A 111,770-nucleotide genomic window follows, 5' to 3' on the forward strand; every position below is an offset into this window, starting at 1 on the left:
CGCTTTGCCCAAGAGGCGCGCCCCAATCAGGCGACGAATGACGGAATGAAAGCCGTCAGCCGCAGCTGAAAGGCACGCCCACTCCAACAGACGGCTCAGTTCATCGACTTTGGCCCGCACATCACCACGTCACGACCGGCATTGATCGCGAAGCGCAAGGCCTCGGAAGGTGTGGGCCAGCCATAGCCACCAGCCAGGCTCTCGTTCCTGAAGGTTTCCTGCCTCGGGATGCTGCCACGCAGGCGCACCACGACGACTGCTGCCACATAGCCAAACGCGCGCGGACGCTCGATCGCGCCGGCATAAATGCGGTAGTCGCCCGCATCAACCTCTTCGAAATGCATGGTTCACTCCCCGCGCGACCCCCTTGCCGCGGCCAGCGCAATATCCACCCTGCGCGCTGCGATGACCATACGACCAAAGAGTGCCCTCGCCTGGGGGATGCACTGCCTGTCCAGCCCCTCTTGCGGCCGGAAAAGACAGGGGCCTGGTTGCTGCCAACCAGGCCCCTGCCTTCAAACCTTCGCAAGCTCAGCAGAACGAGGCGCTCAGCCTGCGGTCGCCGACTCGGCCTTGGGCTTGTTGTCGCGCTGCTTGGCCGGCTGGATGTCCAGCTGGACCTCGCCGGCGGCGTCCACATCGACGCTCAGGCGACCGCCATCAACCAGGCGGCCGAACAGCAGCTCGTCAGCCAGGGCACGGCGGATGGTGTCCTGGATCAGACGCTGCATGGGTCGCGCCCCCATCAAGGGATCGAAGCCCTTCTTGGCAAGGTGCTGACGCAGCCCGTCGGTGAACGTGACCTCGACCTTCTTCTCCTGCAACTGGCTCTCCAGCTGCAGCAGGAACTTGTCGACCACGCGCAGGATGATCTCCTGGTCCAGCGCACGGAAGGACACGATGGCATCCAGGCGGTTGCGGAACTCCGGCGTGAACAGGCGCTTGATGTCGGCCATCTCGTCACCCTGCTCGCGCGCGGTGGTGAAGCCGATGGTCGACTTGTTCATCGTCTCGGCGCCCGCATTGGTCGTCATGATGATGATGATGTTGCGGAAGTCCGCCTTGCGCCCGTTGTTGTCAGTCAGCGAGCCGTGGTCCATCACCTGCAGCAGCACATTGAACACATCGGGATGCGCCTTCTCGATCTCGTCGAGCAGCAGCACTGCATGCGGCTTCTTGGTGACGGCCTCAGTCAACAGACCGCCTTGGTCGAATCCAACGTAACCCGGAGGCGCACCGATCAGGCGGCTGACGGCGTGACGCTCCATGTACTCGGACATGTCGAAGCGGATCAGCTCGATGCCCAGGATGTAGGCCAGCTGCTTTGCCACCTCAGTCTTGCCGACGCCAGTAGGGCCGCTGAACAGGAAGGAGCCGATCGGCTTGTCCGGCTTGCCCAAGCCCGAACGTGCCATCTTGATGGCCGCTGCCAGCGCGTCGATGGCGGGCTCCTGACCGAAGACCACGCTCTTCAGATCGCGGTCCAGGCTCTTGAGCTTGCCGCGGTCATCGCTGGAGACCGAAGCCGGCGGGATGCGCGCGATCTTGGCCACGATGTCCTCGACCTCGGCGCGCGTGATCGTTTTCTTCTGCTTGCTCTTGGGCAGGATGCGCTGCGCTGCACCGGCCTCGTCGATCACGTCGATGGCCTTGTCGGGCAGATGGCGGTCGTTGATGTACTTGGCGGACAACTCGGCTGCGGCCTGCAAGGCCCCCAGCGCGTACTTGACGCTGTGGTGCTCCTCGAAGCGCGACTTCAGCCCTTTCAGGATCTCGACGGTTTGCTCTACAGAAGGCTCGGCCACATCGACCTTCTGGAAGCGCCGTGACAGCGCCGCGTCCTTCTCGAAGATGCCGCGGTACTCGGTGAAGGTGGTGGCGCCGATGCACTTCATTGCGCCTGAGCTCAGGGCTGGCTTGAGCAGGTTGCTGGCATCGAGCGTACCGCCCGATGCCGCGCCGGCACCGATGAGGGTGTGGATCTCGTCGATGAACAGGATCGCGTGCGGCTGGTCCTTGAGCTGCTTGAGCACGGCCTTGAGGCGTTGCTCAAAGTCGCCGCGGTACTTGGTGCCAGCCAACAAGGCGCCCATGTCCAGCGAATAGACCACGCTGTCGGCCAGCACCTCGGGCACGTCCCCCTCGGTGATGCGCCAGGCCAGGCCTTCAGCGATGGCTGTCTTGCCGACTCCGGCCTCACCCACCAACAGCGGGTTGTTCTTGCGGCGGCGGCACAGCACCTGCACCACGCGCTCGACCTCGGGCTCACGCCCGATCAGCGGATCGATCTTGCCGTCCTTGGCCAGCTGGTTGAGGTTCTGCGTGAACTGTTCCAGTGGTGAACCCTTGCCACCACCCTGGCCTTCAGCGTCCTCGCGCTCAGCCTCCTGACCGGGCCCGCCTTCCTGGCCCTTGGGCGGCTCCGGAGGTTCGCTCTTCTTGATGCCGTGGGCGATGTAGTTCACCACGTCCAGACGGGTCACCCCCTGCTGGTGCAGGTAGTAGACGGCGTGGGAATCCTTCTCGCCGAAGATCGCCACCAGCACATTGGCGCCAGTCACTTCCTTCTTGCCACTGCCAGTCGACTGCACGTGCATGATGGCGCGCTGGATCACACGCTGGAAGCCCAGCGTCGGCTGGGTATCCACCTCTTCGGTGCCTCCCACCGTCGGCGTGTTTTCCTTGATGAACTGCGACAGACTCTTACGCAGATCGTCAATGCTGGCCGAACAGGCGCGTAGCACTTCTGCCGCAGAAGGGTTGTCCAGCAAAGCCATCAGCAGATGCTCGACGGTGATGAACTCGTGACGCTGCTGACGCGCTTCGACAAACGCCATGTGCAGGCTGACTTCAAGCTCTTGCGCAATCATGCGGCCTCCATAATGCACTGCAGGGGATGGCCGGCACGCCTTGCGGCGCCCAGCACCAGTTCCACTTTCGTGGCTGCAACATCCTTGGTGAATACACCGCAGACGCCACGGCCATCGTGGTGGATTTTGAGCATGATTTGGGTGGCAGTATCCAAATCAAGGCGAAAAAACTCCTGAAGCACCATCACGACAAATTCCATCGGCGTGAAATCGTCGTTGAGCAACAGGACTTGATACAGACGCGGAGGCTCGGTGCGCTGCGCAATGCGCTCCAACGTGGTCGTGCCGTCCGCATCCTCACGCCCCGGCCCGACACCGGGCGGGCTGACATTGGGAGGCTTGGGGGGCTGGCGGGGAGAATCAGGCATGGTCCGATTCTATAGATTGGGTCTCTGTCGCGTCCTTGCAAGCCCATCATGTGCCGCCGAAGCACCAGGGAATCCCTGGATCTCCGCCAGGGTTCACAGCCAGATCATCCGCCGCATTGTTTCTTCCGTGCGCAAGCTCGGGGACCTACCGAATTGACAGGGGATTGACAGCGCTTTGAGAATCCGCCGCGGTGCACTAGACACCGGGATGGAGAAGCAAATGCAACGAGGAACTGTCAAATGGTTTAACGATGCCAAGGGTTTTGGCTTCATCGAACCAGAGTCCGGCGGGGAGGATGTGTTCGCGCACTTTTCCGCCATCCAGATGGAAGGCTTCAAGACGCTTCAGCAAGGCGGCAAGGTGCTGTTTGAGCTGGTGCAGGGCCCCAAGGGTCAATTGGCCCAGAACATCACGCCTGCCATCGAAGAGGAGCGTCTCTCAAGCTAGCCTGAGTGGCGCCGACCGACCCGGCGAGAGCCCTGCAGCGTCAAGGCCCAAGCAGCAAGAGGGCGGACTGTCGCAAGACAGTCCGCCGCTCGTTGTCGACGATCGGAATTGGGCCTATGAAGGAGAACAGCCCTAGGCGCACGAGCGCCTAGGGCTGAGCGATGCAATGCCGGCCGCGCGTTGGCCGGACAGATTCACATGTTGTCGATCATCACCTGGCCGAAGCCGGAGCACGAAACCTGGGTGGCGCCGTCCATCAGGCGGGCAAAGTCGTAGGTGACTTTCTTGCTGGCAATGGACTTCTCCAGCGAGCTGATGATCAGGTCGGCAGCGTCCGTCCAACCCATGTGGCGCAGCATCATCTCGGCCGACAGGATCTCGGAGCCCGGATTGACGTAGTCCTTGCCGGCGTACTTCGGCGCGGTGCCGTGCGTCGCCTCAAAGCAGGCCACCGAGTCCGACATATTGGCGCCCGGGGCGATGCCGATGCCGCCGACCTGGGCGGCTAGCGCGTCGGAGATGTAGTCGCCGTTCAGGTTCAGCGTGGCCACCACCGAGTACTCAGCCGGGCGCAGCAGGATCTGCTGCAGGAAGGCATCCGCGATCGAATCCTTGATCGTGATGCCCTTGCCGTTCTTCGGGTTGATCAGCTTGCACCACGGACCGCCGTCGATCAGCTGGGCGCCGAACTCCTTTTGCGCCAGCGCATAGGCCCAATCACGGAAGCCACCCTCGGTGTACTTCATGATGTTGCCCTTGTGCACGATGGTGACGCTGGGCTTGTCATTGTCAATCGCGTACTGGATGGCCTTGCGAACCAGACGCTCGGTACCCTCACGCGACACCGGCTTGACGCCGATGCCTGACGTCGCAGGGAAGCGGATCTTGGTGACGCCCATTTCCTCCTGCAGGAACTTGATCAGCTTCTTGGCCTTCTCGCTCTCTGCCTCGTACTCGATGCCAGCGTAGATGTCTTCGGAGTTCTCGCGAAAGATGACCATGTTGGTCTTCTCCGGCTCCTTGAGCGGCGAAGGCACACCCTTGAAGTACTGCACCGGACGCAGGCAGACATAAAGGTCCAGCTCCTGGCGCAGCGCCACGTTCAGCGAGCGGATGCCGCCGCCCACGGGCGTGGTCAGCGGGCCCTTGATCGAGACCACGTACTCGCGCAGCGCATCGAGGGTCTCGGCAGGCAGCCAGACATCGGGGCCATACACCTGCGTGGCCTTCTCGCCGGCATACACCTCCATCCAACGGATCGCGCGCTTGCCGTCATAGGCCTTGGCCACGGCTGCATCCACCACCTTGAGCATCACCGGCGTGATATCCAAGCCGGTGCCATCTCCCTCGATGAAAGGAATGATGGGCTCATCCGGCACATTGAGCGACATGTCCGGATTGACGGTGATCTTGCTGCCCTGCTCAGGAACCTTGATGTGCTGGTACATGGGGGAGTCTTTCGAAGGGGATCAAACAATACTGACGCAGGCCGGCCATGGGAAAGCCGGCCCGCGAGCCAGCTTCATCCCCGCTCGAGGCGATTAGGCAGCGACCGAGGCCAAGGCCGCGTTGAAGGTCGCGCTGGGGCGCATCACTGCTTCCAGCTTGGACATGTCGGGCATGTAATAGCCGCCGATATCCACCGGCTTGCCCTGCACTGCAGCCAGTTCGGCCACGATGCTGGCCTCCTGCTCGCCCAAAGCCTTGGCCAGCGGCGCGAACCGGGCCGCGAGCTCAGCATCGTCAGTCTGGGCGGCCAGGGCCTGAGCCCAATAGAGCGCCAGATAGAACTGACTGCCACGGTTGTCCAACTGGCCGGTCTTGGGGCTGGGATTCTTGTTGTTATCCAGGAGTTGGCCGGTCGCCGCGTCCAGCGTCTTGGCCAGCAGCTTGGCTTTGGGGTTGTTGTTCTTCAAACCCAGATCTTCCAGGCTGACCGCCAGCGCGAGAAACTCGCCCAGGGAGTCCCAACGCAGGTGGTTTTCCTCGACCAGTTGCTGCACGTGCTTGGGCGCAGAGCCGCCAGCGCCCGTCTCGTACATGCCACCGCCAGCCATGAGCGGCACGATGGAGAGCATCTTGGCCGAGGTGCCCAACTCCATGATGGGGAACAGATCGGTCAGATAGTCGCGCAGGATGTTGCCGGTGGCGCTGATGGTGTCCAGGCCCCGGATCACGCGTTCCAGCGTGTAGCGCATCGCACGCACCTGACTCATGATCTGGATATCCAGGCCCGAGGTGTTGTGCTCGTGCAGGTACATCTTGACCTTGGTGATCAGCTGCGCTTCATGCGGACGGTACTGGTCCAGCCAGAACACCACCGGCATGCCGGAGTTGCGCGCACGGTTGACGGCCAGCTTGACCCAGTCGCGGATGGCGGCATCCTTGCACTGGCACATGCGCCAGATGTCGCCCTGCTCCACGTCCTGGCTCATCAGCACCTCGCCAGTGTCCAGGTCGGTGATATTGGCCGTGCCGTCTTCGGAGATTTCGAAGGTCTTGTCGTGCGAGCCGTATTCCTCGGCCTGCTGGGCCATCAGGCCAACGTTCGGCACCGTGCCCATGGTCTTCGGGTCGAAGGCGCCATGCCATTTGCAGAAGTTGATCATCTCCTGGTAGATGCGGGCGAAGGTAGACTCCGGCATCACCGCCTTGACATCCTTCAGGCGACCGTCGGCGCCCCACATCTTGCCGCCGTTGCGGATCATCGCCGGCATCGAAGCGTCGACGATGATGTCATTGGGCGAGTGGAAGTTGGTGATGCCCTTGGCCGAATCGACCATGGCCAGCTCAGGGCGGTGCTCGTGGCAGGCATGCAGGTCGCGCTTGATTTCGTCCTGCTTGCTCTGCGGGAGCGTGGCGATCTTGTTGTAGAGATCGACCATGCCATTGTTGACGTTGATGCCAAGTTCCTGGAACAGAGCGCCGTGCTTTTCGAAGGCCTCACGGTAGAAAATCTTGACGCAGTGGCCGAAGACGATTGGGTGCGAGACCTTCATCATCGTGGCCTTGACGTGCAGCGAGAACATCACGCCGGTCTGGCGCGCGTCCTCGATCTCACGCTCGTAGAAGTCCAGCAGCGCCTTCTTGCTCATGAACATGCTGTCGACCACCTCGCGGTCCAGCAGCGCAACCTTGGGCTTCAGGACAATCGTCTTGCCGCTCTTGGTGATCAACTCCATCTTGACGTTGCGAGCGCGATCCAGCGTCATCGACTTTTCGCCGTGATAGAAGTCGCCGTTGTGCATGTGCGAGACATGTGAACGCGAGGCCTGGCTCCAGTCGGCCATGCTGTGCGGGTTCTTGCGGGCATATTCCTTGACGGCCTTGGGCGCGCGTCGGTCGGAATTGCCCTCGCGCAGCACCGGGTTCACCGCACTACCGACGCACTTGTTGTAGCGCGCGCGGATGTCCTTCTCTTCGTCAGTCTTGGGCGCCTCCGGGTAGTCGGGAATGGCATAGCCCTTGCCCTGCAGCTCCTTGATCGCCGACTTCAGCTGCGCCACGGACGCGCTGATGTTGGGCAGCTTGATGATGTTGGCTTCGGGCTTCAGCGTCAGCTTGCCCAGTTCCGACAGGCGGTCGGGCACGCGCTGGTCTTCGCGCAGGCATTCCGGGAACTGACCCAGCACGCGGCCCGCCACCGAGATGTCGCTGGTCTCCACATGCACGCCCGCCGGCGCCACAAAGGCGCGCACGATGGGCAGGAACGACGCGGTCGCCAACAGCGGCGCTTCGTCGGTCAGGGTGTAGATGATGGTCGGTTGCTGAGTAGTCATGGGGGTATCCAGATCGGCCAAACAAGCAGGCGTAGAGAGGAGGATTAGAGCGGCGATTCTAAGACAGCCGTGCCGCACTGCGGACCCGGTCTTATAGAAGTCTTGGCGTGCGCGGGTTGGTCAGGCCGGCAAGCCGCAGATCGCAGCAATGTGCACCCACACGCCGTGCCCCAGGGCCCAGCCGGAGGCACTCACCAGGGCCAGACCGGCCAGGCGAACCGCCCAGGCCATGCCCCGCGTGCCCACCGCCTTCAGCAGCAGGCTCGGGCCGAGCGCCAGACCGACGCCCGAGGAGATGGCAAAGCTGGCCATCACCAGGGATCCCGCCGCAGCTCCGCTGGCCAGACTGGCCGTCAGCAGGGCCGACTGCAGGAGCCCGCAGGGCCAGGCAACCCAGGCCAATCCGATGAGGCCCGAGCGGGCCGGTGCCGACAGCACGATCCGCCCTGCCCCTGGCACCGCCAACGTGGCCGTACTGACATCCCGCCCGAGCTGGCTCAACCAGGCGGGCTGGCGGGCAAAGACCAGCAGATAGAGCCCAAGCAGCAGCGCTGCACAGTGGACCAGCAGCCAGAGCGGCCTGAGCCAGGCCGCAGCACCGCCGAGCCATGCCAGGGCGCCGACGCTGGCCGCCGCGATGGCTCCACCCAGCGTGTAGCTGAGCAGGCGCCCGAACTGGAAGCCCCCCATCGAGCCTCGACCGTTGCGGCCGCACGCAGTTGCCGCCGGCCCGCACATGGCCAAGCAGTGGGGTGACCCGGCAAGGCCCATTAGCAGGGCGGATCCGGCGAGCGCAAGGTCCATCTGCAGAGTCATCTCTCTCGATCAGCGTCGCCCTAGATGATGCGAGAGAACTTCTCGCGCGTCCTGTCAGCCTGGAGGTATCGATCAAAGACCATCGCCACCGCGCGAACGAAGAACCAGCCCTTGGCCGTCACTTCGATCGAGCTCGGAAGCAATTCAACAAGCCCGGACTCTTCAAGGCTTCGCAACTGCTCGATCTCGGCGCGGAAGTAGTCCTTCACCCTAATCAGATGGGCCAGTTCGATCGATTCGAACTCGACCCGCCCCTGGCACATCAGCGCCATGATCATGGCCCTGCGCACCAGATCATCACGGTTGAGCGCAAGCCCCCGGACGATGGGCAACTGCCGCTGGCGCAATGCGTCGTAGTACTCGGGCAAGGTCTTGGCATTCTGGCTGTAGGTCGCACCGACACGGCCGATCGACGAAACGCCGAGGCCAATCAGGTCGCAGTCCGGTTGCGTGCTGTAGCCCTGGAAGTTGCGATGCAGGCGTCCTTGACGCTTGGCCACGGCCAGCGAGTCGGTGGGCAGGGCAAAGTGGTCCATGCCGATGTAGACATAGCCGTGCCCGAGGAAACCACTGATGGCGCCCGAAAGCATGTGCAGCTTGTCGGCCGCCACCGGCAGGCGTGTCGCATCGATCCGGCGCTGTGGCTTGAAGCGCTGTGGCAGGTGGGCGTAGCCGTAGAGCGCGATCCGATCCGGCTTGAGAGCTGCCACTTGGGCGATGGTGCGGGCAAAAGACTCGGGCGTCTGCTGAGGCAGGCCGTAGATCAGGTCCACATTGGTCGACTCGAAGCCCAAGGTTCGGGCCTCGCTCATCAGAAGGGCAACACTCTCATGGCTTTGCAAGCGATGCACGGCCTTCTGCACGTCGGGATCGAAGTCCTGCACACCGAAGCTCAGGCGATTGAAACCGAGCTGGCGCAGATGCTGGAGGCGCTCGCGGGTGACCGTGCGAGGATCAACCTCGATCGAGACTTCGGCACCCGGAGCCAGCTTGAAGTGCTGCTGGATGTCCTGCATGACACGGGTCAGTTCAGCGTCACTCAAAAAGGTCGGTGAGCCGCCGCCGAAATGCAGCTGGGACACGGACTCCTGCCGACCGAGCCGTTCACGGGTCAGCGCCACCTCGACTGCCAGCGCATCCAGGTACTCGCCAGCCCGCTCATGGTGCTTGGTGATGACCTTGTTGCAGGCACAGTAGTAGCAGACCGACTCGCAGAAGGGCACATGCACATAGAGAGACAAGGGCGCGCCGCCCCCGACCTGAGAGCCTGTGCCACGCTGTACAAGCGCCTGCTCGTACTGCTGAACAGTAAACGCCTCGACGAAGCGGTCTGCCGTCGGGTAGGAGGTGTAGCGAGGCCCTGCGACGTCAAAGCGGCGCAACAGCGCCTCGTCAACGCCAGCGGGCGTCAGGGTATTGCTTGCAGTCATGGCGGTGACTGTGCCAAGCTCCAGCCGGGGCTGGTTGATCTGAGTCAAGCTAGCTCGGGTTTGGGACGGCAACAATGCGCCTGGAATTGAGGAGCATCATGTTCACACCCCAAACAACGTCCACCGCGTCTGATTCAGCATTGAGCAAAAGCAGTTGCAGGGGGCAGACCATAATGCGCGGCATGAGCACCACCGCACCCATCAAGATCGAACCGTTCAAGGTCGCCTGTTCGAGTTGCAATCTGCGCGAACTGTGCCTGCCGGTCGGCCTGTCCAAAAGCAATCTTGACCAGTTGGACAACTTGGTCGCAGCGCGCCGCACCGTCTCGCGTGGCGACACCCTGTTTCGCACCGGCGACAGCTTTCAGTCGCTCTATGCGGTTCGTACCGGCTTCTTCAAGACTTGCGTCTCGTCCGAGGACGGCCGCGACCAGGTCACGGGATTCCAGATGGCAGGTGAGCTGCTGGGCCTCGACGGCATCAGCAACGACCGCCACTCCTGCGACGCCGTGGCGCTGGAGGACTCGCAGGTCTGCGTGATTCCCTATGAACAGTTGGAAGAGCTGTCGCGCGAGTTCACTGACCTGCAGCACCAGTTCCACAAGATCATGAGCCGCGAGATCGTGCGCGACCATGGCGTGATGCTGCTGCTCGGCAGCATGCGCGCGGAAGAGCGACTGGCCGCCTTTCTGCTGAACCTCACCCAGCGCCTGCAGGCCCGCGGCTTCTCCGCCTCTAGCCTGGTGCTGCGCATGACGCGCGAGGAAATCGGCAGCTATCTCGGCCTCAAGCTGGAAACGGTCAGCCGGACCTTCTCTCGCTTTCAGGACGAAGGCCTGCTCGAGGTGAAGCAGCGCCAGATCACCATCGTGGATCAATCCGGTCTGGAGCGGCTGGTCAACAGCAGCAACGGCGCCTGCTGAGGCTGCCGACACGATCCGGCCTTCTCGGCGGCCTGCGGCTCAGTCCCGCAGACTCTCGGCTGGCGGTGTGCTGGCCAGCAATGCCGCGATTCCTGCCGCGATGGAGATGATGCTCCAGAAGAGCAGAAATGCGATGGTGTAGACGGCCGCATTGGGCATGTCCAGATGCATGCCGGCCGCCCAGCGCAAGTCGGCCGGATCAACCAGCGCAAACACCAGCGCTTCCATCACGCCTGCCATCACAAACGCCGGCCACAGCACCACCATCAACAGCCGCGCGCCCCGCGTCGGCGGTGGCTGCAACTCGCTTGCAGTGTCCTGCAGCGCGCTCATTGCCCGCCTGTCGCAGCGTGGTTGCGCGCCTTGCCAGCAGGCTGCATGGCGCGCGAATCGGTGCTCTCGGCTGAGACCTTACGGGCGGATGTATCGAGCACCGGGTCCGGGTACTTCAAGGCGAGCCCCAGCGTGACGAAGCTGGCCACCACCACCGCAAGCGGGCCGCCCACGACCAGCCACATCATGCGTTCAGTCCACCAGCGCTGGGTGCCGGATTCGTTCGGGGTCTGCGTCATTGATGTCTCCTTGATCAGCGGGGAACGACGAAGGTTGACTTCTCTTCGATCGTGTAGTCAGGGCTTGCGCCGGCAGGTCCCCGGCGCTCGATACGGAAGTGGATCTCATGCGCGCCGGTGCCCGCCTTGGCGGCACTCTCGGGCGGCAGCCGCAACGCCACCGACACCCAGCGACCTTCGGCAGGAGCCACGTCGACAGCCATGCTGCGGCTCAGCGTCAGGCCCGGCAAGCCGGAAGCCGTGATGGTGAAGTGGTGACCCACCTCCGTGGCGTTCATGACTTGCAGCCGGTAGACATTCTCGATGTAGCCATCTTCCACCAGCCTCGCCAATGAAGCACGGTCACGGACCACATCCACCTTGAAGGGCGTGCGCATCAGCAAGCTGACCAGCAGGGCAGCACAAATGATGAACAGGATGGCGGTGTAAACCAGCACGCGCGGGCGGAACAAGCGGCGCAACAACTGCGTCTTGCTCAGGTGCTGCTGAAGGCCGTTCTGCGTGTCATAGCGGATCAGGCCGGGCGCATACCCCATCTTGTCCATCACGCCATTGCACACATCGATGCAGGCGGCGCAGCCAATGCACTCGTACTGCAGCCCCTTGCGGATGTCGATGCCCGTCGGGCAGACGTGCACGCACAGATTGCAGTCAATGCACGAACCCAGGCCCAGGGCCTTGGGGTCGGCCTTCTTGCCGCGCGCGCCCCTCGGCTCACCACGCTCGGCGTCGTAGCTGATGATCAGCGTGTCCTTGTCGAACATGGCGCTCTGGAAGCGCGCATAGGGGCACATGTACTTGCAGACCTGCTCACGCATATGGCCGGCAAAGCCATAAGTGGCCAGGCCATAGAACAGCACCCAGAACAGTTCCCAGGGACCCAGGGCCAGGCCGGCGACTTCAAGCGTCAACGTCTTGATCGGCGTGAAGTAGCCGACGAAGGTGAAGCCGGTCCACAGCGCCAGCGCGATCCAGGCCGCCTGCTTACCGCCCTTGCGCCAGAGCTTCTCCAGCGTCCAGGGTCCGGCATCCAGCTTCATGCGGGCCGCGCGGTCGCCTTCGAACTTGCGCTCGATCCACATGAAGATCTCGGTATAGACCGTCTGCGGGCAGGCATAGCCACACCACAGACGCCCTGCCACCGCAGTGAAGAGGAACAGCGCGTAGGCTGAAATCAGCAGCAGCGCTGTCAGGTAGATGAAGTCCTGCGGATAGAGAACCAAACCGAAGATGTAGAAACGGCGGGCACCCAGATCGAACAGGACGATCTGACGGTTGCCCCAGTCGAACCAGGGCAGGCAATAGAACAAGAGCTGAGTGAGCCACACCAGAGCCCAGCGCCAGGTCGCGAACCATCCACTGACCGCGCGCGCGTAGATCTTCTTCTGCGCCTGGTACAGCGACACCACCTGTGCGGAGGCGTCATCCGCCGCCGCGACCTGGGAACCCTGGGGATTGCTACTCATCGATGGCTTCAGTTGGACGCGACAGCCGTTCCGCTGCGCTGCGACAGGCTCCAGACATAGGCCGCCAGCACACGCACCTGCTCAGGGCTCAGGCGCTCGGCATGGGCCGGCATCATGTTGTTCTTGCCACCGTTGATCAGGGCGATGATCGTCTCTTCGCCCCAGCCGTGCAGCCAGACCTTGTCGGTCAGGTTGGGCGCACCCAAGGCTTGGTTGCCCTTGCCGTCGGCGCCGTGGCAGGCGGCACAGGCACCAAACTTGGACTTGCCAAGCTGGGCTGCGATCGAGTTGTGCGGGCTGCCCGAGAGGCTCAGCACATAGTTGGCAACGTTGCGCACATCCTCGGGGCCACCAAGCGCTGCGCCCATGGGCGGCATCACGCCATTGCGTCCCTTGGCGATGGTTTCCATGATGGCCTCATGCGAACCACCCCACAGCCAGTCACCGTCGGTGAGGTTGGGGAAGCCCTTGCTGCCCTTGGCATCCGAACCGTGACAGGTGGCGCAGTTGTTGGCAAACAGCCGCTCGCCGATGCCCATGGCCTGGTCGTTCTTGGCCATCTCGACAGCCGGCATGGCAGCGAAGCGGGCATAGACCTCGGTCAGGGCGGCCTTGGCCTTGGCCTGCTCGGCCTCGTACTGGCCGGCACTGCTCCACTTCAGGCTGCCCTGCATGCTGCCCAGGCCGGGATACATGGCCAGATAGATGCCGGCGAAGACCACCGTCAGCACGAACAAGCCCATCCACCAGCGCGGCAGCGGGTTGTTCATTTCCTTCAGGTCTTCATCCCAGACGTGACCAGTCGTGTTGTCGTTCGCCATCACCTTGCGGCGGCTTGCGATGATCAGCAGGACCAGGCACAGCAACAGACCGAGAACTGTGGCCGCCGCGACAAACAGCGACCAGCCATCAGAGAAAAAGTCACTCATTGCATCCTCCTCGAAGCCTCGGCCGAATCGGCCTCGGAGTCGCCGTGCAGCGGCAGGGCCGCACATTCATCAAAGCTCGCTGCGCGCTTCTTGCTGTAGGTCCAGGCGACGATGGCCAGGAACATCACAAGCAGCAGCACCGTGACCAGGGATCTCAGTTCATTGACGTCCATGAGAGCTCCTTACTTCACTGCGGTGCCGAGCACCTGCAGATACGCAATCACCGCATCCATTTCGGTGCGACCCTTGACCGCCTCGGCCGCACCGGCAACGTCGGCATCGCTGTAGGGCACGCCCACGACACGCAGCGCTTTCAGCTTTGGGGCCATGTCATCCGGATTGAGCTGGGCCGTCGCCAGCCACGGGTAGGCCGGCATGTTGGACTCGGGCACCAGATCACGTGGATTGATCAGGTGGATGCGATGCCATTCATCGCTGTACTTGCCGCCGACGCGGTGCAGGTCCGGACCTGTGCGCTTGGATCCCCACTGGAAGGGGTGGTCGTAAACGAACTCACCCGCTGTCGAATAGTGGCCGTAGCGCAGCGTCTCAGCGCGGAAAGGCCGGATCATCTGCGAGTGGCAGTTGTAGCAGCCCTCGCGGATATAGACGTCCCGACCGGCCAGCTGCAGTGGCGTATAGGGCTTGAGGCCTTCGACCGCCTGCGTGGTCGAGCGCTGGAAGAACAGCGGCACGATCTCCACGATACCGCCGACCAGAACGGTCAGCAGCACCAGCACGATCATCAGGAAGTTGTTGGTCTCGATCTTCTCGTGACCACCCACATGCTTGTTTGCCATGTTATTGCTCCCTCAGTTCAAGCGTGGGCCACGACGGCCGGAATACGCACCGGCACAGCCTTGCCGGCCTGCACGGTCTTGATGACGTTCCAGCCCATGATCAGCATGCCGCCGAGGTACAGCAGACCGCCGGCCAAACGGATCACATAGAACGGGTAGGTCGCCTTCACGCTTTCAACAAAGGTGTAGACCAGCGTGCCGTCCGGATTCACAGCGCGCCACATCAAACCCTGCATCACACCGGCAATCCACATCGCAGCGATGTAGAGCACGATACCCAGCGTCGCCACCCAGAAGTGCAGTTCGATGGCGCGCTTCGAGTACATCTCGGTGCGGCCGAACATGCGCGGGATCAGGTGGTACAGCGCGCCCATCGAGATCAGGCCCACCCAGCCCAGCGCACCCGAGTGCACGTGGCCGACAGTCCAGTCCGTGTAGTGCGACAGCGCGTTCACGGTCTTGATCGACATCATCGGACCCTCGAAGGTCGACATGCCATAGAAGGACAGCGAGACAATCAGGAACTTCAGGATCGGGTCATCGCGCAGCTTGTGCCAGGCACCCGACAGGGTCATGATGCCGTTGATCATGCCGCCCCAGCTCGGCGCCAGCAGCACTAGCGAGAACACCATGCCCACGCTCTGCGCCCAGTCGGGCAGCGCGGTGTAGTGCAGGTGGTGAGGACCCGCCCACATATACGTGAAGATCAGTGCCCAGAAGTGCACGATGGACAGGCGATAGCTGTACACCGGACGGCCCGCCTGCTTGGGGATGTAGTAGTACATCATGCCCAGGAAGCCTGCAGTCAGGAAGAAGCCCACCGCATTGTGGCCGTACCACCATTGCACCATCGCATCCTGCACGCCAGCGTAGGCCGAGTAGCTCTTGAACAAGCTGACCGGAATCGCAGCGCTGTTCACCAGATGCAGCAGGGCCACGGCGATGATGAAGGCGCCGAAGAACCAGTTGGCCACATAGATGTGACGCACCTTGCGGGTGCCCACCGTGCCGAAGAACACGACCGCATAGCTGACCCACACCAGAGTGATCAGGATGTCGATCGGCCACTCCAGCTCGGCGTACTCCTTGCCGCTCGTCATACCCAGCGGCAGCGTGATCGCCGCCAGCAGGATCACCAGTTGCCAGCCCCAGAAGGTGAACCAGGCCAAGCCCGGTGCGAAGAGGCGCGTCTGCCCTGTGCGCTGAACCACGTGGTATGCCGTCGCGAACAGCGTGCAGCCGCCGAACGCAAAGATCACCGCATTGGTGTGCAGCGGACGCAGACGCCCGTAGCTCAACCATGGAATGCCCAGATTGAGCTCAGGCCAAGTCAGCTGAGCCGCGATGATCACGCCGACCAACATGCCCACGATGCCCCAGAGGACCGCGGCCAGAGCAAAGGCCCGTACCACGCCGTCTTCGTACACGGGCCCCGCCGGCCCGCTCGGCATTGCAACACTTGCCATTGAAATGCTCCTTGCTAGATGTTCTGAAACCAGTGAGGGAAATTCTCAGCTGACGTTCGACTGCCGGACTTGATCACCGTCAACCCCAGCGGGCTCCTCTTCGAAAATGCGGTCACCTTCGCGCTCCAGATCGTCGAGCTGGCCACTGTGGATGGCCCAGCCGAAAACGCCGACGATGGCCAGCACCAGAACAACCGAGAGCGGAATCAGCAGATACAGGATGTCCATGGGCGGCAATCAGGGCTGAGCCGGCACCGGCAGACGGGCCAGACTCATGGCGTTGAGGATCACGAACAGCGAGCTGAGCGCCATACCCAGGCCTGCCGCCCAAGGCGGCAGCCAGCCCAGCAGCGCCAGGGGAATGCATGCGGCGTTGTAGGCCGCCGCCCAGCCAAGGTTCTGACGGATCACGCGCCGGGTGCGCAGGGCGTGCTCGCGCAGCAAGGCGATGTCGGTCAGCCGCGAGGACAGCACCACGCCATCCGCCTGAACACGCGCGATCAGGGCCCCCTGCCCCATGGCGAGGCTTGCGTCGGCACGGGCTAGCACGGGCGCGTCATTGATGCCGTCGCCCACCATCAGGACACAACGACCCTGGGCCTGCAGTGCTGCGACCGCCGCCAGCTTGTCCTCCGGGCTTGCGCCGCCACGAGCCTCATCGATGCCGGCCGCTGTAGCGATGGTGCCGGCGCGCTCAGCCGTGTCGCCCGACAGCAGCAAGGTGCGCAGTCCTTGGTGGCGCAACTGCTGCACCGCTTCACGCGCATCCTCGCGCAGGACTTCGCCGAACTGCAGATGCAGCAGTGGCGCGCCTGCACGGCCGAATACCAGCTGCGCTTCGGGGTGCGCCACGGTCGCGCCCTCGCCCGCCACCCAGACGGCCGAGCCCAGGCGCCAGAGCTTGCCATCGGCAGCCACGGCCTCAAGCCCACGCCCAGGCAGCTCGCGCACCTCGCGCCAGGCCTGCACCTCGTCCTCTGGCACGGGGCAATGTGCCGCGAGCGCGCGCGCGAAGACATGGCGCGACTGCGCCGCCAGCGCCGCGGCTTGGCGCAGCAGCGGGTCCTCCGGCGTCAGCGCCGGCCAGCTGTGCAGCAGCCGCATGCGTTCCTCGGTCAAGGTGCCGGTCTTGTCCAGCACCACGGTATCGACGCGGGCCAGCGTCTCCAGCAGATCCAGCCGGGCCAGCAGCACACCGCGACGCGCCAAGGCACCGGCAGCGCTGAGCCAGGCCGAGGGTGCCGCGAGCGACAATGCACATGGGCAGGTCACGATCAGCACCGAGACCGCCACCCAGACCGCACGCGAGGGATCGATCTGGCTCCACACCAGGGCGCCGCCAAGCGCCAGCGCCAGCACCACCCACAAGAACGGGCCGGCCACGCGATCGGCCATGCGCAGGGCTTGCGGGCGTTGCGTCAATGCGCTGCGCATCAGGCGGACGATGGCCTCGAAGCGGGTGTCATCGCCCAGGCGCTGCACCCGCAGCAGCACCGGCGCGACCAGATTGACACTGCCGGCAATTGCCGTATCTCCCAGCTTCTTCAGCACCGGCTGGGACTCACCGCTGAGCAGGGCCTCGTCGGCCGCGGTTTCACCCTGCTCGATCAGTCCGTCAGCCGGAAAGGCCTGGCCCGCCGGCACACGCAAGAGATCGCCAACCCGCAACTGCGTCGGGCTCAAGCGGGTGACCGATCCATCCGCCTCGATGCGCTCCACCGATTCCGGCAAGCCAGCCGTGGCCCGCTCAAGCTCACGCGCCACCCGGTGGCGTGCCCGCAACTCCAGGTAGCGTCCACCCAGCAGGAAGCTGACGAACATCGTCAGCGAATCAAAGTAGACCTCGTGCCCGAACACACCGTCCGGATCGAAGGTGGCACCACTGCTGGCGATGAAGGTCACCAGGATGCCCAGGCTCACCGGCACATCCATGCCCAGCCGACGCTGACGCAGTTGCGCCCAGGCCGCGCTGAAAAAGGGGCCGGCCGAGAAGAACATTACCGGCAGGCTCAGCACCCAGGAGCCCCAGTTCAGCAGATTGCGCAGGTCAGCGCTCATTTCGCCTGGCTCGGCCACATAGATCGGCCAGGCCAGCATCATCACCTGCATCATCAGGAAGCTGGCGACGAACAGGCGCCACATGGCACGCCGATGTTCGCGCTCGCGCAGCAGCCGGGCCGGTGCTGCCAGGTCAGGCACCGCCTGATAGCCGGCGCGCTCCACCGCCGCCAGCAAGCTGCTCAGGCGCGTCTTGCGCGGGTTCCAGCGCAGTTGCAGCCGCTCAGCCGCTGAATTGACCTGGGCGTCCAACACCCCAGGCTGGCCAAGCAAGGCCCGCTCGATAATGCCGGCGCAGGCCGCGCAATGCATGCCTGCCACGCGGAGTTGCGACAGGGACTCAAGCTCGCTGAGCTGCTGGCTGAACCCCGCCTGAGCCTGGCTGTCGTCGATCACTTCCGCGCTACTGCCCTGAGCAGACGGCGCAGTCAAAGGAAGGGCGGAAGCAGTCATGGGCAGGCGAGGCAAGGCAGATTCTTCTGAGCCCATAATCTAGGGCCCCCCCCCTCAGTGCGACATGATCCACATCAAGACTCAACCCATTCAGCTCGCCTTGCTGGCCTTTGTCTTGCTGATGTTGGGCGCCGCCCAGGCCCAGCCTGCGGGCGAGCCGCAGCGGCTGCCAGTGACGCAGTTGCGCGCCGGCATGCATCTGATCCAGGCCGAAGTCGCACAAAACGACCAACAGCGGGCCATCGGCCTGATGCACCGCAGCAGCATGCCCGTCAACAACGGCATGCTCTTCATCTTCGAGGCACCCAACCGTCAGTGCTTCTGGATGCGCAACACCTTGCTGCCCCTGTCAATCGCCTTCATCGCCGATGACGGCAGCATCGTCAACATCGCCGAGATGCAGCCCATGTCGGATGACTCGCATTGCTCGGCCAAGCCGGTGCGCTATGCGCTGGAGATGAACAAGGGCTGGTTTGCCAAACGCGGGCTGAAAGCTGGCGCCAAGCTCAGCGGTGGACCCTGGCCCTGACAAGACCTCAGGCTGGCAGCTGCCACACCAGCCGAAAGCCCGTCAACTCAGGCCGGGTCTGTGCGGTCCAACGCCCACCCAGCCGGGTGATGATCTCGTAGGCGATCGCCAACCCGAGCCCGGTGCCGCCGTCGCTGCGCGTGTCGGCGCGCTCACCGCGCCAGAATGGCTCCGCCAGACGCGACAGATCGGCTGCGGCGACGCCCGGCCCATCGTCCTCAATCTCGATGCGCGCGCCGCCCTGCTCATCACGCAAGCGCAGGCAGATGTGCGGGCCGCCGTAGCGCAAGGCATTGTCCAAGGCATTGCTGAGTGCCTCGCCCAGCCAGACCGAGTGGGCGAAGGCAATCACAGGCTCGTCCGGCATATCAAGCACCAGGCTGCGGCCCTTTCGGGCGGCCTGCAAGGCCAAAGGCTCGGCAGCTTCGCGCAGCAAGGGCCGCAAGTCCTGGTGAAAGGCCTCGGCTTCAAGTGCCACGCTGCCCTGCGAGCGCACCAGGCTCAGCAGCTGCCCGATGAGTCGCGCCATCCGATCACTTGACTTCAGCAAGGCAGACACCAGGGGCAGCAGCTGCGCCTCGCTGTCCCCACCGCGCTGACGGACCTCCAGCATGAGTTCCTGCGCCAGCACACGCAAGCCGGCCGCCGGCGTGCGCAGCTGATGGGCGGCATCCGCCACGAAGCGGCGCTGGCGGTCAATCGAGTCCTTCACCTCGAGCAGCAGGCTGTTGATGCGCTCGATCAGCGGTCGGGCCTCGGCTGGCACGCCGTCAGTAGGCAGCGGCCGCAGATCGCTGGGGGCGCGCCGGGCCACCTCACTGGCCACCTCGCGCAACGGTGCCAGACCGCGCCGCACCCCCCAGGCCAGCAAGGCAAAGGTCAGCAGCCCGAGCGCCAGCGTCGGCAAAGCCATTGCCATCAGCACATCGCGCACCAGGCGATCACGCTTGTTGCGCGTTTCAACCACAACAACCGACACCAGGCGATCCAGCATCGGAGACGTCAGCGAGAACATCGCACCGCGTACTGGCTTGCCGGCCATTTCGCCGTCAAACAGCACCGGGTGGGCAAAGCTGTTGTGTCGCAGATCCGGTCGCGGCAGGCCGGACTCGCCCGCCAGCACACGACCGCGCTCGTCGAGCAGGGCGAAGCTGTTGCGCTCGGTGCTGTCCCAGGTCAGCAACTCCAGGGTCTGTCGACTCATGTCCAGCAAGGGACCACGATCCGTCCAGATGATCTTGGCTGCCAGCGCACCGGCTTCGTCCTGAAGACTGCGGTCAAAGGCCGCGTTGGCGCTGGTGCGTGACAGCTCGTACGCCCCCAACGCTGCGCCTGTCATGCCCAGCAGCCAGATCCACAACAGCGGCGTCAGCAGCTGGCGGCGCAGGCTGCCGACACGCCGCCTAGGTTTCATGAGCGATGCCGTCGGCGGGCATGCCTTCGCAAGCCTCCAGCACATAGCCGAAGCCGCGCACGGTGCGAATCGCCACCCCCAGCGAGCAGAAGCGCTTGCGCAGGCGGTGCACATAGACCTCGACCGAGTTCTCGCTGAAGTCGGCCTCCCAGCTGGACAAGCGGGCGACGATGGCCTCCTTGCCGACGACGCGGCCAACGCGCTGCATCAGCATCTCGGTCAGCGCGAATTCTCGCGGGCTCAGGCGCACCGGCTCACCGCGGTGGCTCAGCTCGCGATGGTCCAGATCCATCAGCAGCTCGCCCACCTGCAAGGTCTCACTGACTCGCCCCTCCGCACGGCGCTTCAGCGCACGCAGACGCGCAATCAACTCGGAGAGGTCAAAGGGCTTGACGAGGTAGTCGTCAGCGCCGGCATTGAGTCCGGCGACGCGATCGCGCAGCTCATCCCGTGCCGTCAACAGCAGCACCGGCAGGCGCGCGCCGTTGCTGCGCCACAGCCGCAGCACGCTCATGCCGTCCATCCCCGGCAGGCCCAGGTCGAGCACGGCCAGATCGAACTGCTCGATCAGCCCTGGCGCGCAGGCTTGGCGCTCGTCGACCAGCAAGTCGACCTGCCAACCCTCGCGCTCCAGCGCACGGGCCACACCCAGGCTCAGGGCCGGATCATCTTCAACCAGCAGGATTCGCATGTGAGGCAATCACTCCGGAGCAGACACGAAAAAGGCCGGTCGAGACCGGCCCCTGATGCGGCAAGGCGCCGCGCTGCTTCAGGCGAAGTTGGCCTGAGCGAACTCCCAGTTCACCAGATGGGTCAGGAAGGCTTCGACGAACTTCGGACGCAGGTTGCGGTAGTCGATGTAGTAGGCGTGCTCCCACACGTCGACCGTCAGCAGCGCCTTGTCGGCGGTGGTCAGCGGCGTGCCGGCAGCACCCGTGTTGACGATGTCGACCGTACCGTCGGCTTTCTTCACCAGCCAGGTCCAGCCGGAACCGAAGTTGCCGACGGCGCTCTTGGTAAAGGCTTCCTTGAAGGCGTCAAAGCTGCCCCACTTAGCATTGATCGCGTCGGCCAGGGCACCGGTGGGCGCGCCGCCGCCGTTGGGCTTCATGCAGTTCCAGAAGAAGGTGTGGTTCCAGATCTGGGCTGCGTTGTTGTAGATGCCGCCGCTGCTCTTCTTGACGATGTCTTCCAGCGACATGGTCTCGAACTCGGTGCCCTTTTGCAGGTTGTTCAGGTTCACCACATAGGCGTTGTGGTGCTTGCCGTGGTGGAACTCCAGCGTCTCGGCGCTGTAGTGCGGTGCCAATGCGTCCTTGGCATAGGGCAGTGCGGGCAGGGTGTGTTCCATGTCAACTCCTCTTCAACGGGTTTTGGGGTAATGCATCACCGGCGGCGATTGTAGGGACCTTCAGGAAGCCCCTGACTGCGTGGCGAGTACCTGCAGCTGCGCGTCGCCATCGACCAGCACGGCATGAACCTGCGCACCCACGTCAAGCTGCGCCACCGAGGTCAGCGCGCGTCCGGATCCATCGTCGAGCCAGGCATAGCCACGCGCCAGCACGCGCCGCGGATCCAGCGCCTGCAGACGAGCCTGCAGCGCATCCAGGCGCCGGCCGTGCAGCTGCAAGCCGACACCCAGGGCGCGCTGACTGCGCTGTGCCAGCTGATCCAGCCGCAGGGGCTGCCGCTCCAGCAGCCGAGGCAAGGCCTGACCCTGGCGCTGCGCCAGCAGTTCCAGCAGCCGGCGCTGGCGGGTCAAGGCATCGCTGGGCCGTGCAAGCCGCAGTGCCGCGCGGTCCAGTCGCTGCGCCAGGTTGTCCAGCCTTTGATCCACGCGACGGCTCAATGCCGCAGCCAGCATGCGCAGTCGCTCGAGTTCGCCTGCCTGCGCTGGCGCCGCGAGCTCAGCTGCAGCCGTGGGCGTCGGGGCCCGCAGATCGGCGGCCAGGTCGCATAGCGTCACATCGGTCTCATGGCCCACGCCGCAGATCACCGGCAAGGCGGATTCAGCCACCGCGCGCACAACCCGCTCATCGTTGAAGGCCCACAAGTCTTCGAGCGAACCACCACCGCGGCACAGCAGCAGGGCATCGACTTCGGCACGGGCATTGGCCACACGCAGCGCCTGCACCAGCGCAGCTGGCGCCTGATCGCCCTGGACGAGGCTGGGGTAGACGATCAGCTGCACCTGTGGCGCGCGGCGCGCCAGCGCGGTGAGCACATCGTGCAAGGCCGCACCCGAGGTCGAGGTGATGACACCCAGGCGCTGCGGAAAAGCCGGTAGCGCCCGCTTGCGCGCGGCATCGAACAGGCCCTCGCCTTCCAGCTTGGCACGCAATCGCAGGAACTGCTCGTACAAGGCACCCGCGCCAGCGCGGCGCATCGACTCGACCACGAACTGCAACTCTCCGCGAGGCTCGTAGACAGCGAGCCGCCCACGCACCTCCACCAGCTGGCCATCGCCTGGCGCAAAGTCCAGCAGGCTCGCGGCCCGCCGGAACATGGCGCAGCGAAGAGTCGCCGCGCCCGTCTCGGCGTCCTTCAAGCTGAAATAGCAGTGCCCGCTGGCGGCTCGCATGAAGCTGCCCAACTCGCCCTGCACCGTGCAGCTGGAGAAGCGCGCCTGAAGGATATCGCCGACCGCCTTAAGCAGCCCCTCGACGCCCCAGACGAGTCGACTCGGCGCGGGTCTAAAGGGCTCAATCACGCGCAAACGCAGGCCTGGCGCGGCCTGAGAACTCCACAGCCGCATGGATACAGGGTTTGCGGCCCACCCAGGCCGTCACCGGACTGTCATGAGCACACAAGCTCTTGTTTTTCAAGTGTTTTTCCATGCTCAAAAATGCAGCAATCTGTCGAAGTGCTTGATTTTCCATGCCTGAGCGGCAAGCCATCGCAGCTTGCCCACAAAGTTATCCACAGCGAAAGTGGATTGTTTCCGATGCGTCTGGGAGCCCCGCCACGACATGCATCTGCGACATCAAAAGCAGCCACCAGTTCAGGCCATAATCGCGCGCAGCCCGCGCCCATCGGCCGGGTCTTGCCGCAGCCATTGGAGGGGAGCCCTTGTTTTCGATCATACAAGCCGCCGGCTGGCCGATCTGGCCGCTTCTGTTGTGCTCCGTCGTGGCCATGGCCCTGGTGTTCGAGCGCCTTGCCAGCCTGCGCGCCGCGAAGATCGCGCCACCCACCTTGCTCGACGAAGTGCTGAGCGTGACCAGTACCAACTTGCCGAGCGCTGACATCGTCAACAAGCTGGCCGACAACTCCGTGCTCGGCCAGCTGCTAGCCAGCGGCCTGCGGGCCGTGATCGCCGAGCCGCGCATCTCCGATGCCCGCCTGCGTCAAGCGTTCGAGATCGCCGGCCGCGCCGCCATCCATCAGCTGGAGCGTTACCTCAATACGCTGGGCACTATCGCCACCGCAGCTCCGCTGCTGGGCCTGCTGGGCACGGTCGTCGGCATGATCGAGATATTCGGCAGCCAGAGCCCCACCGGCAACAACCCCACCCAGCTGGCCCATGGCATATCGATCGCGCTGTACAACACCGCTTTCGGCCTGATCGTGGCGATTCCGTCGCTGATGTGCTATCGCTACTTCCGCGGCCGCGTCGAAGGCTACGTGCTCGAGCTGGAGCAGGCCAGTGAGCGCTTCATGAGCCATCTGAGCCGTTTCACCCAGTCCACGCCCGGCTCGGCGCCCGCTGCGGCTGCTACACCGATCGGCCAGACCTCACGTCGGGGTTGAGACGATGAAGTTCCGTCAGCACAAGGCCGAGGAGCCGGAGATCAATCTGATCGCTTTCATCGACGTGCTTCTGGTGGTGCTGATCTTCCTGATGCTGTCGACGACCTACTCGAGGTTCACCGAGTTGCAGGTCACCCTGCCCGTGGCGGATGCCGAGAACCTGAAGGAGAGGCCGCGGGAGATCGTGGTCGCCGTTTCGGCGGATGGTCGCTACACCATCAATCGCCAGCCGGTGGAGGGCCGCGCACCCGAACTGCTCGCGGCTGCGATGCGGACAGCGACCAACGGCGAAGCCGACACGATGGTGATCATCTCGGCCGACGCGTCGGCTGCGCATCAATCGGTGGTCAATGTGATGGACGCGGCCCGCCGTGCCGGTCTGCCACGCCTGACCTTCGCGGCGCAAAGCAAGACCAATCCCTGAGATGCGCAAGCCTGGCGGCCTGGAGGCTGCGTTGCAGTCGGCATGGCTGCACGGCGGCCTGCTGGCTCAGGCCTTGCGCCCGCTGGGCGCCCTCTTCGGGCTGATCAGCCAGCTGCGCGCCGCGCTGTACCGGCTTGGCTGGTGCAAGACTGCCACACTGCCTGTGCCCGTCATCGTGGTGGGCAATTGGATCGTCGGAGGTGCAGGCAAGACACCGACCACGCTGCACTTGCTGCAGCTGCTCCAAGCACAGGGCTATCGCGTCGGCGTCATCTCGCGCGGCTATGGCGGCAGCGCTGAAGGCTGTAGTCTGGTGAGCCGCGCCAGCACGGCCGCCGAGGTCGGTGACGAGCCGCTGCTGATTCATCTTCGCAGCGGCGCACCGGTCGCCGTCGGGCGCAACCGTGTTGCTGCCGCTGAAGCCCTGCTTAGCGCCTACCCTCAGACGGAACTGCTCATCAGCGACGACGGCCTCCAGCATTGGCGCCTGCCGCGCGCACTTAGCGTGCTGGTGTTCGACGAGCGCGGCATGGGCAATGGGCGCCTGCTGCCGGCCGGGCCTCTGCGTCAGAATCGCCGGCTCAGCGCCGAACCCCAGCTGGTGCTCTACAACGCGCCAGTGGCCAGCACGCCTCTGCCTGGTCACCTCGCAGATCGCCGACTGGCAGGGGCCGTCACGCTGGCAGACTGGTGGGCCGGTCGCCCTGCCCAAGCCGAGGCGTTGGCAGCGCTGCGCGGCAAGCCGGTGCTCGCGGCGGCAGGGCTGGCGCAGCCTGAGCGCTTTTTCTCCATGCTGCGCGAGCAGGGTCTCGCCATACAAACCCTGCCCCTGCCCGACCACCATGACTATGCCGACATGCCCTGGCCGGCCAACACGGCGACCGTGCTGATCACCGAGAAGGATGCGGTCAAGCTGCGCCCTGAGCGCATCGGCCACGTCCTGGTGTGGGTGGTGACGCTAGACTTTCTACCCGAAGAGAGCTTCGGCCTCGCCTTGTTGGCGCAGTTGCCAAGCCGCCCGGCCTGACACCGGCCCAACCCTGACTCAAGAATCATCATGGACAACCGATTGCTGGAAATGCTGGTCTGCCCACTCTGCAAGGGCCCGCTGGAACACCAGCGCAGCGAGCTGCATGGGCGTGAGCTGGTTTGCCATGCCGACAGACTGGCGTTTCCCGTGCGCGACGATATTCCGGTGATGCTGGAGAGCGAAGCCCGCTCTCTGGACACGGCGGTGGCCGAGGCCCAGCCGCTGCCGACATGAGCTACACCGTTCTGATCCCTGCACGGCTGGCCTCGACCCGCCTGCCCAACAAACCTCTGGCTGATCTCGAAGGCCTGCCGATGATCGTGCGCGTGGCGCAACGCGCGGCGCGTTCCGGTGCCAGTCAGGTGGTGGTGGCTAGTGATTCACCCGAGGTGCTGGCCGCCTGCACTGCCCATGGCGTGCAAGCCGTGCTGACCCGCGCCGACCATGTCTCGGGCAGTGATCGCCTCGCCGAAGCCTGCGAACAGCTCGGCCTCGACGGCCAGGACATGGTGGTCAATGTGCAAGGTGACGAGCCCCTGATCGCGCCGGCCATGATCGATGCCTGTGCAGCGCAGCTGAGCGCGCGCCCCGATTGCGTCATGAGTACCGTCGCCCACGCTCTCGCCGATGCGGCCGAGTTCGCCAACCCGAACGTGGTCAAGCTGGTCACCGATGCACGCGGAACGGCGCTCTACTTTTCACGCGCCCCCATCCCGTGGTGGCGCGACGCCGGGAGCGCGACGCCGCAACCGGGCAGCGCATTGCGCCATGTCGGGCTGTACGCCTACCACGCCGGCTTCTTGCGCCGCTTCCCGAGCCTGCAGGCCAGCCCGCTCGAGCAGATCGAGTCGCTGGAGCAGCTGCGTGTGTTGTGGCACGGCGAGCGCATAGCGGTGCACATCAGCGACGAGCGTCCCGGCCCTGGCGTCGACACTCCGGAAGACTTGGAACGCGTGCGGACCCTGCTGCGCAACGGCGCCTGAGGGCTCTGGCGCGGCGCTTTCGGGGCTGCAGCGCAGCCGGTCCGCGTCAGCTGTGCGCCAGCCTTGCCATGCTATCCTCGCCCGCAGTTTGCGAGGGCGACATCATGGACGTCCTGCCCAGCTGTTTAGAACTGAGGAGACCTCGTGCGATTGATTCTTCTGGGCGCCCCTGGCGCCGGCAAAGGCACCCAAGCCGCCTACATCTGCCAGAAATTCGGTATCCCGCAAATCTCGACCGGCGACATGCTGCGCGCAGCGGTCAAGGCCGGCACACCGCTGGGCCTGCAAGCTGACGCCGTGATGAAGTCCGGCGGCCTGGTGAGCGACGACCTGATCATCAGCCTTGTCAAGGAACGCATCGCACAGCCGGACTGCGCCAACGGCTTTCTGTTCGATGGTTTCCCGCGCACCATCCCGCAAGCGGATGCGATGAAGGCCGCCGGCGTCAAGCTGGACTTCGTGCTGGAGATCGACGTGCCTTTCGATGCCATCATCGAACGCATGAGTGGCCGTCGCTCGCACCCCGCATCCGGCCGCACATACCACGTCAAGTTCAACCCGCCCAAGGTCGAAGGCAAGGATGACGCCACCGGCGAAGACCTGATCCAGCGCGACGACGACAAAGAAGAAACCGTCAAGAAGCGCCTGGAGGTCTATTCGGCCCAGACGCGTCCGCTGGTGGACTACTACTCAAGCTGGGCTGCCAGCGGTGACACACAGGCGCCGCAGTACCGTCGCATCGCTGGCATTGGCAGCGTCGATGAAATCACCGCACGCGCCCTCGCCGCCTTGAGCTGAAGCCGCAAGCGCTGAAGAACCGGGCCGCTGTTCAGCGGCCTTCTTTTTGCTCGACAATTTACGTTTACGTCAACGTCACCAACACAGGAGAGACAAGCCATGGACATCGCAGGTAAGGTATTCATCGTCACCGGCGGGGCATCGGGGCTAGGCGAAGGCACGGCACGCATGCTGGCCCGTGAAGGCGCGACTGTCGTCATCGCCGACCTGCAGGCCGAGCGCGGCGAAGCGCTGGCTAATGAACTGGGTGGCGCCTTCGTCAAGGCCGATGTCAGCCAGGAAGCCGATGGCCAGGCGGTCGTCGCGAAGGCCGTCTCGCTGGGTAAGTTGATGGGCCTGGTCAACTGCGCTGGCATTGCCCCTGCGGTCAAGACCGTGGGCAAGGATGGCGCTCATCCTCTGGCCAGCTTCGCCAAGGTCATCAACGTGAATCTGATCGGCAGCTTCAACATGATCCGACTGGCGGCCGAAGCCATGAGCAAGAACGCGCCTGAGTCCACTGGCGAGCGCGGCGTGCTGATCTCGACCGCCTCGGTCGCAGCTTTCGACGGCCAGATCGGCCAGGCTGCCTACGCCGCCTCGAAGGGGGGGGTGGTGGGCATGACCTTGCCGATCGCACGCGACCTGGCCCGCAACGGCATCCGCAACATGACGATCGCCCCCGGCATCTTCGGCACACCGATGCTGTTCGGCATGCCGCAAGAGGTGCAGGACGCCCTGGCTGCTAGCGTGCCCTTCCCTTCCCGCCTGGGCAAGCCTGAAGACTACGCCAAGCTGGTGCACCAGATCGTCACCAACGACATGCTCAACGGTGAAGTGATCCGGCTGGACGGCGCGATCCGCCTGGCGCCGAAGTGATCAAGGTGCCAGCAAGCCCGCCATGAAAAACGGCCTCCCTAGGGAGGCCGAATTCTTGTCTGCGCCGCTGCTGCGGCACATGCTTACTTCTTGACGCTGCGCGAGTGGATGCTCCACAGACGCGCCAGTTCGCCCGAGCCGTCGGCGCCCCTGGCAAGGCGCCAGGTAGCCTGAGCCCTGGCGGTGTCGCCGGTGTTGAACTGAGCCAGCCCGAGGTAGAGCTGCGCATCATCCGCGCGCTTCAGGTTGCCCTTGGCGATGCCGGCCTGGATCAGCTTGACGCCCTCGGCACCTTCGCCGCGGAAGGTCTTGGCCAAGCCCAGCTTGACCAGATCGTCGCCCGCCTTCGAATCATTGGCAGCCTTCAATGCGCCAGGCTCTGCCGCCTTGGCTTCACCGATCTTCTTGACCATCAGGTCAAGCAGGCGCTTGTGGCGCGCGCCCTCGGCACCCTGGCCCAGCACATTGGCAGCCATGCCCTTCTCAACGACCTGCTTGCCCTCTTCGGGAAAACCAGCCTGAGCGGCCAACTGCGCCATCTCCATGTAGTCGTCGGCACCGCGCATATTGCCGGTGACCAGCTTCAGGCGATAGACATCAAGGCCGAAGCGCGGCGCGAAGCCCTTGCGTTGTGGCAAGCCGCCCAGGATCTGCGCCCACAGCTCCTTGCGCGGGTAGTAGTTCAGCAGCTTCTCGGTTGCCAGCGACTCAGCGGCAGCATCACCCTTCTTGCTGGCCGCGTAGAGCAGCAGGTTCAGCTTGTCCTGGCTGGGTGCCTTGCCGGCTTTCTCTTCAGCCTGCACCTCGGCCAGCGTGTCCTTCAGGACTGCACCCATATCACCCGAGCGCAACTGCGCCTGAGTCTGCACGGTCTTCATCGTGGGGCTGTTGCCGCCCGCAGCGAAATACTTGTTGGACCATTCCAGCGCCTTGGCACCGTTGCCTGCGCGAAGATAGGTGCCTGCGATGGCTTCCATGTATTGAAGCTGCTGCGCCCCGGCCAGCCTGCCGGCAGCCTTGAGGGCTTCAAATGCCTTGGCCATCGAGTCCGCATCGCTGACGCCCATCGCCGCCGAGAAGCGTGTGCCTTCAATCGCGTTGTTTTCAGCGGCGGTGCGGTTGGCCACGCCTTCGGCCTCACGGACCTTGGCCAGAGCTTCCCTGTGTTTGCCGGCCTTGATCAAGGCGCCGGCATCCTTCAGGTGCTTGCCGACTTCGGCACGCACGGCATCAGCCTGCGCCTGGGCTTGCACGAAGCCCAGACCGCCCTGGGGCAAAGGGCCAACAAGCAGCGCAGCAGCGCCCAAGGTGGCGGAAGCGAGGATATTGCGTTTCATACGTGTCTCTCCTACGAAAAAAACGCGCCCCCTTGCGGGAAGCGCGTTCGTGCAATCAGTCGTGCATCAATTGATGAACTGCTCGTTGCCTATCATGCCCATCTTCTTGACACCCAGGCGCTGCGCCGCAGCCATCACCGCCGCCACATTGCCGTACTCCACAAGCTTGTTCGGCTTGATATGCACTTCGCTCTGGTCGGGCTCGGCTGCCACTTCAGCCAGCTTGGCTTCCACCGCCTGGTGATTGGCCAGCGGCGTGCCGTCCCAGAACACCGTGCCGTCGAAGTCGATGAAGACTTCGTGCACCACAGGCTCCTTGGTCGGTGGCGGCGGGTTGCCGGCCGGCAGGTCCAGGTTCACCGAGTGAAGCTGGATCGGGATCGTGATGATCAGCATCACCAGCAGCACCAGCATCACGTCGATCAGCGGCGTCGTGTTGACGTCCATCAACACTTCCGGCTCGCCGCTGCCCGAGGAGCTTCCAACGTTCATTCCCATGCTCTTCTCCTTGGGCTTCAGCCGCCGCGTGCCGGCGGCTCGGTGACAAAGCGCACCCGCATCATGCCGGCGCGCTGGCAGGCCACCATCACACGGCCCACTGATTCATAGCGTGCCTTGTCATCGCCGCGGATATGCACCTCAGGCTGCGGTTCCTTGACCGCTTCCTTCTTCAACCGGGCCACCAGCGCTTCGGTATCCGCCAGGGGCAGCGAGCCCCAGTAGACGTCGCCGTCCTTGGTCACCGACAGTTCGATGTTCTCCGGCTTGGTGACGCGCACGACGTTGGTTTCCTTGGGCAAGGACACCGCCACCGACTGCGTCACCACCGGCACGGTGATGAGAAAGATGATCAAGAGCACCAGCATCACGTCCACCAGGGGCGTCGTGTTGATGGTCGAGACCACCTCGTCTTCATCGCCGGATGACGATCCGACGTTCATTCCCATGATCTGACTCCGGGATGGAAGTGATCAGCGCTTGACAGCGCGGTTGCCCATCAGCACGCCGTGCAGATCGGCAGCGAAGGCGCGCACTTGACCCATCACGGCCTTGTTGCGGTTGACCAGCCAGTTGTAGCCCAGCACGGCCGGCACAGCCACAGCCAGACCGATGGCGGTCATGATCAGCGCAGCGCCCACAGGGCCGGCCACCTTGTCGATCGAAGCTTGGCCGGCCACACCGATGGCGGTCAGCGCTTGCAGAATGCCCCACACCGTGCCGAACAGGCCGATGAACGGCGAGGTCGAACCCACGGTAGCCAGGAAGCCCAGGCCCGACTGCAGGCGGCCGTTGACTTCACCGACAGCGCGCTCGACGTTCATCGTGACCCAGGTGTTGTGGTCGATGTTCTCGGTGAGCGCGCCTTCGTGGTGCTCGGAAGCCTCGATCGCGGTCTGGGCGATGTAGCGGAAAGCACCGTTCTCGCTCAGGCTCTTCAAGCCTTCAGCCAGGCTGGCCTTCTTGAAGAAGCTGACGCGGACTTCCTTTGCTTCCTTGCTCAGCTTGTGGGTGTCCCACAGGCGCACGATCAGGATGTACCAGGAACCCATGGACATCAGGACCAGCAGCACCAGAACGCCTTGGTCCACAGCATGGCCGTGGGTCACCAGGGCCTTCAGGCCATAGGGGTTGTCGACAGGCTTGGCAGGCGCCTCGCCAGCGGCTGGAGCCGTCGTGGCAGCAACCGGGGCAGCCGAGGCCGCGTCAGCAGCCTGGGCCGAAGCATTGATCGGGGAGACGGCCAGCGTCGCGGCCATGGCGATAGCGGCGAACAAGCCAGCGATACGAGAGATCATGGAGGTGACTCCTACTAAGAGAAAGAGATCGAGAGGTCGAAACTCAGGTTTGGAAGCTTCGATCGATGGCTCATGGCCCTCGACCGGTGAATGAAAACGTTAGGATGTCTGGGGCGCCTTATTCGATGCGGAAGACGAACTCCTGCTCGAAGACGTGGTCACCCGGGCACTCATAGGTGCTCGCCAAGGTGTCCGAAATTGCGGCGATCAGAGCACGCTGCGCACGGCGGTCGACGCCACCGCGCATCGGCGTGACTTCAACCGAGACAACACGGCCAGCCTTGACCGTGGCCAGGGCCTTGTACATGGCCTCACCACTCCAGTTGACGGCCGGCAGTTCAGGCTTGCCCATCTTCGTGCAGACCATGCCAGCTTTCACCGGACCAGCCGGACGCGGCGCAGGAGCCGGAGCAGGCGGTGCCGCAGGCGGGGTCGGCGCAACTTCACGCACCGGAGGCGGTGTGTTGCTGACAGGTGCCTGGATGGCGTTGGGCGGCGGCGGCGCAGCGACCTGAACTTCAGGCGGCGGCACGAAAGGCGGCGGCGGCGCCTTCATATCAGGCGGCGGCGGCACGACCTTCTCGGGCGGTGGCGGCGGCTTGACCTTCTCTTCGACCACCTTGACGTCGATCGGACCCTTGACGGCCTCGACGACCTTGTGCGCGAGGCCGCTGGCCAGTGCCCAGATGATCAGAATGTGAATCAGCACGACGACCACGAAGCCGGTCACCCGCGATGAGCTTTGGTTCTCCTGCGCAAAGTTCATGCGCGCTCCTTCGTAAGACTGCGAAATACTTTCATCGATAGACGCGGAGAGTCTGGCTCCATGCAGGTCAGGTATCGAACCGAATCAGCAAACACCTAGGATCCGTCCCACCCCACCGCGCACAACGCCGCAATGAGAGGGATGAGGGGCGAAAGCCCCAAGGAACCCGGCACCTGTCCGACTCCGCTCTTGCCTGCAGCCAGCAGGATGAACTTTTCGACTCATGACCCTGGGCACTCTGGTAACCCACACTCAACAAAAATGCCCGCCGGCTTGTGGCCTGCGGGCGATCCTCAGGTAAACACAGCCTGTAATTCCGTTACAGAACACAGGCCCTCCAACGAGCGGCACATCATAAACGATGAAGAAGCTTGACCTTGCATGGTGCTTTCCCCACCCTTACATGGGTGTTCGCAACCGTTTTCAGCCCAGTTACACAGTGGTTTCACCGCAACGCCCACAGGGTTCAAGGCCGACCTGGGAAAAACACCGGGCTGCGGCTGTAACGCAACAGTACCGACCGCCTGACGCCACGGCTCCGCGCCCCAAAAGATGTCTCCCAGGAGGTTCTCAAGGCCTGCTCAACGCTGCAACCTCGGCACGGCCGCGAGCAGCGCGCGGGTGTACTCCTGCTGCGGCGCGCCAAGCACCGTCTGCGCCGGCCCCGCTTCAACAATGCGGCCGGTCTGCATCACTGCGACTTCGTCTGCGATGTACTCGACAACACCGATGTTGTGCGTGATGAAAAGGTACGCCAGCCCCTGCTCGCGCTGAAGCTCGCGCAACAGGTTAAGGATCTGCGCCTGGACGGATACATCGAGGGCAGAGGTCGGCTCATCACAAACAATCAGCCGAGGCTCCACCGCCAGCGCACGGGCAATCGCGATGCGCTGGCGCTGGCCACCCGAGAACTCGTGCGGGAATCGCTCCAGTGCATCGCGCCTCAGCCCGACCTTGTCGACCAGCGCTTCGAGGGTACGACGGCGCGCAGCGGAGTCCAGTTCGGGGCGCAGAGCCAGCACGCCCTCCTCCAGCAGCTCAAAGACCCGCATGCGGGGGTTCAGCGAGGCAAAGGGATCCTGGAAGATGATCTGCACCTGACGGCGCGCATTGCGCAGCGCGTCGCCGTCCAGCTTGAACAGGTCCTGGCCCTCCAGCAAGGCCTGACCCTCGATCGTGGCCTGACGGCGAAGCAACTGCACGATGGCCTTGCCCGAGGTGGTCTTGCCACAACCCGACTCCCCGACAAGGGCCAGCGTGCGTCCAGCGGCAATGCTGTAGGACACCCCGTCCACCGCATTGAAGTAGCGTGTCCCGCCGCCGCCAAACAGCGGCTTCTTCAGCGCGAAGCGCACCCGCAGATCCTTGACCTCCAGCAGCGGCCGCTCGCTTGCAGGCGGTGCCGTCCGTTCAGCAGCCTCAACCGGCAATGCAGGCACAGGCACCGCCAGTGCCTCCTCCGGGTGGGTGTACAGCCGGCAGCGCACCGAATGCGTCGCACCGAGCGCCTGCAGCTCGGGCACATTGCCGTGACAGGCAGGCATCACCCGGTCACAGCGCGGCGCGAAGCGGCAGCCCTCGAACTCCAGCCAGAGCGGCGGCACCGTGCCAGCAATCGCAGCCAGGGCTTGGCCACGCTTGGCCGAGTCCGGCAGCGCCTGCAGCAGCAGACGCGCATAGGGATGCTTGGGAGATGCGAAAAACTCCGCGGCCGGTGCCACCTCGATCACCTGCCCCGCATACATCAGCGCCACCCGGTGCGCCATGCCTGACACCACGGCCAGATCGTGCGTGATCAGCAGCACGCCGAGCTGGCGCTCGCGCTGCAGATCCTTGAGCAGATCGAGGATCTGCGCCTGGATCGTCACGTCCAGCGCTGTGGTGGGCTCGTCGGCGATCAGGTAGTCAGGCTCGGCCGCCAGCGTCATCGCGATCATCACGCGCTGCTTCTGGCCGCCCGAGAGGCGGAACGGGTACTCGTCGATACGCCGCTCAGGCTCCGGAATACCGACACGCCGCAGCCAGTCGATCGCCTTGGCGCGCGCCGCCGCGCCGCGCAAGTCGGTGTGCGTCTCGATCGCCTCGACGATCTGGTCGCCCACCCGCATCACCGGGTTCAAGCTGGTCGAGGGCTCCTGGAAGATCATGCCGATGCGGCCACCGCGCACGCGGCGCATCTGCGCCTCAGGCAGGCCGAACACATCCTCATCGTCCAGATCCAGGCGCCCGGCGGTAATGCGGCCGTTGTCGGGCAACAGGCGCATCAGGGCCAGGGCCGTCATGCTCTTGCCGCAGCCGGATTCACCCACCAACGCAAAAGTCTCGCCGCGCTCGATGCTCAGACGCATTCCATCGATCGCGCGCACCAGGCCCGCATCGGCGTCCAGCGCCACCTTCAGGTCTTCAATCTTCAGCATGGCTCACTCACGCCTTTGTCTTCTTCAGCAGCGACAACACGCGCGGGCGCAGGCTGCGGGCCCGAGGGTCGAAGGCGTCGCGCACGCCATCCGCGAACAGATTGGCCGCCAGCACCAGGGTCACCATGAAACCGAAAGCAGCCGCGAAGCTCCACCACACGACCGGGTCGCGTGACATCTCCGAGCGGGCCAGGTTGATCATGCCGCCGAAGCTGTTCATCGACGGGTCCACACCCACGCCCACATAGGTCAGCACGGCTTCGTACAGGATTAGCTCCGAGAAGCTCAGCACCACGGTGATCAGCACCAGATGCATCACATTGGGCACGATGTGGCGCGCCATGATGCGCGCATCGCTGACGCCGAAGGCGGTGGCCGCCTGCACATAGTCCAGCTCGCGCAGCTTGAGCGTCTCGCCGCGCACCAGCCGGCACAGCCCGGCCCAGCCGGTCAGGCCCAGGATCACGCAGAGCAGGAACATCTTCAGGTCCGAGCGCTCGACGCCGGTCTCGAACAGCTCCGGGTTCTTGTCCAGGAAGACCTGCACCATCAGCACGCAGGCGGCGATCAGCAGCACGTTCGGCACCGAGCTGAGCGTGGTGTAGATGTACTGGATGACTTCATCCACCCAGCCCTTGAAGTAGCCCGCCAGGATTCCCAGCACCAGGGCCAGCGGCAGCGTGGCCAGCGTGGAGATGGCGCCGATCACGAAGGCGGTGCGCACGCTCTTGAGCGCCTGGTACAGCACATCATTGCCGGTGCGGTCGGTGCCGAACACATGGTAGTGGCCCATCAGCGCGATGACCGGCCCACACAGCAACGCGCTGACCCCAATCGTCAGCAGCAGTGCACGCAGCGGATAGTGCGTGCGGTCGGCCAGCAGATCGCGCCAGGCCCGGCCCAGGCCGCCATGGCCCCGTGACAGCCCTGCGGCCATCAGCAGCGCCGCCAGCAGTGTTACCACCACAGCGCCGGCCACACCCACGAAGGCGCGACGAGTGACATCCACCGCCCATTCCTGCTCGGGCTGCTGCAGATGCGCGCCACCATGTTGCAGACGAGGAAAGTCGCGCGTCAGGGCGCCGTCGACCTCGATGCTCTCTTTGTTCAAGCCTAGATAGCTCAGCGGGCGCGAGTAGGTGGTCTCGCGCATCGCCACCTGACGCGCCAGCACCAGGTCCAGCACGGACTCCGTGCGCGTGTCATAGAACTGAGCCCCGGCTGGCATACCCTCGGACGTCGGCAATGCACGGCGGAAGTGCACACTGTCCAGCGCCGTCACCAGCAGGAACAGCATCAGCACGAAGCCGGCTGACAGCGCCGCCGGATCACGCAGGACCTTGACCCAGTTGGCGCGCAGCGTCGGCTGTGCGCGCACCCGCAGCACATAGACCAGCAAGGCCGCGAACAGCGCCCACAGCGCCACGTCGGTCCACAACAGAACGAGCTTGAATCCCATGTCTTGTTCTTCCTATGTCCGGGCTCAAGCCAGCCGCACGCGGGGGTCAACCCAGGTGTAGGCGATGTCGATCAGTGCGTTGGTCGCGATGTACAGCACCGCGCCCAGGAACACCATGGTGCGCACGATGGCAAAGTCCTGCCCGGTGATGGCCTCGATCACGAAGGCGCCCAGGCCCGGGATGCCAAAGAAGCTCTCGAACACCAGGCTGCCCATGAAGACGTAGGGCAGATAGCTGCCGGCGCTGGTGATGATGGGAATCAGCGCATTGCGCAGCACATGGCGGAACAGCACGATCTGCTCGCTGAGGCCCTTGGCGCGTGCGGTGCGGACATAGTCCTTGCCGATCTCTTCCAGGAACATCGCGCGGTACAGCCGCGCCTCGCCGCCCAGACGCGAAAGCAGCGACAGCAGCACCGGCAGGATCAGGAACTTCACCGCATCCAGGCCCGCCGCATAGCCATTGATCGGCACCAGCTTGAGCAGACGCGAGAAAAAGTACTGGCCAACAATGATGTAGAACAGGCTGGAGATCGACAGCATCAGCACGCACAACACGACACCCCAGAAGTCGATGCGCGAGTTGCGGAAGAACACCAGCATCAGCGCGAACGAGGTGCTGACGATGACCTGCAGGATGAAGATGGGCAAGGCCAGTTGCAGGCTCACACCCATGCGGGTCTTCACCTCATGGCCGATGTTGACGGCCTGGCGTGCGTCCGAGCGGCCGAAGTCCAGCATCATCAGCGAGACCGATCGCTCCCAAAGAATGGTCTGTGTCAGCTTGTCGCTGCCTTGCTTGCTCTCGTTCCAGTAAAGCGGCTTGTCATAGCCACGCTCGACCTTCCACTTCTCGATCTGCTCCTGCGTGACGCGTTTGCCGCCGATGTTCAGGCGCGCCATATCGTCCGGCGTGTTGACCGAGAAGAACAGGAAAAAGGTGAAGAGGTTGACCCCGATCAGGATCAGCAGGCCGTAACCGAGACGGCGGATCATGTAGTTCAGCATGGTGATTCTTCCCCGGGGCTCAGCTGAGCTGATGCGGCTTCACATAGCCCTTGGCCGTTGCTTGTTCGCGCGCACGGAAGGATCGGCGCGTGGCCCAGACGATGGCGGCAGCGCCTGCCAGCAAGGCCAGCAGCGGCCACCAGATCGGCTGGTTCCACTCGGCCTGCTTGGCGGCCCGCATCTGCGGATCGACGCGGTAGTAACGCGCCATGTCGCGCACCATGATGCCGGGCTTGCCGTTGTATACCCAGGGCTGGAAGGCCGAGGCCACATAGGGCCAGTAGCCCCAGGCCCAGGGCGAGTCTTCGCGCACGATACGCACCATCTCGTCGATCACGCGCTGCTTCTCCGGGCCGTCGTCCAGGGCCTGCATGCGGCGATAGAGCTTGTCGTACTCGGGATTCTGGTAGTTGGCCGCGTTCTCACCTTCGTGCAGGCTCTTGGCATTCGGGCCGTAGAGCAGGAACAGGAAGTTCTCGGCATCCGGATAGTCGGCCAGCCAGCCCCACCAGAAGATCTGGTGCTTGCCCTTGTGCACCTTGTCCTGGAACTGGTTGTAGTCGGTGGCACGCACTTCCAGCTGCACGCCCAGCTTGGCGAACTGCTTGACCATCCAGTCCAGCTCGGCCTTGATCTCGGGCGTGGCGGTGCGCTGGTAGTCGTAGTTCAGCACCAGGGGCTTGCCGCTCTTGGCGTCGCGCCCATCCGGGTAGCCGGCCTCGGCCAGCAGCCTCTTGGCATCGTCGATCGAGCGGCGCTGCAACTCACCGTTGACTAGTTTGTGGGTCACGGGGTTGAAGCCCTCGGGCGTGCCCTCGCGCGAGCCGAAAACGCCGGGCGGCACCGGCCCGTGGGCAGCAACGCCACCCTTGGTGCGGAAGATGCGGCCATAGCCCTCCTCCCAGTCGATGGCGATCGACAAGGCCTGGCGCAGCTTGCGGTTCTTCAGCTGCTGCTCCGGCGTGTCGCCCTTGCCCACCACCGGGTCCAGCCAGTTGAAGCCCATGTACCAGCTGTTGATGTCGGTGACCTGCGGGAACTTGAAGCCCTTGGCTTCATAGGCAGCGCGCACCTCGTCCGAGTCGTCCATGTCGACGCGGAAATCCACGCCCCATTCCGGCCGCTCGATCTCGGGCACATCCAGATAGCCCTGCTTGAACATCTCCTTGCGCGGCACTTTCTCCTTGATGATGGTCGAGACGATGGTGTCCACGAAGGGCATGGTCTTGCCGCAGTCGTCCAGCAGACCGTCCTTGCGGTCCTGCTCCGAGCCCTCGCAGGGATAGGCTTCGCCGCGGAAGTGCGGGTTGCGCTTCATCACATGGCGGCGGTCCTGCACATACTCGGTCATCATGAAGGGGCCAGTGCCCACCGGCCACTGGTTCAGCGACAGGCTGTTCTCGCTCATGCCTGGCTGGGCATAGAAGGCATCGGCCTCCCAAGGCAGCGGCGACACGAAGGTCATCGCCAGCCAGTACTGCCACTGCGGATACTTGCCGCGGATCTTGATGCGCAGCGTGTGGCTGTCCAGCGCCTGCACGCCTTCCAGCGGCCATTTGCGAAAGTCCAGAAAGGGCTTGTCGCGCGTGGTCTCCGGCAGGCCCTTGAGCAGCTTGGCGTTCTCTTCGCGCACCAGCTTGGCATAGTCCTTCAGCCCGACCACATACTCGGAGAAGATGGCGAAGACCGGTGCCTCGATGCGCGGCGTGGCGTGGCGCTTGAGTGCGTAGACATAGTCTTCCGCCACCATCTCGCGCGTGCCTTGCACCGCAAAGTCCCAGGGTGAGCGCTTGTCTCCCAACTGCTCGCGCGTCAGGCTGTGATAGAGGTAGTTGCCCTTGTCATCGGTGGCCAGCGCCGGATGCGGGGCGTACTTGATGCCCTTCTTGATCGCGATGTCGTAAACGCTGAAACCGATCTGCTCGGCCGGGGCATCGTCCGGCAGCGGCTTGCCGTCCTTGTCCAGGTAATGCGGCTTCACCACCTTCTCGGCCGTCTTGGGCACCAGCTCGTAGGGCCGCTTCAAGTAGTGGTAGGCGTACAGCGGCTCGTAGATCTGGTAGGTGTAGACCGACTCCGGATTGCTGTAGGACGCAATCGGATCCAGATAGCGCGGCGAGCGCTCATCGAAAGAGTTGTACAGCGTGTTCGACGCCGCGGCGCCCTTGGCATACGGGCTGTTGTCGCAGGCCGTCAGGCCCATGGTTGCGGCCAGTACCAGCACAGCACCCAGCACCGAGGCGCAATGCTCGCGCCAACCCTGCCGCCGCGGGCTCAGCGCGGCGCGCGGACCTTGAAGTCCCAGCATGAAAACCCCTCCGGAGCTGGCGCTCGCCAAACACCTGCTGATGGCAGGCCGGCACAACACAAGCACCATTCAAAAACAGCATGCCCCCGGAGCACAGGACTGATGGTCGCGCGCCGGAGGCTTTATGAGCATCATATCGGCTCAATACAGGCTGGAAACTGGAGGATTCCCCCCAGTCAGCGAGCAAAAAACCCCGCGAGCGCGGGGTGAGAAAAGTCACCTTGTGCGGCGCACCTGCGTCGCGGTCATCTCACTCCTGATGCCCCCAGGCGATCAGGAGGTCGCGGCCCTGGACCAGCAGTTCGGACTTGATGCCCACCGGCAGAGTCACCTTGGTCGGCACATGGCCGAAAGGCAGGCCGGTGAGGAAGCGGGTCTGCGGGCAGCGCGCTGCCACGGCAGCGATCGCGTCCTTCAAGCCATAGCCGCGATCCAGCGGCGACTTGTTCCAGTCGCTGAAAGCCCCCAGCAGCACGGCCTTCTGTGCACCCAGCACCCCCGCCTGCTGCAGCTGCAACAGCATGCGCTCGACGCGATAGGGATGCTCGTTGACGTCTTCAAGGAACAGGATGCCGCCTTTCACGCGCGGCATGTGCGGCGTGCCCAGCAGCGACATCAGCATCGTCAGATTGCCACCCCACAAGGTGCCACGCGCTTCAAAGCCGTCATGGCCAGCCTCGGTGCGATAGCCCACCGCCTCCAGAACCCCGCTCATCGCCTCGGTGAAGACTTCCTGCGTGATCTCGTCGACGCCGCCCTCGGCTGCACTGCGGCCGAAGTCATAGGTGGCCATCGGGCCATGCCAGCTGGCCGACTTGGCATGCGCCAGCAGGCCCAGCTGCAGCGCCGTGACATCGCTGTGCCCCACCCAGCGCGTGCCGCGCTCCACGCTCTTGGCCAGCAGCTTCCAGTCGATCTGGTCGAGCAGGCGCGTCAGGCCATAGCCGCCGCGCGTGGCCATCGCCACCGCAGGCGCTGCCTTGGCCACGCGGTGGATGGCCTTAAGGCGCGTGGCGTCATCGCCGCCGAAACGCTGCTCACGCGCCAGCGCATCCGCATCGACTTCGACCTCGAAGCCCAGCGCCTGCAAGCGCTTGGCAGCACGCTTGAGCGGCGCGGATTGAGCCAGGGCGCCGGCCGGCGTGTAAAGGATCAGGGGTTTGCTCATAGTGGTTTCGATTCGTCCAGGTGAATGGCATCGCCGGTGGGGATGCGCTCGTCGTTAGGTGTTACGGCCGCCCGCGCCAGATCGCGGCGGCGCCGGGCCGCCTCGCGGCGCTCGGCAAAGAAGTCGCGCAGCAGCTGGGCCGAGGCCTCGGCCAGCACGCCGCCGTGGATGGTGGTGTGATGGTTCAGCTGCGGCTGGGCAAACAGGTCCAACACCGAGCCGGCCACGCCGGTCTTGGGATCGGGCGCGGCGAACACCACGCGCTTCAGGCGCGCATGCATCATCGCCATGGCGCACATCGCGCAAGGCTCCAGCGTGACGTACAGCTCGCACTCCGGCAGCCGGTAATTGCCCAGCAGCGTGGCCGCATGGCGCAACGCAACGATCTCGGCATGCGCTGTCGGGTCGTGGGTGGTGATCGGGCGGTTGTAGCCGGTGGCGATCACCTGGCCATGGCGCATCAGCACTGCGCCCACCGGCACCTCGCCGACCAGCAGCGCGTTGTGCGCCTGGTCGAGCGCCAGGCGCATCGCGTATTCATCGGCCGGGGTTGAAGCGCTCATCAAGGTACTCATGCAAGGCCGGCAGTGTAAGGCCGCTGCCTGGCTTCACGGCGGTCGACGCCCTGCTGGCACGCTATCCTGACGCCCATGCAGGATGCGCTGTTTCCCGATGAGCCGCCGATGCCGCCACAGGTCGGCGCGCGCGAATCCAGACCCGCCAAGGTGCAGGCCCGCGCGGCGGACGCCGAGCTGCAGGCGCTGGCGCAAGCCCTGCCGACTCAGCTGCATCTGGGCACCTCCACCTGGACCTACCCGGGCTGGGCTGGCTTGGTCTGGGACAAGTCCTACAACGAGAGCCTGCTGTCCAAGCAGGGCCTGGCGGCCTACAGCCAGCACCCCCTGCTGCGCAGCGTCTGCATTGACCGCAGCTTCTACCGGCCGCTGACGGCCAGCCAGTACGAGCACTATGCGGCCCAGGTGCCCGACGAGTTCCGTTTCGTCGTCAAGGCACCGGCGCTGGTGAGTGATGCACTGGTGCGCGACGAGAACGGCCATGGCAGCCGACGCAACGAGGCCTTCCTGAATCCGCAGCTGGCGCTGCAGGAGTTCGTACAGCCGGCGCTCGAAGGGCTGGGCCGCAAGATCGGCGCGCTGGTGTTCCAGCTCAGTCCGCTGCCGCCCGCCCTGCTGGGCGATATGCCACGGCAGATCGAGGCGCTGTACCAGATGCTGGCAGCCCTGCCCGCGCTGTCAGAACGTGCCGCCGATGGCGTGGTGGCGGTGGAGGTGCGCGATGCGGCCTGGCTGAGCGAAGACTTCGTCGCCGTGCTGAAGGAATATGGCGCGACCTATTGCCTGGGTCTGCACCCTAAGCTGCCGCCGCCGCAGGAACAGCTGTGGCTGCTGCGGCGGCTGTGGCCGGGGCCATTTGTGTGCCGCTGGAATCTCAACCGCTGCCACGGCCCCTACGGCTATGAAACCGCCACGCGGCGCTACGGCGCCTACGACCAGATGCTGGACCCCGACCCCGACACGCGAGCCTTGATCGCACAGGTCGCGGGCGCCACCGCACGAGCCGGCCACAAGGCATATGTGACGATCAACAACAAGGCCGAGGGCTGCGCGCCTATGTCGGTCGATGCACTGGCACGCGCCGTACTGGCCACTGGCGATTGAGTGCTGCCGCGTCAATCGGGCATGCCACCAAGTTGGCTCGGCTGCGCACGAAAAACCTACGCTCCTGACAGTCTTTGCCCTGCCGCACTGGACAGCGGCGTTTCATCCGATTACCTTCGCGCCGCTGCGTCCGGCCTGGGCGCGGCCGCGCCGGCCTGTCCAGCCGTCGCGTACCGCTCCAACGCCTGGGCCGCGCCTTCGATCCATGACCGATTCCGCCTCCCCCTACTCGCTCAAGCCCTGGCTGCAGCACTACGGCAGCAGCATTCCTGAAACCTTGACGCCCCCCTCCGCGCCACATCTGGCGGCCATGGCCCGAGAGGCCGCGCGGCGCTACAGCTCGCAGACGGCTTTCACCTGCGTGATGCCCAACGGCATGTATGGCTCGCTGAGCTACGCGCAGGTGGATGAAATGAGCGATGCGCTGGCGCACTATCTGCGCGGCGTGTGCAAGCTGGCGCAGGGCGACCGCGTGGCCGTTCAGATGCCCAATTGCCTGAGCTACCCGGTGGCGCTGCTGGGCATCCTGAAGGCGGGCTGCGTGGCGGTGAACACCAACCCGCTCTACACCTCGCAGGAGATGGCGCACCAGTTCAAGGACAGCGGCGCCAAGGCGATCGTCATCGTCGACATGTTTGCCGACAAGCTGGAACCCATCCTGGCCCAGACCGAGATCCGGCATGTGGTGCTGACACGGGTGCCCGAGTTCTTCCCGCCGGTGGTGCAGCCCATCGTCCACGCGGTCATGAAGTACTGGAACCGCCTGGTGCCGGCGCATGGCATGACGGTGACCCGCCTGCCCGACGCGCTGGCCCAAGGGCGCCAGCATGGCGGTGATGCCGGGAGCTACACGCAGGCCCTGAACCATCAGAGCCTGGCCCTGCTGCAGTACACCGGCGGCACCACGGGCGTGGCCAAGGGCGCAATGCTGACCCACGGCAATCTGCTCTGGAATCTGGAGCAGATGCTGGGCATGACGCGTAGCCACATCGACGAGGGCAAGGAGGTGGTGTTGACCGCGCTGCCCCTGTATCACATCTTCGCCTTCACGGTGAACTTCCTCACCATGTACCGCATGGGTGCCCGCAACATCCTTGTACCCAGCCCGCGGCCGATCCAGAACCTGCAGCGCGCGCTCGAGAACTACAAGATCACCTGGCTGACCGGCGTCAACACGCTCTACAACGCGCTGCTGCGCGAGGAGTGGTTCACCGCCTTTCCGCCCAAGCACATCAAGGCCGCCGGCGGCGGCGGTGCGGCGATGCACCATGCGGTGGTCAAGCATTGGGAAGAAACCACCGGCGCACCCCTGGTCGAGGGTTACGGCCTGACCGAGAGCAGCCCGGTGGCGTGCTTCCAGCCGCTCAGCAGCGGCCGCCGGGTGGACACCATCGGCATCCCTGCGCCAATGACCGACATCCGCCTCGTCGATGACCTGGGCGTGGATGTGCCGCTGGGAGCGCCCGGCGAGCTGATCCTGCGCGGGCCGCAGGTCATGCAGGGCTATTGGCAGCGCCCCGAGGAGACCGCACAGGTCCTGAAGGACGGCTGGCTTTACACCGGTGACGTGGCGGTGATGAGCGCGGACGGCACCTTCAAGATCGTCGATCGCAAGAAGGACATGATCCTGGTCAGCGGCTTCAATGTGTACCCGAACGAGATCGAAGACGTCCTGACCCAGCATGACGGGGTGATGGAGGCTGCGGTGATCGGCGTGCCCGATGCCAAGACCGGCGAGGCGGTGCGTGCCTATATCGTCAAGGGAGATGCAGCGCTGACGGCCGAGGCCTTGCTGGCGCATTGCCGCCAGCACCTGACGGGCTACAAGATGCCGGCGGTGATCGAGTTCCGCGATGAACTGCCCAAGACGCCGGTCGGCAAGATCCTGCGCCGAGACCTGCGCACCGAAGTTCTCGCCTCACTCAAGAAAGGCTGACCCATGCTCTCCGATTTCGAAACGCAGCTGCTGAGCGTCATGATGATGGTCATCATGCTGGGCATGGGCGCCAGCCTGACCTTCAAGGACTTCGCGATTTCCCTGCGCAAGCCAACCGGCATCGCTATTGGCCTCGTGACCACCTATCTGCTGACCCCGATTGTCGGCGTGACCCTCGCCACGGTGCTGCAATTGCCGCCGGCCTACGCCGTCGGACTGATCCTGATGGCCTGCCTGCCGGGCGGCACCACTAGCAACATCTTCAACTACTTCAGCAAGGGCGTGCTGAGCCTGTCGCTGTTGATGACGATCGTCTCGACCCTGTTCGCCGTGGTGCTGGTGCCGCTGACGCTCGGCTTCTTCTCGCAGGGGATCGAAGGCGAGTGGCGCATTCCGCCCGAGAACGTGGCGCGGGTCCTGTTCGTGCTGCTGGTGCCCACGCTGATCGGCATGCTGCTGCGCAAGTGGAATGCCAATGTGGGCGCAGTGATCGAGATGATCGGCGGCCTGCTGGGTGTGGTGGTGATCCTGTTCCTGGTCGTGTCCTGGGTGCCGCGCAACTATGGCCTGCTGCTGAGCACGCCATGGCAAATCTACTTTGCCGCCATCGGCCTCGGCGTGTTCGGTTTCGGCGTCGGCTATGCCTTCGCACGCGTGGTGCGCCAGGACAAGCGCCGCGCGCGCACGATCGCCCTGGAAACCGGCATCCAGAATGGCCCGCTCGGCGTCCTGATCGTGCTGCTGACTTTCAAGGGTGAGCAGCAGCAGGCCGTGCTGCTGATCCCGGTCCTGTACTCGCTGTTCATCGTGCTCACCAGCAGCGCCTTGACGGTGTGGTTCCGCCGCATCACGGCGGGCGAGGAGCAGGCGCGCGAGAACGCCAAGGTCGGCGCCCTGGGCAAGGCCTGATCGCTGTCTGATCGCACACAGGCAGCCTGAGCACCCCCAGCCCCGGACGAGACAGCCCGGGGCTTGAAATCTGCGCGCCGACCGCAAGCTAAGTGGCTCTGACATCCAGTCGCAAGAAAGGTTGCCGTGAGTCCCACGCTGTTATGGGTTGCGAGTGTCGCGCTGATTGTTCTCGGCCTGCTCGGAACCGTGCTGCCGGCCCTGCCCGGCACGGCCCTGGTGCTGGCCGGCATCTTCCTGGGGGCATGGATCGACGATTTCGTCCATGTGGGATGGCCCAGTCTGACGGTGATCACGCTGCTGGCCGTGCTGGCCTGGGCGCTTGAGTACGTGGCCGGGCTGCTGGGGGCGAACCGCGCCGGTGCCAGCCGGCAGGCGCTGATCGGGGCTGCGTTGGGCACGGTGGCCGGCGTCTTCATGGGCTTGGTCGGGATTCTCTTCATGCCGCTGGTCGGTGCCGCAGCCGGTGAATACCTGGCGCGCCGCGATCAGCAGCGTGCCGTCAAGGTCGGACTCTGGACCTGGCTCGGCCTGATGGCCGGGCTGCTGGCCAAAGTAGTGATCGCCTTCATGATGGTGGGTATCTTCATCGGTGCGCTGCTGATCTGAGGCAGCCCGCCGCAACATGGTTTTCATGGCTTCAAGGAGCATCGGACGATGAGCGCACAGTCAACATTGGAACAACTGCTGAAGTCGGGGCTGGCCATGCTGGACGGCAAAGCTGGCGGTTTGGGGGGCAGCCTGGGCACAAGCCTTGGCGGCAGCAAGGGCCTGGGTCAGATGGGGCTTGGCGCTGCGGCAGGCGGGGCCTTGGGCCTGCTGATGGGCAACAAGCGCGGCCGCAGCTACGGCGGCAAGGCGCTGAAGTACGGCAGCATTGCGGCGCTGGGCCTGATGGCCTACAAGGCCTACAGCAGCTGGCAGGCCACGCAACAGGCGCAAGGTGCGCAGCAGCCATCAGCGCCAGCCAGCCCACCACGCACCGTTGACCGCCTGCCCGCTCCCGAGCAGGAGCTGCACAGCCGCGCCATGCTCAAGGCCATGATTGCCGCGGCCAAGTCCGACGGCCATCTCGACGAACGCGAGCGTGGCCTGGTTGAGGCCGAGCTGAACCGCCTGGAGGCTGATGCCGGGCTGCGCCAGTGGTTCGAGACCGAGCTGCGCCGCCCGCTCGATCCGGCCGAGGTCGCCCAGTCTGCGGCCACTCCCGAGTTAGCCGCCGAGATGTATCTGGCCAGCCTGCTGGTCACCGATGAGACCAGCTTCATGGAGCGGGCCTATCTGGATGAGCTGGCCCGCCAGCTGAAGCTGCCGGCTGGACTGAAAGCGGAGCTGGAAGCGCAGGCCGCAGCGGCCTGAGGCGCAGCGCCTCAGGCCCTTCAGCGCAGATTGCCGGTATGCCCCAGCGAGTAACGCCCAGGCTGCGGCCAAACCGTCAGACCGTGCGGCTCGATGCCCACGCGGATCTTGTCGACCTTGCCACTGGCGGTGTCAAAGCGATACACCACGTTGTCATAGCGACCTGACAGCCACAGGTGTTTGCCGTCGGCGCTGACGTTGCCCATGTCCGGGCTGCCACCGCCGGGGATGTTCCATTGCGCCACCACCTTCTCAGTGGCGAAGTCCATCACCGAGACGCTGCCTGGGCCGCCCTTCTTATCGCGGATGCGGTTGCTGCCACGGTTGGCCACGTAGAGTTGCTTGCCGTCGCGGCTCGGGTACAGGCCGTGCGCGCCCTTGCCAGTGCGCACAAAGCCCAGCTGTTTGAACGAAGCAAAGTCGACGATGTGCACTCCGTCCACCATCATGTCGGCGATGTAGAAGCGCTTGCCGTCCGGCGAGATGCGGATGTCCTGCGGCATACCGGGCGTGGTGCAGATGTCAGCCGTCGGGTCGATCGGATCCGGCAGGCGCTTGGCCTTCGGGCCGGGCGCTTCCAGCAGCGCCTGCACCTCGGGGCGGTTGATATAAGCATTGAGCTTCAGGGACCCCAGCACCTTGCGCTCGACCAGGTCCAGCTTGACCACCGTTCCTGCGAACTCGCAGGTGAACAGGGCGTAGCGGCCATCCATGGAGAAGTCCGCATGGTTGATGCCCTTGCAGCCCGGTACCGGAATCGAGTACTCCAGCTTCATGCTCTGCGGATCACGGAAGTCAAGACGCTCGAAAGCCTCAGCAACCACGATGGCGTAGCGCCCGTCCGGTGACCAGTACATGTTGTAAGGATCCTCGACCGGCACGTCCTTGCCCGGCTTGCCGGTCTTGGGATCGATGGGCGTCAGGCTGCCGCGATTGGTCCCCTCGGCATTGTTGGCCACCCACAGGGTCTTCAGGTCATAGGACGGCACCACATGCTGCGGGAACAGCCCGACGCGGAAGGTCTTGACCACCTTCAGCGTGTTGGGGTCGATCACCGAGACCGTGCTCACAGCGCGATTGGGCACATAGATCCGCTCCAGTGCACCCTCCACCGCCGGGCTGAACCGGCCGGCCACGGTCTCGCTGTAGACATTGAGTGGATCCTTGACCGGCGGCATGCCGGGCACCGGCTGAAGCATCGGTGTGCCCGTTGGCAGCCCGGACGGCCGGGCCACCTCGGCCGCGTTGGGCTGCTGTGCCCAGAACACCCCACCTGCGACAAACACCGTCGCCAACCCCATGCCCAACCACACTCTCGCCATCGTTTATCTCTTTCGCTTCGCAACGGATGTCTGGCTCATTATTGCCGGCACAGCTGCAGCGATTTCAGTGCGGCGTCGTCAGCTCGCCACGGCTAAGCCGGCTCCCCACGCATGCCGCGCTCCCCCGCCTGGTTTCGAACCAGCTGATCAAGCGTCAAAAGATGCTCCTCGATGAACTCCTTCTCGCACTGCTGACGCTTCATGCGGGCGTCCAGCTCGGCAATCTGCTCGCGCAGTCGGGCAGCCTCGCCGACGGCGACCTGGCCCGATGATTCGGCCAAGGCGGCGCGCACCTCCGCATGCCTCAGCATGTCCTTGCACTCGGCTAGCAGCGACTGGGTCTGATCCAGCTGCTGCTGCAGTGACTTCAGCTCGCTGCGCTCGCGCAAACTGCGCGTCCGGCCTGTTTGGCGCTCGGCCTCATCGGCGCGTTTCCGAGCCGCGTCGAGCTCCTGCTGCAAACGGCGACGCTGGTGCAGCACGCGCTCAAGCTCGACCTGCTGCAGGCGGCGCCACTGCTCGTACTCGGCATCGGTGACGCCGGCCAGTGACTCGAAGCCGCGCAGCTTCTCCGCATCCGGCTCCACGCTGTCAAGCTCGAAAGGCGTGGCGCGCCAACGGCCTGCAGCGGCTGACGCTGCCAGGCCACTGAGCGATCGGCACGCTCGAGCATGCGCATCAACTCACGCGCAGCACCGCGCAGCTCAAGGCCGGCTTCGCGCGATTCCGCCAAGGCGTGAGCCAGGTACTGCTGGCGTCGCGACTCGTGGGTGTTCATCTTCAGGTAGCCGGCGACGGCAATGATCATGAACACGGCATTGGCCGTCAGCACACCGATGCTGGCCAGACTTTCGAGGTCCATCGCGCCAGCCCTACAGGATGAAGAAGCTCATGCGACCTTCACCGATGCCGCTCACGCCCAATTCGAAGTCGCTGCGGCCATTGTTGCTCGCGATCAGTGCCGCTACCTTGTCGAAGGGCTGCACTGCCATCTTGGCGACACTGAAGGCTGGTGCATCGACGGGGCTGCGTTTGTGCAGCAGTCCGGCGACCGCCAGCATAAAGCGCTGCGCATGCTCGAACTGGCCGGGGCCGGGCTGCGCCTTGCTGATCATCGTGCGGATCTCGTCGGGGCTGTTGCCAGCGGCCATGCCACCGATGAGGCAGCTTGCCGAAGCGTCCAGCAGCCCCAGCGCGTAGGCGCCCTTGCGTCCGGCGCTGCTGTAGAGCACCACGATCTGCGGCGTCTGCTCGACAAAGACACCCTCGCAGTGCCGCTTGCTCAGCACGAAGCTGCGCGTGCCCAGATGGGTGAACAGCAACTGTTGCAACTGGCTCGCCGAATCGATCGCGGCCACACGCGGCGATGCGGGGTCGACCGTCGGCGTGGTCATGGCCGGCTTCAGGCATTGACTGACAGCCGCGCGCAGTTCGTGGTCGTGGAACGGCTTGTTCAGTACAAAGGCCGCGCCATTGCGGCGCGCCTGCGCCAGGCAGTCGGTCGCAGTCTCTGTGGTCACGAAGCCGAGCGCGATGTCGGCGTGCCCCATCTGCCGCAAGGTCTGCAGCATCTCGATGCCTGAGACGCCCGGCATATGCCAGTCCGACAGCACAAGATCGGGCCTGAAGCTGTCGACCTGGGCCAGCGCCTCGGCGCCGCTGCTGGCGCATTGAACCTGGAGATCCTCGGTTTCGCTGGTTTCCAGTATCCGGCGAATGATGGCCTGGATGGCCCTGCTGTCGTCAACGACCAGGACGCGCCGAGGCGCGCCGCTGGCATGCAAGTTCTGCATCAACACTGCTCCTGTGCCCTGGATACCTGTCCGGGACCTTGATGGCAAAGCGGAGCTCCCTGCGGCTCGGACGCAAGGGCCGAGCCTGATCTATTGCCCCCGTCAGTGACTGCACCGGGGGTCTCATGTGCGAGCGGAGTGTCTGTCCGCTGGCCGCACACACGCTTTGAAAAAGCAGCGGAATTCAGCGCCAATTCGCGCAGCGGCGGTCGCAGTGTGAGCAATTGCGCAAACCGCGAAAGGTGCGCTGTTGTGGCCGCACGACGGCTCCGCTTTGGCAACGCCCCATCAGCCTCGTGCTCAAAGGCCGGTCAGAGCCTCAAGGGCATCGTTGATGACAACGGTCAGTTCGTCGAGGCCCGCGCACGACGCAACGCCTGCACACTTTCACGCACGATGAGATCCGCCCCCTCGCGGCCCACGGCCGCCGTGGCCGCGCGCGGATCGCCGGTGACACCGTTGGCCGGACTCTGAAGCGCAGCCTCGGCGAGGCTTTCGCCACGCACCATGCCTGGCACCGTGGCCATCAGCAGCGCGGTATCGAGCAGTCCGGCATGCACGCCGATCTCTGACTCGCTGTGTCCCAGCTCCCGCAGACGCTGGCGGAAGGCAGCCAAGGCCTCGCGGTAATAGACACCGACGTAATGCACACGGGCAGACGGCAGCGCACCCTTGCGCTGCCACTCTCGACTCAGCTGCTCGGCGAGCGCTTGCAGCTGGGCCTGGTAGTCACCCGAGTCACCCAGCAACACAATTTCGGTGAATCCGCCGCGCCGCAGGCTTTTCGCCGCGGCAGCCAGCAGGGCTCCGAAGGCCTCAGGCGGCGTGTCAATCGTGCCGGGAAACTTCAGGTGACCCCGCGACTCCGGCACATAAGCCAGCACCGGCGCGACCACCGCCTGACCTAACTCTGATGCGATGCGTCCGGCCAGCACGCGCACCCGGGCGTTGTGCTTGCCCAGCGCCATGTGCGGGCCGTTCTGCTCGGTGCCGCCGATCGGGATGATGACGGTCCTCGCCCCCTCACGCTGCGCAGCCTGCAACTCAGGCCACGTCAGGTCTTCGAGGTAGACGCTGGGCAGCGCGGCCTGTGCGGCGCCCTGCCCCACAGCGAGCAGCAGCGCGACCAGCAGCGGGGGCCAGCAGCGCCACACCCCCTTCATTCCCACTCCATCAGCAATGGTGCCGGCAATCCCTCGGCAACAGTGGGCGCGTTGCGCTGAAGCGCGGTTTGTACCGTCAGGCCTACCGCCAAAGTGAAGAGGTCCAGCAGTGGCGCGGGTTTCCGGGCGATTTGCGCGGGATGCATGTTCCGAGATCTATCGAGGTCTATCAAGTTCGGCGAGGGCCCGAACGGTAGTGTCGTCCCTCTAGGAGAGCTAGCGACTCTGCGCCGGCGCCTACCGTCACGACACGCGTAAGTCATTGTCGCGTCAGATCTTTCAGGCCGTGCTTTTGCCGTCGACAAGCCTAGACAGGCTCTTCGTGCGTCCGCCCTCCAGATTTCCACCGACCATCGGCGGTGACTTGCTTCTGCGACTACCGCCAGCGATTGCTACATTCCGCACGATGGTCGAGATGCGACAAGGGGGGCTTGGCGATGGGTTGGGCAGGTGAATGCGCGTTCACCTTTGCAGGCGTGGTCTTTCGAGGGGAGACTGCGGATAACCGCCCACACCGGCACGCAGCCGTTCAGGTCACGCTCGGGCTGAACGGACCGGTAACGATCCTCGAGTTCTCGGGAGGCATGTCCGAGCGGCCGGTCAGCGGTCCGGCGCTGGTCGTCAGGCCCGATGTCGTCCATGCGCTGCAGCCCAGTGGTCAGGTGCTGCTGGCCCTGCTGCCTCCTCAGACCCGGCTGGCACAGCGGATTCTTCGAAACACCACCCCCGACGGCGTCGTCAAGCTGTCACCCGAGGTCGCGGCGAGCATTGACGCCGGTGGGTGCCTCGTCACCAGCTTGGACGCCTTGCGGATACCCCCGTTGGACAATGCTGCACCCGACGAGCGAGTCCTGCGAGCGCTGGCCTTCCTCGAGTCTGCCCGCGGACCCCGGGCGATCGAACGTGCCGCTGCCTGCGCCGGGTTGTCGGTCTCCCGATTGCGGGCCATCGCGAGCGCCCACCTGGAGGTGCCGCTCTCGCGCTGGTCGACCCTTCGTCAACTGCAACGGGCGGGGCATGCCCTTGTCAGGGGCGCCTCGCTGGCAGAGGCGGCGATCGATGGGGGCTTTGCCGATCAGGCTCATTTGACCCGCCAGATGCGGCGCACCTTCGGCGTCACCCCGGCTACCGTCGCCGCCCTGGTGCGGGGCGCAGACAGGCGATTCGTTCAAGACGGCGCCTAGCGCCCATGGAATCCTCTGCACCCGAACCCGATGCAGGAGGAGACATTCGATGAGACCAGAGCTCGCCGCGGCATTCGACCGCGAAATGGATGCCGCACGCGCCGCGTGGGCAGCAGGCAACGCCGACACCACCTTCGCTTTTCTGGAACGCGCCCATATCCTGGGCCAACGCCATCTCTGGCCGCACGCCCTTACCCACCTGTGGATGCTGCGGGTCGGCTGGCATCGCCGTGACAAGCGGGAGATCCTCGGGCAGTTGCTCCGCCTGATGGCCACCCTTCCGGGTGCGCTGCTGGGCTGGGTGCCCGTTGGCAACACCGGCGGCGCCAATGTCCCTGCGCTTCGGCCCATGGCCATACCGCCGGAGCTCGCCCACCACTTCGCTGGAGCCAGCATCGCCCGCGCTGTCGCGGGTCGCCTGGCCGCCTTGGTCGCTGTGGGACTGCTGGTGCTTGCTGGCGTGTTCGGTGCCATGGAGTGGCGCCGTTCGGGGCTTGCAGAAGACCTCAAGGCTCGCCCGCCCGGTGCCGCTGGCGCCCGAGTCGCCGACCTGGGCAGCACGCGCAGGCTCGAGATCATCCCGCTGGTCAACTGGCACGCTGCTGCGCCTGGGCTGGCAACCGAGCCCGGCGTGGCCTACCTGGTGCGCACAGACCACGCCACGCTGCTGTTCGATTTGGGCTACAACGCCCGCGGCGAAGCCCGCTCCCCGCTGCTGCGCAACATGGACAGGCTCGGTCTTTCGATGGACACGGTCGATGCCGTCTTCATCAGTCACCGTCATCGGGACCACGTTGCCGGCTCGGCTGCAGAGCGCAGCGGTGAACTGCCCGCTGACGGGTCGCTGCCCGACCTGGGCGGCAAACCGCTGATATCGCCTGCACCCGTCAGTTACCCAGGTGCCACCACGGTCGTTCCGGGCAGCGCGGGCAAGCTCTTCGAGGGCGTGGGCACTACCGGGCCGATCACGCGCAGTCTGTTCATGGGGCCTGTCGACGAGCAGGCGCTCGTGGTCCACGTCGCCGGACGCGGGCTTGTCGTGATCGTCGGCTGCGGCCACCAGACCGTGCCCGGGCTGCTCCAGCGCCTGACGAGTGCCTTCGGAGAGCCGCTATACGGCATGGTGGGCGACTTCCATTACCCTGTGCCGGAAGGTCGCCTGCGCATCGCTGGCCTGGACGCGCAGCGCCTGTTCGCTTCAGGCGACGGACCTTTCAAGCCGATCACGACGGCGCAGGCGCAAGCCGAACTGGCAATGCTAGACCGACTGCAGTTGCTGGCTCTCGGGGGGCATGACACCAGCGACGAGGTCATCGCGTGGGCCACCGAACGATTCGGTGACCGCTTCAGGCATGTGAAGGTGGGGCAGGCGATCGTGGTGCAGGCGCCTTGATCGGCAGATTGCGCACGGGCCCGAACGTATCGTCGGGTGCGGTGCGGTTCGCTTGGCAAGGTGCCAGCAGATCCGAACGGGCCCGCTACGAGGCGGGACTGACCGCGTTACCTGAGCGGGACTCGAGACTGCGGAGGTAGAGCCCCAGCATGGACTGGAGTTCGATGGCGAGACGTCCGGGCTGCACCCGTCGGCCGTCGTCCTCAGTCCACCATCGGTGAACCACGGCGTCGGTGGTATCGACCAGCAGTTGCGCTGCGATGCGAGGCTCGGCGACCCGCGACGCCAGCCATCGCGAAACGTGCTTGGTCAGTCCCTTGCGCAATCGTTCCGCGCGCTCGCGAACCTTGATGGACAGAGGTACTTCGGACGACAGCGCCCGATGCAGGCGCGGGTCAAGGGCATGCAGCATGACGGCGCCCTCGACCAGCGCCGTGATCAGGTCCGCGGTCCGGGTCGTATTCGCCAGCCTTGCCACACCCTCTGCAAGAAGCGCCTCGCCCGCGGCGAGGTGATCTTCGGCGACAGCGTCGATGAGCGCCTGCTTGTTTTCAAAGTACTCGTAGACCGAACCAATCGAGACACCGGCACGCAACGCGATCGCGTTCGTGTTGAAGGCTGGCCAGCCACCCTCCGCAAGAATCCGAGCCCCCGCTTCGAGTATGGCCTTGACGGTCGATTGCGCGCGCGCCTGCTTCGCCTGGCGGACGGCTCGTTTCGGACGTTTGGTGGTCATCGGTTGCCTGGTCGCCGTATCCGAGTAGCCAAATCTGAATCTCTACTCGGATACTAACCTGAAGAAACCAACGTGGACCACCCGTGACGACCTACGACAACTCGCCCTCGTGGCTCCGCTACCGCCAACTGCTGCTGGACGCATTCCACCTCCCAATCCGCCACGTTCCCATCGAGAGATGGAAGACCGTGCGTGGCCACGAACTGCATGTCGATGAATGGCGCCCCGACGGACGAGCAAAGGGAACGCTGATCCTCGTCCATGGCGCAGGAGGCCACGGGCGGATCCTCGCCCCCCTCGCGGATTGGGCGGCCGGGTTCGGCTGGCTCGCGCTCGCCCCGGATCTGCCGGGCTATGGCCTCACCCGCCCGAATGCGGACTTCCGATGGGACTACGGCGAGTGGCCCGCAGTGCTCGCTGCTCTGGCGGACGAATGCGAGGGTCCCGTCGTCCTGATGGGCCTGTCGGTGGGCGGGATGACCGCGGCGCTCGCGGCCCAGGCGGCACGCGACGTGCAGGGCGTCATCGTCACCACCCTCCTCGACATGTGCGATCCGTTCACCTTCGCGCGCGCGGCGAGGTGGCGGTGGCTGGGGGAGGCGTCCTTGCTGGGCTTCCGATGGATGCCTTCAATCGTCGACCGGGTGCGGCTGCCGCTGCGCTTGGCAGCGTCGATGGACCGCATGTCCAGCCATCCGGCGATGGCTGAGTATTTCGAGAACGATCCCCTGCTCGGCGGCCTGCGGATCCCGAGCCGCCTTTTCCGCACGATGCACACGCTGGACGTGCCGCGCCTGGAGCCTCGCTGCCCTCTGCTGCTGGTGCACCCCGGAGCGGACAACTGGACGCCGACCGCGATGAGCCGGCCTGCGTTCGATCGCGTTCTCGGGGACAAGCGTCTACGAGAGCTGTCAAACGGCTCGCACCTGCCCGTGGAACTGCCGGCGCGCCTCGAACTCGAGCAGGAGATGCGGGACTTTCTCGCAGCTGTGGAGCGAAAAGACCTTGCTCGATCGCAGTAGATCTCGCGAGCTCCTATGATCATGATAAGACTCGTTCATTGCAGACAGCCCATGAACAGCGGACTTCACTACGACCAGGCGCTCGCGATCGTGGGCTCGGCCATCCAGGCGTGGGACCCTTTCGGGCTTGCCGCCGACGGCGCGCCGCCCGACGAGTATGCGCAGGAGGTGGCCAGCATCGTGGCTCGTATCCCGCGCTGTCGGAGCGAAGCCGAACTGGCTGCCGCGATCTCGGGCGTCTTTACCGAGTCGTTCGAGTCCGACACCTTCACGGTCGCCAACTGCAGCGAACCCGCCAGGCGGGCCTACACCGGGCTGGTCGGCGCAGGTCTGTTGCAGCCTGCCTGACCTTTCGATGTCCAATCGATCGGAGTCGACGGATGACGTACCGCCTCGAAGACATCGGCAGGACGATTGAAGAAGCACTGCCGATCACCACCTTCCCCGCGGAGCGGGGTTTGCGACTCGAGATCGCTGGCGTGGAAGCCAGCCTTGAATTGGCGATAGGCCAGGAGTTCACTGTATTCGCGGATTCGTGGCACGAGCACTTTGCGATACGGGATGAACTGATGGCGTTTCTGCATGACCTCGTCTGCGGCGTGCTTCAAGTGGTGGTGACCTACCAAGGTTCGCGAGCCGTTGCGTACCAGATCGTCGAGACCGGGAACGGCGCGGTGAAGATTCGCTCATCGGGTGGCGCGTTGCTCTGGCCCTGGTGGCGCCAGCGTAACGAGGTGGTCTTGAGCTACAAGGCTGCGGAACGCGGCGAGCGAGAAGCGTCGCAGCGAGTCGCAGCCCCTGGCGCATAGGCTTGGAGTTGTGAGATGCCACGGTTCAATACTTCGAACTTTCCTGAAGGGATCGCCGTACCGGGCGCCAGCGCCCGTCACTTCACCGAAGCCGAAGCAGCCGCCTTGACTGCCGCCTGGCTGGCCGTCTTCGGTGCAGACCGGGACGGCGTCAACGCCACGGGCCCCAAAGGCTATCTCTGGCATGTCTTCAGCGCGGGGCGGTATCCGTGCACGGCGCGTGAAGAAGCCCGCAGCACCTACCGGCTGCAAAGCGAGGCCGAGTATCTGGTGCTGCTGAATGAGGGGCGCGCGGCTGTGGCCACCGACGCACTGCCGCTCGAAGCGCCGCTGGCTGATTACTGCGTGTTCCCGCCGAACCTCGCCTGGACCATGGCCTTCACGCACGAAGCTCCGCTGGATGGCCCGTATTTCGCCAGACATGCCCGGTTCGATGAACTCAGCAAGAGCAATCAGGCCCTGCTTCGGAAGAAGCAGGCCGCTGAGGCGGCCAAGGCCAAGGGGTGGCGATAGGTCCAGGGACGGTCTCATTCTGCGCGGGGCGCTTGGCTGCGGACTAGACAGCACAACGGCTATCGTCCGAATCGAGGCGCTCGCGGTAGCGAACGGCGATAACTATGGCGATCATGATCGGGATATCGACGAGGCCGACGCACCTGCCGGGCTCAATATCCAATCCCGGGCCTTCGGCGACCGAACGGGCGTCAGGGCCGGACACGGCTTCGCAGTGCCCTTGCCCGATGGGCGGTTCGGGCATGCTGTCTTTCTGGGCGGAAACAGGCAGGGTTATCTTCTCCTGGACATCAGCGCCCTGATCACGGATCAGCCCGCCAACCCGGACGCCGTGCGGGAGGCGCCAAGGCGCTATCGCCAGCCGATCCTCGTCTGGCATACCGGCTTCGCCGCCGTGCCACTTCCGTCCAGGGTACAAGTTGCGCCAGTGCCCTGCGAAGTGGTGTTCCGGTCGGGCGTCGGCTGGCCCGATCTGGAAGCGATCGCACGGCTGGAGAGGCGCTTCGCGGTCTGGAACACGGAAACCCCGCAAGGCTGGAGAGCCTTGCTCATGGCCATGGCAGCCGCTGGAGAACAGCTTCCGGGGATCGAAGGCCACACCTTGGTGACGGCTCGGGTCGAACGGACGGGCGCCCTGAATCTGATCGAGGATCACACCCTTCTTCGGCCTGCAGACGACGCCCGCTGGCCGATGCGGTAGCAACCTTCAGAAATCGATGAGGTCTTCGCCGCTCTGTCGGACGGGACGGACATGGTTACAACGTGGGATCTGGTGACATGACCTGTGCTGGCGAATGCTGTCGGTCCTCATGGCCTCCGGCTGGTCGCCTGACCGACGGCACGGGCGGCGGGCAACGTCACCTCACTCCCACTCGATGGTGGCAGGCGGCTTGCTCGACACGTCGTAGGTGACGCGGTTGATGCCGCGCACCTCGTTGATGATGCGGCCCGAGGTGCGCTTGAGCAGGCTGTAGGGCAGCTCGGCCCAGTCGGCGGTCATGAAGTCGCTGGTCTGCACCGCGCGCAGCGCCACCACATAGTCATAGGTGCGGCCGTCGCCCATCACGCCCACGCTCTTGACCGGCAGGAACACGGTGAAGGCCTGGCTGGTCAGCTCGTACCAGGTCTTGCCGGTGGCTTCGTCCTTGGTGTTGCGCAGTTCCTCGATGAAGATCGCATCGGCCCGGCGCAGCAGGTCGGCGAACTCCTTCTTCACTTCGCCGAGGATGCGCACGCCCAGGCCCGGGCCTGGGAAGGGGTGGCGATAGACCATCTCGGGCGGCAGGCCCAGAGCGACGCCCAGCTCACGCACCTCGTCCTTGAACAGCTCGCGCAGCGGCTCCAGCAGTTTCAGGCCCAGTTGCTCGGGCAGGCCGCCGACGTTGTGGTGACTCTTGATTGTGGTGGCCTTCTTGGTCTTGGTGCCGCCGCTCTCCACCACATCGGGGTAGATCGTGCCCTGAGCCAGAAAGGTCGCGCCCTTGTGGCCCTGGTCGCCGGCCTTCAGCTTGGCCGCCTCGGCCTTGAACACATCGACGAACAGGCCGCCGATGATCTTGCGCTTCTTCTCGGGGTCGGTCACACCGGCCAGCTGGCCAAGGAACAGATCGGCGGCGTCGACGCGGATCACCTTCGCGTGCAGCTTGCCGGCGAACATGTCCATCACCATATCGCCTTCGTTCAGGCGCAGCAGGCCGTGATCGACGAAGACGCAGGTCAGCTGGTCGCCGATGGCGCGGTGGATCAGCGCCGCCGCCACCGAAGAATCGACGCCGCCGGACAGGCCGAGGATCACCTCCTCGTCACCCACCTGCTCGCGGATCTTCTGGACGGCTTCCGCGATGTAGTCGCCCATGATCCAGTCGCCCTGGCAGCCCGCGATCTCACGCACGAAGCGCGTCAGCATCGCCTGCCCCTTGACGGTGTGCGTCACCTCGGGGTGGAACTGCACGGCGTAGTAGCCCTTGTCCTCGTTGGCCATGCCCGCGATCGGGCAGCTGGGCGTGGAGGCCATCAGCTTGAAGCCCGGCGGCAGCACGGTGACCTTATCGCCATGGCTCATCCAGACCTTGAGCATGCCGTGGCCCTCCAGCGTGGCGTGGTCTTGGATGCCGTCCAGCAGACGGGTGTGACCATGGGCGCGCACCTCGGCATAGCCGAACTCGCGCTGGTCGCTCCACTCGACCTTGCCGCCGAGCTGAACGGCCATGGTCTGCATGCCGTAGCAGATGCCCAGCACCGGCACGCCCAGATCCCACACTGCCTGCGGTGCGCGCAGTTCATGGTCCTCGTAGGTGGACGCATGGCTGCCCGACAGGATGATGGCCTTGGGTGCGAAGCTGCGGATGAACTCGTCAGAGACGTCGTTCGGGTGGATCTCACAGTAAACATGCGCCTCGCGCACGCGGCGCGCGATCAGCTGCGTCACCTGGGAGCCGAAATCGAGGATCAGGACTTTGTCATGCATGGTGTTCAACCCGGTCATCAGGAAGCCTGGGCCACAGTCGCGTCGGCACCGGGGCTGCGCGAGAAGTGACGCCAGGCAAAGAAAAGCGACAGCGCCTGCAGCACCGCGCAGAAATAGAACGGAGCGCCGATGCGCCAGTCGCCACGCGGCAGCTCCGAGACGAAATACATCAGGCCCGAGCCCAGCACTGGCGCCAGCACCGCCATCACACTGTTCAGCGAAGCCACGGCGCCCATGGTCTGGCCCTGCGTGCGGGCGTCGGCGGCGTTGGAGATAAGACTCTGCATCACCGTGCCGGCCGCAAAACCCAGCACGTTGAAGACGATCACCGCGTACATCATCCAGCCCGCGGTGGCGCCACCCCAGACCAGATTGGTCACCACGCTGGACGCTAGGCCCAGCATCACCAGGCGCGGCCCGGAGATGTGCTTGATCAGATGCTTGAGCAGGAAGCCCTGCACCAGCACCGACATCACACCGACAGCGAACAGCGACAGGCCGTTCTCCTTAGGGCCCCAGCCGAACTTGAAGGTGGTGTAGAGCACCCAGCTGGTGTGCAACACCAGCTGCGCCAGACTGCTCAGGCCGATCACGAACACCAGACCGCCCACGCCCTTGAGCGCGCCAAGCTTGCGCAGCGAAGCCACCGGATTGGCAGCGCGCCACTCGAAGGGACGGCGGTTCTCCGGCTTGAGCGACTCGGGCAGCACGAAGTAGCCGTAGACCCAATTGGTCAGCGCCAGCACGCCGGCCACGTAGAAGGGCAGGTGCAGGTCAATATCGCCCAGGATGCCACCCATCACCGGGCCGAGGATGAAGCCCATGCCGAAGGCTGCGCCCAGCATGCCGAAGCGCTTGGCGCGATCCTCGGGCGCAGTGATGTCGGCCACATAGGCATTGGCCACCGCAGCATTGGCCTGCATCGCGCCGCTGAACAGGCGCACCAGCACCAGCATCCACAAGGCCGTGGCCATCGCGGTGGTGAAGAAGCTCAGCGCCAGACCGGAGAAGCCGATCAGCATCACAGGGCGCCGGCCATAACGATCTGACAGCGCACCCAGCACCGGTGCGCCGATAAAGTTGGCAATGCCAAAAGCAACGGTGACGGCCAGATAGGCGAGCGTGTGCTCGGAAGCGCTGCCGGCAAAGGTGCCGACCAGCGGAGGCAGCACCGGGATGATCAGGCCGATCGAGATCATGTCGATCAACACCGCGATCATGATGAAGCCCATGCCAGCCGCTCGCTTGCCTGTGCCGCCCTGGACTGCGCTATCGCTCACTGCTGCTCCTTGTGACATGCTGCCGGAAGAAAGCGAAAGGGGCCGAGTCTTCGCAGCCTCCGCCCCTTTGCCCTCAGGCCTGCGCCTTATTCCGAACGGTAGTTCGGCGCTTCCTTGGTGATCTGCACATCGTGCACATGGCTCTCGCGAATGCCCGCCGACGTGATCTCGACGAATTCCGCACGCTCATGCATCTCGGCGATGCTGGCGCAGCCGCAGTACCCCATCGAAGCGCGCACGCCGCCGGCCATCTGGTAGACGATCGCCACCATCGAGCCCTTGTAGGGCACGCGGCCTTCGATGCCCTCGGGCACCAGCTTGTCCGCGTTGGGGTTGGTGGTCTCGTCGTTCTCCTGGAAGTAGCGGTCCGCCGAGCCGGCCTTCATCGCGCCGATCGAGCCCATGCCGCGGTAGCTCTTGTAGGAGCGACCCTGATACAGGATGACCTCACCCGGGGCTTCCTCGGTGCCGGCGAACATGCCGCCCATCATCACGGTGCTGGCGCCGGCCGCGATGGCCTTGGCGATGTCGCCCGAGTAGCGGATGCCGCCGTCAGCGATCAGCGGCACGCCCGTGCCCTTGAGCGCGGTGGCAACGAAATCGATCGCGGTTATCTGCGGCACGCCCACGCCGGCCACGATGCGGGTGGTGCAGATTGAGCCCGGGCCGATGCCGACCTTGACGCCGTCAGCGCCGGCTTCCACCAGCGCCAGCGCGGCCGCGCCGGTGGCGATATTGCCGCCGATCACTTCAATATGCGGATAGTTCTTCTTGACCCAGCGCACACGCTCAATCACGCCGGCGCTGTGGCCGTGCGCGGTGTCGACCACCAGGGCATCGACACCAGCGCGCGACAGCAACTCGACGCGCTCTTCAGTGCCCTCGCCCACGCCCACCGCGGCGCCGACGCGCAGCTTGCCGAGCGCATCGCGCGCGGCATTGGGGAAGTTAGTCTGCTTGGTGATGTCCTTCACCGTCATCAGGCCGCGCAGCTCGAAGGCGTCGTTGACCACCAGCACACGCTCCAGCTTGTGCTTGTGCATCAGGGCCTTGCCCTCGTCGATGGTGGCGCCGTCCTTGACCGTGACCAGGCGCTCGGCCGGAGTCATGATCTCGCGAACCGGCGCGTCCATGCGGGTCTCAAAGCGCAGGTCACGGCCGGAGACGATGCCGACGACCTTCTTGCCTTCCAACACAGGGAAGCCCGAAATGCCATGCAGTTCGCTGAGCGCCTTGACCTGGCGCACCGTGGTGTCGGGCGTGATGGTGATCGGGTCGCGCAGCAGACCGGATTCGTAACGCTTGACCTTGGCCACCTCGGCAGCTTGCTGCTGGGCGGTCAAGTTCTTGTGCACGATACCGATGCCGCCCTCCTGAGCCATCGCAATGGCCAGACGCGCCTCGGTGACCGTGTCCATGGCCGCGGAGACCAGGGGCAGATTCAGCCGGATGTTGCGAGTCAGTTGGGTGGCAAGGCTGGTGTCGCGAGGCAACACCTGGGAGAAGGCTGGCACCAACAACACATCGTCGAAGGTGAGCGCTTTACCAAGAAGGCGCATGTGGGAAGCTCCAGACGCAAAGCGGCATTATACGGAAGCCAGCGCGCAGGCCACGGGGCTACACTTTGCTGCCTACTCTGCGACTGACTGACTCCGCCATGCCGACGCTGTTCATCACCCTTCGCCCCGCCCTGCTCGCCCTGCTGATGCTGGCCGTCGTGCCCACGGCAATGGCGCAATGGAAGTGGCGCGATGCGGCCGGCAAGGTGCAATACAGCGATCTGCCGCCGCCCCAGGGCACGCTGGAGAAGGACATCCTGCAGCGCCCGCCGAATGCGCGCCCAGCAGTGGTCGTGCGCCCGGTCGGTGCGGGCGCTACGCCGGCTGAGGCTGCCCCTGCCGCCAGCGCACCTCGCGCGCCCACCCGGGCCGAAGCCGAGCAAGAGGCTCGCAAGAAGGCTGCAGACGCTGACAGCGCCAAACGCCAAAAGGAAGAGGACCGCAAGCAGGCAGAAATGCGTGCCGAAAACTGCCGCCGCGCGACGGCTCAACTCAAGTTGCTGGAAGACGGCGTGCGGCTGACTCGGCGCAACGATGCCGGCGAGAACATCCCCTTGGATGACCGCATGAGAGCCGAAGAAGTTCGCAGCGCGCGCAGCGTGATCGCTGCGGAGTGCAAGTAAGCGCAACCGACCAGCGCCCTTTGCTGATCAGGCCCGCGTCTTGCCGGCCAGCGGGCGGTGCCGAGACACGATGCGCTCGCCCGCCGCGCGGTAGCGCTGCCGACGCGCCTCCTTCGGATCCACCGTGAGTGGTCGGTAGACCTCGATGCGGTCGCGCTCGCGCAGCACGGTACCGAGGCCCTTCAAGCGACCCCAGATACCGATCTTCAGCTCAGCGAGGCGCGGCAGCTGCTCGGCGAAGGCGGGACAGGCGCGCAAGGCCTGCTCGATGGTGCAGCCCTGCTGCAGCAGCAGGTGCTCATGCCGCACATCGCCAGCCTGCGGACTCCACACCAACTCGACCTTCAACTGCGCAGCACCCATCTCAGCGCGGACCATAGACGCCTTCTGCGCGCTGCACAAAGCTGTCGACAAAGGTGTTGGCAATCCGATCAAAGACCGGGCTGACCACGGTCTCCAGGGCCTTGCTCGAAAAGGCGTAACGCAACTCGAACTCGACCTTGCAGGCCTGGGGCTCACTGCCATCGTCGTTGCTGCCGGGCTTGGTGAGCGGCAGGAAATTCCACACGCCATCCAGCAGCGAGAACGGGCCATCGACCAGCGCCATCTCGACGCGGCGTGCCGGCTGATGATTGTTGCGCGTGGTGAAGGCGTGGCGCACGCCGGCATAGGCAAGCGACAGGCGCGCCGTCATGCCTTCGTCGCTTTGGTCCAGTACCTCGGCCTGTTGGCACCAGGGCAGGAACTCCGGATAGCGCGTCACTCCGGTCACGAGCTCATACATCTCGCGCGGCGAGTACCACAGCAGAACTGACTTCTTGACGTGCTTCATACAATGCCGGGATTGTATTGGCCCCTCCCGGCCCCAGATCGATATCCATGTCTATTGCAGAAAACCGCCGCGCCCGATTCGAATATCACATCGAGGAACAGTTCGAGGCGGGCATCGTGCTCGAAGGCTGGGAAGTCAAGGCCATCCGCGCCGGCCAGGTACAGCTGACCGATGGCTACGTGATGATCAAGAACGGCGAGCTCTTTTTGATCGGCTGCCGCATCAACCCGCTGCGCACCGCGTCCACGCATGTGAACCCGCTGGCCGACCGGACCAAGAAACTGCTGATGAAGAAGGACGAGATCCGTCGCCTTGTTGGCAAGGTCGAGCAAAAAGGCTTCACCCTCGTTCCGCTCAATCTGCACTACAAGGGCAGCCATGTGAAGGTCGACATCGCGCTGGCCAAGGGCAAGGATCTGCATGACAAGCGAGAGACCGAGAAGAAACGCGACTGGGAGCGGGAAAAGGGGCGGTTGATGCGACATTCGGTCCCATCCAGGCCCAAGGACTGATCGCGTAGCGCCGAGTACAGCATGGCTACAACACCCATTGACCTCTCCCGCATCCCGCGCAGCGCCCTGCCCGCCGTGCTGGCAGCCGCGCCCAAAGCGGAGCTACATCTGCATATCGAAGGCTCGCTCGAGCCTGAATTGATGTTCGCACTGGCGCAGCGCAACAGCATCACCCTGCCCTATGCCGACGTGGATGCCGTCCGCCGCGCCTATGCCTTCAGCAATCTGCAGAGCTTTCTGGACATCTACTACGCCGGCGCCGGCGTGCTGCAGACCGCGCAAGACTTTGAGGATCTGGCCTGGGCTTACTTCGAGCGCGCAGCCGCAGACAAGATTCGCCGCGCCGAGATCTTCTTCGACCCGCAGACGCATACCGCGCGCGGCATCGGCCTTGACCTCGTCATGGCCGGCTTCGCTCGCGCGATCGCGCGAGCCGAGCGTGAGCTTGGCCTGAGGGTAGGCCTGATCGCCTGCTTCCTGCGCCACCTCAGCGAGGAGGACGCGCTCGCTACGCTGGAGCAGCTCAAGCCTTACCGAGCACAACTGCTCGGCGTCGGCCTGGACAGCAGCGAGCTAGGCCATCCGCCGGAAAAGTTCGCCCGCGTATTCGCCGAGGCTGGCGCACTAGGCCTGCACCGCGTTGCCCATGCGGGCGAAGAAGGCCCGCCCGCCTACGTGTGGGGCGCGCTGGACACGCTGCAGGCCGAGCGCATCGACCACGGCGTGCGCAGCCTCGAAGATGCCGCACTGGTGACCGAGCTGCGTCGCCGTGCCACGCCCTTGACGGTGTGCCCGCTGTCCAACCTCAAGCTTTGCGTCGTCAAGACGCTGGCCGAGCATCCGCTGCCGGCGCTGCTGGGCGAAGGACTCAAGGCGATGCTGAACTCGGACGACCCGGCCTACTTCGGCGGCTATCTGGGCGAGAACTTCCAGCAGTGCTTTGCCGCGATGCCGGCGCTCGGCGCAGCCGAGGCCTACACACTGCTGCGCAACGGCTTCGAAGCCAGCTTCGCCCCTGAAGCGGACAAGGCGCGCTGGATTGCCGAGCTCGACGCGGTGTTTGCCGCCGCCGCAGCGGCGGGCTGAGAGACTGATCAGCCCCGCAGCCGACTCAAGCCCTGCAGCAGGTCGGCGCGCAGATCGGCCTCGGCCTCCAGGCCGATCGCGAAACGCACGATCTGACCCTCGGCGTAAGGCAGGCTCAGGGAACGGCTGCGGCTCATGTCGTAGGGCACGGCCAGGCTCATCGGCCCGGCCCAGGAATAGCCGATGCCGAACAGATCCAGCGCGTCAACGAAGGCATCGACCTGCTGCTGGCTGTACTCAGCCTTGAACACCGCGGAGAACAGGCAAGCCGCACCGGCACTGCTGATGCTTTTCCAATGCTCATGCCCTGGCGAGCCCGGCAGCGCCGGGTGCAGCACCTGCGCCACCTCGGGCTGCTGCGCCATCCAGGCGGCCAGCGCGCGGGTGGTGGTGTCCTGCGCACGGTAGCGCAACTCCAACGTCGGCAGGCCGCGCAGCACCAGTTCGACATCGTTCTGGCCCAGGCCGTAGCCCAGGTGCTCGTGGGCATGGTTAAGCTTGTCGTGCAGGGCCTGGTCGCGGGTGTAGACCGCGCCCATCAACACATCGGCGCCGCCCGAGGGGTACTTGGTAAGCGCCTGCATCGAGATGTCCACGCCAAAGCCGGGCTCACTGTCCGGCAGCAGGTCAAAGGGATTGAAGGCAATGCCCGCCCCCCAGGTGTTGTCCAGCGCCGTGGTCACGCCATGAGCCTTGCAGGCTTTGACAAGACCGATCAGGTCGGGGAACTCCAGAGTGATCGAGCCCGCCGCCTCCAGCCAGACCAGCTTGGTTTTCGCGCTGAGCATGCGCTTGAAGCCCTCAACATCCTGGCCGTCATAGAAGCGGTGCGTGATGCCGAAGCGCGGCAGCCAGTCCTCGCTGAGATAGCGGTTCTGGCCATAGACGTTGTCGGGCACCAGCACCTCGTCGCCAGGGCGCAGCAGGCCTAGCGACACCAGCGTGACGGCCGACAGGCCGCTGGGCGTCAGCAGGCAGTGCTCGGCGCCTTCCAAAGTGGCCAGGCGCGCGGCCAGCGTGTACGAGGTTGGCGTGCCGTGCAGGCCGTAACGGTAGCTCTGGCCATCGCGCGGGCGCGGCTGACGCAGATCGGCGGTGTTCTTGAACAGCACCGTCGAGGCCTTGAACACCCCGACCGGATGGGCCGCCCAGCCCTCGGGCGCTTGGTATGGGTGGTGGATCTGCTGGGTGGAAATCGCGCGCTGCTTCTTGTCGTTCAAGGCCGGCCTCACAAATGAAAAAGCGGGCTGGAGCCACTGCTGCTCCAGCCCGCTGCGGATTGTGCGCGATCAGATCGGCATGCCGATCAAGTCATGCCCTTCGACCGCGACGATGCGCGCACGCGTGAACTCGCCCACCTTCAGGGTCTTGCTGGCCTTCTCGGGCGGCAAGAGACGCACGGTGCCGTCGATCTCCGGCGCATCCGCGTAGCTGCGGCCGACACCGCCCTTGCGGCCCAGCGCGGGCGCCGAGTCGACCAGCACCTGCATGGTGGCGCCTACACGGCTGCGCAGCTTGTCGATGGACACCGCCTCTGCGATTTGCATGAAACGCGCGCGACGCTCTTCGCGCACCGCGTCGGGCAAGGCCCCTGGCAACGCATTCGCTGCCGCACCGTCGATCGGCGAGTAGGCAAAGCAACCGGCGCGGTCGATCCTGGCTTCCTGCATGAAGTCCAGCAGGTACTGGAACTCTCCTTCAGTCTCACCGGGGAAGCCGGCGATGAAGGTGGAGCGAATCACGATCTCGGGGCAGATGGCGCGCCAAGCCTGGATGCGCTCCAGATTGCGCTCACCATTGGCCGGGCGCTTCATGCGCTTGAGCACATCAGGGTGCGCATGCTGCAGCGGCACATCCAGATAAGGCAGGATCAGCCCTTGAGCCATCAGCGGCAGCACCTCGTCCACATGCGGGTAGGGGTACACATAGTGCAGGCGCACCCAGGCGCCATGCGCCTTGGCAAGTTCACCCAGCTGCGCGACCAGGTCGTACATCTTGGTCTTCACCGGCTTGCCGTCCCAGAAGCCGGTGCGGTACTTGACGTCGACGCCGTAGGCGCTGGTGTCCTGGCTGATGACCAGCAGTTCCTTGACGCCAGACTCGAACAGCGCACGCGCCTCGCTGAGCACATCGCCGATGGGACGCGAGACCAGATCGCCACGCATGCTCGGGATGATGCAGAAGCTGCAGCGGTGGTTGCAGCCCTCGCTGATCTTCAGATAGGCGTAATGCTTGGGCGTGAGCTTGATGCCGGCCACGCCACGCGCCTCGGGCACCAGGTCGATGAAGGGATCATGCGGCTTGGGCACATGGGTGTGCACCGCGTCCATCACCTCCTGCGTAGCATGGGGGCCGGTGACGGCCAGCACGCTTGGGTGCATCTCGCGCACCAAGCCGCCGGCCTCGCTACTTTGCTGGCCGGCCTTGGCGCCCAGGCAACCGGTGACGATGACCTTGCCGTTCTCGGCCAGGGCCTCGCCGATGGTGTCCAGGCTTTCCTTGACGGCATCGTCGATGAAGCCGCAGGTGTTGACGATCACCAGATCAGCGCCGGCAAAGGTCTTGGAGGTTTCATAGCCCTCGGCGCGCAATTGCGTGAGGATCAGCTCGGAGTCGGTCAGCGCCTTGGGGCAACCCAGGCTGACGAAACCGATCTTGGGGGCTGCGCCAGGCGCAACGGGCGGAATGGCGCTCAGGCCGGAGGTGTTACTCATAGGCCCAATTGTCCCTTAAAGCCGTCCGGCAGCGTGGCATGGGCGGCCAATGCCCCCCGCAGCCTGCGCTTCGCCTCAGGGCTTCTTGGCCGGGAAGCCCGGCATGCCAGGGAAGAGCGAGCTGGCCTGGCTCATCTGCTCCTGCATCTGTGCCAGCAGGTTCTTGCTCTGCTCCATATAGCCGCCCATCAAGCCTTGCATCATCGGCGACTGAGCGCTCATGAAAGTGGTCCACAACTCGGGACTGAAGGCCAGGCCCTTGCTCTGCTCGGCGAACTTGCCCTGCATATCAGCAAAGGCCTGCATGTTCTTCTCGAGATAGGCGCCCATCACGCCCTGCATGGCATGGCCGTAGAAACGGATGATCTGCTCCAGGGACTGGGTTGAGAACATGGGCACGCCGCCCGTCTCTTCTTCAAGAATGATCTGCAGCAGGATCGCGCGCGTCAGATCCTCGCCCGTCTTGGCATCGCGCACCTCGAAGCTGTGACCCTCAAGCACCATCTTCTTGACGTCGGCCAGCGTGATGTAGCTGCTGGTCTGGGTGTCATAGAGGCGCCGATTCGGATACTTCTTCAGCACCCGAACGCTGGGGCCGGCGGCAGCCGTGGAATCGTCCTGCTGCGCAGAAGCAGTCTTGCCGCGACGGGCAGTGGCCATGAAGTCTCTCTCCCGGATGTTTTAGGTGAACTGAAATCGATTCTAGAAGTGCGCCCTCTGGGCAGTCGGACGGGTTTACCCCCGAAGTCGACACGCTGCAACTTGTCAAAGGCCTGCGCTGCGTGCGCAAAGCCATCGCCGTTTTCGCGTCCAATACAGGCATGGACATTAGCAGCACAGAGACAGACAAGCGCCTGACCGAGCTGGAGATCAAGGCCAGCTATATCGAGGATCTGCTGGACCAGCTCAATCTGGTGATCGTGCGCCAGCAGCAGCAGATCGACCACCTGATGCGCGAGCTTCGCGAGTTGCGGCAGCAACAGCCCGAGCCAGGCAGCGCACCGTTTCGCAGCTTGCGAGATGAACTGCCGCCGCATTACTGAGCAACACAAGTGGCCGGCCCCTTCAGAAGCGGGCCTAGCAATGCAAAAAGCCCGACAGATCGAAGATCTACCGGGCTTTTGCGAGTTCCTCACCTACGGGCAAGGCCTACCGAATTTGGTAGGCGCGATTGGATTCGAACCAACGACCCCCACCATGTCAAGGTGGTGCTCTAACCAACTGAGCTACGCGCCTGAAGAGCTTCGCAGTATAGCACGGGTTTTTTGCTCTGCACAAGAAACTCAGCGAATTCAGCGACGCCGTGCGCCCCGCACCCCGTTCACCAGAGCCACAGCACGCAAGACCTGCGCGAGACGACCCGAGTCGGCCACCTCGACAGTGAAGCTCATCCACGCCGTCTCGCCACGAGGCACACGCACGGACTGTGTGTTAACCGCGGTGACATTCATCTTCTCCTTGGCGAAGACTTCCAGCACATCGCGCAGCAAGCCCTGGCGATCCGAGGACTCGACGATCACGTCCACCGGATAGAGCCCGCCCTTCTCGGGCGTCGCGCCCCACTCCACTTCGATCACACGTTCCGGCGAACGCTGTGCGATCTCACGGAAGTTGCTGCAGTCGCACCGATGAATGGCAACGCCCTTGCCACGCGTCACATAGCCGGCGATCGGATCAGGCGGAGCCGGTCGGCAGCAACGCGCCAGATTGGTCAGCAGCGAATCAACGCCCACCACCAGCACGCCGCCACGCGGCGCCGTGCTGCCGGCCTTGGTACGGCGCTGCGCCAGCATCTCGTCCTGATCAAGCTCGGGAACTGGCGGACGCAGCAGGTTCTCGATATTGCGCAGCGAGTACTCGTCCTTGCCGACCACCTCGAACAGCGCATCAGCCGTCTTGAAGCCGAGTCGCGCTGCCAACTCTTCCAGCTTGATGGCCGTCTTGCCCTCGCGCTGCAGCAACTTCTCCACCAGCTCACGGCCACGCGCAATGGTCTGTGCCTGCGCCTGCGCATTGAACCAGGCGCGCACCTTGGTGCGGCTGCGCTGGCTCTGCAGATAGCCGAGCTCGGGGTTGAGCCAGTCCAGCGAGGGGGCACCCTCCTTGATGGCGGTGATCTCCACCGTCTGGCCATTCTTCAGGCGCGTGTTCAGCGGCACCATCTGGCCGTCGATCTTGGCGCCGCGGCAGCGGTGGCCCAGGCTGGTGTGCACCGCGTAGGCGAAGTCAATCGGCGTGGCGCCGGCCGAGAGCTCAACGATGGAGGCCTGTGGCGTGAACACGTAGATGCGGTCGTCGAACACACCTTCGGTCTGCCCTGCCTGAGCCCCCTCGGCAACAAAGTCGCGTTCCCAGGCCAGCAACTGGTGCAGCACGGCCTTGCGCGCCTGCGCCACCTGCTCCTCGAAGTCACCGGCCGCCACCACGCCGGCATAGCCGCGTGCGCCCGCCTCCTTGTAGGCCCAGTGCGCCGCCACACCGTGCTCGGCATGCTCGTGCATCCCGCGCGTGCGGATCTGCACTTCCATCGCGCGGCCGTCTGGGCCCAGAACCACCGTATGCAGAGACTGGTAACCGTTCGGCTTGGGGCGCGCGATGTAGTCGTCGAACTCACCGTCCACCGGCTTGTAGAGCTCGTGCAGCCGACTCAAGGCGCCGTAGCAATCGGCCACCTCGGGCACGATCACGCGCAAGGCGCGCAGATCGAAAACACGTTCCAGCGGCAGGTTCTTACCCTGCATCTTCTTCCAGATGCTGTAGAGGTGCTTGGGCCGACCCTGCACTTCCGCGGACAAGCCCTGCACCTCCAGCTCAGCCTGCACACGCAGCCGCACAGCCTCGATTGCCTGCTCGCGTTCGACCCGCTTCTGGTCCAGCGCACGGGCCAGCTCACGGTACTGCTGAGGCTCCATGAATCGGAACGCCAGATCTTCGAGCTCCCACTTGATCTGCCAGATGCCGAGCCGGTTCGCCAGTGGCGCGAACACCTGCTGCGATTCGGCCGCAAGCGCATGCGGACACTCGGTCTTGCTGGCAGCGAAGAAGCGCAGGGTCTGCAGACGCGAGGCCAGGCGCAGCAGCACCACGCGCAGGTCGCGTGAGAACGCCAGCAGCATCTTGCGCACCCGCTCGGTTTGCTGCTGGCGCTGCTCGGCGCCCAGCACCTTGTCCTGCGCCATACGCGCCGCGCGCTGGATCTGCACCAGCTTGCGGGTGTGGCTCACGAGGCTGGCATAACTTTCGCCAAAGCCCTTGGCCACCACCTCTTCCGGCTTGGTCAGGTAATCGCCGGCGTAGACCAGATAGGCGGCGGCCTGCATGGCCGGCGCAGCGCCGATTTCGCGCAGGATGGCCGCCACGCCATCGGCATGCGCCAGCGCCTCTTCACCGGTGTCCAGCGGCTGCTCAGCCAGCAGGGGCTCGGCAAAGGCGCGCGCACGGGCGACCGCGGCGGCGTCGGCTTGTTCCAGCCCGTCCTGCCCCGTATCGGCCAATGCCACGATGGGCGCGGCCTGGGCCGCGCCCGCAATCTGCCCGGTTTTCATGCCTGTTCGAGAAAGCGCGCGACGACCTCAATCTGCATCGGATCAACCAGCGTCGGCGCATGCCCGACGCCGGAAAACTCACTCAGCTGCGCGCGCGGCCCGCGCTGCGTCATCGCCTGCGCAGTTGCCATCGACAGCAGATCAGAGTCGCCGCCACGCAGCAGCAGGGTCGGGCAGGCAATGCGGTCATAGCTCTGCCACAGCATCGCGCTGCTGGCGCTCGCGACTTCGGGCGTAAGCGCCGGGAAGCCAGCCGAGATGGCTGGGTCGTAATGCAGCTTGTACTGGCCTGCGCCATCCGGCTTGAACATCGGGCGCGACAAGGCCAGCCAATCGACATCGCTGTGCGGCCCGAAGCCGGTCGAGATGCCGCGCAGATAAGCCGCGCCCTGCTCCACGCTCTCGAAGCGCAGCGGCTGGCCGAGATAGCTGCCGATGCGCTTGAGCGCCTCCAGCTCGATCACCGGGCCCACATCATTGAGCACCAGGCGGCGCACCGGGCTGTTCGGCAGCGACGCCAGGCCCAGGCCGATCAGCCCCCCCATCGAGGTGCCGACCCAGTCGACCTGCTCCACATCCAGGCGGGCCACCAGACTCACCATGTCCGCCACATAGGTGGGGATCTGATAGAGCGCCGGGTTGGCCAGCCAGTCGGAATGGCCGCGGCCCACCACGTCGGGGCAAATCACGCGGTATTTCGCGCTCAAGCGCTGCGCCAGGTGATCGAAATCGCGCCCCTGGCGCGACAGGCCGTGTACGCAGACCAGCACACGCGGGTTGTCGCGCGCGCCCCATTCCCAGTAGGCCATGCGGTGCAGGCCCACGGGGCTCAGGCAATGGACGGATTTCAGCAGCGGTTCAGCCATGGTTAACATCCTCGGCGAACATCCTAACAACCCCACACCCGCTTCTTCATTCGCAAAGGACAAAGCATGTTGTTGAAAGGCAAGACTGCGCTCGTGACCGGCTCCACCAGCGGCATAGGACTGGGCATCGCGCTGTCGCTGGCCCGCCAGGGCGCGAACATCGTGCTCAACGGCTTTGGCGACGCCGAGACACCAAAGGCACAGGTGGCGGCACTGGGTGTGCGAGTTGGCTACCACGGCGCAGACATGAGCAAGGCCGCAGACATCGAGGCCATGATGGCCTATGTCGATGCCGAATTCGGCGGCTGCGACATCCTGGTCAACAACGCCGGCATCCAGCATGTGGCGCCGGTCGAGAGCTTCCCGACCGAGCGTTGGGACGCGATCATCGCGATCAACCTCAGCTCGGCCTTCCACACCACGCGCCTCGCGCTGCCGGGCATGCAAGCGCGCGGCTGGGGCCGCATCCTCAACATCGCCTCGGTGCACGGCCTGGTGGCTTCGGCGCAGAAGTCCGCCTACGTGGCAGCCAAACATGGCCTGGTGGGCTTCACCAAGGCCGTGGCCCTGGAGACGGCAACATCGCCGGTCACCGTCAACGCGATCTGCCCGGGCTGGGTGCTAACCCCTCTGGTGCAGAAGCAGGTCGACGCCCGCGCTGCCGCTGACGGCGTGGACAACGAGGAAGCCAAGCGCCGCCTGCTGATGGAAAAGCAGCCCTCGCTTCAGTTCACCACGCCCGAGCAGCTCGGCGAGCTGGCGGTGTTTCTGTGCTCGGATGCCGCGTCCAATGTGCGCGGTCAGTCCTGGGCGCTGGATGGCGGCTGGACTGCGCAGTAAGGATGGAGCCCCTCGGCTGATGGGTAAATCAGCCGATCCCCCAGGCGGCTAGCGGGCCGGTTTGGGGCGGCCCGGCGCCTGGCCCGTCCCCGCCCCCCGGCACCCGCGCAGCCCGGCTACTTGCTCATCTGCACCACGCCGCTGACCGTCACCGAGACGGTCGCCTTGCCGGCTTCCACCGGCAAGGCTTCCTCGACCAGCGCGGCACTCTTGTAGCGCATGGCCGGTGCAGCCATGGGCATCACGCCACCATCCTGCGCATTCACGCTGACTTCGCCTATCGTGTAGCCGCCATAGCCGAACTGGCGGCTGTAGTCAGCCGCACGCGCCTTGAAGCGGGAAATCGCCTGCGCAGCCACATCGGCCTCGACCTTCTCGCGCGCCTCGCGCGACAGGCCCCAGCCCACGCGCGCGATGCTCAGCGTGCTGATGCGTCCGCTGAGCTGGGCAATCGCGGTGGCATCCTTGCCCTCCACCAGCAGCTCCGCGCTGCCCGCCCAGCCGTTGATGCCGCCGCCCTTGGGCGCGTAGCGCGGATAAAGCGAGAAGTTGCCAGTCTGTACCTCCACCTGGCCGGGCTTGGCCGCCTTGCGCGCCTCGGCCAGCGCTGCGTCCAGTGCCTGCTTCAGCGCAGCCTGCACCGCGCCGGCATCGGCACCCTCCTTGGTGGTGGAGAACACCAGGCTCAGCACATCGCGCGCCACCTCCTGGTTGGCGCTCACGCTGAGATTCAGCGCGTCGCGCCGCGGGGCCTGGGCCTGCACCGAGAGCAGCGGCAGCGACAAGGCCAGGGCGACAGCGCCCATCAGTTTCGGATTCATGCGTTTCTTTCCTTCCCGTCGAAATAGCAAGCGGACAGATCTACAAGCGCAGTCACCCGGCCGCAGGTTGACCGCGAAACATCTGCTCACAACCGGCGCGCCCGAAGATGTAACAGCGGCGCAAACCCGCGCAAAATCGGCGCTGTTACATTTTCAGGAGAGGCCATGAGCACCGCCCCCAACCGCCCCAATCGCATTCTCGTCGTCGATGATGACGCACGCATCCGCGATCTGCTGCGCCGCTACCTGACTCAGGAAGGTTTCGATGTGGTGCTGGCGGAGGACGGCAAGGCGCTGAACAAGGCTTTGACGCGCGAGACCGTCGACCTCTTGGTGCTGGACCTGATGCTGCCCGGCGAGGACGGCCTGTCGATCTGCCGCCGCCTGCGCGCTGCCAATGACAACACCCCCATCATCATGCTGACTGCCAAGGTCGAGGAGGTCGACCGCATCGTCGGCCTGGAGGTGGGCGCCGACGACTACCTGTCCAAGCCCTTCAACCCACGCGAACTGCTGGCCCGCATCAATGCGGTGCTGCGCCGCCGCCCGCCGCAGGAGGCTCCCGGCGCGCCCTCGAAGGAGCCGATGACAGTGACCTTCGGCCCCTTCGAGTTTGATCTGGCGCTGCGTCGCCTGGCCAAGAACGGCGAAGCGCTGCCGCTGACGACGGGCGAGTTCTCGATGCTCAAAGCCCTGGTGCGTCATCCGCGCCAGCCGCTGTCGCGCGACAAGCTGGCCCAGCTGGCGCGTGGGCGCGAGTTCGAGCCCTTCGACCGCAGCCTGGACGTGCAGGTCTCGCGGCTGCGCAAGCTGCTGGAGGACGACCCCGCGCAGCCCCGTTACATCCAGACCGTCTGGGGGGTTGGCTATGTGTTTGTGCCGGATGAGGCAACAGCCTGAGCTGACGCCCCGGCATGACCCAACCCCGACTGGCGCTGACGCTCTTCTGGCGCACCTTTGCCCTGCTGGCGCTGTTGCTGGCCGGCGGTGTGCTGGCCTGGCAGCAGACCTTCAAGGCGCTGGAGGCCGAGCCACGTGCGCTGGAGGCGGCACAGCAGCTGGCCGGACTGGTCAACCTGAGCCGCGCCGCACTGGCGCACGCCGACAGCATCAACCGTGTGGCCGTGATCAGTTCGCTGTCGCGCAGCCAGTCGGTGCGCGTGCGAGTGGCCGAGAGCAGCGACCTCTGGTTGTCCTATGACACCACGCCCTTTGCCAAACGCCTGGCCGCTGAACTGCGCGGCCATCTGGGGCCGGACACCGTGGTCGCTCGCAGCGTCAACCAAGAAGACGGCCTGTGGGTGCGCTTCGGCATCGGCCCCGACAACTTTTGGCTCCAGACCAGCCCCGCGCCGCTGTCGCTGAACCTGTCCAGCAACGGCTGGTGGGTCGGCATCGCTTTGCTGGCCTCCTTGCTGGGGGCGGCGGCCATCGCGCGGCTGATCAACCAGCCCTTGCGTCAACTCTCGATCGCCGCTGGCCGCATCCGCGATGGCGAGTACGACTCGCGCCTGGACGAGACCACCCGCACCAGCGAGATCCGCGAAGTCAATATGGGCTTCAACCGCATGGCACGGGAACTGGCCAAGATGGAAGAGGACCGCACGGTGATGCTGGCCGGCATCTCGCACGATCTGCGCACGCCGCTGGCGCGGCTGCGCCTGGAAGCCGAGATGAGCGTGGTGGACGAGCAGGCTCGCATCTACATCGCGCAGGACATCGACCAGCTCGACGCCATCATTAACAAGTTCATGGACTACGCGCGCCCGAGCGAACTGAAGCTGCAGCCGCTGGTGCTGGGCGAACTGGTCGAGCGCGAGGCGCAGGCCTTCCGCGATCCCGCACAAATCCGCATTGACGTGCAGCTGCCGCCCGATCTGCGCGTCTGGGCCGACGAAACAGAACTGGGCCGGGTGCTGCTGAACCTGTTCGAGAACGCGCGGCGCTACGGCCATGCTCCGGAGGAACCGGCCCAGGTCGAAGTCACGGCGCAAACCAGCGGCAGTTGGGTGGAACTGAGCGTGCGCGACCATGGCCCCGGTGTGCCGGCAGACAAGCTGGCCCACCTGACAACACCCTTCTTCCGCGGCGACGCCGCTCGCACGGCCGCAACCGGTGCCGGGCTGGGTCTGGCCATCGTGGAGAAATCGGTGCAGCGTCTGGGCGGTGAACTCGAGCTCAGCCATGCCGATGGCGGAGGCCTGCAAACCCGGGTCCGACTGCAGCGCGCCCTGCCGTGACCCCCTGCTGCAGATTCAATGCCCTTGGGGTTCAGGCCTTCACCAACAGGGCGACCGCCCGCGCCTCGATCGCGCGGCCTTCACCCACCGGGCCCATCTTCTCGGCCGTCTTGGCCTTTACATTGACCTGTCCGACATCAACCCCGAGCACCTCAGCCAGGCGGGCCCGCATGGCCGGGATGTGGGGGGCCATCTTGGGCGCCTGGGCGATGATGGTGCTGTCCAGGTTACCGATGGCCCAACCGGCCGCCTGCACACAGCGGTAGGCCTCGGCCAACAGCACCATGGAGTCTGCCCCTTTGAACTCGGCAGCAGTGTCCGGAAACAGCTTGCCGATATCCCCCAGCGCCGCGGCGCCCAACAGCGCATCGGTGATGGCATGCGCCAGGGCATCGGCATCCGAATGGCCAAGCAAGCCATGCGTATGGGGAATGGTGATGCCGCCGAGAACGAGCGGACGATCCGTGACGAGGGCGTGGGTGTCCCAGCCTTCACCGATGCGAAACATAATTTGGGCCATTTCAGGGCGAGCAAGAGACGGCAGCCGAGGCGGCACGCCGGGACTTTGAGCTTAATCGATAGGGGCGCATCCGGCGGCCCTGCACGGCAAGACGATAGCCCACGCGAAGCACTGCAAAACACTCACCGACTTCATATGCTGAACAAACTCGCGCCGGTTTCTGCTTTCGCAGCCCTGCTGACTCTGTGGCTCAGCAGTGCGGCGCTGGCGCAGCCCGCGGCACCGACGCCTGCCGCCGATGCCAGCAATCCGAGACCACGCATCGGTCTGGTGCTGTCGGGTGGCGGCGCGCGCGGCCTGGCCCATCTGGGCGTGCTGCGCGCGCTGCGTGAGCTGCGCGTGCCGGTAGACCTGGTGGTGGGCACCAGCATGGGTGCGGTGGTGGGTGGCGCCTATGCGGCCGGACGCAGCATCGAGGAAATCGAGGAGATCGTGCACAGCGCCGACTGGGCCACCATCCTGTCCGACCGGCCGCAGCGCCGCGAACTCAGCTTTACCCGCCGCGAGGAAGACCAGTTGCTGCCCTCGCGCATCGAGATGGGCCTGAACCGCGACGGCGTTTCGCTACCGCCAGCAGCCGTCGGCAACAGCGCGCTGGAGCGCACGCTGGAACGCCTGATCTCGGGGCAACGTGCCGACCTGCCGCTGAACCAGCTGCCCCTGCCCTTTCGTGCGCTGGCCACCGATCTGTTGTCCGGCGAGATGCACGAGATGATCGACACGCCACTGTTCCTGGCGCTGCGTGCCTCGATGGCCGTGCCGGGTGTGTTCGCGCCGGTGCGCATCCAGGGAAGACCCATGGTGGACGGCGGACTGGTGCGCAATCTGGGCGTGGACATTGCGCGCAAGATGGGTGCGGACCTCATCATCGCAGTCAATGTGGGCTCGCCGCTGCTGGAAGAGCGCGAGCTGGGCAGTGCGGTCGGCGTGGCCAACCAGATGCTGCAGATCCTGACCGAGCAGAACGTCACGCGGTCGCTGAAGGAGCTGCGGCCGGCCGATGTGCTGATCGACCCGCAGCTCGACAGCATGGGATTCCTGGACTTTCAGCGCCTGGCGCCCACCGTCGAGGTGGGCCACCGCGCGGCCCTGGCGGCGCAGGAGCGCCTGCAACAACTGGCCTTGACTGACGCGGCCTACAGCGAGCACCAGCAGTCGCGCCTGCCGCTGGCCAGTGCTCAGCCGCGAGCGCTGCCCCTGCAGGCACTGGCGATCAAAGGCACCCGGCGCAGCAACCCGCAGGCCCTGCAATCCAGCCTGGGGCTGCAGCCTGGCGAGCCCGTCACCGAAGCCCAGGTCGAGCGTGCCGCGGCCGTGCTCTACGGCAGCGGCGATTTCGACCGGGTGGACACTGCCATTCTCGACAACGACGGCCGTCGCCAGGTGACCCTTCAGGTCAATGAGGCCGCCTGGGCCCGCAGCCGGCTGCGCGTGGGTCTGGAGCTCTACAGCAATTTCGACGACGCCAACCGCTTTTCGCTGGTGGCGATGCACAGCGCCAACTGGCTGAATCCCTGGGGTGCCGAGCTGCGCAGCCTGGGCCGCATAGGCGCCAAGCGAGAACTGGGCACGGAGCTCTTGCAGCCGCTGGGTGCTGGCTCAAACCTGTATCTGGCACCGCGCCTGCACTATGAGGAAAGCGAAGCGGACGCCTTCGATGGCGGCCGGCGCGTCGCACGCTATGCCGTCAGCCTGGGCACAGCCAGCCTCTCCCTGGGATGGCGGCTCGGCAACTGGGGTGATGTGCGCGTCGGAGCAGGTCGCGTGCGCAGCCGCACGCGAGCCCAATTGCCCGAGGATCCGAGCCTGGGGTCCATTCGCCTGAGCCTGCGCACCCGCTTTGCCCAGCTGCGCATCGACAGCCTGGATTCAACAGCATTCCCCGCACGAGGCCAGCTGCTGGATCTGAGCTATGCACGGTTCGATTCAGACCGCACGGGCATGGTCAACCAGGTGTCAGCGCTGGGGCTGAGTGCCTTCCAGCTCGGCCCCTGGGCCGGCCATCTTTACGGCGAGTTCTCGCACGCCAGCATCGGCAGCACGCGCTCGCTGGGCGGCTTCCTGCGCCTGTCCGGCAGCCCGGACAGCTCGCTTGAAGGGCGCAATCTCTTCCTCGGACGGATGGTGATGGCCAAGCGCATCGGCCAGATGCCGCTGGGCCTGGGTCAGTCCGTGCGGGTGGGCTTCTCGCTGGAACTCGGCGGCGCCGTACCGGAACAGCAGACGCTTCAGCCCGGCGATCTCAAGCTGGCCGGCAGCGGCTTCCTGGCGGTGGACACGCGCTTCGGGCCCTTCTATCTGGCCCTAGGCGGCACGCGCGAGGGCAAGTCGGCGGTCTATCTATTCCTCGGTCCGATCTGGTGACCGGGCGGGCGGCGCGTCAGGCGCCGCCCGCTCGCCCCGATCAATGGACCACGCGGCCGAAGGCGAACTCGCCGTTCTCGACCTGCACCGGGATCACGTCCTTCGGCCCGAAGCGGCCCTGCAGGATCAGCTTCGACAGCGGGTTCTCGATGCGTTGCTGGATCGCCCGCTTGAGCGGCCGCGCACCGAAGGCCGGATCGAAGCCCACCTTGGCGAGCTCGGCCAGCGCCTCATCGCTGACCTCCAGGGTCATCTCCAGCTTCTGCAGGCGCTGCTCCAGGGCCTTCAGCTGGATCTTCGCAATGGCAGCGATGTTCTTGTTGTCCAGCGCATGGAAGACCACGGTCTCGTCGATGCGGTTGAGGAACTCGGGGCGAAAATGCGCCTTGACCTCTTCCCAGACCGCGTCGCGGATCACCTCGCTGGATTCTCCGGCCAGCGCCATGATGTGCTGCGAGCCCAGGTTCGATGTCATCACGATCACCGTGTTCTTGAAGTCCACCGTGCGGCCCTGGCCATCGGTCAGGCGGCCATCGTCCAGCACCTGCAAGAGCACATTGAACACGTCCGGATGCGCCTTCTCGACCTCGTCCAGCAGCAGCACGCTGTAGGGCTTGCGCCGCACCGCCTCGGTCAGATAACCGCCTTCGTCATAGCCCACATAGCCCGGGGGGGCGCCGATCAGGCGGCTGACCGAGTGCTTCTCCATGAATTCGCTCATGTCGATGCGGATCATGTGGTCTTCGCTGTCGAACAGGAAGCCCGCCAAGGCCTTGCACAGCTCGGTCTTGCCCACGCCGGTGGGGCCGAGGAACAGGAAGCTGCCCAGCGGGCGGTTCGGGTCTGACAGACCGGCGCGTGAGCGGCGGATCGCATCGGCCACCGCAGTGATGGCCTCGTCCTGACCCACCACGCGCTGGTGCAGCTTGTCTTCCATCTGCAGCAGCTTGTCGCGCTCGCCTTGCATCAACTTGGACACCGGAATCCCGGTGGCGCGCGCCACCACCTCGGCAATCTCCTCGGCACCGACCAGGGTGCGCAGCAGCTTGTTGGGCTTGCCCTCGGCGCTGCCCTTGCCGGCTTCCTTGGCCTGCGCTTCCTTGAGCTTGGCCTCCAGCCCCGGCAGCTTGCCGTACTGCAGCTCGGCCACCTTGTTGAAGTCGCCTTTGCGCTTGAGTTCCTCGATCTGCAGCTTGATGCGCTCGATCTCTTCCTTCACATGGGCGGAGCCCTGGGCGGCAGCCTTCTCGCTCTTCCAGATCTCGTCCAGGTCGGCGTACTCGCGCTGCAGCTTGTCGATCTCTTCCTCGATCAGGCCCAGGCGCTTCTGCGACGCCTCGTCCTTCTCCTTCTTGACCGCCTCGCGCTCGATCTTCAGCTGGATCATGCGGCGGTCCAGCTTGTCCATCACCTCGGGCTTGGAGTCGATCTCGATCTTGATCTTCGCCGCGGCCTCGTCGATCAGGTCGATCGCCTTGTCGGGCAGAAAGCGGTCGGTGATGTAGCGGTGGCTCAGCTCGGCCGCGGCGACGATGGCCGGGTCAGTGATCTCCACGCCATGGTGCACCTCGTACTTCTCCTGGAGGCCGCGCAGGATGGCGATGGTGGCCTCGACGCTGGGCTCGTCAACCAGCACCTTCTGGAAGCGGCGCTCCAGCGCAGCGTCCTTCTCCACGTACTTGCGGTATTCGTCCAGCGTGGTGGCGCCGATGCAGTGCAGCTCGCCGCGCGCGAGCGCGGGCTTGAGCATATTGCCCGCGTCCATCGCGCCCTCGGCCTTGCCGGCGCCCACCATGGTGTGCAGCTCATCGATGAAGAGAATGATGCGGCCTTCGTCCATGGCCACTTCCTTCAGCACGGCCTTCAGCCGTTCCTCGAAGTCACCGCGGTACTTGGCGCCGGCCAGCAGGCCCGCCATATCGAGCACCAGCACGCGCTTGTCCTTCAGCGTGTCGGGCACCTCGCCATTGACGATGCGCTGGGCCAGGCCTTCGACGATGGCGGTCTTGCCCACGCCCGGCTCGCCAATCAGCACCGGATTGTTCTTGCTGCGGCGCTGCAGCACCTGGATGGCGCGGCGGATCTCGTCGTCGCGGCCGATCACCGGATCGAGCTTGCCTTCGCGGGCGCGCTCGGTCAGATCCAAGGTGTACTTCTTCAGCGCCTCGCGCTGGCCTTCGGCTTCCTGGCTGTCCACTTTCTGTCCTCCTCGAACGGCTTCAACGGCGGCCTCCAGGGCCTTGCGGGTCAGTCCATGGCCGCGCACGATGCCGGCCAGGTCGGTCTTGGCGTCGGCCAGCGCGAGCAGGAACATCTCACTGGCGATGTAGTGGTCGCCGCGCTTAGAGGCTTCCTTTTCGGCGGCCTGCAGCAGGCTCACCAGATCGCGCCCGGCCTGCACCTGCTGGCCCTCGCCCTGCACCTGCGGTAGGCCGGCCACGGTGATTTCCAGCGCAGTCTTCAGCGCGGCGCTCTTGACGCCGGCACGCTCCAGCAGCGCGCGCGGGCCATCCTCCTGTGCCAGCATCGCCAGCAGCAGGTGGGCGGGTTCGATATAGGGGTTGTCGCGCGTCACAGCCAGGCTCTGGGCCTCGGCCAAGGCTTCCTGGAATCGGGTGGTCAGCTTGTCAAAACGCATGGTGGATGGTCCTCCGGTTGCAAGCAGACATGGGGCAGCGATCCCCGAAATCAAGAGCCTCGCGACGGCTAGGGCCGCCCGGCTTGCGCCAGATCAAGAATGCTGCGGCGCGGCCTGCGCGCCTTGCCGCTGGATGACTCAGCGGCCCATCAAGGCGCGCATCAAGGCGTAGCCCAGCGCCGCGCAGGCCAAGGCGCCCAGCAGATGGGCGGCGCTGTGCAGCAACGCCATGCCGGCCGCACCGCGCTGTAAGAGCGCCAGCGACTCGCCCGAGAAGGCCGAGAACGTCGTCAAGCCGCCAAGGAAACCGGTCACCAGCAGCAGCTTCAGCAGCTCATCCGGCCGGCGTTCGAACCAGGCCAGCGCCACACCCACCGCCAGACCACCCGCCAGATTGACCAGCAGCGTGCCCAGCGGGAAGCCCGCCCACAGGGAGTTCAACCAGACGCCGGCGCGCCAGCGCAACAAGGCGCCCGCCGCGGCGCCCGCGGCCACAGCCAGCCCCTGCAGGGCCCATGCCGTCATGCCGGATCGGCCGCATTGCCGGCGGCAATGCCCCAGCGTGCCAGCGCGGCATCGTCGGCCACACGCGCGTCGACCCAGTGCGCGCCTGCGGCGGTGTGTTCCTTCTTCCAGAAAGGCGCCTGCGTCTTCAGATAGTCCATCAGGAATTCGCAGGCCTGGAAGGCTTGGCCGCGATGGCCCGAGGCCGCCAGCACCAGCACGATCTGTTCGCGTGCGGCCAGCGGGCCGACCCGATGCACCACACGGGCGGCACGCAGGTCGAAGCGGCGAAAAGCCTCATCGATCATGGCCTCGATGGCCGCCTCGGTCATGCCGGGGTAATGCTCCAGTTCCATCAGGCTGACCGCCTGGGCCTGGCCATGGGTCAGGTCGCGCACCGTGCCGACGAAGGCCACGACGGCACCAATGCCGCCGTCCGCGGCACGCAAGGCGGCGGTCTCAGCGCTGAGATCGAAATCCTGAGTCTGGATGCTGACGCGGGGCATGGCACTGGACATGGCGGCATTGTGGCATTCGGGCCATGAACGCACTCAGGGCCAATCCTGAGTCCGCCACAGAACGCCGCTGCTATATTCGCGCGCCACAAGAGCGACGGCGTGAGCCGAGCGCAGGCACCACAAACAACAAGGTGGGTCACATGCACAAAGGCATGGGCGAGGGTGATCGAGCGGCCGAGGCGGCCGCTCTGCTGGGCCGCGGGCGCGAGTTCGTGCTGTTGGCCAGGTACCGTGAAGCCTACGAGTCATTGATGGCGGCCAGCAAGCTGGCGCATGAAGGGCCGGACATCGCTGAGGAAAGCCGCAGCCTGTCCCTGCTGGCCTATGCCGCTGCAGCCCTCGGCCACGCCGAGGAAGCCATAGAAACCGCCATGCTGGCCTCACAGCTGGCGGACGAGAGCGGCAACACGGAAGCGCGCTTGATGGCGCTGAACTATCTGGGCGTCGCCCTGCTCTGGAACGGCAGCCATGAGGGGGCGGAAGCGGTGCTCAAACCCGCCTTCGAGCTCGCTCGCTCCTTGCACAGACCCGCGCAGTGCGTGCGACCCCAACTCAACCGCTGCTTCAATGAGGCCTATCGCCAGATCGGCCTGCGCCATCTGGAGAAGCGACGCCCCGACCCGGAGCGCCTCCTGCGGCTGATGGCAGCACTCGAAGAGCGCAGCCCGGCCGAGCAACCACGGTCACAGCTGATCCAGGGCCTGTGGCAGTGGCTCCAAGGCGTGTCGCTGGCCTGGCAGTCCGGCAGCAGCTTGGCTGCAAAGCCAGCCCAGCTGGCCTTGACAGCGCTGTGCGAGGCCCAGCCGAATGTCGGCCTGCTGCCAGCCATGTTGCAGTGGTTGATCTGCGAGCTCGCGCTGGTGGATCAGCAGCCGCAGGCCGCGCTGGCAGCTGCCAGCCGCCTGATGGCGCTGTGCGAGCGCATGCAGCAGCACCCGCTGCAGCGCATCGCCCTGCGCCTGAGCTGCGAGTTGCACGAACAGCAAGGCCAGACCGCGCAGGCGCTGGCCAGCCTGCGCCAGTTGCAGTTGAGTGAGCACAGGCTGCGGCAGGTCAGCATGAGCCACCGCCGGGAGGCCGCCGCCTTGCGCCTGGAGTTGCGCCAGCACAAGCGCGAGGTGCGCAGCCTGCGCAACGACGCCCAGCAGCTTCAGCGACTGTCGATGGAAGACCCGCTGACCGGCCTGGCCAATCGGCGCGGCCTGGAACAGCAGCTGAATGCGGCGCTGACCGGCCATGGCCGACCTGAAAGCGCTGCGCTGCTGTATGTCTCGATGGTCGACGTCAACGGCTTCAAGGGCGTCAATGACCGCCACTCCCATCGGGTCGGTGATCAGGTACTGCAGACCTTGGCCATGCTGTTCCAGCAGCAGCTGCGCAGCCAGGACATGGCCGGCCGCTGGGGGGGCGATGAGTTCGTTCTGGCCTTCTGGGCGCTGGACGATCTGCAGGCGCAGGCGGTGGTGACCCGGCTGCGCGAGGCCGTGTCCGGCTACAACTGGCATTTGCTCGCCCCCGGGCTGAAGGTCAGCATTAGTCTGGGCTTGGCCCGTGCGGGCAGCGATGACGAATTGCAGGACTTGCTGCTGCGCAGCGACCAGGGCATGTACGCCCACAAGCGCGCCTGCCAGTCTCTCGGGCAGCCGGACAACACCGTGCAACCCGGCCTTTGAAAGCGCCGTCCGGGCCGGTAGGATATCTACCGAACGCACAGGAGATTCCCCCATGGCTGCCAGCCCCTTTCGCAGCGCCCTCGAACTGATGGTGCAGTACGCCCGCTACCACCGCGACCGCCGCAATATCGCCACCCACTTCATCGGTATCCCGCTGATCGTTTTTGCAATCGGCATCCTGCTGGCGCGCGCGCAGTTCAGCGTGAGCGGTGTCGATCTGAGCGCCGCCTGGGCGGTCTGGGGCCTTAGCACCCTGTGGTACCTCAGCCGCGGCAATCTGGTGTTGGGCACCGCCACTGCCGCCGTCAATGCGCTGCTGATCGCACTGGCCGAGCCCTTCGCCGCCGGCAGCACCCTGTCCTGGCTGAGCTGGGGCGTGGGCACCTTTGCGCTGGGCTGGGTCATCCAGTTCATCGGCCACTATTACGAAGGAAAGAAACCCGCTTTCGTCGACGACTTGGTCGGCTTGCTGGTCGGCCCGATGTTCGTTGTTGCCGAAGCCATGTTCAGCACCGGCTGGGGCCGCAGCCTGCTGGCCGAAATCGAGCGCCAAGCTGGCCCCACCTACATTCGTGACCTGGCCAGCCCGGCCGCATGAGCGCTGCCCCGGAGCGCGCCGGCCCCGTGCTGGTGATGGGTGCCGGCTCGATCGGTTGCTTTCTGGGGGGTGCGCTGGCCGCTGCCGGCCTACCTGTGGTGTTCGTGGGTCGGCCGAGAGTCCTCGAAGCCCTGGCGGCCCAAGGGCTGGTCGTCAGCGATCTCGATCAGCGCAGGCAAGACCTGACCCCAGCCAGCTTGCAGCTGCATGAACAGGTCCCGTCCGGGCTGAAACCTTCCATCACCTTGTTGTGCGTGAAGAGCGGCGCCACCGCCGAAGCCGCCGCGAGCCTGGGCAAAACGCTGCCCGCCGGCAGCGTAGTGGTGTCGATGCAGAACGGCGTGGGCAACGTCGAGCGCGCACGTGCCGCCGCACCCCAACTGCAGTGGCGGGCTGGCATGGTGCCCTTCAATGTGGCAGAACTCGGACCTGGCCATTTCCACCGAGGCACCGGCGGCGCCCTGTATGCTGAGCAGGATGCCGCGCTGGTGGCTCTGCAGCCGGCCTTTGCCGCCTTCGGCCTCAAGCTCAAGCTGCTGCCGGACCTGCGCCCCTTGCAGTGGGGCAAGCTGCTGATCAATCTGAACAACCCGGTCAATGCGCTGTCCGGCCGGCCACTGCGCGCCGAATTGCTGGAGCGCGGCTACCGGCGCTGCTTTGCTGCGCTGCAGACCGAGGCGCTGGCCGTGTTGAAGCAGGCCGGCATCGCCATCGCGCCTGTCACCCCTGTGCCGCCCGAGCGCTTTGCTGCACTGCTCAAGCTGCCGACGCCACTGTTCCGCCTGCTGGCCGCGCGCATGTTGAAGATCGACGCCAAGGCCCGCTCCAGCATGGCTGATGACCTGGGCCTGGGCCGCAGCACCGAGATCGAAGCCTTGTGCGGCGAGGTGGTCCGACTGGCCGAGCGGCACGGCACGAAAGCTCCGCTGAACGCGCGCATGCGCGAACTGGTGCTGGGCTGGCCAGAACGAAAGCTCCCCTACGAGCCGCGCGAACTGTTGAAGGCCCTCGGGCTCTAAGCGCGGCTGACAAAACCCTTCTGGCGTCGTTGTCCTGGCTTGCCGTACCAGCATTTACTGTCCGTGCCAGGACGTCTCGCCAGCACCGCTTCGCTGGCTTTTGCTAGCCGCTCAAATTCGACGCTAGTCACCCCAACGCTGTAACACCGTCTCAAGCCCGCCTTTGCGGGAAGGGCCGCTGGCCTTTCTGGCCGGTGTACCCAAAGCAATCCAGCCCAGCAGGATCTCGCCAGGACCGCAAAAGGCCGCGGTGATTGCCGGGTCGCGCACCTTCGAACCGCTGAGCATCTTGCCGCCATAGCCCAGCGTGTGCGCAGCCGCCAGAAACATCGCCAATGCACCGCCGATGGCGGCCCATTGCTCATGCGCCGGCACCTGCGGATGGCCCAGATCCAGCCGCGCGACCACCGCCACGCTGAGCGGCGGCTTCAGTGCCCGCTCGGCATCCAGCGCCGCGCCCACTTCGTCCTTGCCCGCTGCCCGCGCCGCGTCAGCAAACAGGGCGGCCATTTTGTGGCGTGCTTCGCCCCGCACGATCTTGAAGCGCCAGGGCGCCAGCTCGCCATGGTCGGGGGCGCGCAGTGCCGCCTGCACCATCAGCGCCAACTCGGCGTCGCTGGGCGCCGGTTCCACCAGATGCTTGGGGCCGACCGAATAGCGGCTCAGCAGCGCCTGCAGCGCGCGTTCTTGATCAGCGGTGGATGACGTCATCAGAACACCAGGGTTCGCCAAGCCGGGTCGGCCAGCCGGCTCATAAACTGAACCGCGCCGCCATGGCCGGCCACGGCGGGGATCAGGCCCTCACGCGTCATGCCATTGGCATGCAGCGCATCGGTGCAGGCCAGCAGGCGCGCGCCATGCGCCAGCGCCTGCTGCATGTGCTGCGCGATCGTCATCGCGTTGTGTTCGGACGCCCGCAAACCATCGGCCACACCGGGCTGGAGCAGCAGCACCGAGCGGGCGCTGAAGTAGATCTCCACCTCCAGTTCCAGCGCCCCGGCCGCGGCGGCGTGGAAAAACGGCGTGGCCAGGCGCGCAGGCTGCTCGGGATCGGCCGCCCACAGCAGGATGGCAAGGCCGGTCACTGTCCGTTGAGCTGGTTCAGCCATCCGTAATGCTCCATTGCCTCTTTCGCGTTCGCACCGTCGACCAGCGCGACGCGCTCGGCCTGAAGCTGCGCCGGCCGGATCTCCAGCAGCCAGCCTTCGCCATAGGGATCGCGCTCGATCAGCTCCGGACTGGCTGACAGCGCCTCGTTGATGCGCAAGACCTCACCCGACAGCGGCGCCCGCACCGACACGATGCTCTTGGCCAGCTCCACCACCGCCATAGACCGCCCCTGCTCGATCAGCGTGCCCACTGCCTTCGGCCGGCACATATAGATCTCACCCGAAGCCTTCAGCCCCAGCGCCGTGATGCCCAGCACTGCCGTGCCGTCCTCACGCAGGCGCACCCAGGTCTGGTCCTCGACCCAGTACAGCAGCTCTTCTGGAATCTCAGCGCCGGCGATCAGCATGACGACTCGTTGCCCACGGACGTTCGATCGCCGTTGCGAGCGGGCTCAGAATGGCTCGAAGCGCGCAGCCGTACATCTGTACGGCGAGCGCTGCAGAGCCGAGATGTGCCCGCGCAGTAGGCGAGCGAATGTTCATGGCGGAGGGGAATGGGAGTCGAACCCACCCAGCGACGCATGGCGCCACCCACCGGGTTTGAAGCCCGGCCGACACACCGGTGTCGTCTCCCCTCCATGATCTGTGTCTCCCTTGCGTGTGCATAAGCAGAGGCAGAAGCAGCAACAGGGCTTCGAATCATGCCGCCTCCTGCGCCAGAAACAACTGGCAATCGCCGCGCAGCTTGTGCACATCGCCCACCCGGCGCAGCAGCCCCACGCGATCAAAGTATTCAAGAATCTGGATCGCACGCTTGCGGCCCAGGCCGGTGGCGTCCCGAAAGCCCGCGGCCAGCACCTCGCCGCCATGCTGCGCAGCGATCTGACGCACGATGCCGGCAAGCGTACGCATATGGCCGAGTTCGTAGAACAGGTCTTTCACCACTTGATGCACCTCACCTTGCTGAGCAAGCCGGGCCAGTGTGGTGCGCATCAGCGCCTCGCTCTCCTGGGTGTCGCGCGCCAGATCGCGCGCCCAGGCGCCTTCAAAACGAGCCTGCAGCAGATGCGGCGCCACCTTCTGCGCAATGCGCTGCTCGGTGGCAGAAAGACTCACGCCATGCGCCGCCAGATGCACGAAGGCGCCGCGCTGTGCGAGCTGGCCTTCGGCGCGCAAGCGGGCGATCAGCGCCTGCCACAGCGGCTCGGGCAGGCGCGGTGCGCTCAGGCGCCGCAGCCGGCCAGCATCCGGACCCAGCTCATCGGGCTGCTTCGCGTGGAACTCGGCCAGCACCTGCAGCAGCTTGCGGCTCAAGACGGCAGCGGCGGCCACGCTCAGCGTCCAGTCCGACTCGGCGTCATGCGCCCGCAAGGCATCGGCCTCGGGGGTCAGCAGCTGTGGCAGCGCCTCGGCGCGGGCGAAACGGCGCAGATCCAGGCCCATGGCGGCGCCAGCACCCAGCGCCTGCAAACGCTGCGGTGGCGTGGCCAGCTGCATGGCGGCCAACTCGGCCAGGCGCTCAGCCGTGCGACGGTAACGCGTCGGTGCAAATGGATCGAGCACAACGCCGCCGGCCAGCGTGCGCGAGGCGCTGGCATCACGCAGCACCACGCGGTCACCGCGCCAGGCCGCAATCGGCTGCTTCAGCAGCAGCTGAACCCAACCTTCTTCGCCTGGCTGCAAGGCCGCAGCACCCTCGCCCGCCGGGCTGCCCGCCTCGCCCTCCCCATCAAGCCGCTGCAGGATGGCGACCGTGCCCATCACTGCACGCGCACCGATGTGCACATGCACAGTCGTGCCGGAGCGCAGCGCCTTGGACTCGCCCGGCCACAGGCGCAGGCGCGCGTCCAGGCGCTCGGTGGACAGCGCCACGGCGGCGGGCACCAGCCACTGTCCGCGCTCGATCGCATCCTTGTCCAGGCCCACCACATTGATCGCACAGCGCTGGCCAGCAAAGGCCTGATCGACCTTGCGGTTCTGTGCATGCAGGCTGCGCACGCGCGCCAGCGGCGTGCTGCCGCGCAGGGCCGGCGTCAGCGCCAGCTCATCCCCCAGACGCACGCTGCCGCTGTGCACCGTACCGGTGACGACGGTGCCCACGCCGTCGAGGCTGAAGGCGCGGTCGATCGCCAGCCGGAAGGCCTGGCCCTCCGCGCGGCTGTCGCTGGGCTTTTGCGCCGCTTGCACATACAGCAGCGCACGCAGCTCATCCAGGCCCAGTCCGGACACCGCACTGACGGCCAGCACCGGCGCCACCGCCAGGCTGCTGCCCTCCAGCAAGGCCGCGATCTCGCCACGCAGCACATCAATGCGCTCGGCCGGAACGCGGTCGCACTTGGTGATCACAACCGCGCCACGCGTCAGGCCCAGCAGGCTCAGTACTGCCAGATGCTCGCGAGTCTGCGGCATCACGCCGTCATCGGCCGCCACCAGCAACAGCGCGTAGTCGATGCCCGAGGCGCCGGCCAGCATGGTGTGAACCAGGCGCTCGTGGCCGGGCACATCGATGAACCCGATCCGCTCGCCGGCCGGCGTGTCGAGGAAGGCGTAGCCCAGCTCGATGCTGATGCCACGCTTCTTTTCCTCGGGCAGCCGGTCGGTGTCTACGCCGGTGAGCGCCCGCACCAGCGTGGTCTTGCCGTGGTCGATATGGCCTGATGTTCCGACGATCATGGGTTGAGGCGTCTCCGGGCAAGGTTGGACAGCAGATCGACCAAGGCCACCAGCACAAGCGTCGCCAGCAGGATGGCGCCAGTCTCACGCATATGGAACAGCCCCATATGGAAGCTCAGCATCTGGCCCAGCCCCCCGCCGCCGACCACGCCCAGCACGGCCGCGGCGCGGATATTGTTTTCCCATCGGTAGAGCGTGTAGGACAGCAGCTGCGGCAGCGCCACCGGCAAGGTGGCGTAGAGAAACACCCGGCCGCTGCGCACGCCCTGGGCGCGCAGCGCGAAGGCGGGGCCGTCGGGTGCGTTCTCTATGGCTTCGGCAAACAGGCGGCCCAGCACGCCGCTGGTGTGCAGAGCCAGCGCCAGCGTGCCGGCCAGCGGGCCGAGGCCGGCCGAGATCAGCAGCAGCGCAGCCCACACCAGCTCAGGAATGGAACGCAGCACATTGAGCAGCCAGCGCGTCGGCGTTCGCCACAAGCCGCTGACCTGAGCCGTCATGCGACTTGCCGGCAAGGCCAGCAGAAGCCCGATCAAGGCCGCCAGCAGCGTGCCGACGGCAGACATGGCCAGGGTTTCCAGCGTGGCCACAGCGAGGCGGCCAAGGAAGGCAGGCTCGCGCGACGGATTGCTCATCTCGCCCAGAAAGCGGCCCATGCGCTGCGCGGCATCCGACGAGAACAGCCGGCCCCAGTCGACACCCACCTCGGCGAAGCTGGCCACAGCCAGCAGCAGCATACCGAGCAAGAGCAGCGGCACACTCCAGCCGCGCGGCGGCTGCGGAGGCAGGGGCTGGCGCACGGCGCTGCGGCTCATCCGATCACCTTGCGCAGATAGGCGCTCAGCGCGTCAGCCAGGGCCACCAGCAGCACGAAGGCCAGCAAGATGGTGGCCACCTCGCCGCCGTTGAACATCTTCATCGAGGCGTCCAACTGCTGCCCCAGCCCACCCGCACCGACGAAACCGAGAACGGCCGAGGAACGGATTGCGCATTCCCAGCGGTAGACGGTGTAGCTCGTCAGCTCGCGCGAATTGCCCGGCAGCAGCGCATAGAAGAAGGCCTGCAGCCGCCCGCTCCCATTGCGCATCAGCGCACGGGTGGGCTGCAAATCGCCGCTCTCCAGGATTTCGCCGTAAACCTTGCCCAGCATGCCCGCATAGGTCAGCGCGATGGCCAGCACGCCGGCACCCGGCCCCAGGCCCAGCACCCGCACGAAGACCAGGGCCCAGACCAGCTCGGGCACGCTGCGCAGCAGCACCAGCAGCAGGCGCAACGCCTGCCGCAGCGCACGCGCCAGCGGGTGCATGCGGCCACTGAGCGAGGAGATCGACAAGGCCGCGCTGGACAGCAGCGTAAGCGGCAGGGCCAGCAGCAGGGCCAGCACCATTGCGGCGGTGGCAATGGCCACGGTGCGCCAGGCCTCGCGCGCCACCATGGTCAGGAACTCGGGCCCAGTCGCCAGTGGCAGAAAGTCAGCCAGGAAGCGCAGCGTGACGCGCAGATTGTCGGCTTCAAACAGCAGCCAGGGCTTGAACTCCACCGCCACCAGCGCGGGCGCCAGCAGCACCGCGGCAGCCAAGGTCCAGAACACACGGCTGCGCCATGCCGGGTCGTGGTGGGGATCGATGATCGGCGTCGCGCGCATCAACATTTCAGCAATGCGGTGCGACGACGCGCCCGGCCTGCGTTGCATCACCCGGCAGCGGCGCGGCCGCGCTGCCCTGCAGCTCATGCTCGAAGCTGGCGTAGAGCTGGGCCAGCAACTGAGGCGTCACCTGGGCGGCCGGAAGATCGAACACAAGCCGCCCCTCGCGCATGCCAAGCACGCGCGGGAAATGGGCCAGCGCCAGATCGACCTGGTGCAAGGAGGCGATCATCGTGACGCCGCGCTCAGTGGCCACCTGGGTGAGTGAGCGCAGCGCCAGCGCCGCGCGCGCCGGGTCAAGCGCTGATAGCGGCTCGTCGATCAGCCACAGCGCCGCCGGCGACAGCAGCGCGCGCGCCAGCCCGACGCGCTGGCGCTCACCGCCTGAGAGCCGGTCCACCCGCTCCCACAGCTTGTCGCCAAGCTCGAAGCGCTGCAGCGCCGCGTGCGCCTGCTCGGCGCCACGCGGTCTGATCAGCGAGGCCAGACTGGCCCATAGACCCATCGCCGGCAGGCGTGCGGCCAGCACGGTGGTGACGACACGCTGGCGCGGCGGCAGTGGCGGCGTCTGTGGGGCGAGAAACAGACGCGCGCGCAGGCGCCGCAGCCCGGCGGCACCGAGCGACCAGGGCGGCTGCTGATCGACTAGCAAGCTGCCCGACGAAGGCGCCAGGGCACAGGCCAGCGCATGCAGCAGCGTGGTCTTGCCGGCGCCCGAGGGGCCGATCACGGCGATCTGCTCGCCAGAGGCAATCTGCAGGTCCAGCCCCTGCAGCGCGGGCGAAGCACCGGCCGCCGCTGCGGGATGGCGCACCACCAACTGCTCGACCGTGAGCGACAGACCCCGCATCGTCTTACTTGATCAGGCCCGCGCTGCGGCCGGCGGCCTCCAGGCCCTTGTAGTTGTCGGCCTTGGTCGGCACGAAACGTGTGGCACGCGCCAGGCTCAGCACTTCCTTGCCTTCGGGGTTGTCACTGCTCAGTGCCAGCAGGGCCTTGGTGATGCGCTCGCGCTGCGCGGCCGGCATGTCGGCATGCACCGACCAGTTGTAGTTGAAGTAAGGCGGCGTGGTGTAGAACACATCGACCTTACTGGTGTCGACCTTGTTCTCGCTGACGAACTTGCGCCAGACGGTTATGTCCAGCGCTGCCGCATCGACGCGGCCGCTGACCACCGAGGCGATGGTGGCGTCATGCGCGCCCGAGAACGCCACCCGCTTGAAGTCGCGCTCCGGCTCGAGGCCGGCTTCGAGCAGGAAGCTGCGCGGCATCAGATGGCCCGAGGTGCTGGAGGCGGAACCAAAGCTCACCTGCTTGCCCTTGAGGTCGGCCAGGCTCTTGATGCCCGAGTCCTTCTGTGTAATGAAGACCGAGCGGAACTGCGTGTCCTCCTCGCGCTGCGCCAGCGGGATCACCTTGTCGCCCGAGCGCAGCTTGGCCTGAACAAAGGTAAAGCCGCCGAACCAGACCAGGTCGACCTGTTTGTTCACCAGCGCCTCGACGGCGGCCGGATAGTCGCTCACCGGCACGAATTCGACCTTGGTGCCGAGGCTGCGCTCCAGGTACTTGACCAAGGGCCCGAACTTGCGGATCTGCTCGGATGCCGCCTCCTCCGGAATGGTCGTGACCTTCAGCGTGCTCTGGGCTTGCGCTCCCGTGGCCACAGTGAGAGCCGCCAGCGCGGACAGCAGGCACACCCGACGGGTGATGCGGTGAAGGAGGGAAGTCATCGCGGGGTCCTTGGAGTGAAGGGAAAGGAATTTCAGTGGCGTGAGCAAAAATGCCAGGGGCGGCAGCATAACTTCTTGGCGTGGCCGCTAGCGAAGCGCCTGCTGCAGGCGATCGAGCTGACCCAGCATCGCCGGCTCCTGCTCTAGACAGCGCAGATCCAGCCACAGCTGGTCCTCGGCGATGCGGCCGATCACCGGCAGCGGCAAGGCCCGCAACGCCGATGCCAGCTCATCAAGCGCCCGCCCCCGGCCCTTGGGCGCCAGCGGTGCAATAGCCAGGCCGGCCGAGGGCAGACGCTCGATGGGCAGCGAACCCGAGCCTATCTGGCCCAGCATCGCCTTGATCGACACCGCAAAGCGCGGGGCCAGGGCCCGGCTCAGCGCAGGCGCCAGCCTGGCGGCCTGTGCCTCGATGTCCGCCAGCGGCCGCGTCAGCAGGCGCAGCGTGGGCAGGTCCAACGTCAGGCGCTCGGGGCGCAGATAGAGGCGCAGCGTGGCTTCCAGCGCGGCCATCGGCAGCTTGCTCATGCGCAGCGCACGCTTCATCGGGAACTTTCGGATGCGCTGCACATAGTCCCGGCTGCCGACGATCAGGCCGGCCTGCGGGCCGCCCAGCAGCTTGTCGCCGCTGAAGGTCACTACATCGCAGCCTGCGGCCAGCATCTCCTGCGGCAGCGGCTCCTTGGGCAGGCCCCATTGCGACAGATCGACCAGCGCTCCGCAACCCAGGTCGGTCACCAGCGGCAGACCTTTGGCATGCGCAATAGGCGCCAGCGTGACCTCATCGACCGCTGCGGTGAAGCCCTGCACCACGTAGTTGCTGGTGTGCACCTTCATCAGCATCGCGGTCTGCGGCGTGATGGCGGATTCATAGTCGCGCGGATGGGTGCGGTTAGTCGTGCCCACCTCCACCAGCGTGGCGCCGGCACTGGCCATCACATCGGGCATGCGGAAGGCGCCGCCGATCTCGACCAGCTCGCCGCGCGAGACGATCACTTCCTTGCCGCGGCCGAGCGCCGCAATGCTCAGCAGCACCGCTGCGGCGTTGTTGTTGACGACCGTCGCAGCCTCGGCGCCAGTCAGCTCGCACAGCAGGTCCTCGATCAGGTCGTCACGGTCACCGCGGCCGCCGCTGGCCAGGTCGTATTCCAGGTTGTTGGGGCCGGCCATCAGCGCCAGCAGCTGCTGCAGCGCCGCGTCGGCCAGCAGCGCCCGGCCCAGATTGGTGTGGATCACCGTGCCGGTGAGGTTGATCACCGCACGCATATTGGAGCGCAGGCGCGCCGCCACACGCGCGCTCAGTGCCTGCTGCAGCGGCTCGGGCTGGACTTCAGCCAGGGTCAGTTCTTGCGCCAGTGCGCGCACGCGCAAGCCATCGAGCAAGGAGCGCGCTTCGTTGGCAACGAGGGTGTGACCATGTTCGGCCAACAGCGCCACCACCGGGGGCAGGCGCAGCAGCTTGTCGATCGAGGGCAGGTCCTTCGGTGCTGCCTTCGAGCCGTGAACCACGGACTCTTCGGGCGCGGCCATCAGGGCCTCCCGTCGTCAGGTGGTGGTGGCGGGATGCCCTCATCCGGCTCGCCGAACAGCAGCATCAGGTTGACGCCATGCCGGCGCATGCCGGTGTCGGACACCAGCAGGTCCAGTGTGACGCTGGCCAGATCATCGGCCGCAGGCTCAACGAAAGGGTCGCGATCGGTATGGAAGATCTTGAGGTAATGGCCGCAATCGTCACAGGTCTCGGCCTGCACCGCGCCGATGCTGGCGCCGGTGCCGGGCAACTCATGGCCCTCGCTGGCCTGCAGCTGCTGATAGGCCAGCGAGCGCCCGGACAGGCAGTGTGGACATTGGATGCGCACCATATGCCATTCGGTGGCGCACAGCGAGCAATGCAGATAACGCTGCCCCGCCACTCCGCCCACCTCGCGCGTGATGCTGGCGGTGGGACGGCTGCCGCAGCAGGGGCAGACGGTCTCGTCTTCAATGCGTAGGAAGGCGGGCATGCCCTCCGCGCCGTGGCGGGCCTGGGTCTGCTGCACTAGGGCCACCCAATAGCACTGCAGCGCAGCAGCCACCAGCGGTGCGGCAGCCATGTCCAAGCTGAGGGTGACGCCCGTGAGCAGGCAGTCGGCCTGGCGCTCCAGCCAGTCGGGCTCGGCCGTCAGCAAGGCCTGCAGCGCAGGCCGCGCACCCTCAGGCGCACGCGGCAGCAGTTCCGTGACGATGCTGCGCAAGGCCGCATGCCAGGCCGGATCGCGCGGCCAATCTGCCGCAGGCAGAGGCGGCCGGCCGAGCGCGCGTGCGCCGGCAATCTGTGCGCCTGTCGGCAGCGGCAGGGTCGAAACGGTGGGCAGGACCAGATGCTGGGCTTGCGCCAGGTCGGCCATGAAGATCAGGTAGTCGCGCATCGCGTGCGAGGCCGCCAGCTGCCGCAGGCGCAAGGCCCGCTCGGCAAACAGCGTAGCGCCTTCCGGCAGGCGCAGATGTTGCACCTCGCCACCGGCTCGTGCCGCAATCTCTTCGGGCGACATCACCTTGATCGTCGCCTGGGCGGGAAGCCCTGCTGCCATGCTGCTTGTCTCCATGATCTTCTTTGAATGGGGGTCCGGCGAGCTTGCACCCGCCGGACAGGCGTCAAGCTTACTTGCCGCGTGTGACCTCGGAGTGCCACAAAGGATGGTTCTTCTTGGCCCAGGCCTCGCTGACCGTGCCGCGCGTCATCGCACGCACCGTGCCCTTGACCCAGATCGCCGCGTACACATGCATGATGGTCGCCAGAACCAGCACCACCGCCGAGATCGAGTGCAGCAGCACGGCCGCACGGATCACATCGATGGGGAAGTAATGCGCGAACCACGGGCGCCAGAACATGAAGCCCGTCACCAGCAGCACGAACAGGCTGATCGCCAGCGTCCAGAACACCATCTTCTGCCCGTAGTTGTACTTGCCCACGGGTGGCAGGCCGTCCTTCTTGCCTTTCAGCATCTCACCCATCTTGGCCTTCCAGGCCTTGTCGCCCTCGTTGAAGGCGTTGTCGGCCTTCAAGCGGAAGAACAGGCCGAGGAAGCAGAGCGCCATCGCCAACCCGAGGAAGGGATGGAGGATGCGCGCCCAGGACCCACCGCCGAACAGGTGCGAGAAAAAGAACAGGCTGGGATGGAAGAAGGCGAGCCCGGACAAGCCGGCGAGCACGAACAACAGGGCCACGGCCCAGTGGTTCATGCGATCGCGATCCTCATAGCGACGAAGGTATTTCATGACGACTCCTTCTCATCCGACGACTCGGACTCCACCGGACCGACCTTCATGTAATGGAAGAACCCGGCCACCACCGCGCCCACCATGCCGGCCACGGCCAGCGGCTTGGCGATGCCCTTCCAGACCGACACCATCGGGTTGATGTGCGGATCGGCCGGCAGGTCTTCCAGCTCGGGTTTGTCGGCATGCTTGAGCACATACATCACATGCGTGCCGCCAACGCCCTGCGGGTTGTAGAGGCCGGCGTTCTTGAAGCCGCGCTCCTGCAACTCGCCCGCGCGCTTCTCGCCGTAGGCCACCATGTCCTCCTTGGTGCCGAAGCCGATCGCACCAGTCGGACAGGTCTTCACGCAGGCCGGCTCCAGACCGACGCTGACGCGGTCCGAGCAGAGCGTGCACTTGTAGGCCTTGTTGTCCTTCTTGCTGATGCGGGGCACATCGAAGGGGCAGCCGGCGACGCAGTAGCCGCAGCCGATGCAGTTCTCGGAGATGAAGTCGACGATGCCGTTGCTGTACTTGACGATCGCGCCCGGCGCCGGACAGGCCTTAAGGCAGCCTGGATCGTCGCAGTGCATGCAGCCGTCCTTGCGGATCAGCCATTCGAGGCTGCCCCCGTCGGGCTCCACCTCGAAGAACTTCATCACCGTCCACGAGCTCGGCGTGAGGTCCGCCGGGTTGTCATAGACGCCGATGTTGTCGCCGATCTCGTCGCGCAGATCGTTCCAGTTCATGCAAGCGACCTGGCAGGCCTTGCAGCCGATGCACTTGGACTCGTCGATGAGCTTGGCAACCTCGGGCGTTGAGCGCACCTGGGGCGTTGCTGTTGTTGTGGCCGAACGGGCGACCACGTCTTGGCTTTGTAGGCTGGACATGGTTTACCTCAGACTTTCTCGATGTTGACGAGGAAGGCCTTGAACTCCGGCGTTTGCGAGTTCGCGTCGCCGACGAAGGGGGTGAGCGCATTGGCCAGATAGCCGTTCTGCGTCACACCCTTGAAGCCCCAGTGGATGGGGATGCCGACGTGGTGGACCTTCTTGCCGTTGACGTCCAGGCCCTTCATGCGCTTGGTCACGACGCAGGCCGCGATGACCTCACCGCGATTGCTGCGCACCTTGACCTTGTCGCCCTGCTTGATGCCCTTCTCCTTGGCCAGTTCCTCGCCGATTTCCACAAACGGTGCCGGCTGCACGATGGCATTGCTGCGTGAGTGCTTGGTCCAGTAATGCAGGTGCTCGGTCAGGCGGTAGGTGGTCGCTGCGTAGGGGAAGTCCTCCTTCTTGCCAAAGGCCTCCATATCGCCCTTGTAGACCCGTGCGGCCGGATTGGAGATGGCCTTGGGGTTGTTCGGGCACATCAGGTTGACACCCACAGGCGTTTCGAAGGGCTCGTAGTGCTCGGGGAAGGGACCTTCGGCCATGCCGATGGCGTGCAGACGTGCCACGCCCTCGGGGTTCATGATGAAAGCACCCACACCCTGCTCAGGTGCTGCATCAGGACGCATGTCCGGTATGTCCGCCCCGCCGGCCCAGCTCGTACCGTTCCAGGCCAGGTATCTGCGGCTCGGATCCCAGGGCTTGCCATCCTTGTCCGCGCTGGCGCGGTTGTAGAGGATGCGACGGTTGGCCGGCCATGCAAAGCCCCAGTTGGCATGCACACCGAGACCTGTCGGGTCGGAGTTGTCACGCCGTGCCGTCAGATTGCCCGCCTGGCTCCAGCAACCGGCATAGATCCAGTTGCCGCAAGCCGTCGTACCGTCATCGCGCAGCACCGCGAAACCAGGCACCTGCTCGCCGGCCTTGACGATGGGTTGTGGCGGCGGTGCATTGGGCGCAGGCGGCGGCAGCGGGATGGGCTTGCCCTTGTCGTCCAGCTTTGGCGCCGGCGGCGGTGCGTACAGATCAGCCAGCGCGCGGCCGCTGATCTCGCGCAGCACCTCGGCCGGCGACGGCACATTGGGCACCACATAGGGCCAGGCCAGGCCAGCCACCGGCTCCGGCAGCGTGCCGCCGTCCTTGGCGTACATGCCGCGCAGCTTCATGAACAGGCGCGCCATGATTTCCGAATCCGTCTTGGCCTCACCTGGAGGATCGACCGCCTTCTCCTTCCAGCTGATCACGCGGCTGGAATTGGTGAAGGAGCCGGTCTCTTCGGCGAAGCAGCTGGTCGGGAAGCGGAACACCTCCGTCTGGATTTTGGCCGGGTCCACATCGTTGAGCGGCCCGAAGTTCTTCCAGAATTCGCTGGTCTCGGTCTCCAGCGGGTCCATGATGACCAGGTACTTCAGCTTGTTGAGCGCGGCCGACAGCTTCTTCTTGTTCGGCACCGCGGCCAAGGGGTTGAAGCCCTGGCAGATGAAGCCGTTCATCTTGCCGTTGTGCATGCGCTCGAACATCGCCAGCACATCGTAGGCACCGTCACGCTTGGGCAGCCAGTCGTAGGCGAAGTCGTTGTCCTTCGTCGCGGCGGCACCGTAGTAAGCCTTCATCAGGCTGGTGTGCCACTTCGGGAAGTTCTGCGGGAAGTTCATCTGATTCGGGCGCAGCGCCTTGGGCGTGCGCGCCTTCAGATAGGTCTCGCGATCGACATCGGCCTCGGTCGGCGAGCTCAGATAGCCCGACAGCACCTCGGAGTAGGCGCACATATCCGTAATGCCCTGCACGTTGGCGTGGCCGCGCAGCGCATTGATGCCGCCGCCCGGCCGGCCCATATTGCCCAGCAGCAGCTGGATCATGGCCATGGTGCGGATGTTCTGCGAACCCACCGAGTGCTGCGTCCAGCCCAGTGCGTAGCAGATGGTCATCACCTTGTTGGTGGCGGCCGTGCCGGCAATGTGCTCGCACACCTTCAGGAACTGGTCCTTCGGCGTGCCGGTGATCTTGGACACCATCTCCGGCGTGTAGCGGCTGTAGTGCTTCTTCATCTGCTGGAACACGCATTGCGGGTCCTGCATCGAATCGTCCACCTTGACGAAGCCGTCCTCGCCGAGTTGATAGCCCCAAGTCGCCTTGTCGTAGCTGCGCTTTTCCTGGTTGTAGCCACTGAAGAAGCCGTTGTCGAACGCGAAGCCCTCCTTCACCAGGAAGGTCGAGTCGGTGTTCAGCTTCACATAGTCGTGATGGATCTTGTCGTTCGCCAGCAGGTAGTTGATTACCCCGCCGAGAAACGCAATGTCCGTTCCGACACGGATGGGCGCGTAATAGTCCGCCACCGCAGCCGAGCGCGTGAAGCGCGGATCGACGACGACGAGCTTTGCCTTGCGTTGCTGCATGGCCTCGGTCACCCACTTGAAACCACAGGGGTGCGCTTCGGCGGCATTGCCGCCCATGATGAGAACTAGATCCGTGTTCTTGATATCAGTCCACGAATTGGTCATCGCTCCACGACCGAAAGTCGGGCCCAGACTGGACACCGTCGGTGCGTGTCAGATGCGTGCTTGTGTGTCCAGGGTGACGATCCCCAGACCACGAGCGATCTTGACGCTCAAATAACCAGATTCGTTGGAGGACGCTGAAGAGATCAGGAAGCCGGTGGTGTTCCAGCGGTTTACCGTGACGGTCTTGCCGTCCTTCTCGACCGTCTTGACCAGATTGGCATCGCGGTCGGCCTTCATGTGCTTGGCCACGCGGGTCAGCGCGTCTTCCCAGCTGATGCGCTTCCAATCGGCGCTGCCAGGCTCACGCACCTGCGGGAACTTGACGCGATTCGGGCTCTGGATCATGTCCATCACACCGGCGCCCTTCGGGCACAGCGTGCCGCGGTTCACCGGATGATCGGGATCACCCTCGACGTGGACGATGGTCGACTTGACGTTCTTCGCCTTGTCTCCCAGCGTGTACATGATGAGACCGCAGCTGACCGAGCAATACGGGCAGGTGCTGCGGGTTTCGGTAGTCCGGGAGAGCTTGAATGCGCGCGTTTCGGCGAGAGCCGCCGTGGGCGAGAAGCCCAGCGCTGCAAGACTGGATGCTGCCAGTCCTGCGCCGCTCACCCGGAAGAACTTCCTCCGGTTCATGTCCATCTGATTTGCCTCCATGCGGGCTGACCCCGCGCTTGGGTTCGGATCCAACTGCAAGGCCGTCACGCGACACGCCCACCGATTCCCGCACAAAGTGCGCGGCTTGTCCATTCAGGGTCGGCCCTCACACAGATTGGCACACGATGAAGCACGGCCCGCCAGTTTGTCCGGCAGGGCCGGGCTATTCTGCAAGCAGGCGATCGACGACGACAAACTGTCGCACCACCCAAGCCAAACTCATAACAACCCTTAGACAGACTGTCGCAAGTTGAGTGATGGATCGGCCGCCCAGCGCTCACAAGGAGGCCGCACGCTTGTGCACACGACGCATGGCAACTAGGCGCAAACACAACATGCTGCACCGCAGCAGTTGCCACAGGCCCGCCACTCAGGCCGATTCCGGCTCGGCGAGGAAGCGATCAAAGCCGCTGTAGACAAGGAAGTGCCGCCCCTTGGCGCGCCCGATCAGGCACAGGCCCAAGCGGGCCGCCAGCGCCTGCCCCATCTGAGTCACGCCGTTGCGCGACACCACGATGGGCACGCCCATCAGCGCCGCCTTCATCACCATTTCGCTGGTCAGGCGGCCGGTGGTGTAAAAGGCAACCGGCGCAGCCAGCTGAGCGCGCTCGAGCTGCTGCATCCACAGCCACCCGGCGATAGTGTCGATCGCGTTGTGGCGGCCCACGTCCTCGACATGGCACAGCATCGCATCGCCTGCGAACAGCGCGCAGCCATGCACCGAGCCGGCCTGCTTGTAGATGCTGTCGACGTTGCGCACCACTGCCAGCATGTCGTATAGCGCGCGCTGCGATAGTCGCCCCGAGGCCGCCGGCGGCAGAGGTGTGGCGTCGATGTCTTGCAAGAGGTCGCCGAACACCGTGCCCTGTCCGCAGCCCGTGGTAACGGTGCGCCGGGCCGTTCGTTCGGCCAAGCCGGGCAGGCCGGTACGTGTCCTGACCGCGGCCGCACCGACCTCCCAGTCCACCGTAATGGACTCGATGGCGTCGGGGCCATCGACCAGTCTTTGGTTGCGCAGATAGCCCAGCACCAGCAACTCGGGCTGCTCACCCAGCGTCATCAGCGTCACCAGCTCGCGTTTGTCGACGTAGACCGTCAAGGATCGCTCGGCAGGGATGCTCAGGCTGCGAAGCAGCCCATGCTCATCCAGCACCTCGATGGCATGGATCAGGGGCGCCCGGGCCTGGCTCAGGCTGGGCAACAGGACGCGCAGCGCTTCTTTCGACGACATGCGCGGCATTGTCCGCTGAGCTACAGTGCCGCGGTGATGCAAGCGCTCTCCACCCTCCCCCTGGGCCAAGCCCAAAGAATGGACTGGCCCAGCAGTGCCGTGCTGGTGGTGGATGACGAGGAAGGCATGCGCAACTTCCTGGTCAAGACACTCGCCTCGCGCTGCGGTCAGGTGATGTCTGCCGGCAGTGCTGAAGACGGTGAAACGCTGGTGGCTCAGCAGCGCTTCGACCTGATCGTGCTGGACATCAGCCTGCCCGGCAAGCGCGGCCTGGATTGGCTGCGTGAGCTGCGCGAACAGGGCAACAGCTGCGAGGTGATCCTGATCACCGCCTTCGCCGATCTGGACACCGCCATCGAGGCGCTGCGCATCGGCGCGTCCGATTTCATCCTCAAGCCGTTCCGCCTGACGCAGCTGCTCAATGCGGTCCGGCACAGCCTGGAGCGCGCGCGCCTGGCGCGCGAGAACTATGTGCTGCGCCGCACGCTGTCGCAGCGCAGCGCGGTGGCCAGCGCGCTGCTGGGTGAGTCGCCCGTGATGCGCACCTTGCGCCAGAGTCTGCAGCGCGCTGCGCCGGTGGACAGCACGGTGCTGCTGTGCGGCGAGTCGGGCTCGGGCAAGGAACTGGCCGCCCAAGCTCTGCATCAAGGCAGCGCTCGCGCCGGCGGGCCCTTCGTGCCGGTCAACTGCGCCTTGATGTCGCCCGAGCTGGTCGAGGCTGAGCTGTTCGGACACGCTGCCGATCCAGGCACGCTGAGCCGCTTTGCGCGCGATGGCCTGTTTTATTACGCCCAGGGCGGCACGCTGTTCCTCGACGAGGTGGCCGAACTGCCGCTAGCCGCTCAGGGCAAGCTGCTGCGGGTGCTGGAGGAGCGCCAGATCCGCCCCGTCGGCAGCGAGCAGCGCATCGCGGTGGACCTGCGCATCATCGCGGCAACCAACCGCCAGCTGAGCGAAGAAGTGGCAGCCGGGCGTTTCCGCAAGGACCTCTACTACCGGCTGCAGGTGGTCGAGTTGAGCTTGCCGCCGCTGCGCGAACACAAGCAGGACATCCCCGCCATGGCCCGGCACTTCATCGCTGAACTGGCACCGCGCCTGGGCGTGGATCCGATCGCGCTGGGCGAACATGAGTTGGCCTACCTGCAGCAGTACGACTGGCCAGGTAATGTGCGCGAACTGCGCAACCTGATCGAGCGCTCGCTGATCCTGGGGTCGTTGAACGTGTCGGCCCTCTACCCTGGCTTCACAGGTCTGCCCAAGTCCGAGAGCGGGGTGCCAGCTTCTGAGCCCCTCACAACGGATCTGCACACGCTGGAGCGGCGCCACATCATGGCGGTGCTGGGTTCGGTGCAAGGCGACAAGGCGCAGGCGGCACGGCTGCTGGGCATCTCCAAGCGCACGCTGGAGCGGCGCTTCGCCGAATGGGGCCCCCAGGCCTGAACGATGCAGAAGACGCCCGATCCATCAGAGGCAGCACGCCCGGGGGTCAGCATACGCAGCAAGCTGCTGGCCTTAAGTCTGCTGCCTCTGTGCGGCGTCCTGCCTCTGCTCGGCTTGATCCTGATCTACTGGGGCGATGCTGCCTTCGACCGACTGCTGGTCACCAAGGTGCGCAGCGACCTGGCGGTGGCCAACGGCTATTTCGAACGTGTCCAGGCCGAGGTGGGCAGCGGCACCCAGGCCGCGGCCGATGCTCACAAGCTGGTTCGATTGCTGGCAGCGCAGACACTGGATGGCGTACCCGCCCTGCTCGCTGAGGCACGCCGGCGGCACGGGCTCGAGTTTCTCAATCTGCTCGCGCCTGACGGCACGCCGCTGGCCAGCGAGCTAGGCGCCATCGGCGCGGGTCATCAGATGCCGGTCCTGATGGCGGATTCGTCCGGCTCGCAGGCGTCCGTGGCCGTGCTTGAGCCCGAGCAGTTCAGGAGCATCGCGCCTGCGCTGATGGACCGGCTTCCCGTGCCACTGCTGCCAACGCTGAACGCCGCGCCGACGGAGAGGCAGGTGGAGCAGCGGGCGATGGTGATGATCGCGCGGGCACCGGTGCATGACGCCACCGGGCGCCTGCGTGGCCACCTGCAGGGCGGCGTGCTGCTCAATCGCAACCTGGGCTTCATCGATCACATCAACGAGATCGTCTACCCGGAGGGCTCGCTGCCGCCGCTCAGCAAAGGGACGGCCACGCTCTTTCTCGATGACGTGCGCATCAGCACCAATGTGCGGCTGTTCGAGAGTTCGCGCGGCGAGCGCGCCATCGGCACACGTGTCTCCCAGCAGGTGCGCGAGCAGGTGCTGGGCCAGGGCGGCACCTGGCTGGCCCGTGCCTTCGTCGTCAATGATTGGTATGTCTCGGCCTATCAGCCGCTGCTGGACAAGGATGGCCGCCGGATCGGCATGCTCTACGTCGGCTTTCTGGAGCAGCCCTTTCTGTGGGCCAAGTACAGCGTGCTGGCGGGGGTAGGCTTCGTCTTTATGGCCGTGATGCTGCTTGCGGCCTGGGCTTCGCTGCGCTGGGCCCGCAGCATCTTCAAGCCACTTGAGCGCATGACGCGCACCATGCAGAAGGTCGAAGGCGGCGACAGCGCAGCGCGGGTCGGCGCTCTGCCCTCGCACGATGAACTGGGGGCGCTGGCCGCTCACCTGGACCACCTGCTGGACACGGTCGACGACAAGACCCGCGCGCTGCAGCGCTGGGGCGAGGAACTGGACAGAAAGGTCGCCGAGCGCACCCAGGATCTGCAGACCGCCCAGCATCAGTTGGTGAAGAGCGAAAAGATGGCGGCCGTCGGACAGTTGACCGCCAGCATCGCGCATGAGATCAACAACCCCATCGGTGTGATCCAGGGCAATCTGGATCTGATGCGCGAACTGCTCGGGCCGGCAGCCGCGCCGGCGCAGTCCGAGATCCGCCTCATAGACCAGCAGATCGAGCGCATGCGCCTGATCGTGACCCAGCTGCTGCAGTACGCCCGGCCCACCGAGTATGCGGGTTATGTGGAACAGGTCGACACGGCCGATTCGCTGGACAGCAGTCTGGTTCTGGTCGAGCATCAACTGCAGCGCAGCAAGGTGCAGGTGCTGCGCGACTACAGGACCAGCCGCGAGGTTGGCATCAACCGGCAGGAATTGCAGCAGGTGCTGATCAATTTGCTGCTGAACGCCGCGCAAGCCATGCCGGACGGCGGCCAGCTGACCCTGAGCACGCAGGATTGGGATGATGCCGAAGGACACGCGGTCGGCGTGCGCATTGCCGTCTGCGATACCGGGCCAGGTCTCAGCCCGGGCATGCTTGAGCGCTTGTTCCAGCCCTTCGCGACCACCAAGAGCGACGGTACCGGACTGGGACTGTGGATCAGCCGCAGCCTGGTGGAGCGCTACGGCGGTGATCTGCGCGCCGAGGCGGGCATCAGCCCTGGCGCCTGCTTCAGCTTGTGGCTGCGCAGCGACCCGATCCAGCCGGCGCAAGCGGCTGATTGAAACAAGGTCTGGCGCAGGCGTTCAGGTCGTCTTCGAAATCGAGATGCTCGGGAACTTGCTGGAGTAGTCCTTCGCCTGCTTGGCGATCTTCACCGCCACCTGGCGGGCCAGGGCCTTGTACAGGCCGGCGATTTCGCCACTCGGATCGGCGATCACGGTGGGACGCCCCGCATCAGCCTGTTCGCGGATGCTCAGCGCCAGCGGCAGGCCGCCCAGATAGGCGATCCCGTACTCAGCCGCCATGCGCTTGCCGCCATCGGCGCCGAAGATGTGCTCGGCATGGCCGCAGTTAGAGCAGATGTGCACAGCCATGTTCTCGACGATACCCAGAATGGGGACGCCGACCTTCTCGAACATCTTCAGGCCTTTCTTGGCATCGATCAGGGCGATGTCCTGCGGCGTCGTCACGATCACTGCACCCGTCACAGGCACCCGCTGCGACAGGGTCAGCTGGATGTCGCCAGTGCCCGGCGGCATGTCGATGATCAGGTAGTCCAGATCCTGCCAGCGGGTCTGGCGCAGCAGCTGCTCCAGCGCCTGCGTGGCCATGGGCCCGCGCCAAATCATTGCCTGGTCCGGCTCGATCATGAAACCGATCGACATCAGTTGCACGCCATGGGCCATGATGGGCTCCATCAGCTTGCCATCCTGGCTTTCTGGCCGGCCGCTGGCCCCCATCATCATCGGCTGGCTGGGGCCATAGATGTCCGCATCCAGCAGGCCGACGCGGGCGCCTTCGGCGGCGAGCGCCAAGGCCAGGTTGGCTGCGGTCGTACTCTTACCGACGCCGCCCTTGCCCGAGGCCACAGCCACGATGTTCTTGACGCCCGACAGCAGTTGCACACCGCGTTGCACCGCATGGGCAGTGACCTTGCTGCTGAGCGAAACGCTCACGTTGGCCACGCCCGGCACCGAGCGGGCCGCTGCCACCAGCGACGCACGCAGTGCATCAATCTGGCTTGCCGCCGGGTAGCCCAATTCCACGTCGAAAGACACATCTGCGCCTTGCAGGCGCAGGTTCTTCAGCTGCTTGGTCGAGACGAAGTCCTGCTGCGTGTTGGGGTCGATGACCGCCTGCAAGGCCTGGAGCAACGCGGATTCTTGAATGGCTGACATGCAACTCTCTTGGCTAGTGGTCGAGCGGGGCGCAGTCTAGCTGAGCCGGCACAGCACACGAGCCTAGGGGTTTGTGACAGGTGTGCGAGCCACGGCCACGAGGCACCACTGACGGCGATCGGATCGGTCAGCACAAAGCAAAAAGGACTTGCCAACGTGACAAGTCCTTTTATGAAACCAGCAAATCTGGTGGGCCCTGAAGGATTCGAACCTTCGACCAACGGATTAAGAGTCCGCTGCTCTACCAACTGAGCTAAGAGCCCGAATCGGGTGCGTCATGTTCGTTTGGTGGGCCCTGAAGGATTCGAACCTTCGACCAACGGATTAAGAGTCCGCTGCTCTACCAACTGAGCTAAGGACCCACGAAACCACATGACTGGTGGGTTGTGCAGGATTCGAACCTGCGACCAACGGATTAAAAGTCCGCTGCTCTACCGACTGAGCTAACAACCCCCGTTTCAGCAGAGCCTCAGATTATAGGCAAACTCAAGCCTTGTTCGCAAGATTTTTTGCCGACGCTCCCACAAAAATCTTCAGCATTTCTGCGGCAGCTGCCATGCCGAAGCTCGCGGTGACGGCAACACTGGAGCCATAGCCGTGGCAGTTCAGGCTGCCATCCGACTCGCCCTCAAACCCACAAGCCGCGTCCTGCGGCCGCAGCACCGCCTCGCGCGAGAACACGCAACGGACCCCCATACGACCCTGCCTGGCTGCGCCGTACTGCTTGCGCAAGCGCTGACGCAAGGATGCCAGCAAGGGATCATGGGTCAGCAGACCCAAGTCCTCTATCTCGATCGCGTGAGGCTGGCGCTTGCCACCCGCAGCGCCCACACCGACAAAGGGCAGGCCCGCAGCCATCGCCCAGGCGGCCAAGCATGCCTTGGCACGCAACTGATCACAGGCGTCGATCAAGCCATCGATCGACTGACCTTCCAACAAGCCAGGCCAGTTCTGTTCGTCAACGAATTCTTCGATGACGCGGACCTTGCAGTCGGGATGAATGTCAGCAATGCGCTGACGCAGCGCCTCGCCCTTGGCCATGCCCAGCGTCGAGCTGAGCGCCTGCACCTGGCGGTTGACATTGGATTCAGCGACATGATCGAGATCGATCAGGACCAGCTCCGCGACGCCCATCCGGGCCAAGGCCTCGACGGCCCAGGAGCCGACGCCGCCCAAGCCCACGACGGCAAAACGTCCTGCTCGCAGACGCGCGTAGTCAGCGTCTCCATAGAGCCGACGCAAGCCGCCAAAGCGCCGCTCAGCGTCAACCTCGCTCGGCGTCCGGGCCTCAGCGCTCACGCCATGCGCTCCAGCCGCCACATCTGGAATCGCAGGCTAGCCACAGCACCGACGATGATGCCGGCGAAAGCGACAAAACTGCCAAGACTCAGTGTCGACACGCCGGACAAGCCCTGACCCACAGTGCAGCCCATGGCCACAACGCCGCCCACACCCATCAACACGGCGCCGATGATGTGATTCGCGGTGTCCTCAACGCCGCGGAACGCCTCCCAGCGGAAGCTGCCCGTCAGCAGCGAATACAGCGTCGACCCAACAACAACGCCCAGCACAGAGACGATGGCCAGGGTCAGCACCTTGCTCTTGTCGCTGAAGTACATCAGCCAATCCATCGTGTAGGCCACAGGCGCGGTGAAGGTGAGTGATTCCATGCGCTGGTTGGTGCTGCCAAGAAACGCCTCCTCCAGCGTCTCCGGATGCTCAGCCAGATGTCCCATCACACCGGAAACCCACCAGAAGCCGACCACAAGAGCGCCCAACCCCAGACCGCCCAGCAGCACGTCCTGATTGCGTCCCTCAGCACGGAAAACAGCCCAGAGCACCAGCGCACCGCCAATCACGGCGCCAAGCAGCAAGGCCGCCTGCGCCTTGGCGAGCCCAAGCACCGGTGCCAGCATCGAGGGCAGGTCCTGACCGGTGGAAAGCTCAATGAAGACCTGATCAACTGTCGCGACCCGCGCGACGGCAGTCACGCCCTTCAGCGTCGCAAAGGCCGCAAAGCCCATCACCACGAACACCACCAGGGACTTCAGATTACCGGATCCGATGCGCAGCAAGGTCTTGTTGCCGCAGCCGGAGGCCAGCACCATGCCGAAGCCGAACAACAGCCCGCCAGTCAGATACGACAGCCACAACAGACGCGAGCCCGTGTAGATGCTCTTGCCCGCATCAATCCACCCAAGTCCCACCATGGTGTTGAAGCCCAGCATGGCTACACCGATGGCCAGCACCCACATGCGCATGCGGGCCCAATCGCCCATATTGACGATGTCAGCCACCGCGCCCATGGTGCAGAAGTGCGTGCGCTGCGCCACGGCGCCAAACAGCACGGCCAAGCCGAAACCGGCCCACAACACGTGCTGACCGAGAGAGATGATGTCGATATCCTGCATGTCGCGAATTCTAGAGGGCAAGAAAAACAAAGCCCCCGCCACAGCGGTGGCAGGGGCTTGCTGAACCAGCGCTGAGCGCCGTTTGGCCTTGCGCCTACTTCAAGGCGGCCAGTCGTTCCTTGGCGGCCTGAGCCGCATCGGTGCCGGGATAGGTCTTGAGCAGATCTTCAAGAGTGCGGCGTGCCCCCTTCACTTCCTTGAGCTCGATCTGGCAGTTGGCCGTCGCCAGCAGAGCCTCGGCGGCCCGCGGGTGAGTCGGGCTGGCCTTGATGAAGGCCCGGAAGGTCTCGATCGCTTCCTTGTAGTCGCGCTTGCCATAGTAGGCATTGCCGAGCCAGAAACGCACCGAGTCCACGTAGCCACTCGCGGGGTAGCGGCGCTGGAATCCGCCCAGCGCCGCGGCAGCCTCGACAAAGTCGCCGCGTCGCACCAGACCGATAGCGGCCTCGTACTGCCGCTTCTCATCCGGATCCACCTGGAACTCGCGCCCGTCCAGGGCGACCTTCTGTGGCTCCAAGGGACGCAGCCGCGCGTCAAGGCTCTGCGACTGGTCGGTCAACTTGCGTTGCGTGTCCGACAGATCGCGGGCCAATTGCTCGTTTTGGCCGCGCAACCGGGCCATCTCCGCGCGCAGCGTTTCGAGCTGGGCATTCAACTCCAGCAGGCTGCGACGCAACTGGCTGACTTGCTCGGCAAGCTGCCCGGTTTGTGCTTCAGCCGACTGGCGCTGAGCTTCGTCGAGCTTCTGAACTCGCGCACGCAGATCCAGGATGGCCCGGCGGGCCTCATCATCCTCGAACAATGCATGCGCGGGTCCGCCAGCCAGCAGGCCGGCTCCGGCCAAGGCCAACGCCAGGAACGGACGGGTGACGAATGCCCAGGCGGACCTCATCTCACTTGTCCTTCAGCTCGACGCGACGGTTCTTGGCCCACACAGCCTCGCCGCTGCCGACCTCAGCCGGACGCTCCTTGCCGAAGCTCACCGGTTCAATGCGCGCTGCATCCACGCCCACCAGTCCGAGCGACTTGGCAACGGCTTCCGCTCGACGCTGACCCAGGGCCAGGTTGTACTCGCTGCCACCGCGCTCGTCGGTATGGCCTTCCAGGCGCAGCGTCACCTTGGGATCCACGCTCAGGCGCTTGGCGTGCGCTTCGATGACATTCTGGTACTCAGACTTAACGACATAGCTGTCGTAGTCGAAGTAGACGACGCGCAGCTTGGACACTGCCTCGGCCGCCTGGGCAGCCAGATCCACCGTTTGCACCTTGGTCGTCGACGTCGGTGCGGTGTTCGCTCCGGTGCCCGTGCCGGTGCCGCCCGTCGCCGGTGTCACCACGCGGCTCTCGACAGGTGCCGGCTCATCCAGCTTGGTCGAGCTGCAGCCAGCCAGGGCAGCAGCGGCCAACAGGGCCAGGGCAAACTTTGGGTTCTTCATCACTCAGTCACTCCTCTAAAAAACAAGAAAGGGTCCGGACGGGGCCTTGAGCTTGCCGCCCAGGCCCAGCTTGGTTGCAGCATTCAGCGCCCAAACGGGCTCCAGGTGGGTTCACGCACATCGGCTTGGGTCGATACCAATCGCGCCTTGATGCGGCCATCCAATGTGCTGGTCATCAGCACATCGCGGCCACCGGAGCGGGTTGCATACACCAGCAGTCGGCCGTTGGGTGCGAAGCTCGGGCTTTCGTCATCACTGGTGTCGCTGATCACCCGTACCGCACCACTGCCCAGATCCATCACGCAGACCTTGAAGGCGCTGCCGCTGCGATTCACGTAGGCCAGCGTCCTGCCATCGGGACTGATCACCGGACTGATGTTGTAGCTGCCGCTGAAGCTCACGCGATCCGCGCTGCCGCCGGCCACCGGCATCCGGTAGATCTGCGGACTGCCACCACGGTCGCTGACGAAATACAGCGTCTGCCCATCAGGCGCGAACACCGGCTCGGTATCGATCGCCTGAGTCTGGGTCAGGCGCCGCAGGCCGCTGCCGTCGCGCCGGATCATGAAGAGCTGCGAGCCGCCATCGCGCGACAAGGTCAGCGCCAGTTGCTGCCCGTCAGGCGAGAAAGCTGGTGCGCTGTTGCTGCCGCGGAAATCGGCCAGTACACGGCGGCGCCCCGTGGAGAGGTCCTGCAGCCAGACCACGGCCTTGCGCGACTCGAAGGACACATAGGCCAGCTCACGACCGTCCGGCGCCCAGGCCGGCGAGATGATGGGCTCGGGGCTGGACAAGGCCACCTGCCCGCCCTCGCCGTCGGCATCGGCGATGCGCAGCGCGTAGCGGCTGCCCGCCTTGGTGACATAGGCCATACGCGTGGCGAAGATGCCGCGCTCGCCGGTCAGCTTCTGGTAGATGGTGTCGGCAATGCGGTGCGCTGCCAGACGCACGTCGTCGGGCGCCACGGCATGAGCCTCGCCGCCGAGGTCCTGGCCCTTGACGGCGTCCCAAAGCTTGAATCGAAGATCAACCCGGCCATCAGCCAGACGCATGGCAGAGCCAGCGGCCAGTGCGTCGGCTTGCCGACTGCGCCATTCGCTCCACACCGGCGCGATGCCTTCGTGCGGCCCGGGCGCTGCGTCGATGATGCGGAACTGGCCGCTGCGCTCCAGATCAGCACGGATGATGGCAGCCACCGGCTGGCCGGCACGGACCTCATCACGGAAGTCCGGAATCGCGATCGGCAGCTGACTGCCTCCGACGCCGGAGATCTCGACGCGAAACTGGGCCAAGGCAGGCAGGGCGAGGGTCGACAATGAGCCCCCCAGCCAGGCGCGGCGATTCAGTCGCGAAGCAAAAAACTGAGAAAAAGGTTGGGCGCGCATGCTCGAAGTTGTGCAGAACACACCAGAGCTGGTGCCTGGCGGTGCAGGCCGGTATTCTGCCCTAGCGACCATCGCCCCCGTGGCTATCATGGCTGGAAACCGTTTGAAACCAAGTGCATTGGACAAAGAGGACGCTCCGATGAATGCCATCAGCCGCTACCCCGTTCCCGCGTTGGACGCGTTGCCTGAAGATGTGCGCCAGCGCATTCTGGATGTGCAAGAAAAGGCTGGGTTCGTACCCAATGTCTTCCTGGCACTGGCGCGGCGTCCGGACGAGTTCCGCGCATTCCTCGCCTACCACGATGCCTTGCTGCTGCGGGATTCCGGCCTCAGCAAAGGCGAGCGCGAGATGATCATCGTCGCCACCAGCGCGGCGAACAGTTGCCTCTACTGCGTGGTGGCTCATGGGGCGATCTTGCGGGTCTATGAAAAAGCGCCGATGCTGGCTGACCAAATCGCCACCAACTACCGCAAGGCTGACATCTCACCTCGTCAGCGCGCGATGCTGGACTTCGCAATGAAGGTCTGCCTGAACTCGGCCGAGGTCGGCGACGCAGACTACGCCGGGCTGCGCGCCCAGGGCTTCAGCGACGAGGACATCTGGGACATCTGCTCGATCACCGCCCTGTTCGGCCTGTCCAATCGATTGGCCAACACCATCTCCTTGCGCCCCAACGATGAGTTCTATCTGCTGGGACGCATCCCACGCGCCAAAACCTGAACTCCGACAGCACCGGCGAACCAAAGGCAATGAGCTACGCCTCGAGCACCTCGGCAGCAAGCAGTCTGCGCGTGCTGGTCGCCGACGA

Annotated in this window: 109 protein-coding genes and 5 tRNA genes (1 of these 114 running past the window's edge); 37 read left to right on the plus strand and 77 right to left on the minus strand. The window is 65.3% G+C overall.

The window, feature by feature from the left end:
* Positions 1-95 precede the first annotated feature (95 nt).
* The 3 genes from ACIQ67_RS00695 to clpS all read right to left on the minus strand — a co-directional run bounded on the left by ACIQ67_RS00695 (position 96) and on the right by clpS (position 3,238).
* Positions 96-344 (minus strand): hypothetical protein, encoded by a 249-nt coding sequence (locus ACIQ67_RS00695; protein ID WP_397532421.1) that lies wholly within the window; start codon positions 342-344, stop codon positions 96-98.
* Positions 345-548: 204 nt separating this feature from the next.
* A complete protein-coding gene (clpA, locus tag ACIQ67_RS00700; protein WP_397532422.1) occupies positions 549-2,870 on the minus strand; it encodes an ATP-dependent Clp protease ATP-binding subunit ClpA in 2,322 nt (773 codons plus the stop codon).
* Positions 2,867-3,238, minus strand: a complete 372-nt coding sequence (gene clpS / locus ACIQ67_RS00705) for an ATP-dependent Clp protease adapter ClpS (RefSeq protein WP_397532423.1) — start codon at positions 3,236-3,238, stop codon at positions 2,867-2,869. Before clpS ends, clpA begins: the two co-directional genes overlap by 4 nt.
* 220 nt (positions 3,239-3,458) lie before the next feature.
* Between clpS and ACIQ67_RS00710 the strand changes: the two genes are divergently transcribed.
* Entirely contained in the window at positions 3,459-3,686 is a 228-nt protein-coding gene (locus tag ACIQ67_RS00710) for a cold-shock protein (RefSeq protein ID WP_397532424.1), read from the plus strand.
* A gap of 194 nt (positions 3,687-3,880) precedes the next feature.
* Here the strand turns inward: ACIQ67_RS00710 and icd are convergent, their stop codons facing one another.
* The 4 genes from icd to hemN form a co-directional block, all read right to left on the minus strand.
* A complete protein-coding gene (gene icd / locus ACIQ67_RS00715) occupies positions 3,881-5,134 on the minus strand; it encodes an NADP-dependent isocitrate dehydrogenase (protein WP_397532425.1) in 1,254 nt (417 codons plus the stop codon).
* A gap of 93 nt (positions 5,135-5,227) precedes the next feature.
* Positions 5,228-7,465: an NADP-dependent isocitrate dehydrogenase gene (locus ACIQ67_RS00720; RefSeq protein WP_397532426.1), complete on the minus strand. Its 2,238-nt coding sequence runs from the start codon at positions 7,463-7,465 to the stop codon at positions 5,228-5,230.
* Positions 7,466-7,585: 120 nt separating this feature from the next.
* On the minus strand, positions 7,586-8,281 hold the full coding sequence (locus ACIQ67_RS00725) for a sulfite exporter TauE/SafE family protein (RefSeq protein ID WP_397532427.1): 696 nt from the start codon (positions 8,279-8,281) through the stop codon (positions 7,586-7,588).
* Positions 8,282-8,301: 20 nt separating this feature from the next.
* Positions 8,302-9,711, minus strand: coding sequence for an oxygen-independent coproporphyrinogen III oxidase (gene hemN / locus ACIQ67_RS00730; RefSeq protein WP_397532428.1), 1,410 nt, complete (start codon positions 9,709-9,711; stop codon positions 8,302-8,304).
* A gap of 182 nt (positions 9,712-9,893) precedes the next feature.
* Here hemN and fnr point away from each other — a divergent pair, with 182 nt between their 5' ends.
* Positions 9,894-10,634, plus strand: a complete 741-nt coding sequence (gene fnr / locus ACIQ67_RS00735; RefSeq protein ID WP_397532429.1) for a fumarate/nitrate reduction transcriptional regulator Fnr — start codon at positions 9,894-9,896, stop codon at positions 10,632-10,634.
* A gap of 39 nt (positions 10,635-10,673) precedes the next feature.
* On the opposite strand, the gene ACIQ67_RS00740 is transcribed toward fnr, so the two are convergent.
* From ACIQ67_RS00740 to ACIQ67_RS00780, 9 genes are read right to left on the minus strand one after another with little or no spacing between them, the layout of a single operon-like run.
* Positions 10,674-10,967 (minus strand): hypothetical protein, encoded by a 294-nt coding sequence (locus ACIQ67_RS00740; RefSeq protein WP_397532430.1) that lies wholly within the window; start codon positions 10,965-10,967, stop codon positions 10,674-10,676.
* The gene (locus tag ACIQ67_RS00745) at positions 10,964-11,206 is read right to left on the minus strand and encodes a hypothetical protein (RefSeq protein ID WP_397532431.1); all 243 of its coding nucleotides are present in this window, start codon (positions 11,204-11,206) and stop codon (positions 10,964-10,966) included. The genes ACIQ67_RS00740 and ACIQ67_RS00745 overlap by 4 nt, the downstream gene beginning before the upstream one ends.
* Before the next feature lie 14 nt (positions 11,207-11,220).
* The gene (ccoG, locus tag ACIQ67_RS00750; protein WP_397532432.1) at positions 11,221-12,672 is read right to left on the minus strand and encodes a cytochrome c oxidase accessory protein CcoG; all 1,452 of its coding nucleotides are present in this window, start codon (positions 12,670-12,672) and stop codon (positions 11,221-11,223) included.
* A gap of 8 nt (positions 12,673-12,680) precedes the next feature.
* Complete coding sequence (ccoP, locus tag ACIQ67_RS00755) at positions 12,681-13,601, minus strand: cytochrome-c oxidase, cbb3-type subunit III (RefSeq protein ID WP_397532433.1); 921 nt, start codon at positions 13,599-13,601, stop codon at positions 12,681-12,683.
* On the minus strand, positions 13,598-13,774 hold the full coding sequence (locus ACIQ67_RS00760; RefSeq protein WP_397532434.1) for a cbb3-type cytochrome oxidase subunit 3: 177 nt from the start codon (positions 13,772-13,774) through the stop codon (positions 13,598-13,600). Before ACIQ67_RS00760 ends, ccoP begins: the two co-directional genes overlap by 4 nt.
* A 9-nt stretch (positions 13,775-13,783) precedes the next feature.
* Positions 13,784-14,401, minus strand: a complete 618-nt coding sequence (ccoO, locus tag ACIQ67_RS00765; RefSeq protein WP_397532435.1) for a cytochrome-c oxidase, cbb3-type subunit II — start codon at positions 14,399-14,401, stop codon at positions 13,784-13,786.
* Between the two features lie 17 nt (positions 14,402-14,418).
* Positions 14,419-15,867: a cytochrome-c oxidase, cbb3-type subunit I gene (gene ccoN / locus ACIQ67_RS00770; RefSeq protein ID WP_397532436.1), complete on the minus strand. Its 1,449-nt coding sequence runs from the start codon at positions 15,865-15,867 to the stop codon at positions 14,419-14,421.
* A 45-nt stretch (positions 15,868-15,912) separates the two neighbouring features.
* Positions 15,913-16,095 (minus strand): cbb3-type cytochrome oxidase assembly protein CcoS, encoded by a 183-nt coding sequence (gene ccoS / locus ACIQ67_RS00775; RefSeq protein WP_397532437.1) that lies wholly within the window; start codon positions 16,093-16,095, stop codon positions 15,913-15,915.
* 9 nt (positions 16,096-16,104) lie between these two features.
* Positions 16,105-18,378: a heavy metal translocating P-type ATPase gene (locus ACIQ67_RS00780; protein ID WP_397532438.1), complete on the minus strand. Its 2,274-nt coding sequence runs from the start codon at positions 18,376-18,378 to the stop codon at positions 16,105-16,107.
* A gap of 64 nt (positions 18,379-18,442) precedes the next feature.
* On the opposite strand from ACIQ67_RS00780, the gene ACIQ67_RS00785 reads away from it, so the two are divergent.
* Positions 18,443-18,907, plus strand: a complete 465-nt coding sequence (locus tag ACIQ67_RS00785; RefSeq protein WP_397532439.1) for a DUF192 domain-containing protein — start codon at positions 18,443-18,445, stop codon at positions 18,905-18,907.
* A gap of 7 nt (positions 18,908-18,914) precedes the next feature.
* Here the strand turns inward: ACIQ67_RS00785 and ACIQ67_RS00790 are convergent, their stop codons facing one another.
* The 4 genes from ACIQ67_RS00790 to xseA all read right to left on the minus strand — a co-directional run bounded on the left by ACIQ67_RS00790 (position 18,915) and on the right by xseA (position 23,076).
* Positions 18,915-20,321, minus strand: a complete 1,407-nt coding sequence (locus tag ACIQ67_RS00790) for a sensor histidine kinase N-terminal domain-containing protein (RefSeq protein WP_397532440.1) — start codon at positions 20,319-20,321, stop codon at positions 18,915-18,917.
* The gene (locus ACIQ67_RS00795) at positions 20,311-21,012 is read right to left on the minus strand and encodes a response regulator (protein ID WP_397532441.1); all 702 of its coding nucleotides are present in this window, start codon (positions 21,010-21,012) and stop codon (positions 20,311-20,313) included. The genes ACIQ67_RS00790 and ACIQ67_RS00795 overlap by 11 nt, the downstream gene beginning before the upstream one ends.
* Before the next feature lie 78 nt (positions 21,013-21,090).
* A complete protein-coding gene (locus ACIQ67_RS00800) occupies positions 21,091-21,672 on the minus strand; it encodes a superoxide dismutase (protein ID WP_397532442.1) in 582 nt (193 codons plus the stop codon).
* A gap of 60 nt (positions 21,673-21,732) precedes the next feature.
* On the minus strand, positions 21,733-23,076 hold the full coding sequence (gene xseA, locus ACIQ67_RS00805) for an exodeoxyribonuclease VII large subunit (RefSeq protein WP_397532443.1): 1,344 nt from the start codon (positions 23,074-23,076) through the stop codon (positions 21,733-21,735).
* Between the two features lie 314 nt (positions 23,077-23,390).
* Here xseA and ACIQ67_RS00810 point away from each other — a divergent pair, with 314 nt between their 5' ends.
* From ACIQ67_RS00810 to ACIQ67_RS00840, 7 genes are all read left to right on the plus strand, one after another.
* Positions 23,391-24,071: a MotA/TolQ/ExbB proton channel family protein gene (locus tag ACIQ67_RS00810; RefSeq protein ID WP_397532444.1), complete on the plus strand. Its 681-nt coding sequence runs from the start codon at positions 23,391-23,393 to the stop codon at positions 24,069-24,071.
* A gap of 4 nt (positions 24,072-24,075) precedes the next feature.
* The gene (locus tag ACIQ67_RS00815; protein WP_397532445.1) at positions 24,076-24,495 is read left to right on the plus strand and encodes an ExbD/TolR family protein; all 420 of its coding nucleotides are present in this window, start codon (positions 24,076-24,078) and stop codon (positions 24,493-24,495) included.
* Between the two features lies 1 nt (position 24,496).
* Positions 24,497-25,522 carry a tetraacyldisaccharide 4'-kinase gene (gene lpxK / locus ACIQ67_RS00820; protein WP_397532446.1) on the plus strand — a complete coding sequence of 342 codons (1,026 nt, stop codon included), beginning with the start codon at positions 24,497-24,499 and terminating at the stop codon, positions 25,520-25,522.
* Between the two features lie 30 nt (positions 25,523-25,552).
* On the plus strand, positions 25,553-25,759 hold the full coding sequence (locus ACIQ67_RS00825) for a Trm112 family protein (protein WP_397532447.1): 207 nt from the start codon (positions 25,553-25,555) through the stop codon (positions 25,757-25,759).
* A complete protein-coding gene (kdsB, locus tag ACIQ67_RS00830) occupies positions 25,756-26,508 on the plus strand; it encodes a 3-deoxy-manno-octulosonate cytidylyltransferase (RefSeq protein ID WP_397532448.1) in 753 nt (250 codons plus the stop codon). Before ACIQ67_RS00825 ends, kdsB begins: the two co-directional genes overlap by 4 nt.
* A 144-nt stretch (positions 26,509-26,652) precedes the next feature.
* A complete protein-coding gene (adk, locus tag ACIQ67_RS00835) occupies positions 26,653-27,306 on the plus strand; it encodes an adenylate kinase (protein WP_397532449.1) in 654 nt (217 codons plus the stop codon).
* Positions 27,307-27,405: 99 nt separating this feature from the next.
* A complete protein-coding gene (locus ACIQ67_RS00840) occupies positions 27,406-28,164 on the plus strand; it encodes a 3-hydroxyacyl-CoA dehydrogenase (protein WP_397532450.1) in 759 nt (252 codons plus the stop codon).
* An 83-nt stretch (positions 28,165-28,247) separates the two neighbouring features.
* Here ACIQ67_RS00840 and ACIQ67_RS00845 read toward each other — a convergent pair whose 3' ends face one another.
* The 11 genes from ACIQ67_RS00845 to tadA form a co-directional block, all read right to left on the minus strand.
* The gene (locus tag ACIQ67_RS00845) at positions 28,248-29,501 is read right to left on the minus strand and encodes a hypothetical protein (protein ID WP_397532451.1); all 1,254 of its coding nucleotides are present in this window, start codon (positions 29,499-29,501) and stop codon (positions 28,248-28,250) included.
* A gap of 66 nt (positions 29,502-29,567) precedes the next feature.
* Positions 29,568-29,999: an ExbD/TolR family protein gene (locus ACIQ67_RS00850; RefSeq protein WP_397532452.1), complete on the minus strand. Its 432-nt coding sequence runs from the start codon at positions 29,997-29,999 to the stop codon at positions 29,568-29,570.
* A gap of 17 nt (positions 30,000-30,016) precedes the next feature.
* A complete protein-coding gene (locus ACIQ67_RS00855; RefSeq protein WP_397532453.1) occupies positions 30,017-30,448 on the minus strand; it encodes an ExbD/TolR family protein in 432 nt (143 codons plus the stop codon).
* A gap of 24 nt (positions 30,449-30,472) precedes the next feature.
* Positions 30,473-31,297: a MotA/TolQ/ExbB proton channel family protein gene (locus tag ACIQ67_RS00860; RefSeq protein ID WP_397532454.1), complete on the minus strand. Its 825-nt coding sequence runs from the start codon at positions 31,295-31,297 to the stop codon at positions 30,473-30,475.
* Between the two features lie 118 nt (positions 31,298-31,415).
* Positions 31,416-32,063, minus strand: a complete 648-nt coding sequence (locus tag ACIQ67_RS00865) for an ABC transporter substrate-binding protein (protein WP_397532455.1) — start codon at positions 32,061-32,063, stop codon at positions 31,416-31,418.
* 581 nt (positions 32,064-32,644) lie between these two features.
* Positions 32,645-34,480: a dipeptide ABC transporter ATP-binding protein gene (locus ACIQ67_RS00870; RefSeq protein ID WP_397532456.1), complete on the minus strand. Its 1,836-nt coding sequence runs from the start codon at positions 34,478-34,480 to the stop codon at positions 32,645-32,647.
* A 7-nt stretch (positions 34,481-34,487) separates the two neighbouring features.
* Positions 34,488-35,939, minus strand: a complete 1,452-nt coding sequence (locus ACIQ67_RS00875; protein ID WP_397532457.1) for an ABC transporter permease — start codon at positions 35,937-35,939, stop codon at positions 34,488-34,490.
* Between the two features lie 24 nt (positions 35,940-35,963).
* Positions 35,964-36,947, minus strand: coding sequence for an ABC transporter permease (locus ACIQ67_RS00880; protein ID WP_397532458.1), 984 nt, complete (start codon positions 36,945-36,947; stop codon positions 35,964-35,966).
* 19 nt (positions 36,948-36,966) lie between these two features.
* On the minus strand, positions 36,967-39,150 hold the full coding sequence (locus ACIQ67_RS00885; protein ID WP_397532525.1) for an ABC transporter substrate-binding protein: 2,184 nt from the start codon (positions 39,148-39,150) through the stop codon (positions 36,967-36,969).
* A gap of 355 nt (positions 39,151-39,505) precedes the next feature.
* Entirely contained in the window at positions 39,506-40,423 is a 918-nt protein-coding gene (locus ACIQ67_RS00890; protein ID WP_397532459.1) for an LD-carboxypeptidase, read from the minus strand.
* Positions 40,420-40,986 (minus strand): tRNA adenosine(34) deaminase TadA, encoded by a 567-nt coding sequence (gene tadA, locus ACIQ67_RS00895; protein WP_397532460.1) that lies wholly within the window; start codon positions 40,984-40,986, stop codon positions 40,420-40,422. The genes ACIQ67_RS00890 and tadA overlap by 4 nt, the downstream gene beginning before the upstream one ends.
* Positions 40,987-41,073: 87 nt before the next feature.
* On the opposite strand from tadA, the gene ACIQ67_RS00900 reads away from it, so the two are divergent.
* The 5 genes from ACIQ67_RS00900 (at position 41,074) to ACIQ67_RS00920 (ending at position 46,306) form a co-directional block, all read left to right on the plus strand.
* Entirely contained in the window at positions 41,074-42,102 is a 1,029-nt protein-coding gene (locus tag ACIQ67_RS00900; protein WP_397532461.1) for a DUF72 domain-containing protein, read from the plus strand.
* Positions 42,103-42,307: 205 nt separating this feature from the next.
* A complete protein-coding gene (locus ACIQ67_RS00905) occupies positions 42,308-44,038 on the plus strand; it encodes an AMP-binding protein (protein WP_397532462.1) in 1,731 nt (576 codons plus the stop codon).
* Between the two features lie 3 nt (positions 44,039-44,041).
* The gene (locus tag ACIQ67_RS00910; protein WP_397532463.1) at positions 44,042-44,947 is read left to right on the plus strand and encodes a bile acid:sodium symporter family protein; all 906 of its coding nucleotides are present in this window, start codon (positions 44,042-44,044) and stop codon (positions 44,945-44,947) included.
* A gap of 126 nt (positions 44,948-45,073) precedes the next feature.
* Positions 45,074-45,556 (plus strand): DUF456 domain-containing protein, encoded by a 483-nt coding sequence (locus ACIQ67_RS00915; protein ID WP_397532464.1) that lies wholly within the window; start codon positions 45,074-45,076, stop codon positions 45,554-45,556.
* A 48-nt stretch (positions 45,557-45,604) separates the two neighbouring features.
* Positions 45,605-46,306, plus strand: coding sequence for a tellurite resistance TerB family protein (locus ACIQ67_RS00920; RefSeq protein WP_397532465.1), 702 nt, complete (start codon positions 45,605-45,607; stop codon positions 46,304-46,306).
* A gap of 20 nt (positions 46,307-46,326) precedes the next feature.
* Here the strand turns inward: ACIQ67_RS00920 and ACIQ67_RS00925 are convergent, their stop codons facing one another.
* The 5 genes from ACIQ67_RS00925 to ACIQ67_RS00945 all read right to left on the minus strand — a co-directional run bounded on the left by ACIQ67_RS00925 (position 46,327) and on the right by ACIQ67_RS00945 (position 50,730).
* Positions 46,327-47,505, minus strand: a complete 1,179-nt coding sequence (locus tag ACIQ67_RS00925; protein WP_397532526.1) for a YncE family protein — start codon at positions 47,503-47,505, stop codon at positions 46,327-46,329.
* A gap of 215 nt (positions 47,506-47,720) precedes the next feature.
* Complete coding sequence (locus tag ACIQ67_RS00930; RefSeq protein WP_397532466.1) at positions 47,721-48,215, minus strand: hypothetical protein; 495 nt, start codon at positions 48,213-48,215, stop codon at positions 47,721-47,723.
* Between the two features lie 285 nt (positions 48,216-48,500).
* Positions 48,501-49,421, minus strand: a complete 921-nt coding sequence (locus tag ACIQ67_RS00935; RefSeq protein WP_397532467.1) for a response regulator — start codon at positions 49,419-49,421, stop codon at positions 48,501-48,503.
* 344 nt (positions 49,422-49,765) lie between these two features.
* Complete coding sequence (locus tag ACIQ67_RS00940) at positions 49,766-50,584, minus strand: creatininase family protein (RefSeq protein WP_397532468.1); 819 nt, start codon at positions 50,582-50,584, stop codon at positions 49,766-49,768.
* Positions 50,581-50,730, minus strand: coding sequence for a hypothetical protein (locus tag ACIQ67_RS00945; protein WP_397532469.1), 150 nt, complete (start codon positions 50,728-50,730; stop codon positions 50,581-50,583). The genes ACIQ67_RS00940 and ACIQ67_RS00945 overlap by 4 nt, the downstream gene beginning before the upstream one ends.
* Before the next feature lie 291 nt (positions 50,731-51,021).
* On the opposite strand from ACIQ67_RS00945, the gene ACIQ67_RS00950 reads away from it, so the two are divergent.
* Entirely contained in the window at positions 51,022-51,768 is a 747-nt protein-coding gene (locus ACIQ67_RS00950) for a helix-turn-helix domain-containing protein (protein WP_397532527.1), read from the plus strand.
* A gap of 49 nt (positions 51,769-51,817) precedes the next feature.
* Positions 51,818-53,161: a DUF3703 domain-containing protein gene (locus tag ACIQ67_RS00955; protein WP_397532470.1), complete on the plus strand. Its 1,344-nt coding sequence runs from the start codon at positions 51,818-51,820 to the stop codon at positions 53,159-53,161.
* Positions 53,162-53,246: 85 nt separating this feature from the next.
* Here the strand turns inward: ACIQ67_RS00955 and ACIQ67_RS00960 are convergent, their stop codons facing one another.
* Positions 53,247-53,897: a TetR/AcrR family transcriptional regulator gene (locus ACIQ67_RS00960; protein ID WP_397532471.1), complete on the minus strand. Its 651-nt coding sequence runs from the start codon at positions 53,895-53,897 to the stop codon at positions 53,247-53,249.
* An 83-nt stretch (positions 53,898-53,980) separates the two neighbouring features.
* Here ACIQ67_RS00960 and ACIQ67_RS00965 point away from each other — a divergent pair, with 83 nt between their 5' ends.
* The 5 genes from ACIQ67_RS00965 to ACIQ67_RS00985 all read left to right on the plus strand — a co-directional run bounded on the left by ACIQ67_RS00965 (position 53,981) and on the right by ACIQ67_RS00985 (position 56,941).
* Positions 53,981-54,919, plus strand: a complete 939-nt coding sequence (locus ACIQ67_RS00965; RefSeq protein WP_397532472.1) for an alpha/beta hydrolase — start codon at positions 53,981-53,983, stop codon at positions 54,917-54,919.
* A 51-nt stretch (positions 54,920-54,970) separates the two neighbouring features.
* Positions 54,971-55,267, plus strand: coding sequence for a DUF1871 family protein (locus tag ACIQ67_RS00970; RefSeq protein ID WP_397532473.1), 297 nt, complete (start codon positions 54,971-54,973; stop codon positions 55,265-55,267).
* Positions 55,268-55,299: 32 nt separating this feature from the next.
* Positions 55,300-55,728: a hypothetical protein gene (locus tag ACIQ67_RS00975; protein ID WP_397532474.1), complete on the plus strand. Its 429-nt coding sequence runs from the start codon at positions 55,300-55,302 to the stop codon at positions 55,726-55,728.
* A 15-nt stretch (positions 55,729-55,743) separates the two neighbouring features.
* Positions 55,744-56,241: a DUF4275 family protein gene (locus ACIQ67_RS00980; RefSeq protein ID WP_397532475.1), complete on the plus strand. Its 498-nt coding sequence runs from the start codon at positions 55,744-55,746 to the stop codon at positions 56,239-56,241.
* Positions 56,242-56,455: 214 nt separating this feature from the next.
* Positions 56,456-56,941, plus strand: a complete 486-nt coding sequence (locus tag ACIQ67_RS00985; RefSeq protein WP_397532476.1) for a hypothetical protein — start codon at positions 56,456-56,458, stop codon at positions 56,939-56,941.
* Between the two features lie 162 nt (positions 56,942-57,103).
* Here ACIQ67_RS00985 and guaA read toward each other — a convergent pair whose 3' ends face one another.
* The 3 genes from guaA to guaB form a co-directional block, all read right to left on the minus strand.
* Positions 57,104-58,708, minus strand: a complete 1,605-nt coding sequence (gene guaA / locus ACIQ67_RS00990; RefSeq protein ID WP_397532477.1) for a glutamine-hydrolyzing GMP synthase — start codon at positions 58,706-58,708, stop codon at positions 57,104-57,106.
* Between the two features lie 17 nt (positions 58,709-58,725).
* Positions 58,726-59,988 (minus strand): MFS transporter, encoded by a 1,263-nt coding sequence (locus ACIQ67_RS00995; RefSeq protein ID WP_397532478.1) that lies wholly within the window; start codon positions 59,986-59,988, stop codon positions 58,726-58,728.
* An 86-nt stretch (positions 59,989-60,074) separates the two neighbouring features.
* Entirely contained in the window at positions 60,075-61,547 is a 1,473-nt protein-coding gene (gene guaB / locus ACIQ67_RS01000; protein ID WP_397532479.1) for an IMP dehydrogenase, read from the minus strand.
* Positions 61,548-61,645: 98 nt separating this feature from the next.
* Between guaB and ACIQ67_RS01005 the strand changes: the two genes are divergently transcribed.
* On the plus strand, positions 61,646-62,170 hold the full coding sequence (locus ACIQ67_RS01005) for a DUF4124 domain-containing protein (RefSeq protein WP_397532480.1): 525 nt from the start codon (positions 61,646-61,648) through the stop codon (positions 62,168-62,170).
* A gap of 27 nt (positions 62,171-62,197) precedes the next feature.
* Here ACIQ67_RS01005 and ACIQ67_RS01010 read toward each other — a convergent pair whose 3' ends face one another.
* Positions 62,198-62,548, minus strand: coding sequence for an RnfH family protein (locus tag ACIQ67_RS01010; RefSeq protein WP_397532481.1), 351 nt, complete (start codon positions 62,546-62,548; stop codon positions 62,198-62,200).
* The gene (locus tag ACIQ67_RS01015; RefSeq protein WP_397532482.1) at positions 62,535-63,002 is read right to left on the minus strand and encodes a type II toxin-antitoxin system RatA family toxin; all 468 of its coding nucleotides are present in this window, start codon (positions 63,000-63,002) and stop codon (positions 62,535-62,537) included. The genes ACIQ67_RS01010 and ACIQ67_RS01015 overlap by 14 nt, the downstream gene beginning before the upstream one ends.
* A gap of 47 nt (positions 63,003-63,049) precedes the next feature.
* Between ACIQ67_RS01015 and smpB the strand changes: the two genes are divergently transcribed.
* Together smpB and ACIQ67_RS01025 are read left to right on the plus strand one after the other, a co-directional pair.
* A complete protein-coding gene (smpB, locus tag ACIQ67_RS01020; RefSeq protein WP_397532483.1) occupies positions 63,050-63,514 on the plus strand; it encodes an SsrA-binding protein SmpB in 465 nt (154 codons plus the stop codon).
* Positions 63,515-63,535: 21 nt separating this feature from the next.
* Complete coding sequence (locus tag ACIQ67_RS01025; protein ID WP_397532484.1) at positions 63,536-64,600, plus strand: adenosine deaminase; 1,065 nt, start codon at positions 63,536-63,538, stop codon at positions 64,598-64,600.
* An 8-nt stretch (positions 64,601-64,608) separates the two neighbouring features.
* Here ACIQ67_RS01025 and ACIQ67_RS01030 read toward each other — a convergent pair whose 3' ends face one another.
* The 3 genes from ACIQ67_RS01030 to phaR form a co-directional block, all read right to left on the minus strand.
* Positions 64,609-65,820 carry a PLP-dependent transferase gene (locus ACIQ67_RS01030; RefSeq protein ID WP_397532485.1) on the minus strand — a complete coding sequence of 404 codons (1,212 nt, stop codon included), beginning with the start codon at positions 65,818-65,820 and terminating at the stop codon, positions 64,609-64,611.
* 69 nt (positions 65,821-65,889) lie between these two features.
* Positions 65,890-67,314, minus strand: a complete 1,425-nt coding sequence (gene rimO, locus ACIQ67_RS01035; protein WP_397532486.1) for a 30S ribosomal protein S12 methylthiotransferase RimO — start codon at positions 67,312-67,314, stop codon at positions 65,890-65,892.
* A gap of 75 nt (positions 67,315-67,389) precedes the next feature.
* Positions 67,390-67,974, minus strand: a complete 585-nt coding sequence (phaR, locus tag ACIQ67_RS01040; RefSeq protein WP_397532487.1) for a polyhydroxyalkanoate synthesis repressor PhaR — start codon at positions 67,972-67,974, stop codon at positions 67,390-67,392.
* Between the two features lie 161 nt (positions 67,975-68,135).
* Here phaR and ACIQ67_RS01045 point away from each other — a divergent pair, with 161 nt between their 5' ends.
* Positions 68,136-68,357 carry a SlyX family protein gene (locus tag ACIQ67_RS01045; protein ID WP_397532488.1) on the plus strand — a complete coding sequence of 74 codons (222 nt, stop codon included), beginning with the start codon at positions 68,136-68,138 and terminating at the stop codon, positions 68,355-68,357.
* A gap of 116 nt (positions 68,358-68,473) precedes the next feature.
* Here ACIQ67_RS01045 and ACIQ67_RS01050 read toward each other — a convergent pair.
* From ACIQ67_RS01050 to ACIQ67_RS01060, 3 genes are all read right to left on the minus strand, one after another.
* A tRNA-Val gene (locus ACIQ67_RS01050) sits at positions 68,474-68,550 on the minus strand.
* 56 nt (positions 68,551-68,606) lie between these two features.
* Positions 68,607-70,859, minus strand: coding sequence for a RelA/SpoT family protein (locus ACIQ67_RS01055; protein ID WP_397532489.1), 2,253 nt, complete (start codon positions 70,857-70,859; stop codon positions 68,607-68,609).
* Positions 70,856-71,725 (minus strand): alpha/beta fold hydrolase, encoded by an 870-nt coding sequence (locus ACIQ67_RS01060; protein WP_397532490.1) that lies wholly within the window; start codon positions 71,723-71,725, stop codon positions 70,856-70,858. Before ACIQ67_RS01060 ends, ACIQ67_RS01055 begins: the two co-directional genes overlap by 4 nt.
* Before the next feature lie 66 nt (positions 71,726-71,791).
* On the opposite strand from ACIQ67_RS01060, the gene ACIQ67_RS01065 reads away from it, so the two are divergent.
* Complete coding sequence (locus ACIQ67_RS01065) at positions 71,792-72,565, plus strand: 3-hydroxybutyrate dehydrogenase (RefSeq protein ID WP_397532491.1); 774 nt, start codon at positions 71,792-71,794, stop codon at positions 72,563-72,565.
* A 116-nt stretch (positions 72,566-72,681) separates the two neighbouring features.
* Here the strand turns inward: ACIQ67_RS01065 and ACIQ67_RS01070 are convergent, their stop codons facing one another.
* Positions 72,682-73,386: an SIMPL domain-containing protein gene (locus ACIQ67_RS01070; protein ID WP_397532492.1), complete on the minus strand. Its 705-nt coding sequence runs from the start codon at positions 73,384-73,386 to the stop codon at positions 72,682-72,684.
* 165 nt (positions 73,387-73,551) lie between these two features.
* Between ACIQ67_RS01070 and ompR the strand changes: the two genes are divergently transcribed.
* Both ompR and ACIQ67_RS01080 read left to right on the plus strand, forming a co-directional pair.
* The gene (gene ompR, locus ACIQ67_RS01075) at positions 73,552-74,286 is read left to right on the plus strand and encodes a two-component system response regulator OmpR (protein WP_397532493.1); all 735 of its coding nucleotides are present in this window, start codon (positions 73,552-73,554) and stop codon (positions 74,284-74,286) included.
* A gap of 14 nt (positions 74,287-74,300) precedes the next feature.
* Positions 74,301-75,626: an ATP-binding protein gene (locus ACIQ67_RS01080; protein WP_397532494.1), complete on the plus strand. Its 1,326-nt coding sequence runs from the start codon at positions 74,301-74,303 to the stop codon at positions 75,624-75,626.
* Positions 75,627-75,657: 31 nt separating this feature from the next.
* Here the strand turns inward: ACIQ67_RS01080 and ispF are convergent, their stop codons facing one another.
* Positions 75,658-76,134, minus strand: coding sequence for a 2-C-methyl-D-erythritol 2,4-cyclodiphosphate synthase (ispF, locus tag ACIQ67_RS01085; RefSeq protein ID WP_397532495.1), 477 nt, complete (start codon positions 76,132-76,134; stop codon positions 75,658-75,660).
* A gap of 147 nt (positions 76,135-76,281) precedes the next feature.
* Here ispF and ACIQ67_RS01090 point away from each other — a divergent pair, with 147 nt between their 5' ends.
* Complete coding sequence (locus tag ACIQ67_RS01090) at positions 76,282-78,510, plus strand: patatin-like phospholipase family protein (RefSeq protein ID WP_397532496.1); 2,229 nt, start codon at positions 76,282-76,284, stop codon at positions 78,508-78,510.
* 40 nt (positions 78,511-78,550) lie between these two features.
* Here the strand turns inward: ACIQ67_RS01090 and clpB are convergent, their stop codons facing one another.
* The 3 genes from clpB to ACIQ67_RS01105 form a co-directional block, all read right to left on the minus strand.
* The gene (gene clpB / locus ACIQ67_RS01095) at positions 78,551-81,148 is read right to left on the minus strand and encodes an ATP-dependent chaperone ClpB (protein WP_397532497.1); all 2,598 of its coding nucleotides are present in this window, start codon (positions 81,146-81,148) and stop codon (positions 78,551-78,553) included.
* A gap of 138 nt (positions 81,149-81,286) precedes the next feature.
* Positions 81,287-81,673: a fluoride efflux transporter CrcB gene (gene crcB / locus ACIQ67_RS01100; protein WP_397532498.1), complete on the minus strand. Its 387-nt coding sequence runs from the start codon at positions 81,671-81,673 to the stop codon at positions 81,287-81,289.
* Complete coding sequence (locus ACIQ67_RS01105) at positions 81,670-82,170, minus strand: molybdenum cofactor biosynthesis protein MoaE (RefSeq protein WP_397532499.1); 501 nt, start codon at positions 82,168-82,170, stop codon at positions 81,670-81,672. Before ACIQ67_RS01105 ends, crcB begins: the two co-directional genes overlap by 4 nt.
* Before the next feature lie 140 nt (positions 82,171-82,310).
* Between ACIQ67_RS01105 and ACIQ67_RS01110 the strand changes: the two genes are divergently transcribed.
* From ACIQ67_RS01110 to ACIQ67_RS01120, 3 genes are read left to right on the plus strand one after another with little or no spacing between them, the layout of a single operon-like run.
* On the plus strand, positions 82,311-83,843 hold the full coding sequence (locus ACIQ67_RS01110; protein WP_397532500.1) for a GGDEF domain-containing protein: 1,533 nt from the start codon (positions 82,311-82,313) through the stop codon (positions 83,841-83,843).
* Positions 83,844-83,895: 52 nt separating this feature from the next.
* Positions 83,896-84,441 (plus strand): DUF962 domain-containing protein, encoded by a 546-nt coding sequence (locus ACIQ67_RS01115; RefSeq protein ID WP_397532501.1) that lies wholly within the window; start codon positions 83,896-83,898, stop codon positions 84,439-84,441.
* Positions 84,438-85,460: a 2-dehydropantoate 2-reductase gene (locus ACIQ67_RS01120; RefSeq protein ID WP_397532502.1), complete on the plus strand. Its 1,023-nt coding sequence runs from the start codon at positions 84,438-84,440 to the stop codon at positions 85,458-85,460. Before ACIQ67_RS01115 ends, ACIQ67_RS01120 begins: the two co-directional genes overlap by 4 nt.
* A 123-nt stretch (positions 85,461-85,583) precedes the next feature.
* Here ACIQ67_RS01120 and ACIQ67_RS01125 read toward each other — a convergent pair whose 3' ends face one another.
* The 15 genes from ACIQ67_RS01125 to ACIQ67_RS01195 all read right to left on the minus strand — a co-directional run bounded on the left by ACIQ67_RS01125 (position 85,584) and on the right by ACIQ67_RS01195 (position 101,136).
* Positions 85,584-86,171, minus strand: a complete 588-nt coding sequence (locus ACIQ67_RS01125) for a nitroreductase (RefSeq protein ID WP_397532503.1) — start codon at positions 86,169-86,171, stop codon at positions 85,584-85,586.
* The gene (locus ACIQ67_RS01130; RefSeq protein WP_397532504.1) at positions 86,171-86,569 is read right to left on the minus strand and encodes a DsrE family protein; all 399 of its coding nucleotides are present in this window, start codon (positions 86,567-86,569) and stop codon (positions 86,171-86,173) included. Before ACIQ67_RS01130 ends, ACIQ67_RS01125 begins: the two co-directional genes overlap by 1 nt.
* Positions 86,542-86,976 (minus strand): glycine cleavage system protein H, encoded by a 435-nt coding sequence (locus tag ACIQ67_RS01135; RefSeq protein ID WP_397532505.1) that lies wholly within the window; start codon positions 86,974-86,976, stop codon positions 86,542-86,544. The genes ACIQ67_RS01130 and ACIQ67_RS01135 overlap by 28 nt, the downstream gene beginning before the upstream one ends.
* 135 nt (positions 86,977-87,111) lie before the next feature.
* Positions 87,112-87,207: transfer RNA gene (locus ACIQ67_RS01140), tRNA-Sec, on the minus strand.
* Positions 87,208-87,268: 61 nt separating this feature from the next.
* A complete protein-coding gene (selB, locus tag ACIQ67_RS01145) occupies positions 87,269-89,242 on the minus strand; it encodes a selenocysteine-specific translation elongation factor (RefSeq protein ID WP_397532506.1) in 1,974 nt (657 codons plus the stop codon).
* A complete protein-coding gene (phnE, locus tag ACIQ67_RS01150) occupies positions 89,239-90,054 on the minus strand; it encodes a phosphonate ABC transporter, permease protein PhnE (protein WP_397532507.1) in 816 nt (271 codons plus the stop codon). Before phnE ends, selB begins: the two co-directional genes overlap by 4 nt.
* Positions 90,051-90,884, minus strand: a complete 834-nt coding sequence (locus tag ACIQ67_RS01155) for a PhnE/PtxC family ABC transporter permease (RefSeq protein WP_397532528.1) — start codon at positions 90,882-90,884, stop codon at positions 90,051-90,053. The genes phnE and ACIQ67_RS01155 overlap by 4 nt, the downstream gene beginning before the upstream one ends.
* Before the next feature lie 7 nt (positions 90,885-90,891).
* Positions 90,892-91,725, minus strand: coding sequence for a phosphonate ABC transporter ATP-binding protein (locus ACIQ67_RS01160; RefSeq protein WP_397532529.1), 834 nt, complete (start codon positions 91,723-91,725; stop codon positions 90,892-90,894).
* A gap of 13 nt (positions 91,726-91,738) precedes the next feature.
* Positions 91,739-92,614: a putative selenate ABC transporter substrate-binding protein gene (locus ACIQ67_RS01165; protein WP_397532508.1), complete on the minus strand. Its 876-nt coding sequence runs from the start codon at positions 92,612-92,614 to the stop codon at positions 91,739-91,741.
* Positions 92,615-92,701: 87 nt separating this feature from the next.
* On the minus strand, positions 92,702-94,144 hold the full coding sequence (gene selA / locus ACIQ67_RS01170; RefSeq protein ID WP_397532509.1) for an L-seryl-tRNA(Sec) selenium transferase: 1,443 nt from the start codon (positions 94,142-94,144) through the stop codon (positions 92,702-92,704).
* Complete coding sequence (fdhE, locus tag ACIQ67_RS01175) at positions 94,144-95,184, minus strand: formate dehydrogenase accessory protein FdhE (RefSeq protein ID WP_397532510.1); 1,041 nt, start codon at positions 95,182-95,184, stop codon at positions 94,144-94,146. The genes selA and fdhE overlap by 1 nt, the downstream gene beginning before the upstream one ends.
* Positions 95,185-95,254: 70 nt before the next feature.
* Positions 95,255-95,872, minus strand: coding sequence for a formate dehydrogenase subunit gamma (locus tag ACIQ67_RS01180; RefSeq protein WP_397532511.1), 618 nt, complete (start codon positions 95,870-95,872; stop codon positions 95,255-95,257).
* Positions 95,869-96,744 (minus strand): formate dehydrogenase subunit beta, encoded by an 876-nt coding sequence (fdxH, locus tag ACIQ67_RS01185; protein WP_397532512.1) that lies wholly within the window; start codon positions 96,742-96,744, stop codon positions 95,869-95,871. Before fdxH ends, ACIQ67_RS01180 begins: the two co-directional genes overlap by 4 nt.
* A gap of 8 nt (positions 96,745-96,752) precedes the next feature.
* Positions 96,753-99,890, minus strand: coding sequence for a formate dehydrogenase-N subunit alpha (gene fdnG, locus ACIQ67_RS01190; RefSeq protein WP_397532513.1), 3,138 nt, complete (start codon positions 99,888-99,890; stop codon positions 96,753-96,755).
* A 385-nt stretch (positions 99,891-100,275) separates the two neighbouring features.
* The gene (locus tag ACIQ67_RS01195; RefSeq protein ID WP_397532514.1) at positions 100,276-101,136 is read right to left on the minus strand and encodes a formate dehydrogenase accessory sulfurtransferase FdhD; all 861 of its coding nucleotides are present in this window, start codon (positions 101,134-101,136) and stop codon (positions 100,276-100,278) included.
* A 78-nt stretch (positions 101,137-101,214) separates the two neighbouring features.
* Here ACIQ67_RS01195 and ACIQ67_RS01200 point away from each other — a divergent pair, with 78 nt between their 5' ends.
* Positions 101,215-102,576, plus strand: a complete 1,362-nt coding sequence (locus ACIQ67_RS01200; RefSeq protein ID WP_397532515.1) for a sigma-54-dependent transcriptional regulator — start codon at positions 101,215-101,217, stop codon at positions 102,574-102,576.
* 3 nt (positions 102,577-102,579) lie between these two features.
* Positions 102,580-104,613, plus strand: a complete 2,034-nt coding sequence (locus tag ACIQ67_RS01205; RefSeq protein WP_397532516.1) for a cache domain-containing protein — start codon at positions 102,580-102,582, stop codon at positions 104,611-104,613.
* A gap of 21 nt (positions 104,614-104,634) precedes the next feature.
* Here the strand turns inward: ACIQ67_RS01205 and apbC are convergent, their stop codons facing one another.
* The 9 genes from apbC to tolB all read right to left on the minus strand — a co-directional run bounded on the left by apbC (position 104,635) and on the right by tolB (position 110,961).
* Complete coding sequence (apbC, locus tag ACIQ67_RS01210; RefSeq protein ID WP_397532517.1) at positions 104,635-105,729, minus strand: iron-sulfur cluster carrier protein ApbC; 1,095 nt, start codon at positions 105,727-105,729, stop codon at positions 104,635-104,637.
* Positions 105,730-105,916: 187 nt separating this feature from the next.
* A tRNA-Lys gene (locus ACIQ67_RS01215) sits at positions 105,917-105,992 on the minus strand.
* Between the two features lie 23 nt (positions 105,993-106,015).
* A tRNA-Lys gene (locus ACIQ67_RS01220) sits at positions 106,016-106,091 on the minus strand.
* 15 nt (positions 106,092-106,106) lie between these two features.
* Positions 106,107-106,182: transfer RNA gene (locus ACIQ67_RS01225), tRNA-Lys, on the minus strand.
* Between the two features lie 33 nt (positions 106,183-106,215).
* Positions 106,216-107,028 (minus strand): ThiF family adenylyltransferase, encoded by an 813-nt coding sequence (locus ACIQ67_RS01230; protein ID WP_397532518.1) that lies wholly within the window; start codon positions 107,026-107,028, stop codon positions 106,216-106,218.
* On the minus strand, positions 107,025-108,140 hold the full coding sequence (locus tag ACIQ67_RS01235; protein ID WP_397532519.1) for a YeeE/YedE family protein: 1,116 nt from the start codon (positions 108,138-108,140) through the stop codon (positions 107,025-107,027). Before ACIQ67_RS01235 ends, ACIQ67_RS01230 begins: the two co-directional genes overlap by 4 nt.
* A gap of 94 nt (positions 108,141-108,234) precedes the next feature.
* On the minus strand, positions 108,235-109,032 hold the full coding sequence (gene ybgF / locus ACIQ67_RS01240; protein ID WP_397532520.1) for a tol-pal system protein YbgF: 798 nt from the start codon (positions 109,030-109,032) through the stop codon (positions 108,235-108,237).
* A 1-nt stretch (position 109,033) separates the two neighbouring features.
* A complete protein-coding gene (gene pal / locus ACIQ67_RS01245) occupies positions 109,034-109,576 on the minus strand; it encodes a peptidoglycan-associated lipoprotein Pal (RefSeq protein ID WP_397532521.1) in 543 nt (180 codons plus the stop codon).
* 83 nt (positions 109,577-109,659) lie between these two features.
* Complete coding sequence (tolB, locus tag ACIQ67_RS01250) at positions 109,660-110,961, minus strand: Tol-Pal system beta propeller repeat protein TolB (RefSeq protein WP_397532522.1); 1,302 nt, start codon at positions 110,959-110,961, stop codon at positions 109,660-109,662.
* Between the two features lie 139 nt (positions 110,962-111,100).
* Here tolB and ACIQ67_RS01255 point away from each other — a divergent pair, with 139 nt between their 5' ends.
* Together ACIQ67_RS01255 and ACIQ67_RS01260 are read left to right on the plus strand one after the other, a co-directional pair.
* A complete protein-coding gene (locus ACIQ67_RS01255) occupies positions 111,101-111,682 on the plus strand; it encodes a peroxidase-related enzyme (protein WP_397532530.1) in 582 nt (193 codons plus the stop codon).
* Between the two features lie 29 nt (positions 111,683-111,711).
* Positions 111,712-111,770: the start of a response regulator gene (locus ACIQ67_RS01260; protein WP_397532523.1), read on the plus strand. Its footprint extends 367 nt past the window's final position; only the first 59 of its 426 coding nucleotides appear in the window; its start codon is at positions 111,712-111,714; the stop codon falls past the right edge of the window.

Source organism: Roseateles sp. (genome assembly GCF_044373315.1).
Lineage (GTDB): Bacteria > Pseudomonadota > Gammaproteobacteria > Burkholderiales > Burkholderiaceae_C > JACDQM01.

Coding starts and splice junctions, on each gene's coding strand:
- ACIQ67_RS00695 (WP_397532421.1), bottom strand. CDS start 344: ATGCATTTCGAAGAGGTTGATGCGGGCGACTACCGCATTTATGCCGGC.
- clpA (WP_397532422.1), bottom strand. CDS start 2,870: ATGATTGCGCAAGAGCTTGAAGTCAGCCTGCACATGGCGTTTGTCGAA.
- clpS (WP_397532423.1), bottom strand. CDS start 3,238: ATGCCTGATTCTCCCCGCCAGCCCCCCAAGCCTCCCAATGTCAGCCCG.
- ACIQ67_RS00710 (WP_397532424.1), top strand. CDS start 3,459: ATGCAACGAGGAACTGTCAAATGGTTTAACGATGCCAAGGGTTTTGGC.
- icd (WP_397532425.1), bottom strand. CDS start 5,134: ATGTACCAGCACATCAAGGTTCCTGAGCAGGGCAGCAAGATCACCGTC.
- ACIQ67_RS00720 (WP_397532426.1), bottom strand. CDS start 7,465: ATGACTACTCAGCAACCGACCATCATCTACACCCTGACCGACGAAGCG.
- ACIQ67_RS00725 (WP_397532427.1), bottom strand. CDS start 8,281: ATGACTCTGCAGATGGACCTTGCGCTCGCCGGATCCGCCCTGCTAATG.
- hemN (WP_397532428.1), bottom strand. CDS start 9,711: ATGACTGCAAGCAATACCCTGACGCCCGCTGGCGTTGACGAGGCGCTG.
- fnr (WP_397532429.1), top strand. CDS start 9,894: ATGAGCACCACCGCACCCATCAAGATCGAACCGTTCAAGGTCGCCTGT.
- ACIQ67_RS00740 (WP_397532430.1), bottom strand. CDS start 10,967: ATGAGCGCGCTGCAGGACACTGCAAGCGAGTTGCAGCCACCGCCGACG.
- ACIQ67_RS00745 (WP_397532431.1), bottom strand. CDS start 11,206: ATGACGCAGACCCCGAACGAATCCGGCACCCAGCGCTGGTGGACTGAA.
- ccoG (WP_397532432.1), bottom strand. CDS start 12,672: ATGAGTAGCAATCCCCAGGGTTCCCAGGTCGCGGCGGCGGATGACGCC.
- ccoP (WP_397532433.1), bottom strand. CDS start 13,601: ATGAGTGACTTTTTCTCTGATGGCTGGTCGCTGTTTGTCGCGGCGGCC.
- ACIQ67_RS00760 (WP_397532434.1), bottom strand. CDS start 13,774: ATGGACGTCAATGAACTGAGATCCCTGGTCACGGTGCTGCTGCTTGTG.
- ccoO (WP_397532435.1), bottom strand. CDS start 14,401: ATGGCAAACAAGCATGTGGGTGGTCACGAGAAGATCGAGACCAACAAC.
- ccoN (WP_397532436.1), bottom strand. CDS start 15,867: ATGGCAAGTGTTGCAATGCCGAGCGGGCCGGCGGGGCCCGTGTACGAA.
- ccoS (WP_397532437.1), bottom strand. CDS start 16,095: ATGGACATCCTGTATCTGCTGATTCCGCTCTCGGTTGTTCTGGTGCTG.
- ACIQ67_RS00780 (WP_397532438.1), bottom strand. CDS start 18,378: ATGACTGCTTCCGCCCTTCCTTTGACTGCGCCGTCTGCTCAGGGCAGT.
- ACIQ67_RS00785 (WP_397532439.1), top strand. CDS start 18,443: ATGATCCACATCAAGACTCAACCCATTCAGCTCGCCTTGCTGGCCTTT.
- ACIQ67_RS00790 (WP_397532440.1), bottom strand. CDS start 20,321: ATGAAACCTAGGCGGCGTGTCGGCAGCCTGCGCCGCCAGCTGCTGACG.
- ACIQ67_RS00795 (WP_397532441.1), bottom strand. CDS start 21,012: ATGCGAATCCTGCTGGTTGAAGATGATCCGGCCCTGAGCCTGGGTGTG.
- ACIQ67_RS00800 (WP_397532442.1), bottom strand. CDS start 21,672: ATGGAACACACCCTGCCCGCACTGCCCTATGCCAAGGACGCATTGGCA.
- xseA (WP_397532443.1), bottom strand. CDS start 23,076: ATGCGGCTGTGGAGTTCTCAGGCCGCGCCAGGCCTGCGTTTGCGCGTG.
- ACIQ67_RS00815 (WP_397532445.1), top strand. CDS start 24,076: ATGAAGTTCCGTCAGCACAAGGCCGAGGAGCCGGAGATCAATCTGATC.
- lpxK (WP_397532446.1), top strand. CDS start 24,497: ATGCGCAAGCCTGGCGGCCTGGAGGCTGCGTTGCAGTCGGCATGGCTG.
- ACIQ67_RS00825 (WP_397532447.1), top strand. CDS start 25,553: ATGGACAACCGATTGCTGGAAATGCTGGTCTGCCCACTCTGCAAGGGC.
- kdsB (WP_397532448.1), top strand. CDS start 25,756: ATGAGCTACACCGTTCTGATCCCTGCACGGCTGGCCTCGACCCGCCTG.
- ACIQ67_RS00840 (WP_397532450.1), top strand. CDS start 27,406: ATGGACATCGCAGGTAAGGTATTCATCGTCACCGGCGGGGCATCGGGG.
- ACIQ67_RS00845 (WP_397532451.1), bottom strand. CDS start 29,501: ATGAAACGCAATATCCTCGCTTCCGCCACCTTGGGCGCTGCTGCGCTG.
- ACIQ67_RS00850 (WP_397532452.1), bottom strand. CDS start 29,999: ATGGGAATGAACGTTGGAAGCTCCTCGGGCAGCGGCGAGCCGGAAGTG.
- ACIQ67_RS00855 (WP_397532453.1), bottom strand. CDS start 30,448: ATGGGAATGAACGTCGGATCGTCATCCGGCGATGAAGACGAGGTGGTC.
- ACIQ67_RS00860 (WP_397532454.1), bottom strand. CDS start 31,297: ATGATCTCTCGTATCGCTGGCTTGTTCGCCGCTATCGCCATGGCCGCG.
- ACIQ67_RS00865 (WP_397532455.1), bottom strand. CDS start 32,063: ATGAACTTTGCGCAGGAGAACCAAAGCTCATCGCGGGTGACCGGCTTC.
- ACIQ67_RS00870 (WP_397532456.1), bottom strand. CDS start 34,480: ATGCTGAAGATTGAAGACCTGAAGGTGGCGCTGGACGCCGATGCGGGC.
- ACIQ67_RS00875 (WP_397532457.1), bottom strand. CDS start 35,939: ATGGGATTCAAGCTCGTTCTGTTGTGGACCGACGTGGCGCTGTGGGCG.
- ACIQ67_RS00880 (WP_397532458.1), bottom strand. CDS start 36,947: ATGCTGAACTACATGATCCGCCGTCTCGGTTACGGCCTGCTGATCCTG.
- ACIQ67_RS00885 (WP_397532525.1), bottom strand. CDS start 39,150: ATGGGCCTGACGGCCTGCGACAACAGCCCGTATGCCAAGGGCGCCGCG.
- ACIQ67_RS00890 (WP_397532459.1), bottom strand. CDS start 40,423: ATGAGCAAACCCCTGATCCTTTACACGCCGGCCGGCGCCCTGGCTCAA.
- tadA (WP_397532460.1), bottom strand. CDS start 40,986: ATGAGCGCTTCAACCCCGGCCGATGAATACGCGATGCGCCTGGCGCTC.
- ACIQ67_RS00900 (WP_397532461.1), top strand. CDS start 41,074: ATGCAGGATGCGCTGTTTCCCGATGAGCCGCCGATGCCGCCACAGGTC.
- ACIQ67_RS00905 (WP_397532462.1), top strand. CDS start 42,308: ATGACCGATTCCGCCTCCCCCTACTCGCTCAAGCCCTGGCTGCAGCAC.
- ACIQ67_RS00910 (WP_397532463.1), top strand. CDS start 44,042: ATGCTCTCCGATTTCGAAACGCAGCTGCTGAGCGTCATGATGATGGTC.
- ACIQ67_RS00920 (WP_397532465.1), top strand. CDS start 45,605: ATGAGCGCACAGTCAACATTGGAACAACTGCTGAAGTCGGGGCTGGCC.
- ACIQ67_RS00925 (WP_397532526.1), bottom strand. CDS start 47,505: ATGCTTCAGCCGGTGCCCGGCATGCCGCCGGTCAAGGATCCACTCAAT.
- ACIQ67_RS00935 (WP_397532467.1), bottom strand. CDS start 49,421: ATGCAGAACTTGCATGCCAGCGGCGCGCCTCGGCGCGTCCTGGTCGTT.
- ACIQ67_RS00940 (WP_397532468.1), bottom strand. CDS start 50,584: ATGAAGGGGGTGTGGCGCTGCTGGCCCCCGCTGCTGGTCGCGCTGCTG.
- ACIQ67_RS00945 (WP_397532469.1), bottom strand. CDS start 50,730: ATGCATCCCGCGCAAATCGCCCGGAAACCCGCGCCACTGCTGGACCTC.
- ACIQ67_RS00950 (WP_397532527.1), top strand. CDS start 51,022: ATGGGTTGGGCAGGTGAATGCGCGTTCACCTTTGCAGGCGTGGTCTTT.
- ACIQ67_RS00955 (WP_397532470.1), top strand. CDS start 51,818: ATGAGACCAGAGCTCGCCGCGGCATTCGACCGCGAAATGGATGCCGCA.
- ACIQ67_RS00960 (WP_397532471.1), bottom strand. CDS start 53,897: ATGACCACCAAACGTCCGAAACGAGCCGTCCGCCAGGCGAAGCAGGCG.
- ACIQ67_RS00970 (WP_397532473.1), top strand. CDS start 54,971: ATGAACAGCGGACTTCACTACGACCAGGCGCTCGCGATCGTGGGCTCG.
- ACIQ67_RS00975 (WP_397532474.1), top strand. CDS start 55,300: ATGACGTACCGCCTCGAAGACATCGGCAGGACGATTGAAGAAGCACTG.
- ACIQ67_RS00980 (WP_397532475.1), top strand. CDS start 55,744: ATGCCACGGTTCAATACTTCGAACTTTCCTGAAGGGATCGCCGTACCG.
- guaA (WP_397532477.1), bottom strand. CDS start 58,708: ATGCATGACAAAGTCCTGATCCTCGATTTCGGCTCCCAGGTGACGCAG.
- guaB (WP_397532479.1), bottom strand. CDS start 61,547: ATGCGCCTTCTTGGTAAAGCGCTCACCTTCGACGATGTGTTGTTGGTG.
- ACIQ67_RS01005 (WP_397532480.1), top strand. CDS start 61,646: ATGCCGACGCTGTTCATCACCCTTCGCCCCGCCCTGCTCGCCCTGCTG.
- ACIQ67_RS01010 (WP_397532481.1), bottom strand. CDS start 62,548: ATGGTCCGCGCTGAGATGGGTGCTGCGCAGTTGAAGGTCGAGTTGGTG.
- ACIQ67_RS01015 (WP_397532482.1), bottom strand. CDS start 63,002: ATGAAGCACGTCAAGAAGTCAGTTCTGCTGTGGTACTCGCCGCGCGAG.
- smpB (WP_397532483.1), top strand. CDS start 63,050: ATGTCTATTGCAGAAAACCGCCGCGCCCGATTCGAATATCACATCGAG.
- ACIQ67_RS01025 (WP_397532484.1), top strand. CDS start 63,536: ATGGCTACAACACCCATTGACCTCTCCCGCATCCCGCGCAGCGCCCTG.
- rimO (WP_397532486.1), bottom strand. CDS start 67,314: ATGAGTAACACCTCCGGCCTGAGCGCCATTCCGCCCGTTGCGCCTGGC.
- phaR (WP_397532487.1), bottom strand. CDS start 67,974: ATGGCCACTGCCCGTCGCGGCAAGACTGCTTCTGCGCAGCAGGACGAT.
- ACIQ67_RS01045 (WP_397532488.1), top strand. CDS start 68,136: ATGGACATTAGCAGCACAGAGACAGACAAGCGCCTGACCGAGCTGGAG.
- ACIQ67_RS01055 (WP_397532489.1), bottom strand. CDS start 70,859: ATGAAAACCGGGCAGATTGCGGGCGCGGCCCAGGCCGCGCCCATCGTG.
- ACIQ67_RS01060 (WP_397532490.1), bottom strand. CDS start 71,725: ATGGCTGAACCGCTGCTGAAATCCGTCCATTGCCTGAGCCCCGTGGGC.
- ACIQ67_RS01065 (WP_397532491.1), top strand. CDS start 71,792: ATGTTGTTGAAAGGCAAGACTGCGCTCGTGACCGGCTCCACCAGCGGC.
- ACIQ67_RS01070 (WP_397532492.1), bottom strand. CDS start 73,386: ATGAATCCGAAACTGATGGGCGCTGTCGCCCTGGCCTTGTCGCTGCCG.
- ompR (WP_397532493.1), top strand. CDS start 73,552: ATGAGCACCGCCCCCAACCGCCCCAATCGCATTCTCGTCGTCGATGAT.
- ACIQ67_RS01080 (WP_397532494.1), top strand. CDS start 74,301: ATGACCCAACCCCGACTGGCGCTGACGCTCTTCTGGCGCACCTTTGCC.
- ispF (WP_397532495.1), bottom strand. CDS start 76,134: ATGTTTCGCATCGGTGAAGGCTGGGACACCCACGCCCTCGTCACGGAT.
- ACIQ67_RS01090 (WP_397532496.1), top strand. CDS start 76,282: ATGCTGAACAAACTCGCGCCGGTTTCTGCTTTCGCAGCCCTGCTGACT.
- clpB (WP_397532497.1), bottom strand. CDS start 81,148: ATGCGTTTTGACAAGCTGACCACCCGATTCCAGGAAGCCTTGGCCGAG.
- crcB (WP_397532498.1), bottom strand. CDS start 81,673: ATGACGGCATGGGCCCTGCAGGGGCTGGCTGTGGCCGCGGGCGCCGCG.
- ACIQ67_RS01105 (WP_397532499.1), bottom strand. CDS start 82,170: ATGTCCAGTGCCATGCCCCGCGTCAGCATCCAGACTCAGGATTTCGAT.
- ACIQ67_RS01110 (WP_397532500.1), top strand. CDS start 82,311: ATGCACAAAGGCATGGGCGAGGGTGATCGAGCGGCCGAGGCGGCCGCT.
- ACIQ67_RS01115 (WP_397532501.1), top strand. CDS start 83,896: ATGGCTGCCAGCCCCTTTCGCAGCGCCCTCGAACTGATGGTGCAGTAC.
- ACIQ67_RS01120 (WP_397532502.1), top strand. CDS start 84,438: ATGAGCGCTGCCCCGGAGCGCGCCGGCCCCGTGCTGGTGATGGGTGCC.
- ACIQ67_RS01125 (WP_397532503.1), bottom strand. CDS start 86,171: ATGACGTCATCCACCGCTGATCAAGAACGCGCGCTGCAGGCGCTGCTG.
- ACIQ67_RS01130 (WP_397532504.1), bottom strand. CDS start 86,569: ATGGCTGAACCAGCTCAACGGACAGTGACCGGCCTTGCCATCCTGCTG.
- ACIQ67_RS01135 (WP_397532505.1), bottom strand. CDS start 86,976: ATGCTGATCGCCGGCGCTGAGATTCCAGAAGAGCTGCTGTACTGGGTC.
- selB (WP_397532506.1), bottom strand. CDS start 89,242: ATGATCGTCGGAACATCAGGCCATATCGACCACGGCAAGACCACGCTG.
- phnE (WP_397532507.1), bottom strand. CDS start 90,054: ATGAGCCGCAGCGCCGTGCGCCAGCCCCTGCCTCCGCAGCCGCCGCGC.
- ACIQ67_RS01155 (WP_397532528.1), bottom strand. CDS start 90,884: ATGCGCGCGACGCCGATCATCGATCCCCACCACGACCCGGCATGGCGC.
- ACIQ67_RS01165 (WP_397532508.1), bottom strand. CDS start 92,614: ATGACTTCCCTCCTTCACCGCATCACCCGTCGGGTGTGCCTGCTGTCC.
- selA (WP_397532509.1), bottom strand. CDS start 94,144: ATGGCCGCGCCCGAAGAGTCCGTGGTTCACGGCTCGAAGGCAGCACCG.
- fdhE (WP_397532510.1), bottom strand. CDS start 95,184: ATGGCAGCAGGGCTTCCCGCCCAGGCGACGATCAAGGTGATGTCGCCC.
- ACIQ67_RS01180 (WP_397532511.1), bottom strand. CDS start 95,872: ATGAAATACCTTCGTCGCTATGAGGATCGCGATCGCATGAACCACTGG.
- fdxH (WP_397532512.1), bottom strand. CDS start 96,744: ATGTCCAGCCTACAAAGCCAAGACGTGGTCGCCCGTTCGGCCACAACA.
- ACIQ67_RS01195 (WP_397532514.1), bottom strand. CDS start 101,136: ATGTCGTCGAAAGAAGCGCTGCGCGTCCTGTTGCCCAGCCTGAGCCAG.
- ACIQ67_RS01200 (WP_397532515.1), top strand. CDS start 101,215: ATGGACTGGCCCAGCAGTGCCGTGCTGGTGGTGGATGACGAGGAAGGC.
- ACIQ67_RS01205 (WP_397532516.1), top strand. CDS start 102,580: ATGCAGAAGACGCCCGATCCATCAGAGGCAGCACGCCCGGGGGTCAGC.
- apbC (WP_397532517.1), bottom strand. CDS start 105,729: ATGTCAGCCATTCAAGAATCCGCGTTGCTCCAGGCCTTGCAGGCGGTC.
- ACIQ67_RS01235 (WP_397532519.1), bottom strand. CDS start 108,140: ATGCAGGATATCGACATCATCTCTCTCGGTCAGCACGTGTTGTGGGCC.
- ybgF (WP_397532520.1), bottom strand. CDS start 109,032: ATGAGGTCCGCCTGGGCATTCGTCACCCGTCCGTTCCTGGCGTTGGCC.
- pal (WP_397532521.1), bottom strand. CDS start 109,576: ATGAAGAACCCAAAGTTTGCCCTGGCCCTGTTGGCCGCTGCTGCCCTG.
- tolB (WP_397532522.1), bottom strand. CDS start 110,961: ATGCGCGCCCAACCTTTTTCTCAGTTTTTTGCTTCGCGACTGAATCGC.
- ACIQ67_RS01255 (WP_397532530.1), top strand. CDS start 111,101: ATGAATGCCATCAGCCGCTACCCCGTTCCCGCGTTGGACGCGTTGCCT.